Source organism: Streptomyces sp. NPDC005533 (assembly GCF_042871845.1).
GTDB lineage: Bacteria > Actinomycetota > Actinomycetes > Streptomycetales > Streptomycetaceae > Streptomyces.
In genome coordinates, this window is the sequence record NZ_JBIAJH010000029.1 from 1 (window position 1) to 87,799 (window position 87,799).

Here is an 87,799-nt window from a genome sequence, read left to right on the forward strand (position 1 = left end):
GGCCAGCCGTCGTCCACGACACAACGGGCCAGGCGCAGTCGTCCGGTCTCGGTCAGCGGGGCGTTACGGTGGACCACGAGGGCCTCCTCGGCTAGGTGGAGATGTCGCAATCCACACCGAACCCGGAGGCCCTCACCCATTTCAAGAACCCAGCACGCGTGTCACCAACGTCCCGGGACAACACACCTAGGCCGTCTCTTCCTCATCGGAGGGGGGCGGCCAGGCCTGGCCCCAGTCGACGTCCCGCGCCGCCTTGTAGAGGTCGCCGTGGCGTTTGGTCACGTTGACCCGGGTCAGGCCCGCCGCCTCGCCGTCCTGCGGGCCGCACAGCTCCAGCTGCACCAGCCCCTTGCGGATCTGCGGCCTGCGCGTGATCCGGAAGGCGGCCGGCTCCACCGGGAAGCGGGTCGCGGCGACGTAGCTGAACTTCTCGTCCTCGTACGGGAGCGAGCCGCCCTTGACCTTCCGGTGCAGGGAGGACCGGCTGACCCGCGCCGAGAAGTGGCACCAGTCCTGCCCGACCACGATCGGGCAGGTCCCGTCGTGCGGGCACGGGGCGGCGACCCGCAGCCCGGCCGCGATCAGCTGGTCGCGGGCCTCGCGGACGCGGAGGTAGCCCTCCGGCGTGCCCGGCTCGATCAGCACCACCGCCTGCCCGGCGCGCGCCGCCTCGGCGACCACCGCCGTACGGGCCTGCGGGGTCAGCTCGCCCAGCACGTACGAGACCGTCACCAGGTCGGCCTCGGGCAGGGACAGGCCGGAGCCGATGACGGCCCGCCGCCAGTCCGCGGCGCGGAGCACCGGCGAGGCCGAGGCCCGCGCCAGCTCCTGGCCGAGCTGCAGCGCCGGCTCCGCCCAGTCCAGCACCGTGGTATCCCGCGGACCGTCCCAGGTGGCGTCCACCGCCCAGGCCGCGGCGCCCGTGCCGCCGCCCACGTCCACGTGCGAGGCCGGAGCCCAGCCCGGCGCCGCCTCGGCCAGCCCGTCCAGGGCGGCTCGTACCGCCTCGAAGGTGGCGGGCATCCGGTACGCCGCGTACGCCGCCACGTCGGAGCGGTCCCGCAGGACCGGGGCGTCGGTCGGGGTCTGCCCCCGGTAGTTGGCGATGAGCCGCTCCACGGCGGCCGTGGCCTGCTTGGGCGGGAGGCCGTCGAGCAGGCCGCCGAGCGTGCGGCGGAGGGTCTCGGCGGTGGTGGGGGCGGAGGCGTTCACCTGCGAAGTTTATGTCGCGGACCGCAGTGGCCCGGCCGGCCGGGCTCCGCCCCCGGTCCGGGCCTCAGACGCCGGCGGGGCCGGAGCGTGCGGCGGGGCCGGTCTGCCACGGGCGGCACAGGCCCAGGAAGGCGGTCAGGGACAGCAGGGCGCACACCAGTTGGACCAGGGCCATCGGGACGGCCGTGTCCTCGCCCGCGATGCCCACCAGCGGTGAGGCGATCGCACCGACCAGGAACGAGGACGTGCCCAGCAGCGCGGAGGCCGAGCCGGCCGCGTGCGGGGTGCGCATCAGGGCCTGGGCGTTGGTGTTCGGCAGGACCACGCCCATGGCCGACATCAGGACGAACAGCGCGGCGGCGATCGGCGTCAGCCCGACCTCCCCGAACACCCCCGTCGACATCAGCAGCAGGGCCACCGCGGCGGCCGTGATGGTCGCGAGGCCGACGGCCAGGACCTTGTCCAGGCTGACGCGGCCGACCAGCAGCTTGCCGTTGACCTGGCCGACGAGGATCAGGCCGACGGAGTTCAGCCCGAAGAGCAGGGCGAACGCCTGGGGCGAGGCCCCGTAGATCTCCTGCACCACGAAGGGGGAGGCGGAGATGTACGAGAAGAGCACGGCGAAGGCGAAGCCGCCGGTCAAGGTGTAGCCGGCGAAGACGCGGTCGCCGAGCAGCCCGCGCATGGTCCGCAGGGCGGAGCCGACGCCGCCGGTGTGCCGCCGCTCGGGCGGCAGGGTCTCGCCGAGCCGGCGCCAGACCATCAGGGTGAGGACCGTGCCGACGCCGGTGAGGACGACGAAGACGCCCCGCCAGTCGGCGAAGCGCAGCACCTGGCCGCCGATGAGCGGGGCGATGATCGGGGCGGCCCCGGATATGAGCATCAGGGTGGAGAAGAAGCGGGCCATCTCGTCCCCGTCGTACAGGTCGCGTACGACGGCCCGTGCGATGACGATCGCGGCGGCGCCCGCCAGGCCCTGGAGCAGCCGGAAGGAGATCAGCAGCTTGGCGGTCGGCGCGAGGGCGCAGATCGCGGTGGCCAGGACGTAGACGACCATGCCGGCGAGCAGGGGCCGGCGCCGGCCCCACTTGTCGCTCATCGGGCCGATCACGAGCTGGCCCAGGGCCATGCCGGCGAGGCAGGCCGTGAGGGTGAGCTGGATGGTCGCGGCGGGGCTGTTCAGGGCGTTGGTGACCTGCGGCAGGGCCGGCAGGTACATGTCCATGGACAGCGGGGGGAGGGCGGTGAGCCCACCGAGGACGAAGGTGACGAGCAGGCCGGTGCGGCGTGCTGCCTTCAGGGGCTCGGCGGTGACGGGGGCGGAGGGCGATTCGGGCGACGGGTCGTGCGAGGGTGCCGTCGCGGGGCCTCTCTCCGACATGCGGAACTCCAGTCATCTCATCTGCTTTACGCACCCCTGACCGACCCATGCTCTCAGCAATCGGAACGTCCCGGGACCGGGCGGCCGTGTGACGTACCCTGCGGGCCCATGGACGAAAGTACGAAGAAGATCGCCGTCGTGACCGGCGCCGGCTCCGGAATCGGCCGCTCCGTGGCGCTGGCCCTGGCCGCGGCGGGCTGGTCCGTGGCCTTGGCGGGCCGCCGGACCGAGCCGCTCGAAGAGACCGCCGCCGCGGCCGGCCCCGACGCCGACGTGCTGTGCGTACGGGCGGACGTGAGCGACCCGGACGACGTGACTGCGCTGTTCGAGTCAGTGCGGGCCCGCTACGGGCGCCTCGACCTGCTGTTCAACAACGCCGGCACCTTCGGGCCCGGCGGGGTCCCGCTGGAGGACATCACCTACGAGGCCTGGCGCTCCGTCGTGGACGTCAACCTGACCGGCGCCTTCCTGTGCGCGCAGGCGGCCTTCCGGCAGATGAGGCGGCAGGACCCGCAGGGCGGCCGCATCATCAACAACGGCTCCATCTCGGCGCACGTGCCCCGCCCCCACTCCATCGCCTACACCGCGACCAAGCACGCGATGACGGGCCTGACGAAGTCCCTGTCGCTGGACGGACGTCCGTACCGGATCGCCTGCGGCCAGATCGACATCGGCAACGCCGCGACCGAGATGACCGAACGGATGCAGACCGGCATCCTCCAGGCCGACGGCCGGCTGGCCGTCGAACCGGTGATGGACGCCGCCGACGTGGCCCGCACGGTCCTGCACATGGCGCAGCTCCCGCTGGCGGCCAACGTGCAGTTCGCCACGGTGATGGCGACGTCGATGCCCTACATCGGGCGGGGTTAGGCCCTCTCTCCCCGGGTCAGGCCCCGGTCTGCGGCCCCACGCCCGGCTCCGGCGGGTCGATCCCGTGCCGGGCGCGAGCCGTGAGCCGGCCCTGGAGGAACGGATCGGCGTCCGGGGCGTACGGGCCCCGGTGCGCGGCCAGGTGTTCCTCGATGCGCTCCCACTCGGCGACCACGGCCGGGTCGGCGGCCTCCGCGCGCACCTTCTCCAGCGCCGCCTCCACCTGGTGGTGCCCCATCCCGACGGCCTCGGCGCGGACCCGGTCCACCGCGGCGCGTTCTCCCGGGGCCGGGTCGTGCGGCTCGTGGGCGGCCTCCACGGCGGCCTCGTCGGGATGCTCGGTCATCGTCGTACCCGTTCTCGCGGAGTGTGCCGGTCGTCCCGCTCGTACCCGGCCGGGAGCCGTCCACTCCCACCCGGCACCAAAGGCCTGGACCCCGCGGGGTGCTCCAGACGATCATGGTCGTATGACCGATACCGAGGTACTGCGCTACACGGCCTTCTCCCACGACCCCGACGGCGGCAACCCCGCCGGAGTCGTGCTCGACGCCGCCGGGCTGGACGACGACGCGATGCTCGCGATCGCCGCCCGCCTGGGATACAGCGAGACCGCCTTCCTGACCGCACCCCCCGAAGGGCTCGGCGGCCCGGCGGGCCGGTCCTTCACCGTGCGGTACTTCAGCCCGAAGACGGAGGTCCCCTTCTGCGGGCACGCCACCGTGGCCACGGCCGTGGCGCTGGGCGAGCGGATCGGGCCCGGGGAACTGCTCCTCGCGACCCGGGCGGGCACCGTGCCGGTGTCCGTCACCGCCGAGGACGGCGGGCGGCTGCGGGCCACGCTGACCAGCGTCGAGCCGCACACCGAGGAGATCGGCGCGGCCGACCTCGCCGAGGCGCTGGCCGCGCTGGACTGGCCGGTGGGGGACCTGGACCCGGCGTTCCCGCCCCGGATCGCCTACGCCGGAGCCCGCCACCTGGTGCTCGGCGCCGCCACCCGCGCCCGGCTCGCGGACCTCGCGTACGACTTCGCCCGCCTGGAGGCCCTGATGCGGCGCCTGGACCTCGTCACGGTCCAGCTGGTGCACCGGGCGGGCCCCGCGGAGTTCCACGTACGGGACCCCTTCCCGGTCGGCGGCGTCGTCGAGGACCCCGCCACGGGAGCCGCCGCGGCCGCCTTCGGGGCGTACGCGCGGGAGCTCGGCCTGGTCCCGGCGGACGCCGTGCTCACCCTCCACCAGGGCGAGGACATGGGCCGGCCGGGGGTCCTCACGGTCGAACTGCGCAGCGGTGACCCCCGGGTCAGGGTGGGCGGCGAAGGCGTCCGCCTCCCGTGAGCGCCTCCCTCGGCCCGGCTTCCCGGGACTCCGCCCCGGACCCCCGCGCCTCGGACGTCGGCAGGCCCGCGGTCATGAGGGTGGTCGGATGCGCCGAGGCGGAGCTGCCCGCAGGGCTGCGGCGGCAGGTCGCGGAGCTGGAGGACGCGGCCTGGCCGGGGGCCGAGCCGGGCCACGATCCGGCCCTGGCCCCGCGGGCCCTGCTCCTGCTGGCCGCCGACGGCACCGTGGCCGCCTCGCTGGCCCTGCTGTTCAAGGAGATCCGGTTCGCGGGGCGGACCTACCGGGCGGCCGGGCTGAGCGCGGTCGTGACCCGGCCCGCGCTGCGCGGCCGGGGCTGCGGGGCGCGGCTGGTGGCGGCGGCCCGCGCCGAGCTCGCGGCGGACCGGGCGGTGGACCTGGCCCTGTTCAGCTGCGACCGCCCGCTGGCCCCGTTCTACGAGGCGGCCGGCTTCGTACAGCTGCCCGGCACGGTGCTGGTGGGCGGCGCCCCCGACGACCCGGAGCCGCTCGCCACCGACGCCCCCGGCTTCGACAAGGTGGTGCTGGCGGACTTCTTCACCGACGACCCGGGCCGGGACCGCGCGGCCTTCACCGGCGTCCGCGTCCCGCTCCACCCCGGACACACCGACCGGCTGTGGTGAGCGGTCAGCTCGCGGGCGCGGCGTCCACCGGCTGCGGCTTCGGGCTGGCCGGGCGGGTGCGGTCGAGGAAGAACAGCGCCAGCACGGGGACCAGGTACAGCCCCCACACCGTGAGCTGCAGGACGGTGGGGTCCGGCCGGAAGTTGAAGACGCCCTTGAGCAGCGTCCCGTACCAGCTGTCCGGCGGGATCGTCGCGCTGATGTCGAAGGCCTTGTCGCCCAGGCCGCCCAGGAAGCGGGCCTCCTGGAGGTCGTGGACCCCGTACGCGAGCACGCCCGCGGCCACGACCACCAGCATGGCGCCGGTCCACTTGAAGAACTTCGCCAGGTTGATCTTCAGGGCGCCGCGGTAGAACAGCCAGCCCAGCACGATCGCCGTGGCGATGCCCAGCAGCACACCGATCAGCGGGGCCGAGGAGCCCTCGCCGCTGGCGCGGACCGACGCCCACACGAACAGCGCGGTCTCCAGGCCCTCCCGGCCGACGGCCAGGAAGGCGGTGGCGACCAGTGCGCCGGTGCCCATGGCGAGGGCCGCGTCGAGCTTGCCGTGCAGCTCGGCCTTCAGGTGCCGAGCGGTGCGCTTCATCCAGAAGACCATCCACGTCACCAGGCCCACCGAGATGATGGACAGGCTGCCGCCGAGGAGCTCCTGTGCCTCGAAGGTCAGCTCCTGCGTGCCGAATTCGAGCATCGCGCCGAAGGTGAGCGAGAGCGCGCAGGCGATCCCGATGCCGATCCACACGGGACGCAGGGCGTCCCGTCGCTCGGTCTTCACCAGGTACGCGACGAGGATGCAGACGACCAGGCTGGCTTCCAGCCCCTCGCGCAGGCCGATCAGATAATTGCCGAACACGGCGGTGGTTCCTCTCAGACAATCCGACGACGGGTACTACGCGAACAGCGTCCGGCCCCACCAGTCGTCCTTGTCGCGGACGCCCGGCGGGACGGCGAAGATCGCCGAACCCACGTGCTGGATGTATTCGTTGAGGCCGTCGGACTTCGCCAGATTGCGCTGGATGGGGATGAAGCCCTTGCGGACGTCGCGCTGGTAGGCGAGGAAGAACAGGCCCGCGTCGAGGCGGCCCAGCCCGTCCGTGCCGTCCGTGAAGGAGTAGCCGCGGCGCAGGATGGTCGCACCGTTGTTGGTGTCCGGGTGCGCGAGGCGGACGTGCGCCTCGGGCTTCATCGCCTTCAGGAACGGCTCGTCGCGCTCCTTGGACTTGCCGACGGGCGCGCCCTCGCCCTTGTCGCGGCCGAAGATGTCCTCCTGCTCCTGCAGGGGGGTGCGGTCCCAGGTCTCGATGTGCATGCGGATCCGGCGGGCCACCAGGTAGGAGCCGCCGGTCATCCAGTCGCTCCCGTCGCCGGCGCCGACCCACACGTGCTTGTCCAGGGCCGCGTCGTCGGTGCCCGCGATGTTCCGGGTGCCGTCCTTGAAGCCCATCATGTTGCGCGGGGTCTGCTCGTCCGGAGTGGTCGACGAGGTCTTGCCGAAGCCCAGCTGGGACCAGCGCACAGCGGTCTTGCCGAAGCCGATGCGGGCGAGCTGGCGGATGGCGTGCACGGCGACCTGCGGGTCGTCGGCGCACGCCTGGACGCACAGGTCGCCACCGGAGCGGGCCGGGTCCAGGTTGTCGCCGGGGAACAGCTCCAGGTCGATCAGCGCCTCGGGACGCTTGCCCTCCAGGCCGAACCGGTCCTTGGCGAACAGGCCCGGCCCGAAGCCGATGGTCAGGGTGAGGCGGGAGGCCTTCAGACCCAGTGCCTCGCCCGTGTCGTCCGGCGGCGCCTCCGGGAGACCGCCGAAGCCGCCCTCGCCGACCGGCTGGCCGGCCGTCATGCGGCGGGCCGCCTCGGTCCACTCCTTGAGGAGCCGGATCAGCTCCTCGCGGCTCTTCGTCTTCACGTCGAAGGCCGCGAAGTGCAGGCGGTCCTGCACGGCGGTCGCGATACCGGCCTGGTGCTCGCCATGGAACGGCACGGCACCCCCGGCCGCCGCGGCCGAGACCATGTCCGACCCGCCGCCGAAGGCCGCCACCGCCCCGCCGGCCGCGGCGGCGCCGAGCGCGAGCCCGGCACCGCCCCAGCCCAGGACGGCACGCCGCGAGGGCGCGGCCGCGGACTCGTCGACCGCCTGCTGCGGCTGCGCCGCCGACTCCGGCTGCGACTGCGACTCGGTCATGCTGCTCTCCCGCCTGCTCGTTCTCTGCCGTTACTTCGTGACCGCGGCGGCGAGCTTGGAGAGCGGCTCACCGAGGGCGCTGACCGCGTCCGAGAGCTCCTTCTTCTCCGCGTCGCCCAGCTTGTCGTACGAGGTGAAGTCGTAGGACGCCTTGTCCGTGCGGTACTTGTCCAGCAGCACCGTCATCGCCGCGAACTGCGTGTCCAGCTGCTTGGCGAGCTCCGGGTCGTTCTTGGTGGCGATCGGCTTCAGCAGCTCGTACGCCTTCTCCGCGCCCTCGATGTTGGCCTTGAAGTCGACCAGGTCGGTGCGGGAGTAACGCTCTTCCTCGCCGGTGACCTTGCCGGTGGCGACCTCGTCGAGGAGCTCCTTGGCGCCGTTGGCCATCGAGCTGGTGGTGATCTCCGCCGTGCCGACCTTCTTCTGCCAGTCGGTCAGGTCCGCCATCAGGGTGTCGGCGAGCTTCTTCTCGTCGTCGCCGATCTTGTTGTCGGCCCACAGGGCCTTCTCCAGGCGGTGCCAGCCGGTCCAGTCCTTCGCCGGGTCCTGGCCGGCCTCCAGGCCGTCCTCACGGACGTCGACCTTGGGGTCGATGTCGCCGAAGGACTCGGCGACCGGCTCGGTGCGCTCCCAGCCGATGCGGGAGGCGGCGTACAGCTTCTTGGCACCCTCGACGTCGCCGGCCTTGACCGCGTCGGCGAAGGCCTGGGCCTTGGGGAGGGTCTCCCCGGCCTGCGCGACCACGTAGGCGCGGTAGGCGGAGACCGCGGCGTCCGCCTCGGGGCTGCGCTTCTCCTCGGCGGCGCCCTTGCCGGTGGCCTTGACCTTCTTGGTGATGCCGTCGCCCTTCATGCCGGGCTTGCAGACGATCTCGTACTCGCCCGCCTTGATCTCGGCGGTGATGGAGGCCTTGGTACCGGGGCCGATGTTCTCGCGCTCGGTCACGATGCGGGCGTCCGGGAAGAGGACGTAGACCTCGGTGACCTTCGAGCCCTTGTTCTCGACGTCGATCTGCACCTTGCCGGCCGGGAACTCCGTCTTCGACACGTCGCAGGCGCTGTCGGAGGCCGCGACCTTGATCACGTCGTCGCCCGCGTCGCTCTTCTGGGAGCAGCCGGTGACGGCGGTCAGGGCCGCCGCGACGGAGGCGGCGGCGATGACGGTGAGGCGGGCGGGGCGCATAGGGGGCTCCTGGGCGTCGGACGAGTGGGCCGTCCCAAGGGGGAGAGGCCGGTGAGGCGGACCTAACTTAACCGAGGCTTACCTGAGCCATACCCACCCGTCCAGTGATTCAGCTCTCACCTGCTCGTGCGTGCGGCGGCCGGACACGGACCTGTCACAGACCCCTCACGACAGCCCCATGGCCGGGTCAAAGCATGGTCAAGGCGGGCCGACGGGCTGTCAGCTCCGACCGGCGGAAGGCTCCGCCGCGCGGACGGGGACCACCAGCGGGGCCCCGGTCCGCGGGTGCGGGAGCACCTCCACCGGCTGCCGGTAGACCCGGCTGAGCAAGGCGTCCTCGAACACCTCGGCGGGCGGTCCGGCCGCGGCGAGGCGGCCGTCGTGGAGGACGGCGGCCCGGTCCGCGTAGGCGGCGGCCAGGCCCAGGTCGTGCAGGACGACGACCACCGCGTCCCCGGCCGCCGCCCGCTCCCGGCAGATGCGCAGCACGAGCTCCTGGTGGCGCAGGTCGAGGGCGGCGGTGGGCTCGTCGAGCAGCAACAGCGGGGCCCGCTGGGCCAGTACGCGGGCCAGGGCGACGCGGGCCCGCTCGCCGCCGGAGAGGGCGGAGAAGGGGCGGGCGGCGAAGGCCGTCACCTCGGTGGCGGCCATGGCGCCGGCCACCGCCTCCTCGTCGGCGTCCGCGAGGTGGGTGCCGGCCCAGGGGGCGCGGCCCATCCGGACGACGTCCTCCACCGGAAAGGGGAAGGACAGGGCAGCCGACTGGGGGAGTACGGAGCGGCGCAGCGCGAGATCCGGCGCGCTCCACTCGCCCACGGGGCGGCCGTCGATCCGGACCTCCCCGGAGGCGGCGGGAAGGTCTGCGGCGAGTGCGGCCAGCAGGGTGGACTTCCCGGCGCCGTTGGGGCCGACCAGCGCCAGTACCTCGCCGGAGCGGGCCGTCAGGTCGATGGCCGAGAGGACCTCGCGCGCACCGAGGCGGACGTGCAGGTCCACGATCTCGGCGAGGGGCGTGCCGGGGGTGGGGCGGGACGGGAGGGTGCGCTTCTTCCGGGCGAGCAGCCCGGCCACTCTGCCGGCGAGGTTGCCGGTCGTGCTGACGGTCGTGCTGCCGGGCGTACTGCTGGTGCCGCGGGTCGTGTTGCCGGTCACGCCCAGCCTCCTTGCTTGCGGCGGGTGCGGCGCAGCAGCCAGAAGAAGAAGGGGCTGCCGATCAGGGCGGTCAACACACCGAGCGGCAGCTCGGCGGGCCGGGCCAGGGTCCGGGCGGCGAGGTCGCCCGCGACGAGGACCACGGCCCCGGCGAGCGCGCTGCCGGGGACCAGGAAACGGTGGCCCGGGCCGTTGGCCATGCGCAGCAGGTGCGGGACGAGCAGACCGACGAAGGTGATGACCCCGGCGACGGCCACGGCGGCGGCGGTCAACAGGGCGACGACCAGGATGAGGGACAGGCGCAGCCGCTCGACGTCGATGCCGAGGTGGCGGGCCGGGCGTTCGCCGAGGGAGAGCAGGTCGAGGCGGCGGGCGTAGAAGGGGGCGACCAGCAGACCGGCGAGCGCGCAGGGCAGGACGGCGAGCACCTTGGGCCAGGTGGCCTGGGCGAGGGAGCCGAGCTGCCAGAAGGTGATCTGGTTGCCCTGGCCGCTGTCCGCGAAGAACACGAACAGGCCGATGAGGGCGCCGGCGAAGGCGTTCACGGCGATGCCCGTGAGGATGAGCGTGACGACCTCGGTCTTCCCGCCGCCGCGGGAGAGGAGGTAGACGGAGCCGACGGTGATCAGGCCCGCGACGAACGCGCACACGGTGATCGTCCAGTTGCCGAGGAAACCGAGCCCGAGTCCGATGGCGGCGACCGCGCCGACGGCGGTGCCGGCCGAGATCCCGATCACGCCCGGCTCGGCGAGGGGGTTGCCGAAGACGCCCTGCATGAGCGCGCCCGCGCAGCCGAGGGCGGCGCCGACGAGCAGTGCGAGGACGATGCGGGGGAGGCGTACGTTCCACAGCACGCTCTCCCCGACCCGGTCGAGGGGGGTCCCGCCGAGGCCCAGCCGGTGCTGGACGGAGGCGAGTACGTCGGGGGTGGGGATGCGGTAGGCGCCGGTGCCGGCGGACAGCAGGGCGAGGAGGAGCAGGCTCGCGACGAGCGCGGCGGTGAGCAGAAAGGCGGGGTGGCTGCGCCGCTTGGCCGGGTTTGCCTGGGCGGGGTCCGCGTCCGGCGGGGTGGTTCCGCCGGGGCCGGGCGCGCGCCGGGACGTCTCCTCGGACGCCGAACGTGACGAGGGGTCGGAGAGCTCGGCGGCAGTGCGTTCGGCGCCCTGCGGGGAGCGCCCCGACACACACCCGACCCCGTCGGAACCGGGGCGCGGGTCGGTGGCGGGCGTTGCCGGGTACGGGCCGGTTGGGCTGCTGGCAACCTCGCCGACACCGGCGCCGAGATCCCGGCCGCGGCCCTGCTCACCACCTCCGGCGTGGTGATCGCGGCCGGCGCGGGCGCGGTCCTCCTCGCCCGCAGGCGGCGTACGGCCCAGGGCTGAGCCGTGCTTGAATTCCCGCGTGAACGATCTCGACGTCCTGAAGGTGTTCTGCGCGGGTGACGGCCGGTACGGCAACCTGCTCGGAGTCGTACGCGACGGCCGCACCTGCCCCGACGACGCGTCACGGCAGGCGCTCGCCACCGAACTCGGCTACAGCGAGACGGTGTTCGTCGACGACCCCGAGCGCGGGGTCGTCGACATCCGCACCCCCGGCACGCGGATGTCCTTCGCCGGGCATCCGCTGGTCGGCGTCGCGTGGCTGCTCGACATCGAGGAGCTCCAGCCGCCCGCCGGATCCGTATGGGCGCGCGACGACGGGGAGTTCACCTGGATCACGGCCCGCGCCGAGTGGGTCGAGGGCAAGCGCACCGCGCAGTACGGATCCGTCGCCGAGGTGGAGGCGCTCCCGGCCCCGCCACCGGGCGAGGGCTGGCTGTACGCCTGGGCCTGGGAGGACGAGACCGCGGGCCGCGTGCGGGCCCGCGGCTTCCCGCGCCGCCCCGACGGGATCATCGCCGAGGACGAGGCCACCGGCTCGGCGGCGATCCTGCTGACGGCCCAACTCAACCGCGCCCTGAACATCACCCAGGGCGCCGGCTCCCAGATCCTCACCGCCCCCGGCCCCGACGGCACCATCGAGATCGGCGGCCGCGTCCGCTTCGAACGCCACCCGGACCGTCCCGCGACCCGCGCATCGCGCCCGACCTAGGTGTATTGCCCGGTGAGGTTGGGGACGCGGCTGGCGGGTGGTTTGCCTGCGAGCGCGGTGTGTCCGCGGTGGTGATTGTAGGTGTGCAGCCAGTCGGGGAACGCTTCGCGTCGTTCCTGCTCTGACCGGTAGGGACAGGCGTAGGCCCACTCCTCGAGCAGGGTGCGGTTGAGGCGTTCGACCTTGCCGTTGGTCTGGGGCCGGTAGGGCCGGGTTCGCTTGTGGGTGATCCCGGCCGCGGCCAGCAGGTCCCGCCAGGCGTGGGATTTGTAGCAGGAGCCGTTGTCGGTCAGTACCCGTTCCACGGTGATCCCGACGCTGGTGAAGTAGGCCTGCGCGCGCTCCCAGAAGGCGGTGGCGGTCTCCTTCGTCTCGTCCGCGTGGATCTCGCTGTAGGCCAGGCGGGAGTGGTCGTCGACGGCGGTGTGGATGTACTGGTAGCCGACGCCGGTCTTGGTCTTGCGGCTCGCTGGCCGGCCGAGAGCCTTGTGGCCGCCGCCATCCGGGATGTTGCCGAGCTTCTTGATGTCGACGTGGACGAGCTCGCCCGGACGCTCGCGTTCGTAGCGGCGTATGACGCGGCCGCTCGCGCGGTCCAGATGGGCCAGCCGGGCCAGGCCGAACCGGGTCAGGACCCGGTGCACGGTCGAGGGCGCCAGGTCCAGCAGGTGAGCGATGCGGGCCGGTCCCCAGCGCCGCAGGACCCTGACCTTGATGATCCGGCGTTCGGTCCGTGTCGGTGTCCGGCGGGGGCTGTGGTGAGGTCGCGATGAGCGGTCCGTCATCCCGGCCTCACCCGAAAGCCGGTAGCGGGTGGCCCACCGCTGGGCGGTGGTGGGCGAGACCTGGAAACGTTCGGCGGCCCGGCGCAGCGGCCAGCCGTCCTCGACCACACAGCGGGCCAGGCGCAGGCGTCCGGTCTCGGTCAGGGGTGCATTACGGTGGGGCATGAGGGCCTTCTGCTGGTTGGTGTAGACGTCGCAATCCACACCGAACCCGGAAGGCCCTCACCCGTTCAAGACGCCTCAGCCGAGACCTGCGTCACCCGTCCACAACCTCCCTGGACAGAACACCTAGGCCGCCGAACGGCGAGGGGCCGGGCCCGGTGCGCTGTGCACCGGGCCCGGCCCCACGGCTCATCGGCCTCCCCGGAGGGGTTACGCGCTGAGGCGGAACTCCTCGCCCAGCTCGCGGAAGACCGCGCCGTTGAAGTCGAAGGCGCGCTTGCACTCGTCGATGATGCGCTGCTTCTCCAGGTCGTCCGCGGCGATGGCGTCCAGCAGCTCGCGGTAGGTCCGCTTGAAGGCCGCCGGGTTGGAGATGTCCGCGAAGACGTAGAAGCGGACGCCGTCGCCCTTGCGCTCGAAGCCCCAGGTGCGCTCGGCCTTGTCGCGGATGATCTGACCGCCGGAGAGGTCGCCCAGGTAGCGGGTGTAGTGGTGGGCGACGTATCCGCCCGGCCACTCGGCCGCGCACTCGGCGACGCGGGCGGCGTACGCCCGGGTCGCGGGCAGCGCCACCACGCTCTCCTGCCAGTCCGGGCCCAGCAGGTGCGCGAGGTCGCGCTCGATCTCGGCTACGCGCATCAGCTCGGGCTGGATGAACGGGCCGGCCACCGGGTCGCCCCTGAGGGTCTCGGCCGCGTCCTCCAGGGCCCGGTACACGAACCACAGCTGTTCGGTGTAGCGCGTGTACGCGTCCACGCCGAGCCGTCCGCCGAGCAGGTCGCTCATGAAAGTCGACGTCTCGGCCTCGGTGTGCTGCTCGTGCGACGCGACGCGGATGACCGTAGAGAAGGCGTCCAAGGCGGACCTCCAGGAAGAGGAAACAGGCGCGGCGGCACTGCCGCCACGCCCGATAGTCCTACTTAGGCTAGCCTAAGTCAATGTGTTCCCGACGTCCTGTCGGTAAAAAATCCCCGCCGGGGAACCGGCTCGGGTACGGCTACGGCAGGGTCAGGATCTCCGCCCCCGAGTCCGTCACCACCAGCGTGTGCTCGAACTGCGCGGTCCGCTTGCGGTCCTTCGTGACGACCGTCCAGCCGTCCGCCCACATGTCGTACTCGTGGGTGCCCAGGGTCAGCATCGGCTCGATGGTGAAGGTCATCCCGGGCTCGATGACGGTGGTGGCGTGCGGGCTGTCGTAGTGCGGGATGATCAGGCCGGAGTGGAAGGAGGAGTTGATGCCGTGGCCGGTGAAGTCCCGGACCACGCCGTAGCCGAAGCGCTTCGCGTACGACTCGATGACCCGGCCGATGATGTTGATCTGGCGGCCCGGCTTGACGGCCTTGATGGCGCGGTTCAGTGCCTCCCGCGTGCGCTCCACCAGCAGCTGCGACTCCTCGTCCACCTCCCCGCACAGGTAGGTGGCGTTGTTGTCGCCGTGCACCCCGCCGATGTACGCGGTCACGTCGAGGTTCACGATGTCGCCGTCGCGCAGGACGGTGGAGTCCGGGATGCCGTGACAGATGACCTCGTTCACCGAGGAGCACAGCGACTTCGGGAAGCCGCGGTAGCCGAGCGTCGAGGGGTAGGCGCCGTGGTCACACATGTAGTCGTGGGCGACCTTGTCGAGCTCGTCGGTGGTCACCCCCGGCGCGATCAGCTTGGCGGCCTCTTCCATCGCCTGGGCGGCGATCCGGCCGGCGATGCGCATGGCCTCGATGGTCTCGGCCGTCTGCACCTCCGGTCCGGTGTACGGAGTGGGCGCGGGCTTGCCCACGTACTCGGGCCGGCGGATGTTTCCGGGAACGGAACGGACGGGAGAAAGCTCGCCTGGTACGAGCAGCGACTGGCCAGACATGCAAGCGAGTGTATCCAGCGGGGATGGGGCAGCATGGCGGCAGAGAGCGGTAACGAGAGGAGCCTGACAACGATGGCCCTGTTCAAGAAGCGCCAGGTGGGCAAAGCGGGCGAGTGGTACTACTGCCTGGTCCACAACAAGGTCGAAGAAGGCCCCGAGTGCCCGGCGAAGGACCGTTTCGGCCCGTACGACACGCCCGAGGCGGCGAGCCACGCCATGGAAACGGCGCAGGAACGCAACCTCGAATGGCAGAACGACCCGAAGTGGAACGACAAGACCCGCGAGGACGAAGAGGGCACGGCGTCGTAGCGGCCGGGCGGCGGGGCAGCCGGGCGCCGGGCGGGGCGGCCGGGACCCCGGCCCCGGCTACCAGCGGCTGGGCGGCGGCGCGGTCAGCTGGTCGGCCAGCCGCGCCAGCCGGTCCCGGAAACGGCGCGGCCCGCGCTGCGCCGGCAGGCCGTTCTCCCCGGCCGCCGCGCTGACCAGGTGCTGCACGGTGTCCAGATCCAGTTCGGCCCCCTCCTGCGGCACGGACAGGACCTCGTGCGCGAGCGTGCCCAGTTCCGGATCCCCGCCGTCCAGGGACAGTACGGTCGCCCCCGCGCGCCGGACCTCGTGAACGCGCTCCAGCAGCGCCTCGCCGGGTTCCCCGGGCGCCACCACCAGCAGCGTGTGCCCGCGCCGGGCCGCCGCCAGCCTGCCCAGTCCCACCGACAGGTGCGCCGGCTCCCCGGGCCGCACCCGGTGGCGTACGAGCGTGGGCGCCAGCTCCGGCAGACCCGACCAGGCGGCCTCGTCCACCAGGTGCGCGGCCAGGTGCCAGGGCTCGTAGTCCAGCGTCCCCACCAGCAGCAGGTTCCCGCCGGCCGGTACGACGGACCGGCGCAGCGAGCCGGCGAAGCTCCGGGCGGCGCCCGGCCACTGCGTACCGGCGAGCACCTCGCGCAGCAGGGCGACCCTCACGGCATCCATAGCGGCATCCTGCCGCAAGGAAAGGACACAGGGGGGCAGTACGGGAGCGTTCCCTCCTCTTCGGCTGTGGGCTACCCGGCAGTACTCTCGCCCCCATGACTTCCTCAGACAGCACGCAGAAGCCGCCGGTCAAGGACCCGTGGGAGCTGCCGGACGTGTCCGGCCTCGTCGTCGGCGTCCTCGGCGGCACCGGCGACCAGGGCCGCGGCCTCGCCTACCGGCTCGCCCGCGCCGGCCAGAAAGTGATCATCGGCTCGCGCGCCGCCGACCGCGCCGAGGCCGCCGCCGAAGAACTCGGCCTCGGCGTCGAGGGCGCCGACAACGCCGCGTGCGCGCGCCGCAGCGACATCGTGATCATCGCGGTGCCGTGGGAGGGTCACGCCAAGACCCTCGAAGCCCTGCGCGAGGACCTCGCGGGCAAGCTCGTGGTGGACTGCGTCAACCCGCTGGGCTTCGACAAGCAGGGCGCCTACGCCCTCCAGGTCGAAGAGGGCAGCGCCGCCCAGCAGGCCGCCGCCCTGCTCCCCGACTCCCGCGTCACGGCGGCCTTCCACCACCTGTCGGCGGTCCTCCTCCAGGACGAGTCGATCGACGAGATCGACACCGACGTGATGGTCCTCGGCGAATCCCGCGCCGACACGGACCTCGTCCAGGCCCTCGCCGCCCGCATCCCCGGCATGCGCGGCGTCTTCGCCGGCCGCCTGCGCAACGCCCACCAGGTCGAATCCCTGGTCGCGAACCTCATCTCCACCAACCGCCGCTACAAGGCCCACGCGGGCCTGCGCATCACGGACGTCTGAGCGGCCGCCCGAGCGGACCTCGGAGCAGGACGCTCCGCGGGCACGAGCGCCCGCTGCCGGCGCCCGGCGGAGCGGCCCTCCCCGGGCCGCACCGCCGGGCACGCCCCGCGCTCAGCCCCGCCGGCCGGGGCGCGCCTCGACGGCCCCCAGCCGGGCCACCACACCGTGGTGGAAGCGTGCGACGGCATCGTCCACGCTGCGGATGAAGCCGGACTCGGTGTTGCCGCGGCTGTTGCCCATTCCCTTGATCAGTGACAGCCGGAACCCGCTGGGCAGGGCCCCGTCCTTGGGCAGGAGATCACCCGGTTCGGGGCGCAGCCGCTCCAGGGTGCCGCGCGGCCCGTTCTCGCCTTCCACGAGGCTCTGTACGTGCAGGTCCGCCGGCGCATCGGAAAGCAGCCGCATCAGCCGCTTCACCGTGGCCAGCGGATACGCCCCCTCGGGGGCCGGGATGTCGACGGACGTGCGGATCTTCCCCGTCCGCAGGTCGGCGATGACCGCGATGACGGACCCGGCCCCGTCGACCCGCAGTTCCGCGGAGAGCCTGCCCTCCGTGCACAGCCTCCCGGCCGCCGCGACCCGACGGGCCCGCGGATCGCTGCCGCGCCGGGCACGCTGCACCGGCAGCGCCTTCCGGCCCAGGTCACCGCCCAGGCGCAGGCAGACCTGCCGGATGAGGCGCTCCCAGCTCTCCACGACGTCGACGGCGCGGGCGTCGGCGGGGTCGATGGTCTCGTCGTCGATGCCGTTGCGCACCGGCACCCAGGCGGGTCCCATGTTCTGGAAGCCGTGGCATCCCGAGTTCTCGTGCTGGAGGTACTCCAGGAGCTCCTGGAGGAGCCAGGCGTGGGCGGCGTTCTCGACGCCCTCGTGGCGGATCAGCATCTGGGCCTGGTGCGCGACCTCGGCCCACGACAGGTGCCACAGGCTGACCTTGTGCTTGCGCCGTCCGTCGATCTTGACGTCGACCACGGCCGCGCCTTCGAGGGCCACGTCGTTGGAGAGCGTGATCACGGCCTCGTAGCCGCGGCGGGCGGCGATGTCCACGTACTGCTGGACCTGCTCGGCCTTGAGCGCGTTGCCGTTCGTCTTCGTCTCCACCAGCGCCGTCCACAGCCTCCCCGCGCGTTCCACCCGGATCACACCGTCGGGGCGCTTCGGGGAGTCGCCGTGCGGCAGGGGAACCTCGGTGAAGGTCTGCATGCGGCCGGCCGGGGCGCCGAACGCGGCGGTGAGGCGGCGCCCCAGCTCGGGGACCTGGGCCATGACGGACAACAGGACGGAGGTCGCCCGTACTTCGCGTTCCTTGTCGCTCTTGAGGGACGGGACGGGGAACAGCCGCGCGGTCTGCCAGGAGTCGTTCTCGGCAAGGGACTTCCTGGCCACCTTGGGCAGGGTGATCTTCTTCCTCGTCGTGCGCGGAGCGCGACCGCGCGTCTGGGCCGGCACGGCGGCGGCAGCGGGGAGCGGCTCCGCTGCGGCGACGGTGCCGGCGGGGCCGGAAGGGGTCCGACCGGCCGGCGTGACCGGCGGTACGGGCAGGACCGGCACGCTGCTTGCGGGCGCCTGCGCAGCCACGGGCTCGACGGGTTCACCGGGTCGGCCGGGTGCACCGGGTTCGCCGGGTTCGCCGGCCTCCTCGGGCAGGGGGGATTCGTCGCCCTCCTCGGTGACGACGATGCCGAAGTCCGTGGCCAGCCCGGCCAGGCCGGTCTCGTACCCCTGCCCGACGGCCCGGAACTTCCACTCCTCGCCCCGGCGGTAGAGCTCACCGAAGATGAAGGCCGTCTCCACGCCCGCGCCCTCGATCGAGAATCCGACGAGGGGTTCGCCGGTCCGGTCCGCGACCGTCATCCGCAGGTCGTCGAGGTCCCCGAAGCGGGCGCCGCCGTACTGGCTGGCCGCCACCACGATCCGCGTGACGTCCTCCGCGACGGCGGTCAGGTCCACGCTGATGCGGTCCTCGTCCCCGCTGTCGGTCGGCGTCTTCCCGAGGAGCTGCACGCTGCCGTCGGCGGCCGCCGGATGGTTGTAGAAGTAGAAGTCGTTCTCGCTGCGGACCTTGCCGTCCTCGCCCAGGAGCAGTACGGAGACGTCGGCGTCGCCCGCTCCGGAGGTGCTGGTCCAGCCCAGACTCACGACGACGGAACCGGCGTCCTCGCTGAGGGCGGTCAGGCTGACGTTCGCACCCTTTGAGATCTCCTGCATGTCTTCCCCCCACTCACCGGCGTCGTCCGTCGCGGGCGGAGCGGGCCGGGATGTTCGCTCTGTCGCGCCCCCGATACGGCGCGTCACCGGCGAACCGTAGCGTCGGGCGGCACGAGAGGTCAGGCAAAAGGGGAAACGGGCCGCTCGCGGTTCGCCGTCGGTCCTTACGGCAGCACTGCGGGGCATGGGGGACACTGGTGGGGCTCGACCGCCTTCAGTGTTCCCGAGGAGCTCCTTCCATGCCCCGCCTTGCCGTCTTCGCCGTTGTCGTCTGCGTCCTTGCGGTGGCCGCGGCCGTCGTCGCCTTCGTCGAGGGCAGCTTCCTCGGGATCGTCTGGGTGCTGCTCGCGGGCCTCACGTCCAACCTGGCCTGGTACTACCTGCGCAAGGCCAAGGCCGAGAAGGCCGCGCGGACCTCGTAGCCGCCCGGGCGGGAGCCGGCGCCCCCGGTCAGCGGGCCGCGCAGAAGCCGGCGTCCTGCCAGAAGCGGTAGAGGGCGCGGCCGCAGTCCGTCTCCACGTCCGAGACGCCGAGTGCGGACAGCAGGTCGCGGACCACGCCGAAGAAGAAGAAGTTCACCTCCGGGATCCACAGCAGCGCGAACACGGCGATCAGGCCGAACGGCGCCAGCGGCTCCACCTCGCGGCGCACGCGGTACGACAGCCAGGGCTCGACGACCCCGTAGCCGTCGAGGCCCGGCACCGGCAGGAAGTTCAGGATCGCCGCCGAGACCTGGAGCAGGGCCAGGAAGGCGAGGGCGTACCGGAAGGGCATCGGCACCCCGTCGAGGGCGTCCAGCCAGAACGGGGCCGTGCAGACGACGGCGAACGCCACGTTCGTCAGCGGGCCGGCCGCCGAGATGAGGCTGTGCTTCCAGCGCCCCTGGATCCGGCCGCGCTCGATGTAGACGGCGCCGCCCGGCAGGCCCAGCCCGCCCAGGATCACGAACAGCACCGGCAGCACGATGCTGAGCAGCGCGTGCGTGTACTTCAGCGGGTTCAGCGTCAGGTAGCCCTTGGCGCCAACCGACAGGTCGCCGCTGTGCAGGGCGGTGCGGGCGTGCGCGTACTCGTGCAGGCAGAGGGAGACGATCCACGCCGACGTCACGAAGAGGAACACCGCGAGCCCGGTGCTCGTCGAGTACCCGGTCCACACGGCCCAGCCGGTGACGGCCATGACGGCGAAGATCCCGAGGAATACCGAACTGATCCGCCGCTCGTCGCGGCCGCCCTGATGACCCATGCCGGGAAACCTATCCCGGGCGCGCGGAGGAAAACGGTTCGGGGCTGGGCCGGGGTCCGGGGACAATGGGCCGGTGCGTTACGCGATTCTCGGCACCACCCAGGCCCTTCATGCCGACGGAACTCCCGTCGGCGTCGGCGGAGCGCGCCTGCGGGCGCTCCTGACCGCGCTCGCGCTGCGGCCGGGGCGGGTGGTGCCGGCCGCGCTGCTGGTCGCCGAGGTGTGGGACGGCGACCCGCCGGCCGACGCGCCGGCCGCCCTGCAGGCACTCGTCGCCCGGCTGCGGCGGGCCCTGGGACACGAGGCCGTGCGCTCCGCGGAGGGCGGCTACCAGCTCGCCGCCGACCGCGAGGACGTCGACCTGTACCGCTTCGAGCGCCTCGCCAGGGCCGCGGCCGAGACGCGGGACCCGGCCGAGGCCGCCGCCCGGTACGAGGAGGCCCTCGCCCTGTGGCGCGGACCGGCCCTCGCCGACCTGCCCGACCCGGGCGCGGAGTCCACGCGCTGGGAGGCCGTACGGATGGACGCGCGCCGCGGCCGGCTCGCGGCGGCCCTGGACCTGGGCCGGGCGGAGCAGGCCCTGCCGGAACTGACCGCGCTGTGCGCCCGGCAGCCGCTGGACGAGCCGCTGCAGATCCTGCGGATCCGGGCGCTGCGCGACGCGGGCCGCCCGTCGGAGGCGCTGGCCGCGTACGACGCCGTACGCCGGGACCTGGCGGCCCGGCTGGGCACGGACCCGGGCCCCGCCCTGCGTGCCCTGCACACCGAACTCCTGAACCCGCCGGCCGCGGGGCCCCCGCACCCCGCCGCCTCCGCCTCCGCCTCCGACGGCGATGCCCGCCACCGCACGGCCCCGCACCCGGCGGACGCCGGAGCCGGCGCGCCCGCGCATCCGGACCGGCCGCTCGCGGGCCCGACCCCACCTCCCGGCACCGCCGGCCCGACCCCGGACGGACGATCGGCCCGGCCGGGCCACGGCGCCACCGCCCACGCCGCCGGCTCCGGCCCGGCCTCGTACGCGGTCCAGCCGGGCGCCGCAGGGCCCGGCCCGGGGCCGTATCCGCTGTCGGCGCCCGAGGCGGCCCCGCGGGGCGGGGGGAACCTGCGGGCGCGGCTCACCACCTTCGTCGGCCGTGAGGACGACATCCGCGTCATCGGGGACGATCTCGCGCGGTCACGGCTCGTCACGCTGCTCGGGCCCGGCGGGGCCGGCAAGACCCGGCTCTCGCAAGAGGCCGCCGAAGCGCACGCCGCCCGCGGCGGATGGCCCGACGGCGTGTGGTTCGTCGAGCTGGCGCCCGTGGACGACCCGGAGGACGTCGCCGAGGCCGCGCTCGCCGCGCTCGGAGCCCGCGAGACCAAGCTGCGCGGCGCCGCCGCCGAGGAACTGCGGGCCCTGACCGACCGGGCCGGGGACGACCCGCTGGACCGGCTCGCCGAACACTGCGCGCGGCAGCGGCTCCTGCTGCTGCTCGACAACTGCGAGCACGTCATCGGCGCCGCCGCCGAGCTGGCCGAGGAGCTCCTCGCGCGCTGCCCCGGCGTGCAGATCCTGGCCACCAGCCGCGAACCGCTCGGTGTGCCCGGGGAGTCGCTGCGGCCGGTGGAGCCGCTGCCCGATCCCGTCGCGCTGCGCCTGCTCGGTGACCGCGGGGCCGCCGCCCGCCCGGGATTCCGTACGGACGACGACCCGGCCGCCGCCGCCGAGATCTGCCGGCGCCTGGACGGGCTGCCGCTCGCGATCGAGCTGGCCGCCGCCCGGCTGCGGCTGCTCACCCCGCGCCAGATCGCGGACCGGCTCGACGACCGCTTCCGGCTCCTGACCAGCGGCGCCCGTACGGTCCTGCCCCGCCAGCAGACCCTGCGCGCCGTCGTCGACTGGTCCTGGGACCTCCTCGACGAGCCCGAACGCACCGTCCTGCGCCGGCTGTCGGTGTTCGCGGGCGGCTGCGACCTCGCCGCCGCCGAGGCCGTCTGCGCCGACCCGTCCTACGACACCGCCGACGTCCTCGGCTCCCTCGTCGACAAGTCCCTCGTCGTCGCCGCCCCCGGTCCCGACGGCTCCGGCATGCGCTACCGCCTCCTGGAGACCGTCGCCGAGTACGCCGACGAGCGCCTCGCCGCCGCCGAGGGCGACCGCGAGCACACCGAGCGCCGCCACCTCGTCCACTACCGCGAACTGGCCCGCACCAACGAGCCCCTGCTCCGCGGTCACGGGCAGCGGGCCGCCACGGAGCGGCTCGTCACCGAGTACGAGAACATCCGTACCGCCCTGCGCCGCGCGGTGGCCGCCCGCGACGCCGGTGAGGTGCTGTGCCTCGTCCACTCCCTGGGCTGGTACTGGCACATGCACGACCTGGCCACCGAGTCCCGGCACTGGTCCGCGGCGGCCGCCGCGCTCGGCCCCGACCCCTTCGCGGCGCCGTCCGCCCCCGCCGAGCCCGTCTACCAGCGGATCGTCGACGCGCCCCCGCCGTACACCGGCGAACTGCTCACCGAGGCCTGGCGCGGGATCCAGCTGATCCGGCTGGCCGCCCGCGACCAGAACAGCGACACCTGGGACACCCCCGAGGTCCGGGCCCAGATCGACGGCGTGCTCGCCACCTACCGGCCGGGGCTGCCGCAGACCTGCCGGTCCCCTTCCTTCCTCTGGATCTACGCCGTCATGATCGCGGGCGACGCCGGGCTGCTCCAGCGCGTCGTGCACGAGACCGTCGAGACCGCCCGTTCCTTCGGCTACCGCTGGGAGCTCGCCTCCGCCCTGCAGCTGCGGGCCAACATCCTCGCCAACCGGGCGGACTGGGCCGGTGACGCCTCCCGCGACGCCGAGGAGAGCCTGGCCCTCTTCCGCGAGCTCGGCGACGACTGGGGCTGCGCCGAGGCGCTGTCGGCGCGCGCCGAGTCCCGGGAGAAGCGCGGCATGTACGCGCTGGCCGCCGAGGACTTCCGCGCGGCCATCGAGCACGCCGAACGCCTGGGCGCCAAGGCCCAGGTGACGGTGTTGCGGGTCCGGATGGCCGGGACGCTGATCGAGAACGGGGAGGCCGAGGAGGCCGAGGCGATCCTCACCGAGATCACGGCGAGGTGGCAGGGGTACGGGAACGAGGCCATGCCCGCCGCCCGGATGTTCCTCGCGGGCCTGCTCGGCCGCACCGGCCGGATCGCCGAGGCCCGGGCCCAGCTCCAGGCGCTGCGCGAGGACTTCGCGCTCGGCGCGTACGCCGTCTTCGACGTGTTCCTGCTCGCCACGATGGCCTGGCTGGACAACCGGGAAGGCCACCACGCGGAGGCGCTGGTGCGGATCCGCGAGGCCACGAGCAGGGTCGGGGACCCGCTCGTGATGATGGTCGCCCCGCAGCTGCCCGCCGTGTACCTGCTGACCGGGGCCGTCTCCCTCGTCTCGCTCGGCGGTCCGCGCCGCGCGTACGACGCCGTCCGGCTGTTCGGTGCCTACCGCACCCACCTGCCGCCCGAGCACTTCCCGATCACCACGGAACGCGAGGACGGCGCCCTCGTCGAGGAGCGGGGGCGGGCGGCGCTCGGCGACGCGGCCTTCGAGAAGGCGTACGCCGAAGGCGGCGGCCTCACCATGGAGGAGGCCACCGCCCTCATCTGACCCGGCCCCCGGCCGGTGTCCGCCCGGGACGCGATCCGGAGTGGACCGGTCCGTGGGTCAGGTCTTCTGGCGGAACTTGCGCACCGCGAGCGGCATGGTGACCGCCGTGATGGCGAGCGACCAGGCCAGCGTCATCCACACCGAGTCGCCGACCGGAGTGCCGTTGATCAGGGCACGGGCGGCGTCCGCCAGGTTGGACAGCGGGTTGTAGTCCGTGAAGGCCTGCAGCCAGCCCGGCATCGTGGACGGCATGGCGAAGATCGAGCTGCCGAACTGCAGCGGCATCAGGACCAGCATCGCCATGCCCTGGACGGCCTGCGCGGTCTTCATGGTCAGACCCAGCAGGATGAAGATCCACATCAGCGAGGCGCCGAAGACGACCGACAGGCCGACGGCGGCGAACAGGTCCAGGACCGAGCCGTCGATCGACAGGCCGAGGATGAAACCGACGCAGAGCAGGATCGAGATCGCGATCAGCATCCGGCCGATCTCGACGACGATCTTGGCGAGGAGGACGGACGAGCGGGCGATCGGCATGGACCGGAAGCGGTCCATCACGCCCTTCTTGAAGTCGTCGTTGACCCCGGTGCCCACCGCCATGGCGATGTTCATGCCCATCATGGCCATCAGGCCCGGCACCAGGTAGCTGACGTACTCGCCCTGGTTGCCCTTGCCGGAGACGGCGCCGCCGAACACGAACACGAACAGCAGCGTGAAGATGATCGGCATGAACAGGACGTCGAACATCGACTCGGGGTCCTGCTTGATCTGGAGGGCGTTGCGGCGCACCAGGGCGCCGATGTGCCGCAGATTGGCCCGCAGGCCGATCCGGCCCTCGCCCGGGTGCGCGGCCAGCGAGGCCGGAGCGGGCGCGGTGGGCGCGGGCTTCGTCGTGGTTACGGTGCTCATGCCGCGACCTCCTCGGTCTTCTCGGTGGGGACGGAGTCCTCGACGAGGGTGGGCTTCTGACCGGTGATGGCCAGGAACACCTCGTCGAGGCTGGGCAGGTAGGTGCCGAGGTCGGCGATCGCGTACCCGCGGCCGGCCAGCAGGCCGACCACGGCGGTCAGCTGCTCGTCGCTCAGGATCGGCACCAGCAGCACGCCCTCGTCCGGCACGGCCTGGGAGCCGGCCACGCCGTCCAGTCCGGCCTCGGCCAGCGCGCGGGCCATGCCCGGCAGGTCGGCGGAGGCCACGGGGCGGATCTTCAGGGTGCGGCCGCCGACACGGGCCTTCAGCTCGTCGACCTTGCCGTTGGCGATGACCTTGCCGCGGTCGATGACCGTCAGCTCGCTCGCCAACTGCTCGGCCTCCTCCATGTACTGGGTGGTGAGCAGCACGGTGGCTCCCTCGGCGACCAGCCGCTGGACCTCGTCCCACACCTCGTTGCGGGTGCGGGGGTCGAGACCGGTGGTCGGCTCGTCCAGGTAGAGCACGGCCGGGTTGCCGATCAGGGAGGCGGCGAGGTCGAGGCGACGGCGCATGCCGCCGGAGTAGTTCATGACGGCCTTCCTGGCCGCCTCGGTCAGGGAGAACCGCTCCAGCATCTCGTCCGCGCGGCGGCGGGCGTCCTTGCGGGAGAGGTCGAGCAGCCGCCCGATCATGTAGAGGTTCTCCCAGCCGGAGAGCTTCTCGTCGACCGAGGCGTACTGCCCGGTGAGGCCGATGGTGCGGCGCAGCTGCCGCGGCTGGCGCACCACGTCGAACCCGGCGACGAGGGCGGTGCCGGCGTCGGGGACGACCAGGGTGGAGAGGCAGCGGACGAGGGTGGTCTTGCCGGCTCCGTTGGGGCCGAGGACTCCGAGGACGGTGCCTTCCCGGACGTCCAGGTCCACGCCGTCGAGCGCCTTGGTCTCGCCGTAGTGCTTGACCAGCCCCCGTACCTCCACGGCGTTGGGCTTCTTGTCGTTTCGCGTCATGCCCCCATGGGAGCAGCCGCCACTGACAAAGCACCGACAGCCGACCGACAAAAGTACGACAGACGTACGACAGCCCGCCGACACGAGGTCGGCGGGCCGCGGTGAGCGGTGGGGCGGCCGCCGGCGCGGCCGCCCGACACCGTCAGTGGAAGGCGTGCTCCGCCTGCGGGAACGTTCCGCCGACCACGTCCTCGGCGAAGGCCTTCGCCGCGTCGCCCATGGTCGCGCGGAGGTTCGCGTACTGCTTCACGAACCGCGGCAGCTTGCCGCCGGTCAGGCCCATCATGTCGGTCCACACCAGCACCTGCGCGTCACACTCCGAGCCCGCGCCGATGCCGACCGTCGGGATGTGGAGGGAGCGGGTGACCTCGGCGGCCAGCTCGGCCGGGACGAGCTCCAGCACCACCGCGAACGCGCCCGCGTCCTGCGCCGCCTTCGCGTCGCGCAGCAGCTGGTGCGCGGCCTCGTCGCCGCGCCCCTGCACCCGGTAGCCCATGGCGTTGACCGACTGCGGGGTCAGTCCCAGGTGGGACATGACCGGGATGCCGGACTGCACGATCAGCTCGGTCTGGGCCAGCGAGCGCTCGCCGCCCTCCAGCTTCACCGCTCCCACCCCGGCCTCCTTCACGAGCCGGGTGGCACTGCGCAGCGCCTGCACGGCGCCTTCCTGGTACGAGCCGAACGGCATGTCGCCGATGACCAGGGCGCGGCTCGTGCCCCGTACGACGGCCGCCGAGAGCATGGTCATCTGGTCCATCGTCACCGGGACGGTGGAGTCGTAGCCGAGGTGGCAATTGCCCATGGAGTCACCGACGAGGATGACCGGGATGCCGGACTCGTCGAAGACGGAGGCGGTCATCGCGTCGTAGGCGGTGAGCATCGGCCACTTCTCGCCGCGATCCTTGGCGAGCGTCAGGTCGCGGACGGTGATGCGCCGGGTGCCCGTGCCTCCGTACAGGGTGGGAGAGCCCGACGGAGATGCTGCCAGGGGTTCGCGGGCAGGCGAAACGGCATGCGTCATTGCAACTGCTCCTTGTGTCATCTCGAGGCACCCTCACGGCGTCCCCGGACTTACCCACCATGGTGGCATCCGCGGGGCCGAAGGCGGAAGTGGCGGGCGGCACACCCGGCCCGAGGGATCCAATGTGCGCGTTTCGTGACAAGCGGAACCCCGTGCGCACGGCCGTTCGTCCTCCCGGACGTACGACCGTCACGGACGGTCGTGACGTACGACACGGAAGGCTCCGTGCATCGCCTAGGGTCAAGGGGCGGCGACGGAGCGCGAGCACGGCAGTGAGGGCAGTGGCATGGCACAGGCGTACATGACGGAATCGGGGAACGGCGGCTCGGACCCCGAGCCCTCCGGGTCCCGCTTCCGGCGCCGGCTGGCCGAACTGGGCAAGGACCCCGGGATCTGGCGGCGCGGATGGGTGATCGCCGCGACCGCCCTGCTGATGGCACTGGTGATGATCTTCCATGCGGAGCTGCCCAACGACGTGGGCAACCTCGGCAGCCTCACCGAGACCTTCCTGCCCTGGCTGGGCCTGGCCGTCCCGCTCCTGCTGGCCGGCGCCGTCTTCCGCAGGTCCGCGACCGCGCTCATCGCCCTCGTGCTGACGGGCGCGGTCTGGGTGAACCTGTTCGGCGGCCTGCTGACCGACAAGTCCGGCTCCGGCGGCAACCTCGTGGTCGCCACCCACAACGTCGACGCCGACAACCCCGACCCGGCCGGCACCGCCCGGTCCGTCGCCGGGTCCGGGGCCGACGTCCTGGCCCTGACCGAGCTCAAGGGAAGCGCCGTCCCCGTCTACGAGCGGGCCCTGGCGGGCACGTACAAGTACCACTCCGTCGAGGGCACGGTCGGCCTCTGGAGCAAGTACCCGCTGAGCGCGAGCGCGCCCGTCGACATCAGGATGGGCTGGACCCGGGCCATGCGCGCCACCGTCGACACCCCGCACGGGAAGATCGCGGCCTTCGTCGCGCACCTGCCCTCCGTCCGGGTCAAGCTCAAGGCCGGCTTCACCGCGAACCAGCGCGACGACAGCGCCGACGCGCTGGGCGCCGCCCTCGCCGCCGAACCCCTGAAGAAGGTCATCCTGCTCGGCGACCTCAACGGCACCATGAACGACCGCGCCCTGTCCGAGGTCACCTCGCAGATGCGCTCCACCCAGGGTGCGGCCGGCGACGGCTTCGGCTTCAGCTGGCCGGCGCAGTTCCCCATGGCCCGGATCGACCAGATCATGGTCCGCGGGATCCGGCCGGAGGCCTCCTGGACCCTGCCGCGCACGGGCAGCGACCACCTTCCGGTCGCCGCCCGCGTCACGGTCAGGCCCTGACGCGGGCGGCCGCCGGGCACGGCCCGGTGCCCGGCGGCCGACGCGGGGGCTACGCCTGCTCGCGCCAGCCGTTCGTGATGGGCAGCCGGCGGTCCTTGCCGAAGCCCTTCGCCGAGATCTTCGTACCCGGCGGGTACTGGCGGCGCTTGTACTCCGCCGTGTCCACCATCCGCAGGGTCCTGGCGACCAGCTCGCGGTCGAACCCGGCCTCCACGATGGCCTCCACGCCCTGGTCACGGTCCACGTACAGGGCGAGGATCGCGTCGAGCACCGGGTAGTCCGGCAGCGAGTCCGTGTCCACCTGGCCCGGGCGCAGTTCGGCGCTCGGCGGCTTCACGAGGGTGTTCTCCGGGATCGGTGGGGTCTCGCCGCGCTCGGCGGCGGCCCGGTTGCGGTACTGCGCGAGCCGGAAGACGTCCGTCTTGTAGACGTCCTTGATCGGGCCGTACGCGCCCACCGAGTCGCCGTAGAGCGTGGAGTAGCCGACGGCCAGCTCCGACTTGTTGCCCGGGGCCAGCACGATGTGGCCCTCCTGGTTGGAGAGCGCCATCAGCATGGTGCCGCGCAGCCGGGACTGGAGGTTCTCCTCGGCCAGGCCGGTGAGGCCGAGCGAGCCCATGTACGCGTCGAACATCGGCTCGATCGACACGGTCCGGAAGTTCAGGCCGGTCCGCTCGGCCAGGTCGGCCGCGTCCCCCTTGGAGTGGTCCGAGGAGTACTTCGAGGGCATCGAGACGCCGTACACGTTCTGCGCGCCGATCGCGTCGCAGGCGATGGCGGCGACGAGCGCGGAGTCGATGCCGCCGGAGAGCCCGATCAGGACGGAGCGGAAGCCGTTCTTCCTGACGTACGCGCGCAGCCCCACGACCAGCGCGTCGTAGACCTCCTCGGCGTCGTCGAGCCGATCGGCGTACCCGCCGGTGACGACGGGCTCGTACGCCTCCACGGGCTCCTCGGAGAGGATCACGCGGTCGATGCGCAGTCCGTCGTCCACCACGCCCTCGGGGGCGTCGGCGCGCGCGGCCGGCAGGTCGAGGTCGACCAGGACACAGCCCTCGGAGAACTGCGGGGCGCGGGCGATGACCTCACCGGCGGCGTCGACGACGATCGAGTCGCCGTCGAAGACCAGCTCGTCCTGGCCGCCGATCATCGCCAGGTAGGCGAGGGTGCAGCCGGCCTCCTGCGCCCGCTTCCGGACCAGTTCCAGGCGCAGGTCGTCCTTGTCGCGCTCGTACGGGGAGGCGTTGACCGAGATCAGCAGTCCGGCCCCGGCGGAGCGGGTGGCCGGGACCCGGCCGCCCTCCTGCCAGAGGTCCTCACAGATGGCCAGGGCCACGTCGACGCCGCCGACCCGGATCACCGGCTGGGTGTCGCCCGGCACGAAGTACCGGAACTCGTCGAACACCCCGTAGTTCGGCAGGTGGTGCTTGGCGAAGCGCAGGACGACCCGCCCGCGGTGCAGCACCGCCGCCGCGTTCTCGGGGGAGCCGGCCGGCTTGCCGAGCCGGGGGACGGCCTTCTCGGTGCGGTCGAGGTAACCGACGACGACCGGCAGCTCGCCGAGGCCCTCGTCCGCCAGCCGCACCGCGAGCTCGCGCAGCGCGGTGCGGGAGGCCTCGACGAAGGAGCCGCGCAGGGCGAGGTCCTCGACGGGGTACCCGGTCAGCATCATCTCCGGGAACGCCACCAGGTGGGCACCCTGCTCGGCGGAGTGCCGGGTCCAGTGGACGACCGAGTCGGTGTTGGCGGCGATGTCGCCGACGTGCGAGTCGATCTGATTCAGAGCGAGGCGTAGTTGAGGCACGGCGCCCAGTCTAATCGTCTTTCTGACGCGATGTCCTGGGTCCGGGCCGTCCGGGCCGTCAAGTGTGCCCGGGTCAGCCGATCGGGCCGCTGAACTTCGCGTCGGGCAGCAGGATTCCGGGGGAGATGGCGGCGCTGACGCGCTCGGTGCCCTCCGGGACCTCGAAGGCCACGGTCCCGCTCGCGGACTCGCCCGGCAGGATGTCGCCCGTGACCATCTTCGGGACGTCGCCGTCGAAGACGAGCTTGGCGGTCGTCCCGTCCTCGTCGCGGACGGTGGGCATCGCGTAGATGACCTGGTGCGTGGCCGACGAGCCGTTGGTGATGGTGAGCGTCATCACCACCGCGTTGCCCACCTTGGAGTACGTGTTCTTCGTGACGTACTTCTTCGGCGCCGAGAGGCTCACCTTGACGCCGTTCGGATACGTGAAGGTCTCGCCGAACGGCAGCGCGCCGGTCAGGCCCGGGACCTGGGAAGGCGACGGGGACGCGGACGGCCAGGGCTCACCGCTGGGGTAGAGCCCCTCCAGGTCCAGCTCCTCCTCGTCGATGTCGAGCCCCTGCTCGTAGCGGCCGGAGGCGTTGTCGAGGAAGACGGCCGTGAGGAAGAAGCCGCCGACGGAGGCGGCGAGGCCGAGCACGCCGAGGACGGTGCCGACGACGGACATCGCCTTGTTCGGGGCGCCCTTGCCGGCGCGGACGAGCGCGCCGATGCCGAGGCCCGTGGCGACGATGGCCAGCAGGGCGCCCGCCCAGAAGAAGAGGGGCACGAGGCCGGTCATGATGGCGAAGCCGGCGACGATCACGGCGGCGAGGGCCAGGCCGTTGGTGGTCGGCGGGCCCTGCGGGTGACCGGCGTACGGGACCCCGCCGAAGCCGGGCTGTCCCCACGCGGGGGGCGCGCCCCAGACGGGGGCCGGGCCGCCGGGGCCGGTCGGCGGGCCCGGAGCGGGGGCGGGCGGGGCGAACGGCGAGGGGGCGGGGGCGGCCGGGGCGCCGTGCGCCGCGGGCGCGGCCGGTGCCGCGGGCGCCTGGGGAGCCGAGGGGGCGGGTGTGGCCCAGGGGTCGGCGGGGGCGGGCGTTGCCCAGGGGTCGGCGGGCGTGTCGGCGGGCGCCGGGGCCTCGGGAGCGACGGCGTCGGCCGGGGGCTCGGGGGCGGCCGGGGCCTCGGGGGCCGCTGCCGCCGGGGGCTTTTCGAGCGACAGGGGCGGCGCGTCGGCCTCCGGGGCTGCCGCGGCCGGGGACTTGGCGAGGGACAGGGGCTGCGTGGACGGCGCCGGTATGGAGGCGGCCTCGGCCGTCGGGGTGCCCGCGGGCTCCTCGGACGGGCCGGGAGGGGTGCTGGGCGGGTTCGGCGTGCTCATACCGGCGGGGCGTCCTTCGTCGCAGATGCTGTGATCACCGCAAGGGTGCCATGACCGCGGTCCGCGCCCACCCGAATTCCGGCCGGTCCCGGGCCGGCCGCCGAGGGGCCGACCCGGGACCGTACGGCCGCCGCCTACAGCCGGTAGCCCAGCACCGTCATCATTCCGGACTCCGAGTGGTAGACGTTGTGGCAATGGACCATCCACAGCCCGGGGTTGTCCGCGTCGAAGTCCGCGGTGAGCCTCCCGCCCGGCAGGACGATCGCGGTGTCCTTGCGCGCCCCGCCGCCCCCACCGGCCAGCGCGAAGGTGTGGCCGTGCAGGTGCACGGGGTGCCACATCGGCGTCGCGTTGCGGAACTCCAGCCGGACCCGTTCGCCCGCCTTGACCGGATGCCGCTGGTCCGGGGTGTACGGCTTGCCGTCGAAGGCCCAGTTGTACCGGGTCATGGAGCCGGTGAGGCGGATCTGCACCGTACGGTCCGGCTCGCGCGCCGCCAGTACGGCCGCACCGGCGGCCCTGAACGAGTCCGCGGACGGCGGCGGCACGTCCAGTTCGGCCGGCCGGGTCGCGGCCGTGGGCGCCGTACCCGTCCCGGTGCGCAGCACCGCCAGCGCCGACTGACCCTTGCCCTCGGCCAGCGCGGTGAGCGGGAACACCCCGTCCCCGGCGGTGACCAGGACGTCGTACCGCTCGCCCATGCCCAGCAGCAGTGAGCTCGCCTCCGCGTGCTCCACCGGGTAGCCGTCGGTGTGGGTGACCGTCATCTCGTGGCCGCCGAGGGCGAGCCGGAAGGCGGTGTCCCCGCCCGCGTTGATGATGCGCAGCCGGATGCGGTCCCCCGGACGGGCGGTGAAGACCGACGGGTCCTGCGGCACCCGGCCGTTGATCAGGTAGTGGGGGTAGGCGACGTCGCCCGCGTCCTTGCCGAGGATGTCGCTGTCGGCGCCCATGAGGAGGTGGGAGCGGCCGCCGGTGCCGCCGGCCCCGGGGGCGGGCGGGGCGGGCGCGGCGCCGTGCCCGGCGTGGCCTCCGCCGCCCGCGCCGCCGCCCCGGTTGCCGCCCCCGGTCGTGCCCTTGCGGAGCTCGGCCAGGACGGCGTCCGGGGTGACGCCGTCCACCCCGTCGATCCAGTCGTCCAGGACCACCACCCACTCCTTGTCGTAGGACAGGGGCTCCTTCGGGTCCTCGATGATGAGCGGGGCGTAGAGGCCGCGGTCCTGCTGGACCCCGGTGTGGGGGTGGAACCAGTACGTGCCCGGCTGGGCGACGGCGAACTTGTACGTGAAGGATCCGCCCGGGGCGATGTCCCGCTGGGTCAGCCCCGGGACCCCGTCCATGTCGTTGCGCAGCGCGAGGCCGTGCCAGTGCAGGGAGGTGGCCTCGGGGAGGTTGTTGGCCAGGGTGAGGGCCAGGGTGCCGCCGGCGGTGGCGCGGATCTCCGGGCCCGGCAGCTTGTCCCCGTACGCCCAGGAGCGGACGGTCCGCCCGGCGCCGAGGTCGAGCGGGGTGGCGGTGGCGGTGACCTTGACCTCGGTGAGCGGGCCGGTGGCCTTGCGGGCCGCCTCGGCGGCGCGGACCTCGGGCCCCGCCGGGTCCACGTACCCGGCGGGGCCGTCGACGGCGGATCCGCCGTGGTTCATGGAGCCGTGGCCCGGGCCCGAGGAGCGGGGGGAGGAGCCGGAGCAGGCGGCGAGCAGTCCGGAGCCGGCGAGGGCCGCGGATGCGCCGAACACGGCGCGACGGGTGGGAAGAGAGCGCATGGGAGCACCTCGTGGGTCTGGTGGTACGGATTCATGGGCGCGGTTCGGCGCCGCCTCGCGGGCGTACGGGCGTACGGGTACGACATGCGGGCACGGGCATGCGGGCACGCGGGGTGCCGGGCACCGCGGGCGTGCCGACGTCCCGACGTCCCGACGTCCCGGCGTGAGGGCGTACGGGCACGTGGGCAGCGCGGGCACACGGACGTACGGGCATGCGGAGGCGACGGCCGGGGCCGGGCCTATACCCGCAGGACCGCCAGCCGGGTGAGGAGCTCGCGGGGCGAGGGCGGATCCGGGCCACCGGACCGGCCCGGTATGCGGGCCGCGCCCCCGAGCGGCGCGGTGTCGCGGGAGCCGGCCGGTCCGGCGCCGAGGTACAGCAGGACGAGCCCCGCGAGCACGGCGGAGCAGACCGACACGGGGTCCATGCCGGTGCCGGGCCACTGCGTCCCGGCCGCCTGCGCCGGGCCGGGTCCCCCGGCCGATGCCAGGGCCGGTTCGGCCGGTTCGGCCGGTTCCAGGGCCGGCAGGGGGTCCTGCCCGGGGTCCGGCGCCGTCGGCGGGGGCGCCGGGTTGTGGTGCGCGCCACCGTCCGCGGCCGGGCCGGGTGACCCGGCCGAGGCAACGGAGCGGGCCGCGGACACGTCCTCCATGGCATGGGAGTCAGCCGGATGGCCGAGGGTGTGCATGGTGACGATGCCCAGCAACAGCGCGGCGAGCAGCAGCGACCGGAGTCCCGGGGCGGCTCGCTCAGCACTGCGCGTCATGGCGGGAACCCTACCCGGGGTGGGTATCCGATCATAGGAACGACCCCCGGGTCTGCTTAGGATTAGTCGCACTATGTCCCCACATGGCCTCTCTCCGCGGACTGCCTGGCCGGTCGCCGTGCTGATCGGTCTCGCCGGCGCCGCGTACACCGCGTGGGTCCTCGAAGTCGTGCTCTCCACGGGCCTCAACCCCATCGAGACGTACGTCAGCGAACTCGCCGCCCAGGACCAGCCGCTCGGCGGCCTGTTCCGGGCCACCGACTTCACCGCCGGGCTGCTCGCCTTCGCCGGCGGACTGCTGGCCCTGTCCCGGCTGCTGAAGTACGCCGAGTCGCGCCGCATCTGGGCGGTCGTCGGCTGGGCCGGGGTCACCCTCTTCGGCGCGGCGACCGCCGCCGACGCCTGGCTGCCGCTGAGCTGCACGCCCACCGTGGACCCCGAATGCGCCGCCCTGGAGACCGCCGGGCTGGTCCCCGCCACCCACCGGGCCCATGCCGTCAGCAGCAGCCTCGCCATGACCGGTGCGCTCGTCGGCCTGGTGGCCCTGACCGTCGCCGCCCGCCGCTACGGCTGGTTCGCCCCGCTCGCCCACTACGGGCCCGCGCTCGTCACCCTCGAACTGCTGGCCACCGCCTGGACGCTGACGGCCATCGCGCTGTTCACCGCCGGGCGCGGGACCTGGGCGCTCGGCGCGGGGCAGCGGCTCCAGGTGCTGCTCGTCGCGCTCTGGCTCGGCCTGCTCGCGTACTCGGTCCACAAGGAGGGCCGCACGTGACGCCGCCGCACGTGACGCCGCCGCACGTGTCGCCGTACGAGGACCCGTACGAGGGCAGGCGCGCGGCTCCGGCCGCGAGCGGCGCCGGCCGGTTCGTCCGCGTGGACGGGGTGCCGCTGCACGTCGTCGTCGAGGGCCGGGGTCCCGTGTGCGTGCTCAGCGCCGGGCTCGCCATGGCCTGGTTCGACTGGAGCCCCGTCGCCGCGCTGCTCGCCGCCTCGGGCCGCACCGTCGTCCGTTTCGACCGCCCCGGCCACGGCCTCAGCGGCCCGGCCGACGAGCCCCCGACCACCGCCGGTGAGGCCCACCGGATCGCCCGCCTGCTGGACGCACTCGCTCTCCCCGACCCGGTCACCGTCGTCGGGCACTCGATCGCCGCGTTCCACGCCGAGGCCTTCGCCCGCCTGTACCCGCGGCGCACCGCCGCCCTGGTCCTCCTCGACGGCAGCGTCGAGGAGGACCCCCGTCCGGTGCTGCCCGCCGCGCTGCGCACCGGCGCCGCCCGCGCCCTCGGCCGGGCGGTGACCGCCGTCGGGCTGCCGGCCGCCCTGGGGCCACTGGCCCGGCGCGCCGCCGTACGGGCCTCCCGCACCGGCGGCTCCGACCCGATCGCACGGGACCTCGTACGCCGCTGCTACCGCACCGGCCGCGTCTGGCGCGGCGCCCTGCTGGAGAACTCCCGCTACCCGGACATGGCCGCCGAGCTGCTCGCCCTGCGCGGGACGCACCCGCTGGCCGCCCCCACCACCGTCCTCGCCGGCCACGACGGCTCGGCCGGCGCCGGCGCCCTGCGCTGGCGGGCCCGCCAGGCGGACCTCGCGGCCGTGCTCGGCGCGCGCTTCGAGGTCGCCGAGCCCGCCGGGCACCTGGTCATGTTCGACCGCCCGGACCAGGTGGCCCGGGCGGTCCGCGACGCCGCCGGTCAGCCCCTCGCGTAGACCTTCTCGGCCCAGCCCGCGATCTGCTCGTCGGAGAGGTGCTTGGCCAGGTCGGCCTCGCTGATCATGCCGACCAGTTTCTTGTCGCTGATCACCGGCAGCCGGCGGATCTGGTGGCTCTGCATCTCCTCCAGCACCTCGGAGACGTCCGCGCCCGCGTCGATCCAGCGCGGGGTGCCCCGGGCCATGTCACCGGCCGTGGTCTTCGACGGGTCGTGTCCCTTGGCCACGCAGCCGACCACGATGTCGCGGTCGGTCAGGATCCCGCAGAGCCGTTCCTCGGAGTCGCTGATGGGCAGCGCGCCCACGTTGAGCTCGCTCATCAGCTGGGCGGCCCGGTCCAGGGTCTCGGTGGCGGGGATCCACTGGGCCCCCCTGTGCATGATCTCTCCGGCGGTGGTCATCGCATCAACCTCCTGAGCGCCGTACGAGCGGCGGGGCGCGGCCGCGCCCGCCTCGGCGTCCCCCGGCCCACGGACCGCGGTGCCACTCCACGCACGGACGGGGAGTGCACGCCCGTACGGGCGAGAGGGCGCCCTCCCACCACCGTACGGGCGTGTCCCGTCACCCGCGCGGCGCATGCCCGGTCACCCGCGCGGCGCATGCCCGGTCACCCGCGCGGCGCATGCCCGGTCACCCGCGCGGCGCATGCCCGGTCACCCGCGCGGGCGCGTGTCCGGTCAGCCGGCCGGCGCTGCGCCGGTCAGCCGCGCGGGGCTGCTCCGCGCTTCCCGAGCATGTCCGCCATCAGCGCGAGCTCCGAGCGCTGCGCGTCGACCATGCCCTGGGCCAGCGCCCGCTCGACCGGGGTCACGCACTGCTGCGCGCAGCCCTCGGCCATCGCGACGCCGCCCTTGTGGTGGTCGGTCATCAGCTGGAGGAAGAGCACCTCCGCGTCCCGCCCGGAGGCGGCCCCCAGCCGCTCCAGCTCCTCCTTCGTGGCCATGCCGGGCATCAGCGCGCCGGGCTGGGCCGCGCCGTGCTCCGCATGCCCGCCGTGGCCCGCCGAAGCCCCCATCCAGGACATGGGGGGCTCGTCGGCCACGACCTTCGGCAGCCCCCACAGGTCCAGCCAGCCGAGCAGCATGCCCCGCTGGTTGGCCTGGGTGTTGGCGATGTCGAAGGCGAGGGTGCGGACCGGCTCGTCCTGGGTGCGGTCCCGCACGATGAAGGACATCTCCACCGCCTGCTGGTGATGCACCGCCATGTCCCGGGCGAAGCCCGCGTCGGGGGAGTGCGGTCCCGGCGTGGCGGGGGCGGCGGCCCGGGGCGGCGCACCGGCCCCGCCGTTCGCGGCGGCGACCGTGGCCGCCGCCGCGAACAGCAGCGCCAGCAGGACGGCCGTGCCCGCGACCCAGTACGTGCGGGGCGTGCGCGGCGTGGGGCCGGTCACTTGTCGGCCAGCCCGTTCGTGCAGGCCGCGCCCGGTTCGGGGGTCTGCTCGCCCTGCACGTACTTGGTGAAGAACTGCTTCACCCGCGGGTCGTCCGCCGTCTCCACGGTCAGCTGCTTGCCCCACGCGCTGAGCATGATCGCGCCGGCCTGCTCCTTGATCGGGCTCATCAGCGTGTACGGGGTCTTGCCGACGGTCGCGGCGAGCTTGTCCACGTCGGCCTTGGCGGCCTTCTCGTTGTACGTCACCCACACGGCCCCGTGCTCCAGCGAGTGCACGGCGTTCACCTCGGGCAGCGGGTTCTTGTAGACGTCCCCGTTGCAGTTCATCCAGCGGGGGTGGTGGTCACCGCCGACCGGGGGGTTCATCTCGTACTTCACCGGGGTCTCGACGTGGTTGCGGCCGAGTTTCTTCGCGTCCCAGGCCTGCTCGCCCTCGACGGGCTTCTTGCGGACCTCCTCGGCCTCCTTGCGGATCTGCTCCGCGGCTTCCTTCTTGCGCTGCTCGGTCTGCTTCTGGTCGATCAGCACCCATGCGCCGAAACCGACCAGACCGGCGACGACGACCGTCGAGACCGTGATCGCGATGGCCTTGTTGCGCCGCTCCCGTATCTTCTCGGCGCGACGCATCTCGGCTATGCGCGCCTGGCGGGAGTGCGGGTCGGTGTGCTGCTGGGTCCTGCCGGACTTGCTGGCCATGTGCCCTTGTTCCTTCTGCTGAGGGGGGTGGACGGAACGCGAAACCGGACCTGTCAGGTCCGCAGCACCTGGAGGGCATGCAGGTCGGGGGCGCGCGCGAGCGGCCCGGGCGGCCGGATCCGGCCCGCCCCGGAGACCTCGGCGGCGGGCGGCGGCTCGCCGCCCGGCACGGTCACGGCGGGCGCCGGCACGGGCAGTACGCCCGGGGTCACGTGCGCGAGGGAGGAGCAGCCGGGCAGGTCGTACGGGGACGCGCAGACGGCGTGCGCCGTGCCGGGCGCCTCGCCGTGCGCCGCCGGCTCGGCGCGCGCGCCCGCCGGCGCGGCCACGGGGGACGCGTCGGACCGGGACGCACACAGGAACAGCGCGCCGGTCAACACCCCGACCAGCACCCCGACCAGCGCCCCGAAGACCGTCAGCAGCAGGGCGCGCCGAAGGTCGGGACGTCCCCGACGCCCCGGCCGCACGCACTGCAGGCCCCCCATGGGCGCAGATGGTAATGCTCATGACGGCTCCGAGGTCAGTGCGGGGGTGCCGCGAGCTTTCCCGGGTGCGTAATGTGGCGGAAACCACCACTGGCGATACTGGGCGGGCCCGACTGTGTCCCGAACCGTGAGGCGGTGGTGCACAGGCCGTCTGAACTGCGAGGATGAAGGCATGGACAAGCAGCAGGAATTCGTCCTCCGGACGCTTGAGGAGCGCGACATCCGGTTCGTGCGCCTGTGGTTCACCGACGTACTGGGCTTCCTGAAGTCCGTCGCGGTCGCCCCCGCGGAGCTGGAGCAGGCCTTCGACGAGGGCATCGGCTTCGACGGCTCCGCCATCGAGGGCTTCGCACGGGTCTACGAGTCCGACATGATCGCCAAGCCGGACCCGAGCACGTTCCAGATACTGCCGTGGCGTGCCGAGGCCCCCGGGACCGCCCGGATGTTCTGCGACATCCTCATGCCGGACGGCTCCCCGTCCTTCGCGGACCCGCGCTACGTCCTCAAGCGCATCCTGGCCAAGACCTCCGACCTGGGCTTCACCTTCTACACGCACCCGGAGATCGAGTTCTTCCTGCTGACGGACAAGCCGCTGGACGGCACCCGCCCGGTCCCGGCCGACAACTCCGGTTACTTCGACCACACCCCGCAGAACGTGGGCATGGACTTCCGCCGCCAGGCGATCACCATGCTCGAATCGATGGGCATCTCGGTCGAGTTCAGCCACCACGAGGGCGCCCCCGGCCAGCAGGAGATCGACCTCCGCTACGCCGACGCCCTCTCCACGGCCGACAACATCATGACCTTCCGCCTCGTCATGAAGCAGGTCGCCCTCGAACAGGGCGTCCAGGCCACCTTCATGCCGAAGCCGTTCTCGGAGTACCCGGGCTCGGGCATGCACACCCACCTCTCCCTCTTCGAGGGCGACCGCAACGCCTTCTACGAGTCGGGCGCCGAGTACCAGCTCTCCAAGGTCGGCCGCTCTTTCATCGCGGGCCTGCTCAAGCACGCCGCCGAGACCGCGGCGGTCACCAACCAGTGGGTCAACTCCTACAAGCGCATCTGGGGCGGCTCCTCCCGCAGCGCCGGCGCGGGAGGCGAGGCCCCCTCGTACATCTGCTGGGGCCACAACAACCGCTCCGCGCTGATCCGCGTCCCGATGTACAAGCCGGGCAAGACGGGCTCCTCCCGCGTCGAGGTCCGCTCGATCGACTCGGGCGCCAACCCCTACCTGACGTACGCCGTCCTCCTCGCGGCCGGCCTCAAGGGCATCGAGGAGGGCTACGAACTCCCCGCGGGCGCCGACGACGACGTCTGGGCCCTCTCCGACGCCGAACGCCGCGCGATGGGCATCGAGCCCCTCCCGCAGAACCTCGGCGAGGCCATCTCCCTGATGGAACGCAGCGAACTGGTCGCCGAAACCCTCGGCGAGCACGTCTTCGACTTCTTCCTGCGCAACAAGAAGCAGGAATGGGAGGAATACCGCTCGGAGGTCACCGCCTTCGAACTCCGCAAGAACCTCCCGGTGCTGTAACAGCAGGTCAGCGCCACTGTCAGAATTTTCTGACACTCCGGGCCGGTGGCACTCAGCCGCCGGCCCGGAGCCGTTTCATTCGGGCCGCGTGTTCGGCCGGGCCGGTGGTCGGGGGTCAGTGGACCGCGCGGTGCCAGGTGGGGTGGGTGGGGGTGGTGGGTGTGGTGGTCGTGTGGAGTTCGGCGTCCAGGCCCAGGACCGCTGTCGTGGTGGTGCCGGTGGGTTCGAGGACGGCCGAGGGGGCGCCGGCGAAGAGCATGCGGGATTCCGTCCAGGCAGGGGGGCCGCCGAGGCCCGTCGTGCCGATGGTGCCGCTCTCGGCGCGGCCCGCCACGAGGCGGCCCGCGGCGCCGACCGCGCCGTAGCCGGCCCGGCCGCCCGCCTCCGCGACGCTGGAGACCTGGGGCCTGGCGCTGGGGCCCGCCGTGACCAGGGCGGTGCGTACGACCCCGGAGTCGGGGCGGCGGAAGTACAGGCGCACGCCCGCGCCCTCCGGGGAGGCCGAGAGGGGGACCGTCGTGGCGGGCAGGCCCGTCGGTGACGGTCCGGCCAGCGTGGCGCCCGCGGCGGGCTGGGTCCAGGCCAGTACGGACTTGGTGGTGGTGGCGTACACGTGGCGCCGCCCGGCGGTGTCGACCGCCGTCACCGGGTCGCCCTGCAGGTCATCGCCGCCGAGGCGCTGCCAGGGGGAGAAGCCGCCGTCCGGCAGCTGGGCGCTGGCGCGCAGCGTGCGGCGCGAGTCGCGCAGGTAGACCGTGAGGAGGCCCTGCCCGTCCACGGCGGCCGCGGGGGCGCTGATCGCCGAGGTGCCCTCCTCGTCGGTCCGTTCGGGGGTGCCGAGCGACTGCCACGGGCCGAACGGCCCGTCGGGCGCGGACTGGACGGCGTACACGACGTCGCGCCGGTAGTCGGCGGGCGCGGAGCCGAGGGCGGTGCGGGTGGCGAGGACGGCGACGCGGCCGTCGGGGAGGCGGGCGGTGTTCGCCCCCGGGTCGATGCCCGTGCCCGGGAGGAGGACCGGGCCCGTCCAGTCGCCGCCGGACCCCCGCGTCCAGTACGCCATCTGGCCGTCGAGCACGGCGAACGCCCAGAGGCGGCCCGGCGTTCCCTGCGTCAGCCAGGAGGTGCTGTCGGCGCGGGTGTAGCGCAGCGACTGGGCCCAGTTACGCCCGGTCGGGTTGCCCGCCACCTTGCGGTCGCCGCACCCCGAGGGGCTGCCGCAGTGGTCCTGGTGGTCCTGCCAGGCGTAGGTCCGCAGGTAGTTGGTCTTCACCTCGGCCGTCTGCGGGTCCAGCGAGTGGGGCAGGGTGCTGTTGTGGTAGCCGAGGTAGCTCTGGACGGAGAAGCGGGGGCGGCGCCGGACCTGGGCGGCGTAGGCGGCGGTGGCGGCCTGCACGAAGCGCGCCCCGTACATGTGGTCCTGGTGGTCGGTGTACCGGCCGCTGTCCGCGTACCGGTTCGGCGTCGGGTCCTGCATCCGTATCGTCGTCGGCCGGTACAGCTCCAGGACTCCGGCTATCGACTGGACCAGCTGGTCCTTCGTGTACGAGAACGGCTGCTTGACCGGGGTGCCGGAGGTCAGCTGCGCGTCCAGCGAGGCTATCCGCCCGTTCCACAGGCCGCGCAGGCTCTCGGGGGCGTCCCCGCCCGTGCTGCGGGCCTCGCGCAGCATCAGCCACACCAGGTTGACCTGCGGCTTCGCTATGAGGACGTCGAGCTCGGCCCGGCCGCCGCCGGCGGTGGGTATGACCGTGCGCTTCCACGCGCTGGTGCGGTCGCCGGTGGCCATCTGGGCGTAGGCGGAGCGGATGCCGTTCTGCCGGGCCTCCGCGTAGTGGGTGCGGTCGGCGGGCTGCTCGGGGTCCTTGGCCGCGCCGCCGCCGGCCTCGTTGCGGCCGTCGGCCTCGCCGGAGGTGAGGTACGCGGTGGTGACCTGGGTGCCGCACAGCAGGGACCGGCTGAGGTCCGGGTTCATGAAGAAGAGGTCGTCGTCGGGGTGCGCGACGACCTGGACGACCGACCCGGCGGTGACGCTCGCGGGCAGGACGGCGGTCGGGCCCTTCTCCTGGGTGGCCTCGGCCGAGGTCTGCTGGCCGGAGGCCACGGAGAGCACGCCGGTGGCGCCGGCTGTCAGCACGGTGAGCAGAGCCGCGAAGCGGCGACGGGTCACGGGCATCGCGTCACGCCTTGGGTCGTTCCGGGCGGGGAATCCGCTGAGCAGTCAGAGAGAGGCCAAAACGGGGAACTTGGTTCACCGATGCGGCCGATGACTGCCACTTTCCGAAAGCGTCCGGGTGTGATGGTTCCTTGTGGGATTTTGATCCCGGTATGTGACTGCGCTGTGAGCGTGATGTGGAGGCGCTTCGTCCGCCTCTGGGCCCCTTTCTACGGCGCCGTGTTGCGCGGGCCCACCGGCTGCCACGGCGCCAGGTACGCGTCCGGCGCGTCGGCCGAAGAGGTCACGTACAGCCGCGCGTCGAGCCCCACCACCGCCAGACCGACCATGCTCTTCCCGAGCATCACGGAGGACGGCGCGCCGACGAACATCAGCGGGGACCTCTCCCACGGCCGGCCCGGACCGACCTCCGCGCCCAGCTGCCCGCCCGCCGAACGGCCCGCCAGCACGTGACCGCTCGCCGTCACCGAGCCGAAGCCCCGCAGCCCGCCCAGGTCGGTCATGTTGTTCAGCTTCAGCCCGCCGTCACCCGTCAGCAGGGCCGTACGGACGTTGCCCGAACCGGGCTTGCGGAACCACAGCCGCACCCCGCCCTCGCGGCCCTCCGCGGTCAGCGGGAGCGTGGTGTCCGGCAGCCCCGTCGGCGAGACCGGGCCCAGCGGGGCGCCCGGCTTCGGCTGCACCCAGCCGACGACCGTCTTGGAGGTCGCGGAGAACACCATGCGCCGCCCGGCGCCGTCGGTCGCCGTGGCCGGGCTGCCGTGCAGATCGGAGCCGCCGTACTTCTCCCAGGGCCCCCAACTGCCGTCCGCCTGCTGCACCCTGCCGCGCAGGGTGTACGAACCGTCGCGGACGTACGCCGCCGCCTGGCCGGTGCCGTCGACCGAGACGGCCGGGGAGCTGATGTCGGAGGTCCAGTTCTCGTCCGCGGTCTCGGGGGTGCCGAGCGACTGCCACTCCCCGAACCGGTCCGCCCCCGCCCGCTCCTGGACGGTGTAGACGACCTCGCGCTTGTAGTCGGTGGGCTTCGCGCCGAAGGAGGTACGGGTACCGAAGGCGGCTATCCGGCCGTCCTTGAGGGTGACGGTGCTGACGCCCGGGTCCATGCCGGTGCCGGGCAGCAGGTCCGGCCCCCGCCAGCGGCCGACCAGACCGGGCCGGTGCCAGACGGCGACCTGGCCGTCGAGCACCTTGAAGGCCCACAGCCCGCGTTCCTCGTCGGAGGCCAGCCAGGTGGTGCTGTTGCCGCGGGCGTAGTTGATGGAGTCCGACCACCGGTTGCCGCCCGGATGGTCGGAGATCTTGAGGTCGCCGCAGCCGGCGGCGCTGCCGCAGTGGTTCTGCCGGTCGAGCCAGGCGTACGTGTCCAGGATGTCCAGCTTCTCCTTGGCCTCCTCCGGGTCCAGCGCGCTGGGGAGGGAGCCGTTGAAGTAGCCGAGGTAGTTCTGCACCGCGAAGTGCGGGCGGTCCTTGACGTCCTTCGCGTAGGCGGCGGTGGCCAGTTGCACGAAGCGGGCGCCGTAGAAGTGGTCCTGGTGGTCGGTGTACCGCTTGGTGTCCGGGAACCGGCCGGGAGTCGGGTCCTGGGAGCGGACGGTCGTCGGCTTGTACTGCTCCAGCACGCCGACGAGGGTCTGGACGACCTGGTCCTTCGAGTACGAGAACCGCTGCTTGACCGGCGAGCCGGAGGCGACCATCGAATCCAGCCGGGCGACCTTGCCGTCCCACAGGCCGTGCAGGCTCTCGGGGACGTCGTCGTAGACGTTGCCGGCCTCGCGGAGCTGTAGCCAGACCAGGTTGACCTGGGGCTTGGCGACGAGGACGTCGACTTCGGCGTGCCCGCCGCCCTTGGTCGGGACGACGCTGCGCTTCCAGGCGCTGCCGCGGTCGCCGGTGGCCATCTTGGCGTAGGCGGCGCGGATGCCGTTCTGGCGGGCCTCGGCGTACGCGGGCTTGTCGGCGGCGGTCCCGGCCTCCTTGCCGGCGACCGCGTTGATGCCGTCCGCCTCGCCGGAGGTGAGGTAGACCGAGGTCACGGGGTGGCCGGCGGATATGGAGTAACGGAGGTCCGGATTCATGAAGTACAGGTCGTCGTCGGGGTGGGCGATGACCTGGAGCACCCGGCCGGGGTCCGGAGCGTCGGCGACGGCCAAGGGGGCGGCGGCCGCGCTGTCGGGGTGGGCGGGGGAGGCGAGGCCTTCGAAGGCCTCGTTGCCGCGGATCACGAGCATGCCGAAGGCGGCGGTGGCGGCGCAGAAGGCGACGGCCTTGACGAAACGGGCCCGGCGGTGACGGGGGTTCGGCCGCGCTTCGCGGTCGGCCGCCGCCTCGGGGCCGGGCCCGAACCCGAACCCGTCGCCGGAGCCGGAGCCGTCCCCGGAGCCGTCCGCGGAGCCGTTCCTGGCGCCGGCGCGGCGGCGACCGCGCGCGGTCTGCGGCGCGGCGGGGGCCTTCGCGCGGCCGCGCCGGCCGCCGCCACCGGTACCTTCGGCCTCACGGGCCAGCCGCGCGGCCTTCCGCCCGCCGGCCGGTCCGTCCGCCTCGGGTACCTCGCCCTGCGGAGCCCGCTGTTGCTGGTCGGCCGGGACGTGCCCGGTCCGGGGAGAGGGGTGGGCGTGCTGGGCCGGCTCGGCCTCGTGAGACGGGTGGGCCCGCCGGGTCCGCCCAGGACCGTACGCCCGGGCCTCACCGGCCTGCTGGGGCAGGCGGATGTGCTGGGCCTGCGGGGCTTCGCGGGTCGTCGGGTGGGCCGGGACTTCCCCGATCTGATGGGGCAGGTAGGCGTGTGGGACCGGTTCGGCGCCGTACGGCGAGTGGAACGGGTGGGCCCGGGCTTCCCCGGCCACGTGGGGCGGGTACGCCTGTTGGGCCTGCTCGGGCGCGTGCGGCGGGTGGCCCTGCTCGGCCTGCTGAGGCCAGTGGGCCTGGTAGGCGTGCTGGGGCGGCTCCGCCTGGTGGGACGGGTAGGCCTGTGGGGGCTGTTGGGCCTGCTGACCCCCGTAGGCTTCCCCGGCCTGGTGGGTCGGGTAGGCGTACCGGGCCTCACCGGCCTGCTGCGGCACGTAGGCCTCCCCGGCCGGGTGGGCATGCCGGATCTGCGGGGCCCCGTACGGCGGTTGGGGCTGCTCGGTCCCGTACGGCGGCTGGGCGTGCCCGGTCCCGTACGACGACTGCGCCTGCTGGGCCAGTTGGGTCTCGTGCGGCGCGTGGGTCCACTCGGTCCACTGGCCCTGCCGGTCCTGCTGCGGCGCGTAGCCCGCCCCGGCCTGCTGGGCCTCGTACGGGGCGTAGCCCGATCCGGCCGGGTGCAGCGGGTAGGGCTGTTGGTTTTGGTGAGACTGGTGAGTCGGGTGGGGCTGGAGGTGCTCGGCCTGGTAGGTCTGGTGGCGGGCAAAGTCGGCCGCGGCCGCGTCGGGGCCCTCGGGCGGTGGCCAGGCTGCCGGCGGGTGGACCCAGGCTCCGGTGTCGCCGGGGTGTCCGTCGGACATGGGGCTCCTCGTGGCCGGTCGGCGGGGAGCGGGCCCCATCACGCACTAAGTATTCGGATAATCCGATAATCCCCGTCATGGTACTGCCGGTGAGTCGAACGCCTGCTCCGGCTACGCTCACCACAGGCACGCCAGGGCAGTGGCAGCGACGACCGCGGGAGGCGGCGGGATGACAGTCCCGGGACGCAGGAGCAGCACCTTCATCCGGCTGCTCCGCAGCGGTTTCACCGACCCCTCCACCGCCGCCCGGCTGCTCGACGCCGACGCGCTGGCGGCCGTACGCGCCGATCCGGTGCTGCTCGACGCCCTCGGGGCGACCGCCGACCCCGACCTCGCCCTCCTCGGGCTCGTACGCCTCGCCGAGGCGCAGCCGCCGGACGAGCTGGCCGGGTTCCTCGACACCCTCGTCAGCGCCAAACCGCTGCGCGACCGCCTCCTCGGCGTGCTCGGCGCCTCCGAGGCCCTCGGCGACCACCTCGCCCGCCACCCCCGCGACTGGCTCACCCTCGTCACCTACGAGGCCGCCGACCTGCACCCCGGACTCGCCGAGTTCGAACACGGCCTGGCGGACGCCCACGACCCCGTCACCCTGCGCGTCGCCTACCGCCGCTGCCTGCTGTCCATCGCCGCCCGCGACGTCTGCGGCACCATCGACGTCGCCGAGACCGCCGCCGAGCTCGCCGACCTCGCCACCGCCACCCTCCGCGCGGCCCTGCGGATCGCCTCCGCCGCCGCCCCCGAAGACGCGGCCCAGTGCCGACTCGCCGTCATCGCGATGGGCAAGTGCGGCGGCAACGAGCTCAACTACGTCTCCGACGTCGACGTGATCTTCGTCGGGGAGGCGGCAGTGGGGTCTCCCCACGGCGGAGCCGCAGGGGACGGCACGGACGAGGGCAAGGGCATCCAGGCGGCCACCCGCCTGGCCTCCCACCTCATGCGGATCTGCTCCGAGACCACCGTCGAGGGCACCATCTGGCCCGTCGACGCCAACCTCCGCCCCGAGGGCCGCAACGGCCCGCTGGTCCGCACCCTCGCCTCCCACCTCGCCTACTACCAGCGCTGGGCCAAGACCTGGGAGTTCCAGGCCCTCCTCAAGGCCCGCGCCGTGGCCGGCGACCCCGACCTCGGCCGGCAGTACATCGACGCCATAACGCCCCTGGTCTGGCAGGCCGCCGAGCGCGAGAACTTCGTGCCCGACGTGCAGAAGATGCGCCGCCGCGTCGTCGACAACATCCCCGCCGCCCAGGTCGACCGCGAGCTCAAGCTCGGCCCCGGCGGCCTGCGCGACGTCGAGTTCGCCGTCCAGCTGCTCCAGCTCGTGCACGGCCGCAGCGACGCCACCCTGCACTCCGGCAGCACCCTCGACGCCCTCCACGCCCTCGCGGCCGGCGGCTACGTCGGCCGCGCCGACGCCGCACAGCTGCACGACGCGTACCGCTTCCTGCGCGCCATGGAGCACCGCATCCAGCTCTACCGGCTGCGCCGCACCCACCTCGTCCCCGAGGACGAGAGCGACCTGCGGCGCCTGGGCCGCTCCATGGGCCTGCGCACCGAGCCCGTCGCCGAACTCAACAAGGCCTGGCGCCGGCACGCCTCCGTCGTCCGCCGCCTGCACGAGAAGCTCTTCTACCGGCCGCTGCTCGACGCCGTCGCCCAGCTCACCCCCGGCGAGACCCGGCTCTCGCCGCGCGCCGCCGGCCAGCGTCTCGAAGCCCTCGGGTACGCCGACCCCGCCGCCGCCCTGCGCCACCTCGAAGCGCTCGCCTCCGGCGTCACCCGCAAGGCCGCCATCCAGCGCACCCTGCTGCCGGTGCTGCTCGGCTGGTTCGCCGACTCCGCCGATCCGGACGCCGGCCTGCTGGGCTTCCGCAAGGTCTCCGACGCCCTCGGCAAGACCCCCTGGTACCTGCGGCTGCTCCGCGACGAGGGCGCCGCCGCCGAGAACCTCGCCCGGGTCCTGTCCGCCGGCCGCCTCGCCCCCGACCTGCTGATGCGCGCCCCCGAGGCCGTCGCCCTGCTCGGCGACCCCGAAGGCCTGCAGCCCCGTACCCACGAGGCCCTCGAACAGGAGGTCATGGCCGCCGTCGGCCGCGCCGACACCGCCGAGGCCGCCGTCGCCGCCGCCCGCGGCGTCCGCCGCCGCGAGCTCTTCCGTACGACCGCGGCCGACATCATCGGCTCCTACGGCACGGAGGACAATCCGGCCGAGGAGGACCACGGCGCCCTCGTCGACCGGGTCGGCGGCGCCGTCTCCGACCTCACCGCCGCCACCATCGCCGGCGCCCTGCGCGCCGCCGTCCAGCACCACTACGGCGACACCCTGCCCACCCGGTTCGCGGTCATCGGCGTCGGCCGCTTCGGCGGGCACGAGCTCGGCTACGGCTCGGACGCCGACGTCCTCTTCGTCCACGAACCCCGCGAGGGAGTCGACGAACAGGAGGCCGCGAAGGCCGCCCAGACCGTCATCGCCGAGATGCGCCGGCTGCTCCAGCTGCCCACCGCCGACCCGCCGCTGCTCATCGACGCGGACCTGCGCCCCGAGGGCCGCTCCGGCCCGCTGGTGCGCACCCTCTCCTCCTACGCCGCCTACTACCGGCGCTGGTCCCTGACCTGGGAGAGCCAGGCCCTGCTGCGCGCCGAGCCCGTCGCCGGCGACGCCGACCTCGGCGGCCGCTTCATCGAGCTCGTCGACCCGCTGCGCTACCCGATGGAAGGCCTCGGCGAGGACGCCGTACGCGAGATCCGCCGGCTCAAGGCCCGCATGGAGTCGGAGCGGATGCCGCGCGGCGCCGACTCCACCCTGCACACGAAACTCGGCCGCGGCGGCCTCAGCGACGTCGAGTGGACCGTCCAGCTGATGCAGATGCGGCACGCCTGGGCCGAACCGGGCCTGCGCACCACCCGTACCCGCCAGGCCCTGGCCGCCGCCCACGCGGCCGGACTGATCCCGACGGACGAGGCGCAGATCCTCGACGAGGCCTGGGTGCTGGCCACCCGGGTCCGCAACGCCGTGATGCTGGTCCGCGGCCGCGCCGGGGACACCTTCCCGTCGGAGGCCCGCGAACTCGCCGCGGTCGGCCGCTACCTCGGATACGCCGAAGGCACGGTCGGGGAGATGCTGGACGACTACCGTCGCATCACCCGCCGTGCCCGGGCGGTGGTCGAGGAACTGTTCTACGGGGGCTGAGCCCCGGCGGTGGCGTCAGCGCGCCGTGCCGAAGTCCTGGGTCCAGTAGTGGTTCGGCTGAGCCAGGCCGATGCCGATCTCCTTGAAGGAGCAGTTCAGGATGTTCGCCCGGTGGCCGGGGCTGTTCATCCAGCCCTCCATGACCTTCTCGGGCGTGCTGTAGCCGTAGGCGACGTTCTCGCCGTACGCGCTCCACGTGTATCCGGCGCGGGTGATACGGGCACCCGGGTCGGAGCCGTCGGAACCGGTGTGGGACATGTTGGCGTGGGCGGCCATGTCCGCGCTGTGGTCCTGCGCGGCCTTGGTGAGCTTCGCGTTGAGGGTGAGGTTCGGGCAGCCGGCGGCGGCGCGCTCCTGGTTGACGAGCGCGAGGACCGCGGCGGCGGAGCCGGAGGCGGCCGGGGCGGCCGGGGTCGAGGCCTTCGGGGGCTCGGGCGCCTGCGGCTTCCTGGTGGCGGCCGGCGGCTTCGCGGGCTGCGGCTGCTGCGGCTGCTCCTGCGGGGGCGCGGGCGTCTCCACGACGGGCTGCGCGGGCGCCTCGACGGGGCTGCCCGGCTCGGTGGCCGGCGGGCTGCTCGGCGCGGTCGGGACGACGTCCACGGGGGCCGCGGTGCTCGGGGCGGCCGAGGGCGCGTACTGCCAGGGGCGTCGCTGCTGGTGGCTCGCGTTCTGCGGGCGGCCGCCGTCCTGGGTGTCGAAGCAGGCCATCGCGGCGGTGGGGACACCCACGATTCCCAGAACGCCGACGGCGATGACTATCTTCCGGTACGGCTTCTTCTTCCGATGCTTCTGCATGCATGACCTCATTCGGTGATCGCGAAGCTTCCGGCGCCGGAACTGCGGGACGCCGGAATAGTGACATTCTTAGAAGCCCGCCAATGGCCTGGCAAGTTTCCGTTTCGCGTGCACGCGGGGCATTCGATACCCGGCTTGAAACGGGCCGATGATCGTGCATGGTCACGATCAGGTCACTTGCACAACCATGTGATGCGTCTTCAGGAACGCCCGTGACCAGGGAAGTCGACGAAAGGTCCAGCGGTAGCGCGGATTCCGTTCCCGCCGGAGAGGGGAATGTCGAATCCAAAAGGGACAAATGACGAAATGTCGAGGGCGCGCGATGCCCGGGAAGGGTCCGGCGGCGAGGTTCATGCTGTGACGCATGTCACGCAACCGTGCGCCGGGTCACGGCGTCCGCGACACGGCGGGGCGCACGCGAAAAGCGTGCCCATTTCCCGCGGCCCCATTCGGAGGAATTGCCAGGGCTGGAAAAGATCAGCCAGACGCCTGCCGACGGCCCGGGCCTCGTGGACGGTGGACGCGGCGATCGGGTTCGCGTTCCGCAGCGGCTCCGGAAAGATCTCCGGCGGCACGGAAGTTCACGCGGTCGCAGAAGACTTCGCGGATATCGGCCCCGGTGGCGGGCGCGAGAGCAATCGCGGCAGTGGGTGTCTCAGTTCCCCGTCGTGCCGTCGAGCAGCTCGCGCAGGATGTCCAGGTGCCCGTTGTGGCGGGCCGTCTCCTCGGTCAGGTGGAGGAGGATCCAGCGCAGGTCGACGTGGAGGCCGTTGCGGACGGCCCGCTTCGCCCGGTCGTCCAGACCGCTCCCCGCGACGAGTGCGCGGTAGCGGGCGCTCTGCTCGGCGTATTCCTCCAGCAGCTGCGGCAGCGGGAAGTCGACGGCGATCCGCATCTCGCGATCGGGGTCCTCGTCGGTCCAGGGGCCCTGGTCCTCCTCGCCGAGGAAGACCACCTGGAACCAGTGGTACTCGACCCAGCGGAGGTGGTTGATCACCCCGCTCATGGTCATCAGCGGCGAGCCCGGCAGGAGCGCCGTGCGCGCGTTCTCCGCGGAGACGCCCCGGCACTTGGCGCGGGCGGTGTCACGTGCGTAGTCGAGGAACGTGGTGAGCTGCGTGCGCTCGTCCCACGCGGGAGGCGTGTCGTCGATTCTGGTCATCGCGCGAAGCATCGCCGATCACGTCGACCGATGTCGAAGTGTTTTGCGGTCGCGCGGGCGGAGCCGCGGGACGGGCGGAGCCGTGGGGACAGGGCTCAGGCGCGGGCTCGGAAGCGGTTCAGCAGGTCCGCAGCGGGGTGGGGGCCCGTGGGCTTCGGGTGGCGGGGGAGGCGATGGGGCATCGAGCCGTACCAGGATCGCGAGACGGTGTAGCCGAAGGCGAGGCAGAGCATGCCGCCCACGGCGTCGAGCCAGAAGTGGTTGGCGGTGGCCACGATGACGACGAGGGTCGCCGTCGGGTAGAGCAGCCCCAGGATGCGGGCCCAGGGGGCCGAGGCGACCGCGAAGATCGTCAGCCCGCACCACAGCGACCACCCTATGTGCATGGACGGCATCGCAGCGTACTGGTTCGACATCTGCTTGAGGTTCCCGGAGGCCATGGAGCCCCAGGTGTGGTGGACCAGCACGGTGTCGACGAAGTCCTGCCCGTTCATCAGCCGGGGCGGCGCGAGCGGATAGAAGTAGTAGCCGACCAGGGCCACACCGGTGGTGGCGAAGAGGACCAGGCGCGTGGCGGCGTACCGCCCCGGATGGAAACGGTAGATCCACACCAGCACACCGATGGTCACGATGAAGTGGAGCGTGGCGTAGTAGTAGTTCATGCCCACGATCAGCCACGTCACGGAGTTGATCGCGTGGTTGACCGACTGCTCGACGGCGATGCCGAGGTTCCGCTCGACGCCCCAGATCCAGTCGGCGTTCGCGAGGGCGACCGTCTTCTGTTCGGGCACCGCGTTGCGGATCAGCGAGTACGTCCAGTAGCTGACCGCGATGAGCAGGACCTCGAACCAGATCCGAGGCCGGCGGGGGGCACGCAGCCGGGAGAGCAGGGCGCGGTCGGAACCCGGGCGGGTCTCCGTCTCGACCGCGGTGGGTGAGGAGACGTCCGTCCTGGGGGTGCCCCCGGCGGTAGCTGGGGGAGTTTCCAGTGTCTTCACGCTCGATTCACCCATGGGGAGAGAGTCTGCCAGATGCGTTCCCGCCTCCGATCATCCCTCGGGACGGTCTTCGCCGCAGCCGGTCCGTCTCAGGTACGAGACGCCGCGCGACGCTGCCCCGGGCCGGAGGCCGTGGAGCCGCGCACCACCAGTTCGGGCAGGAACACGAACTCGCTGTGCGGGGCCGGCGTCCCGCCGATCTCCTCCAGCAGGGTCCGCACCGCCGCCTGCCCCATCGCCTGCACGGGCTGGCGGATGGTGGTCAGCGGCGGGTCCGTGAACGCTATGAGCGGGGAGTCGTCGAAGCCGACCACCGACACGTCCTGCGGCACCCGCAGCCCCTGCTGGCGGGCGGCCCGGATGGCGCCGAGCGCCATCATGTCGCTCGCGCACACCACCGCGGTGCAGCCCCGCGAGATCAGCGCGGCCGCGGCGGCCTGGCCGCCTTCCAGGGTGTAGAGGGAGTGCTGGACCAGCTCCTCGACCTCGGCCTCGTCGAGTCCGAGCCGGTCCTTCATCCCGAGCCGGAAGCCCTCGATCTTGCGCAGGACGGGCACGAAGCGCTTCGGTCCCACGGCGAGGCCGATCCGGGTGTGGCCGAGTGCGGTGAGGTGGGTGACGGCGAGCTGCATCGCGGCCCGGTCGTCGGGGGAGACGAAGGGGGCCTGCACCTTGTCGGAGAACCCGTTGATCAGCACGTAGGGGACGCCCTGCCCGCGGAGTTGGTCGTAGCGGCCCATGTCGGCGGTGGTGTCGGCGTGCAGACCGGAGACGAAGATGATCCCGGAGACCCCGCGGTCGACCAGCATCTCGGTCAGCTCGTCCTCGGTGGACCCGCCGGGCGTCTGCGTGGCCAGCACCGGCGTGTACCCCTGCCGGGTCAGGGCCTGGCCGATGACCTGGGCGAGCGCCGGGAAGATGGGGTTGTCCAGCTCGGGAGTTATCAGACCGACGAGCCCCGCGCTGCGCTGGCGCAGGCGTACGGGGCGTTCGTAGCCGAGCACGTCGAGGGCGGCCAGTACGGATTCACGGGTGCCGGCGGCCACACCGGGCTTGCCGTTGAGCACGCGGCTGACTGTGGCTTCGCTGACCCCCGCCTGGGCTGCGATGTCGGCTAGCCGTGCGGTCACGGGATTGGACTGTACCGGGCGGACACTCAAATTGCCCACCACGTGCACGAATCCGGCGGAAGGCGGACGGTGCGGCCGTCCGTCTCCACGGGGGCGCTGGACAGTACGGGGCGTCCGGGCGCGGGAAGCTCGACCGGCTCGGGGCGGGTGTTGAGGGTGCAGGCGAAACCGGGGCGGGTGAAGAGGAGCACCCCCTCGGGCGCGGGCAGCCAGCACATGCCGGAGCGGTACGGGGTTCCGGCGGCGGCCCCGGTGCCGGCCTCCGGGGCGCCGAGGCCGGGCATCGCGCGGCGCAGCTCCAGTGCGGCGCGGTAGAGCTCCAGGGTGGAGTGCGGGTCGCCGGTCTGGGCGGCGACGGTCAGCGGGCCCCAGCCGGCCGGCTGCGGGAGCCAGCTCCCGGTCGGCCCGAAGCCGTACGGCGGCTCCGTCCCGCACCAGGGGATCGGCACGCGGCACCCGTCACGCAGCCCCTCCTGCCCGTCGGCCTCCGGCCGGGTCCCCGGAGGGGCCCCCGCCCCGCCCCCCACTGCGGCCTGCGGCCCGGCCCCTGCCGCGGCCTGGCGGGGGGTGCGCGGTCCGGGGTGGGCGTCGGGCTGCGGGTGGGCCGGGGGCCGGCGGCGGAAGGCGGGGTCGCGGCGGGATTCCGGGGGGAGGTCCAGGACCTCGGGGAGGCCCAGTTCCTCGCCCTGGTAGAGGTACGCCGAGCCCGGGAGGGCCAGCATCAGGAGGGCGGCGGCCCGGGCGCGGGCGAGGCCGCGGGCGCCGCCCCCGTACCGGGTCACATGGCGTACGACGTCGTGGTTGGACAGCACCCACGTGGTCGGGGCGCCGACCGAGGTGGTGGCCGCCAGCGACTCGTCGATGACGGTGCGCATCGCGGCCGGGTCCCACGGACAGTTGAGGAACCGGAAGTTGAAGGCCTGGTGCAGCTCGTCCGGGCGGACGTACAGCGCGAGGCGGTCGGAGGTGGGGGCCCACGCCTCGGCGACGCCGATGCGCTCGCCCTCGTAGGAGTCCAGGAGCCGGCGCCACCCGCGGTGGATCTCGTGGACCCCGTCCTGGTCGAAGAAGGGGAGCGGCTCGGTCCCGATCAGGGTGGCCTGCGCGCCGCGGCCGATGTCCGGCAGGCCCGGGGCCTTGACCATGCCGTGGGCCACGTCGACGCGGAAGCCGTCGACGCCGAGGTCGAGCCAGAACCGCAGCACCGACGCGAATTCGGCGTCGACCTCCGGGTGGTCCCAGTTCAGGTCCGGCTGCTCGGGTGCGAAGAGGTGCAGGTACCACGAGCCGTCCGGGACCCGTGTCCACGCCGGCCCGCCGAAGATCGACTCCCAGTCGTTCGGGGGCTCCGAGCCGTCGGCCCCCCGCCCCGGGCGGAAGAGGTAGCGCGCCCGGGCCTCCGCGTCCCCGGCGAGGGCGGCACGGAACCACGGGTGCTCCACGGAGGTGTGGTTCGGCACCACGTCCACGATGACCCGCAGCCCCAGCGCGTGCGCCGCGCGGACGAGCTCGTCGGCGTCGGAGAGGTCCCCGAAGAGGGGGTCGACGGCCCGGTAGTCGGCGACGTCGTAGCCGCCGTCCGCCTGCGGGGAGACGTAGAAGGGGGTGAGCCACACGGCGTCGACCCCGAGGCGGGCGAGGTGGGGAAGGCGCGAGCGGACCCCGCGCAGGTCGCCGACCCCGTCGCCGTCACTGTCGGCGAAGGAGCGGACGTACACCTGATAGATGACTGCATCGCGCCACCAGCCACCGCTCGCGGTCGCGTTGCTGGAAGAGCTTGCAAGCTGGACGGCCGTCGACTCGTGGGTCATATCGGGGTCAACGCGGGTACATGCCCCCTGGTTGCGGGCCCGGGCGGTCGAAGGTGCCTCGAACTAACAGCAAGCTGCGGCAACCGTACGGACACACGGATGTAACGATCGCCTCCGCTTGCAGAAAGTTTGCGCAAGGTCTTTCGGTCCTCTTTCAGTCTTGTTACGTTCCTGGCAACTCGGGACCGCGAGGGCGCGGCCGGGATCATCGAAGGAGTTCATATGCGGCGTGGCATAGCGGCCACCGCGCTGGTCGCGACCCTGGCGCTCGCGGCGACGGCTTGCGGCGGTGACACCAAGGACGACGGCGAGGTCAAGGCCGGCGGCGAGCTTTCCGGCACGGTCACCTGGTGGGACACCTCGAACGACGCCGAGAAGGCCAGCTTCCAGAAGATCGCCGAGGCGTTCACCGCGAAGCACCCGAAGGTGACCGTCAAGTACGTCAACGTCCCGTACGGCGACGCGCAGAACAAGGTCAAGAACGCCTTCAGCAGCGGCTCCGACGCGCCTGACGTGATCCGCGCCGACGTCGGCTGGGTCGCCGACTTCGCCTCGCTCGGCTACCTCGACGAGGTCCCGGCCGAGACGGCGAAGAAGGTCGACGCCGAGTTCCTGCCGCAGGCCGCGGCCAGCGGCAAGTTCGAGGGCAAGACCTACGCCGTACCGCAGGTCATCGACACCCTCGGCCTCTTCTACAACAAGAAGATGCTCGCCGACGCCGGCGTCCAGCCCCCCAAGACGCTCGAAGAGGTGAAGTCGGCCGCCGCCGCCATCAAGGCGAAGAGCGGCAAGGCCGGTCTCTACCTGCGCGGCGACGACTCCTACTGGTTCCTCCCGCTGATCTACGGCGAGGGCGGCGACCTCGTCGACGCGAAGAACAAGACGGTCACCGTCGACGGCCCGGCGGGCGTCAAGGCCTTCAAGACCGCTCGTGACCTGGTCACCTCCGGCGCGGCCGTCACGAACGCCACGGACGGCTACACCAACATGCAGACGGCCTTCAAGTCCGGCGAGGCCGCCATGATGATCAACGGTCCGTGGGCGGTCGCCGACACCTACGCCGGTGACCAGTTCAAGGACAAGGCCAACCTCGGCATCGCCGCCGTCCCGGCCGGCTCGGTCAAGGCCGGCGCCCCGCAGGGCGGCCACGACCTCGGCGTCTACGCCGGTTCCAAGAACCGCGCCGCCGCGCACGCCTTCGTCGAGTACATGACCTCGCAGGAGGTCCAGGTGCAGTCCGCCAAGGACCTGAGCCTGCTGCCGACCCGTACCGCCGCCTACGAGCAGCCGGACGTCAAGAGCAGCGAGATGGTCCAGTTCTTCAAGCCGGCCGTGGACAAGGCCGTCGAGCGCGCCTGGATCCCGGAGAACGGCTCCCTCTTCGAGCCGCTCAAGGTCGAGTACACCAAGGCGATCACCGGGGCGTCGAGCCCGGAGGACGCGGCCAAGACGGCCGGCGTCGAGTTCCGCAAGATCCTCAAGGGCTGGAAGTAACGAAACCATGGCTGCTCACACCAGCCAGTCGGTGGCGAAGGCCGCGGGCGACGGAGTCGGAGACGACACCGCCGCCCGCGGCCGGAGCCGCTGGACTGACAGCAAGGCCCCCGGTGGGACCAAGGGTGGGCTGAGGCGCGCCCTCGCCACCCACTGGTACGCCTGGACGATGATCGCCCCCGTGGTGCTCGTCCTCGGCGTGATCATCGGCTGGCCGCTGGTCCGCGGCATCTACCTGTCGCTGACCGATGCCAACGAGCGCAACGTCTCGCGCACCATCGGCGCCCGCCACATCGAGGCCACGTACGAGTTCGTCGGCCTCGACAACTACGCGGACGTGCTCAGCGACCCGGTGTTCCTGCAGCGGCTGGTGTGGACGGTGGTGTGGACCGTCGCGTGCGTGTCGATCACCTTCACGCTCGGCCTGGTCCTGGCCAACATGCTCAACCGGGAGTTCCGGGGCCGCGCCGCCTACCGGATGGCGCTGATCCTGCCCTGGGCCGTCCCCGGCTTCGTCTCGGTCTTCGCGTGGCGGTTCCTCTTCAACCGCGACAACGGCATCCTCAACAAGATCCTCGACGGTGGCGGCATCGCCGCGGTCCCGTGGCTCGACGATCCGACCTGGGCCAAGTTCTCGGTCGTCGCCGTCAACGTCTGGCTCGGCGTCCCCTTCATGATGGTCGCCCTGCTCGGCGGACTGCAGTCGATCCCCGGCGAGCTGTACGAGGCCGCCGAGATGGACGGCGCGAGCGCCTGGCAGCGGTTCCGGCACATCACCCTGCCCGGCCTGCGCGCGGTGAGCATGACGGTGATCCTGCTCTCCACCATCTGGACCTTCAACATGTTCCCGGTGATCTTCCTGCTCACCCGGGGCGGACCGGGCGACTCCACCGAGATCCTCGTGACCCAGGCCTTCCGCGAGGCGTTCGTGTCGAGCCCGCGCGACTTCGCCGGCTCCGCCACGTGGGGCGTCCTGATCCTCGCCCTGCTCATGATCTTCGCGCTGGTCTACCGGCGCTCGCTGCGCAAGCAGGGAGAGGTGTGGTGACCGTGACCACCGCTCGTACCCGGGGCCGCCGCTCCCCGCTCGCCTCCGCAGGCCTGCACCTCACCCTGCTCGGCGCGTCCGTCATCGCCGTGTTCCCGGTGCTGTGGATCCTGCTGACCTCGCTCAAGCCCGCCGAGCACGCGGTCAGCACGGACTTCGTCAAGGATCCGTCCTTCGGCAACTACACGTACCTGCTGGAGTCGAGCCACTTCCTCAGCTGGTTCGGGAACTCCGTCCTGGTCGCCGGCGTCACCACCGTCCTCGGTGTGTTCATCGCCGCCACCACCGGATACGCGGTCAGCCGCTTCAGGTTCCCCGGCATGAAGCCGCTCATGTGGACCCTGCTCATCACGCAGATGTTCCCCATGGCCATCCTCATCGTGCCGCTCTACAACCTGATGGGCGACCTCGGCCTGCTCAACCAGCCGATCGGCCTGATCATCACCTACCTCACCATCGCCGTGCCGTTCTGCGCCTGGATGATGAAGGGCTTCTTCGACACCATCCCGGTGGAGATCGACGAATCCGGCCGGGTCGACGGGCTCAACCCCTTCGGCACGTTCTGGCGGCTGATCCTGCCGCTGGCCAAGCCCGGCCTCGCCGTCACCGGCTTCTACGCCTTCATCACCGCGTGGGGCGAAGTCGCGTACGCCTCCGCCTTCATGGTCGGCGAGGAGAACCTCACCCTGGCCGGCGGCCTGCAGACCTTCGTCACCCAGTACACCTCCAACTGGGGTGCGATGAGCGCCGCCTCGGTCCTCATCGCCATCCCCGCGGCGATCTTCTTCGTCTTCGCCCAGCGCCACCTCGTCGCCGGGATGACCGCAGGCGCCACCAAGGGCTGACCACCCGCCTGCTCCCGCATCACCGGCCCGACCTCTCCAAGGACGACATGACCCAGCACCTCGCCGACGCACTTCCCACCTCCACCGGCACCCTGCCCGGCTGGTGGAGAGACGCGGTGATCTACCAGGTCTATCCGCGCAGCTTCGCCGACTCCAACGGGGACGGTATGGGGGACCTCGAAGGCGTCCGCAGCCGCCTGCCCTACCTCAAGGAACTGGGCGTCGACGCCGTCTGGCTCAGCCCCTTCTACGCCTCCCCGCAGGCCGACGCCGGCTACGACGTGGCCGACTACCGGGCCATCGACCCGATGTTCGGCACGCTGCACGACGCCGACGCCGTGATCCGCGAGGCCCACGAACTGGGTCTGCGCATCATCGTGGACCTCGTCCCGAACCACTGCTCCGACCAGCACGAATGGTTCAAGCAGGCGCTGCGCGAAGGTTCCGGATCCCGGCTGCGGGAGCGCTTCCACTTCCGTCCCGGCAAGGGGGAGAACGGCGAACTGCCGCCCAACGACTGGGAGTCGATCTTCGGCGGTCCGGCGTGGACCCGGGTCGCGGACGGCGCGTGGTACCTGCACCTCTTCGCACCCGAGCAGCCCGACTTCAACTGGGAGCACCCGGCCGTCCAGGACGAGTTCCGCTCGATCCTGCGCTTCTGGCTCGACCTCGGCGCCGACGGTTTCCGCGTCGACGTGGCCCACGGCCTGGTCAAGGCACCCGGCCTGCCCGACCTCGGCGCCAGGGACCAGCTCAAGCTGCTCGGCAACGACGTCATGCCCTTCTTCGACCAGGACGGCGTCCACGAGATATACCGCTCCTGGCGCCGGATCCTCGACGAGTACGAGGGCGACCGCGTCCTGGTCGCCGAGGCGTGGACCCCGACCGTCGAACGCACCGCCCGCTACGTCCGCCCCGACGAGATGCAGCAGGCGTTCAACTTCCAGTACCTGACGACCGACTGGGAGGCGACGGCGCTCCGCGAGGTCATCGACGGCTCACTGGCCGCGATGCGTCCCGTCGGCGCTCCCACCACCTGGGTGCTGTCCAACCACGACGTCACCCGGCACGCCACCCGCTTCGCCAACCCCGCCGGCCTCGGCACCCAGCTGCGCGAGCCCGGCGACCGCGAGCTCGGTCTGCGGCGGGCCCGCGCGGCGACCCTGCTGATGCTGGCGCTGCCCGGTTCGGCCTACGTCTACCAGGGCGAGGAGCTCGGCCTGCCCGACGTCACCGACCTGCCGGACGAGGTCCGCCAGGACCCGTCGTTCTTCCGCGCGGCGGGACAGGACGGCTTCCGCGACGGCTGCCGGGTCCCCATCCCGTGGTCGGGTACGCAGGCCCCGTACGGCTTCGGCACCGGCGGCAGCTGGCTCCCGCAGCCGGACTCCTGGGCGGAGCTGAGCGTGGAGGCGCAGACCGGCGACCCGTCCTCCACCCTGGAGCTGTACCGGTCCGCCCTGCGGCTGCGCCGGGAGCACCCGGACCTGGGCGCGGGCGAGTCGGTGGACTGGCAGGAGGCTCCCGCCGGCGTCCTGGTCTTCCGCCGCGGGGACTTCCTCTGCACCGCCAACACCACCGGCACGGCGGTGCGCCTCCCCGTCGCCGGCGAGGCCCTGCTGTCCAGCGGCGCGAGCGTCGAGGACGGCGTGCTGCCGGCCGACACCACGGTGTGGTGGCGGGTGACGTCGGGGTGACCTCCCCCCTCCGGCTGACGGACATCGCCGCGCAGGCCCAGGTCAGCGAGGCGACCGTCAGCCGCGTGCTCAACGGCAAGACGGGCGTCGCGGCCGGCACCCGGCACAAGGTGCTGGCCGCGCTCGACCTGCTCGGCTACGAGCGGCCCGTACGGCTCAAGCGGCGCAGCAACGGCCTGGTCGGGCTGCTGATCCCGGAGCTCACCAACCCGATCTTCCCGGCCTTCGCGCAGGTCATAGAGCAGGCGCTGGCCGGGCACGGGTACACGCCGGTGCTGTGCACCCAGACGCCGGGCGGGGCCACCGAGGACGAGCTCGTGGAACAGCTGGAGGAACGCGGGGTCACGGGGATGGTCTTCCTGTCGGGCCTGCACGCCGACTCCCACGCGGACCCCTCCCGCTACCAGCGGCTCGCCGCGCGCGGGGTCCCCTTCGTGCTGATCAACGGCTTCAACGAGCAGATCAGCGCGCCCTTCGTCTCGCCCGACGACCGGGCGGCCGCCGACATCGCGGTGCGGCACCTGGAGGACCTGGGCCACCGGAGGATCGGCCTGGCGATCGGCCCGACCCGGTACGTGCCGTCGGCGCGCAAGGAGCAGGGGTTCCTCGCCGCCGTGCCGGACGCGGAGGCGGAAGGCCTGATCCAGCGCACCCTGTTCACGGTTGAGGGCGGCCACGCGGCGGGCATGGCCCTGCTGGACCGCGGCTGCACCGGCATCGTGTGCGGCAGCGACCCGATGGCGCTGGGCGTCATCCGGGCGGCGCGCGAGCGCGGGCTGCGGGTGCCGCAGGACGTGTCGGTGGTCGGCTTCGACGACTCCCCGCTGATCGCGTTCACGGACCCGCCGCTGACGACGGTCCGCCAGCCGGTGCGCGCGATGGCGACGGCCGCGGTGGGCGCCCTCCTGGAGGCGGTCTCGGGCACCCCGGTCCAGCGCACGGAGTACGTCTTCCAGCCGGAACTGGTGGTCCGGGGCTCGACGGCCCAGGCCCCGTAACCCTCCCGGGCGGGCGGTGCGGGCCTGTTCCGCCCCGCCCGGGACCCTGCCCGGCGCCGGGACCCCGTCATGGGTCCCGGCGCCGCCGTGCGCCACCCGTCAGTGGCCGCGGCCGCCGCCGTGACCGCGGCCGCCGCCCGGTTCCCCTTCGCGTCCCGGTTGTCGCCGGTCCGACGTGCCCTTCGGCGGACACGCGGAAGAAACAATTCTGCAATCTCTTGCGCAAACTCTTGCAGGGCTCCTACCTGGCCCCTACGGTCGCTCCAATCCCCACCTCTTCCGCCAGGAGGCCCCCCGCATGCCTGCCAGAGCCGTCAGAGCTGCAACCTTTTGCGCCACCACCGCACTTGCCGCGGCCACCCTCACGGGCCTCGCGCCGCAGGCCGTCGCCGCGCCGCCCGGCGAGAAGGACGTGACCGCCGTTCTGTTCGAGTGGCGCTTCGACTCCGTCGCCAAGGCCTGCACCGGTTCCCTCGGGCCCGCCGGGTACGGGTACGTGCAGGTGTCGCCGCCGCAGGAGCACGTGCAGGGCGGGCAGTGGTGGACCTCGTACCAGCCCGTCAGTTACAAGATCGCCGGGCGGCTCGGGGACCGGGCCGCCTTCAAGGCCATGGTCGACACCTGTCACGCCGCCGGCGTCAAGGTCGTCGCCGACTCCGTCATCAACCACATGGCCGGACCGGCCGACGCAGGCGCCACCTTCACGGGCACCGGCGGTACTTCGTACACGAAGTACGACTACCCGGGCCTCTTCTCCGGCGCGGACATGGACGACTGCCGGGCCTCGATCTCGAACTACCAGGACCGCGCCAACATCCAGAACTGCGAGCTCGTGCAGCTCGCCGACCTGGACACCGGCGAGAACTACGTGCGCGGGCGCATCGCCGGGTACCTCAACGACCTGCTCTCCCTCGGCGTGGACGGATTCCGGATCGACGCCGCCAAGCACATGCCCGCGGCCGACCTCGCCAACATCAAGTCCCGCCTCACCAACCCCGGCGTGTACTGGAAGCAGGAGGCGATCCACGGGGCCGGGGAGGCCGTCTCGCCGAGCGAGTACCTCGGCAACGGCGACGTGCAGGAGTTCCGGTACGCCCGGGACCTCAAGCGGGTCTTCCAGAACGAGAACCTCGCCTACCTGAAGAACTTCGGCGAGGCCTGGGGGTACATGCCCAGCGGGCAGGCCGGTGTCTTCGTCGACAACCACGACACCGAGCGGGGCGGCGACACCCTCACCTACAAGGACGGGTCCACCTACACGCTGGCCAGTGTCTTCGCGCTGGCCTGGCCCTACGGCTCGCCCGACGTGCACTCCGGCTACGAGTGGACCGACAAGGACGCCGGCCCGCCCAACGGCGGCACGGTGAACGCCTGTTACGCCGACGGCTGGAAGTGCCAGCACGCCTGGCGGGAGATCTCCTCCATGGTCGGCTTCCGCAACGCCGCCCGCGGCCAGTCCGTCGGCAACTGGTGGGACAACGGCGGCGACCAGATCGCCTTCGGCCGCGGATCGAAGGCGTACGTGGTGATCAACCACGAGGGTTCCGCCCTGACCCGGACCTTCCAGACCTCCCTGCCGGGCGGCGACTACTGCGACGTGCAGAGCGGCCGCACGGTCACCGTCGGCGCGGGCGGGCAGTTCACCGCCACCGTCGCCGCCGGCACCGCCCTCGCCCTGCACGTGGGCGCCCGGACCTGCGCGGGCACCCCGGCCGCAGCCGCCGGGGCCTCCTTCACCGTCAACGCCACCACCGTCCCCGGCCAGAACGTCTACGTCACCGGCGACCGGGCCGAACTCGGCTCCTGGAACACCGCAGCCGCCCTCAAGCTCGACCCGGCGGCCTACCCCGTCTGGAAGCTCGACGTCACCCTTCCGGCCGGCACGTCCTTCGCGTACAAGTACGTCCGCAAGGACGCCGCCGGCAACGTCACCTGGGAGAGCGGCGCGAACCGCACCGCCACCGTCCCCGCGAGCGGCACGGTCACGCTGGCCGACACCTGGCGCAACTGAGCCGCCGCCCCACCGACCAGGGCCGCCCGGCACCCTTCCCCGCCACCGCCGGGCGGCCCTCATCCGTGCGACACGTACACAAGGAGACCCGCCTTGATACGCCCTGCCGCAGGAGTGCTCGCCGCCGCCCTGGCCGTGACGCTCCTGCCCGCCCTCCCCGCCGCGGCCGACGCCGCCGCGAAGCCGCCCGCCCCGCCCTCGGACGCGAAGCTGGCCGCCGAGCCGGACCGCCACGACCTGACCCGGGAGCAGTTCTACTTCGTGCTCCCGGACCGGTTCGCGAACGGCGACCCGGCCAACGACCGGGGCGGCCTGACCGGCTCCCGCCTGGAAACCGGCCTGGACCCCACCGACAAGGGCTTCTACCAGGGCGGCGACCTCAAGGGGCTCACCGACCGGCTGGACTACGTCAAGGGGCTCGGCACCACCGCCATCTGGATGGCGCCGATCTTCAAGAACCAGCCGGTGCAGGGCAAGGGCGACGACGTCTCGGCCGGCTACCACGGTTACTGGATCACCGACTTCACCCAGGTCGACCCGCACTTCGGCACCAACGCCGACCTGGAGCGGCTGATCGACACGGCGCACGGGAAGGGGATGAAGGTCTTCTTCGACGTCATCACCAACCACACCGCCGACGTCGTCGACTACCGCGAGGCCTCCTCCTCCTACCTGTCGAAGGGGGCGTTCCCGTACCTCACGAAGGACGGCGTGCCCTTCGACGACAAGGACTACGCCGACGGGCAGGGGAAGTTCCCCAAGGTCGACGGCGAGTCCTTCCCGAGGACCCCCTTCGTGCCGGACGCGAAGAAGAACCTCAAGGTCCCGGCCTGGCTCAACGACCCGACGATGTACCACAACCGGGGCGACTCCACCTTCGCCGGCGAATCCTCCGACCAGGGCGACTTCTTCGGCCTCGACGACCTGTGGACCGAGCGCCCCGAGGTCGTCGAGGGCATGGAGAAGATCTACGAGAAGTGGGTCAAGGACTTCCGTATCGACGGCTTCCGGATCGACACCGTCAAGCACGTCAACACCGGGTTCTGGACCCAGTGGGCGACCGCCCTCGACGCGTACGCGGCCAAGCGCGGCCGCGACGACTTCTTCATGTTCGGCGAGGTCTACTCCGCCGACACCGCCGTCACCTCCCCGTACGTCACCCGCGGACGCCTCGACGCCACCCTCGACTTCCCGCTCCAGGACGCGATCCGCGCGTACGCCTCCCAGGGCGCGGAAGCCGGCCGGCTCGCCTCCGTCCTGGCCGACGACTACCGGTACACCAGCGACAAGGCCAACGCCTACGAGCAGGTCACGTTCCTCGGCAACCACGACATGGGCCGCTTCGGCACCTTCCTGAAGCAGGACCGGCCGGGCGCGGGGGAGCAGGAGCTGCTGGACCGCTACCGGCTGGCCACCGAGCTGATGTTCCTCTCCCGCGGCAATCCGGTGATCTACTCCGGTGACGAGCAGGGCTTCACGGGCGCGGGCGGCGACAAGGACGCCCGCCAGCCGCTCTTCGCCTCGCAGGTCGCCGACTACCTGGACGACGACCAGCTCGGCACGGCGCGCACGCACGCGAGCGACGCCTACGATCCGGAGCACCCGCTCTACCGGCAGATCAGTGCTCTCTCGAAGCTGACCAAGGCCCACCCGGCCCTGCGTGACGGCGTCCAGAGCGAACGCCTCGCCGACGGCTCCGTCTACGCCTTCGCACGCACCGATGCCCGCAGCCGCACCGAGTACCTGGTCGCCGCCAACAACGGAACCGAGGCCCGCACCGTCGAGATCGACGCCCCGGCCGGCGCCCAGTACCGCACCCTCTACGGCGGCACCGCCCTGCTCCGCGCCTCCGCGGCGGGCAAGCTCACCGTCCCCGTCCCGGCCCTCGGCTCCGTGGTCCTCCAAGCCCTCGCGCCCGCCGCCCAGCCCACCGCCAAGCCCGCCCTCGCCCTCAAGGCCCCCGCCCCCGGCGCCACCGGCACCGTCGAGCTCTCCGCCGACGTCACCGGCGGCGGCCTGAACCGGGTCGTCTTCGCCGCGCAGAGCGGCAACGACAAGTGGCAGGTGCTCGGTTCCGCCGACCACGCCCCCTACAAGGTCACCCAGCACGTCGACGCCAAGACCCCGGCCGGCACCCCCCTGCGCTACAAGGCCGTCGTGGTCGACGCCGCCGGCCGCACCGCGAGCGCCCTCGCCGAATCCGTCGCCGGCCAGGCCCCGCCCACCGAAGTCCCCACCGCCACCCAGCGCGACTACGCCGTCGTCCACTACAACCGCCCCGACGGCGACTACACCGACTGGCGGCTCTACGCCTGGGGCGACCTCGCCGAGGGCGAGGCCACTCCCTGGCCGCAGGGCCACGGCTTCACCGGCCGCGACGCCTACGGCGCCTTCGCGTACGTCAGGCTGAAGCCCGGCGCCTCCTCCGTCGGCTACCTCGTCATCGACAAGGACGGCAACAAGGACGTCGCCGCCGACCGCACCATCGACGTGACGAAGACCGGCGAGATCTGGCTGGAGCAGGGCAAGGAGCCCGCCCGCACCGACCGCCCCGCCTACCCGCCGCAGGACACGGCGAAGGCCGTCCTGCACTACCAGCGCCCCGACGGCGCCTACGACGGCTGGGGCCTGCACGTCTGGACCGGCGCCGCGAACCCCACCGACTGGACCAAGCCGCTGCTGCCCGCCCGCACCGACTCCTACGGCGCCGTGTACGAGGTCCCGCTCGCGGCAGGCGCCACCAGCCTCAGCTACATCCTCCACAAGGGCGACGACAAGGACCTGCCCACCGACCAGTCCCTGGACCTGAAGGCCACCGGCCACGAGGTCTGGATGCTCGGCGGAAAGGAGAAGTACCTCCTGCCGCAGCCCGCCGGCGCCGGCGCCGCCCTCGACCTGACCAAGGCCCAGGCCGTCTGGATCGACCGCGACACCCTCGCCTGGAACGCCCCCGCGGCCGCCGCCTCCGCCCAGCTCCTCGCCTCCCGCGACGGCTCCGTCAAGGCCGAGAACGGCACCGTGACCGGCCACGCCCAGTGGCTGCGCCTCGGGTCCCGGACCGAGCTGACCGCAGCCCAGAAGCAGAAGTTCCCGCACCTGGCCGGCTACGGCGCGTACCCCGTCGACCCGCGCGACCGCGACCGGGTCCGCGAGGCCCTGCGCGGGCAGCTCGTCGCGAGTGCCCGCGCCGCCAACGGCGCCGTCCTCGCCGCCACCGGCGTCCAGCTCGCCGGGGTCCTCGACGACCTGTACGCGACGACCGCGGCCCTCGGCCCCGTCTTCAAGGACGGCCGTCCCACCCTCTCCGTCTGGGCGCCGACCGCCCAGCAGGTCTCCCTCGAACTCGACGGCCGCACCCTCGCCATGCACCGCGACGACGCCACCGGCGTCTGGTCGGTGCGCGGCGAGCGCTCCTGGACCGGGAAGCGGTACCGCTACGCCGTCACCGTCTGGGCCCCGACCACCGGGCAGATCGTCCGGAACCTGGTCACCGACCCGTACTCCACCGCCCTGACCGCGGACTCCACCCACAGCCTGGCCGTGGACCTGGCCGACCCGAAGCTCGCCCCGCCCGGCTGGAAGGACCTGCGCAAGCCCGCGGCCGTCCCCTTCACCTCCGCGCAGATCCAGGAGCTCCACATCCGCGACTTCTCCGTCGCGGACCGCACCAGCACCCACCCCGGCCAGTACCTGGCCTTCACCGACACCTCCTCGGCGGGCATGCGGCACCTGCGCGACCTGGCCGCCGCCGGAACCTCGTACGTCCACCTGCTGCCCGTCTTCGACATCGGCACCATCCCGGAGAAGGCCGCCGACCGCACCACTCCCGCCTGCGACCTCACGGTGTACGCGCCGGACTCGCAGGAGCAGCAGGCGTGCGTGGCCGCCGCGGCCGCGAAGGACGCGTACAACTGGGGCTACGACCCGCTGCACTACACCGTCCCCGAGGGCAGCTACGCGAGCGACCCGAACGGCACCGCCCGCACCGTCGAGTTCCGCAGGATGGTCCAGTCCCTCAACGGGTCCGGGCTGCGCACGGTGATGGACGTGGTCTACAACCACACCGTCGCCGCGGGCCAGTCGGACAAGTCGGTCCTCGACCGCATCGTCCCCGGCTACTACCAGCGGCTGCTGGCCGACGGCTCCGTCGCCACCTCCACCTGCTGCGCGAACACCGCACCCGAGAACGCCATGATGGGCCGGCTCGTCGTGGACTCGATCGTCACCTGGGCGAAGGAGTACAAGGTCGACGGCTTCCGCTTCGACCTGATGGGCCACCACCCGAAGGCCAACATCCTGGCCGTCCGCAAGGCCCTCGACGGCCTGACCCCCGCCAAGGACGGGGTCGACGGCAAGAAGATCGTGCTCTACGGGGAGGGCTGGAACTTCGGCGAGATCGCCGACGACGCCCGCTTCGTGCAGGCCACGCAGAAGAACATGGCCGGAACCGGCATCGCCACCTTCTCCGACCGGGCGCGCGACGCGGTCCGCGGCGGCGGCCCCTTCGACGAGGACCCGCGCGTCCAGGGCTTCGCCTCGGGCCTGTTCACCAGCCCCAACTCCTCGCCCGCCAACGGCACCCCGGCCGAGCAGAAGGCCCGCCTGCTGCACGCCCAGGACCTGATCAAGGTGGGCCTGTCGGGCAACCTCGCCTCGTACGCCTTCACCGACACCACCGGCCGCCGCACCAAGGGCGCCGAAGTCGACTACAACGGAGCCCCGGCCGGCTACGCGGCTGCCCCCGGCGACGCCCTCGCCTACGCGGACGCCCACGACAACGAGACCCTCGCCGACGCCCTGACCTACAAGCTCCCGCCGGCCACGAGCAACGCCGACAAGGCCCGCATGCAGGTCCTGGCCATGGCGACGGCCACCCTCTCGCAGGGCCCGTCCCTCTCCCAGGCGGGCACGGACCTGCTGCGCTCCAAGTCCCTGGACCGCAACTCCTACGACAGCGGCGACTGGTTCAACGCCATCCAGTGGGACTGCCGCAGCGGCAACGGCTTCGGCCGCGGCCTGCCCCCCGCCGCCGACAACGCCCCGAAGTGGCCCTTCGCGAAGCCGCTCCTGACGGGACCGGCCCCCACCTGCGCGGACATCACGGCCACCGCGGCGGCCCACCGCGACCTGCTGAGGATCCGCACCACCGCGCCGGAGTTCGCCCTCACCACGGCGGAGGAGGTCCAGTCACGGCTGGCCTTCCCCCTCTCGGGCAAGGACGAGACCCCGGGCGTGATCACCATGACCCTGGGCGACCTGGTCGTGGTCTTCAACGCCACCCCCACCGCCCAGCCCCAGCGCGTCCCCGCCCTCGCCGGCACCGCCTACCGCCTGAACCCGGTCCAGGCCGCCGGCTCCGACCCCACGGTCAAGCGGTCCGCGTACGACACCACGACAGGAGAGTTCACCGTCCCCGCCCGCACCGTCTCGGTCTTCACACGGCGCTGAGCCGGTCCAGTCGCTTCTCCAGCAGGATCACCCCGTAGGTCCTGCCGTCCTTCCCGACCTTGTTGGGGAGCTCCCCGACCACCCGGTAGCCCGCGGCCCGGTAGTACGCGAGCAACCGGGGGTTGGTGGAGACGCAGTCCAGGCGGGCCCGCTCCCGTCCGGTCCCGGCGATCCGCCGCTCGGCGTGTTCGAGCAGGCGGCGCCCGGCGCCGGCGGGGGCGGCCTCGCGTTCCACCATCAGCCGGTGGACGTATCCGGCCACCGGGGGCTGGACGCCCCAGGCGTCCTCGTCGGACCACCACAGCTCGTACGCCCCGACGACCCGGCCGTCGCCGTCGCCGCCGAGCCACACCTCGCCGTCGGCCATCCGCGCGCGGAAGTGGGCGGCGTCCTTGTCGCCGGGCTTCCACTGGTCGATCGCGTGCTTCTGCATCCAGCGGGCGGCCTGGTCGTGCAGCCGCACCAGTGTGCCGGCGTCCTTCTCCGCGGCCTGCCGGAACAAGATCCCGTCGTCAATGATCACGCGGGCATTATCGGTGATCGGAACCGTTGGTGATCAAGAGCCCGGCACGAGGCCGCCGAGACGCCCGACCAGTTCTCCGAACGGCCCGTCGGCCGGCTCGTCGGCCAGGATCCGTACGAGGATCCCCGCCATCTCCGCGTCGTAGGCCGCGCTCACTGCGGCCAGCGCGGCGAAGTCGTGCACCAGCTGCAGCTCCAGCTCGGCACGTGGGATGCGGCGCCCGTCCAGCCAGATCAGCGCGGTGGACTCGGCGAGCGACACCCAGGACCGCACCACGAGTTCCAGCCGCGCCGGGGGATCCTCCAGCGAGATGCCCAGGTGCGTGAGGATCTGCTCGTACGCCGCCTGCCGGACCTCGTCGATCATCGCGTTGGCCCGGCTGCTGCCGGCCGCCGGACCGCCCCGCATCAGCGCCGAGAAGCCCGGCCCGTGGTCGTCGACGAAGGCGAAGAACCGCCCCATCACCCGCAACAGCCGCGCCCCGAGCGGCCCCTCCCGGGGCTCCACGAACCGCAGCGCCAGCTCGTCGGCGGCCCGGCGCAGCGCGGCCTCGTACAGGCTCAGCTTGCCGGGAAAGTAGTGGTAGACGAGCGGCCGGGATATCCCGGCCGCCGCCGCGATCTCGTCGATCGACACATCGTCGGGCGACCGGTGGCTGAACAGCTCCAGGGCCACCCCGATCAGCTGCTGCCGCCGCTCCTCGACACCCATCCTGCGTCGCACCCCGGTTGTCATGCGGACACCCTACTGGGGAGCGTTCACAGGTCCAGGACGAGGCGGTCTCCCTTCGCGCGCGAGACGCACAACAGCATGGACTCCGCCCGCTCCCCGTCCGTGAGGAGGTCGTCGCGGTGATCCACCGCGCCCGCGAGCACCCGGTGTTGGCAGGTTCCGCAGAAACCCTGCTCGCAGGAGTACGGGGTGGCGGGCAGCTCCCGGCGCACCGCGGCCAGGGTGCTCTCGTCCCCGGCGACCTCGACGACCCGTCCCGAGCGGCGGAGTTCGGCCGTGAAGGGGTGCGCCGGGCCGGGCGCCGCGGCCGGGGCGAAGCGTTCCAGGCGGACCGCCGCCGGGTCCGGGGCCGCCGCCGTGACGGCCAGCATGAGGGGCTCCGGGCCGCAGCAGTAGACGAGCGTGCCCGGCCCCGCGTTGGCCGGCGCCGTCAGGTCGGGCCGGCCCGCCTCGTCCTGGGCGACCACCGTGACCCGGTCCCCGTAGGCGGCCAGTTCGGTCAGGAAGGGCATCGAGGCGCGCGAGCGGCCCCCGTACAGGAGGGTCCAGTCGGCGCCGGCGGCCGTGGCGGCCCGGAGCATCGGCAGGATCGGGGTGATGCCGATGCCGCCCGCGACGAAGACGTACGAGGGCGCCGGGACCAGCGCGAAGCGGTTGCGCGGCGGGCGCAGCTCCAGTTCGGCGCCCTCGACCAGCTGCTCGTGCGCCTCGCGGGAGCCGCCGCGGCCGTCCTCGACCAGCCGGATCGCGATCGTGTACCTGCCGCCGTCCGCGGGGTCGCCGCACAGGGAGTACTGGCGGACCAAGCCCGAGGGCAGGGTCACGTCCACGTGCGCGCCGGGGGTCCAGGCGGGGAGGTCCGGTGACTCCAGGGTCAGTTGCAGCACGCCCTCGGCCGGCTGGGTACGGGAGACGATCAGGGCGCGCAGCGCACGGCGCGGGGAGTGGCCCGAGACCGGTGTCTCCAGGGCCGGCAGGGGCCAGAGCGGGGACCTGTCGATGCGGCGCTTCAGGGCGCGCCTGGTCACCCAGGCGGCGCCCGCGACCGCCGTGACCGCGAGGGCGCGCCTCATGCCCGCACCCCGCCGTTCGCGCCGGGGGAGGCGGCCAGGTAGGCCACCGCCTGGGCCGTCGAGCCCTCCTGGGAGGGGTGGTAGGTGCGGGAGAGGTACTTCGGTATGGACTTCAGCATGGCGCCGCTGGTCGGCAGGACCCCCTGCCGCCCCGCCCGGAAGAACTGTCCGAAGGAGGCCTTGGCGGCGTCCAGGTGCGGGTCGTTCTCCATGAAGAAGCGGACCCCGCGCTGCCACAGGAAGACCAGCGCCGTGAAGGCGGTGGCCCAGGTGCGGGCCCGGCGGCGGTAGTTGCCGTCGACGTGCATGAAGAGGTCGAAGGCGACCGAGCGGTGCTCGACCTCCTCGGCCCCGTGCCAGCGCAGCAGGTCCAGCATGGTGGGGTCGGCGCCCCGCCGGTCCAGGGCCTCGGCGTTCAGCACCCAGTCCCCCAGGAACGCCGTGTAGTGCTCGATCGCCGCGATCATGGCGACCCGCTCCATCAGCCACCAGTGCCGGGCCCGGCCCGGCGGGAGGGTGCGGTCGCCGAGCAGCTTCTCGAACAGCCAGTCCACCTGCGCGGTGTACGGGGTGGGGTCCAGCCCGAGCCGCTTGAGGTGGGGGAGTACGTCGTCGTGCGCGGCGGCGTGCATGGCCTCCTGGCCGATGAAGCCGACCACGTCCGCCCGCAGCCGCTCGTCCTTGATGTGGGGGAGCACCTGCTTGTAGACGTGCACGAACCAGCGCTCACCGGCGGGGAGCAACAGGTGCAGCACGTTGATCATGTGCCCGGCGAAAGGCTCGCCGGGCAGCCAGTGGAGCGGGGTGTCCTCCCAGCCGAAGGACACGTTCCGGGGCCTCAGGTCCACGTGTTCCGACGCCACGGGGGCGGGCGCGAGCGGCGTATTAGACATGGCGTCAATGTACTGATGGGTACAGGGGGTGAGAAGCCCCCTGCGCCGACTTCTCGCCGCCCGCCCCGCCACCCGCCCCGCGCGGGGCGGCTAGCGCCCGGTGCTGCCGCTCACGAGCGCCCACTCGCGGTTCAGGGTGCCCAGCGGGATCTTGCGCTCGAAGACGGGCGTGCCGAACAGGGACAGCTGGAGGTGGAGGTTGCCGCTCAGGTCGAACCCGCCGTACAGCGCCCAGGCACCGGTGACCGACGTCTTGCCGTCGCTGGAAGCGGTCGCCTTGGCGTCGGCCTCGCCGCGCAGGTACGGCGCGAAGTCGGCGGTGACGCCGACGGCGCCGTAGAGGCCGACGGACGCCTCGGCGCCGAGCGCGCCCTTGACCCGGCCGGCGGCGGTGACGGTCGCCTGGACCGGGGTGCTCTGGACGGTGGAGGTGCTGACCGGAGTCCAGCCCTTGCCGAAGGCGTAGCTGCCGCCGACCTTGAAGTCCCCCTTGACGTCCTGCTGGACGTCAAGGGTCACGCGCCCGTCGGCCTCCACCTGGATGTAGCAGGTCAGGTCGAGGTTGACGACGACCGGGACCGGCCCGACCTGGATGACCGGCGAGCTGTGCAGCTTGGCGAACGGGATCCGCTTGGGGGCCCCGGTGCTCGCGGCGGCGCGGCCCTGGAGCTTCCACTGCGAGGACCAGTCGCCGCTCATGCCGAGGTAGGCGCCGCGCGGGCCGGCGCCGCCGCCCGGGGTGCCGTCGTACGAGAACTCGACCTGCGGGGCGAGCTGGACGAAGCCGGTCACCGAGGCGCCGGCCGAGGCGGGGGCGTCCGGGGCGGTGTCCACGGAGGCGTCGACGTCGAGCCGCAGGTTCCCGAGCGGCAGCTTCGCACCCTGGGGGCCGAACTTCAGGCCCTGGCCCTTGGCCCAGGAGAAGGTGACGCCCTTCATCAGGGGCTCGACGGTGACCGACGCCGGGTCGACGGGCACCTTGCCGTCGGCCCTGTCGTCGCCGAGGACGGAGTTCAGCGTGGTGGCGGCGGTCTTGACCTCGGTGCCGCGGTCGGTCTTGCCGACGACCTCGGTGACCTTGGCGAGCAGGCCGTTCGGGGCGCCCGGCGCCGGGGCGCTGGCGATGACGTCGCCGGCCGCGACGGGCTTGGCGGCCTCGGGGGACTTGCCCGGGGACGGCGTCCGGGTGGGCCCCTCGGGGGCCGTGGATATGACGGCCCGTCCGCTCTCCTTGTCGTAGGAGGCGACCTTCAGCGAGGACTTCTCGGTCTTGCCCTTCCCGTCGCCGCGGGACACGGCCGCCGGTGTGGGCGACCCCTGCGGCGCCGCGGCCACGTCGAGCTGCTGCGACGTGCCGTCGACCGACGGGGCGAGGGTGGCGGGAGCGGCCGGTTCGGCGGCGCGGGTGTGGGGGGTGGAGGAGCAGCCGGTGGCGGCGAGCGCGAGGGCGGTCAGGCCGGGCAGGAGGAGGCGGCGGGCGAGCAGGCGCACGTGGTTGACCTTCAGGCGGGTGAGGGGGGTGGGGGATTACCGAGCGGTAACCGGAACCCGATCATGCCATGTGCACGCTACGACCGTCATGTCCGGATCCCGCCAACTCCTCAGCCGTGCTTGGTCGTTGAATCTTCACCCGCCTCCGCGTCCCGGCCCGCCCGCCCCCTCGCGCGGCCTAGCGCAGCGTCCCCGCCTTCGTCCCGTCCGTGAGCTTGCCCGACAGGTCCACCTGCGCACCGGCCGGCGCCTTGACTGCGAGCCGGTTGCCGTTCGCCGCCCCGCTCACCCCGCCGCCCGACACCGACAGCGAGGCGAACTGCGCACTGCCCGCCGCCAGCACGTACCACTGGCCCGCCCGCGACTTCCACAGCACGCCGGCCAGCACCCGCGGCTCCCGCGGCCCGCACGCCGCGGACCCCTCGGCCTTGGCCGCCTGCGCCGCCAACGCCCCGCCCGGGGCCAGGAACTGCGCCTGCACCCGGTCCGCCGCGCCCTGCCAGGTCTCGGCCCGCGTGCAGAGCCACGTCGCCGTACCGTCGCCCTCCGGCAGCGGCTGCTTCGCGTACGTCCAGGCGTTGACCGTACGGACCCCGTGCGAACGGACCGAGGGCAGCAGGCAGGCGATCTTCGACCAGTCGCCCAGTTCCGCGGCCTCCGTCACGTCGCGCTCGGCGCCCGGAGCCCCCGACGTCAGCCGGGCCGGGGTCAGTTCACCGAGGTCGGTGATGAGCCGGGTGGCGCCGTCGCCGGTCAGGGCCAGGGCGTTCCAGCTCGTACAGCTGCCCGCCGGCGCCGGGCTCGCGACCGGCGGGGTCACCCCGTCCCGGCCCGGCTTCAGCGCCGCCGCCGGGGCACCCGGCTTGAGGAGGTCCCGCAGGGAGACGCCGGTGACCCAGGGCGCCGCGAGGTAGCGGACGTTGCCGTCGACCCGGCTGAGCACCAGCGCGGTCGCCGTGTCGGCCGAGGCGCCGTCGGTCCGGGCGAAGTCGAGGGCGGCGCCGGCGGTCCCGGTGCGCGGTTCGGCGTAGCGGACCACCCGCAGGCCGTCGTGGAACAGGACCACGACGGCCTGGTCGACGACGCCCGCGAACAGCAGCTGCGCCGGTCCCATCGGCGGCCCGGCGGGGGTCCCCGGAGTGGCCGAGACGACCACGGAGGAGCCGGGCCGGGCCCAGACGGCCAACGCCCGGCGCAGCAGCGCGACGTCGTCGGCGCGGTCCCCGCGGGCGGGCCAGGTGGAGAAGTCCGTACGGGAGGACGTGTGCCAGAGCGTCGGCGCGACCCGGACCAGCTTCCCGGGATCCAGGGCCTGCTCGGCCGCGGCGTTGCGCGCATAGAGCGGAGCCGCGGCCCCGTCCGAGCCCCAGCCCCCGCCGGGCAGCGCCAGCAGCGCCCCGCACACGGCGAGGGCGGCCGCCGCGGCCAGCGCGGCCCGGCCGAGCCGGCGCCGCCGCAGCAGGTCGGTGGGCCGGGCCTGGAGCACGCACGGGTCGAACTCGGGGGAGGCGAACAGGGCGTCGTTCGCCGGATCCCCGGACTCCGCGACGGCGGCGGCCGGATCCGGGACCCCGGCGTCGTCGAGCACCCGGAGCACCTCCGGCTCGGGCAGCCGCTCCAGGGCCCGCAGCACGCAGGCGGCCCGGCCGGGCCCGTCGAGGGTGGCCAGCCACTGGTCGAGGGCGAGCTCCTCGGCCCCGCCCGAACGGGGGAACAGCCGCAGCCCCCACACCTGGGGGAGCAGCGGCGGCAGCTGCGCGCGCCGGGGGAGCGCCCGGAAGGTCAGCGGGATCCCCGCCTCCAGGGCGGCGCGCAGCACGCGCAGCCGGACGTAGGAGTAACCGGAGTCGTCCGCGCCGGCCCGCTGGCCGGGGACCCCTCCCTGCACGGCCGCCGCGGCCGCCGCCGCGTCCCGCCGGCCGCGCGGCAGCGCCCGCTGGACCAGCGAGTGGGCGGTGAGCACCCGCCGGTTGCGGCCGAGGGCGGGCGGCAGCACCAGATAGGCGAGCCGCACCAGCCGCGGGTAGTGCTCGACGATCGCGGCTTCGGCCTGCTCGACGTCCGGCGGCACGGCAGACACGGGAGGCAGGGGGCGGGTGGCGGTATCCGGCGCAGTCACGTTCAGCAGAACGAGCGAATCGTCGGATGGTCACCCGTCCGCAGGGGTCCCCTTCGAGTGCAATGTCCCGGGGTGCGGGGTCAGGCCACCAGGCGGGCGCGCAGCGCGTCGACCGTCTCGTCGGGGACGCCGAGCCCCTCGCGCACGTACTTCTCCATGGAGCCGTAGCGCGTCTCCACCTCGTCCAGCGCCGCCTCCAGGTAGGAGGGGAAGACGCCGATCAGCGCGAGCGCGATGTCCGGGTCCCCGCCGGCGGCGGTGAAACCCTCGATCATCGGGGCGAAGGCCTGCTTCACCGCCGGGTTGACGGAGAGGTATTCGGCCATCAGGGTCTCCTGGTCCGCGCCGAGCAGCGCCAGGATCACCGTCGCGCCCCAGCCGGTCCGGTCCTTGCCGGCCGTGCAGTGGAAGAGCAGCGGGCCCGCCGTGGGGTCGGCGGCCTCGGTGAGCAGCATCCGGTACGCGGCCTGCGCGGAGACGGAGTTCACGAAGGACCGGTACGTGTCGGCGAACAGCGCCTGGGCCTTGCCCCCGCCCAGGTGCTCCTCCGCCACCGCGGGATCGGACAGCAGGTCCTTGAGCTGCGACGCGGCGGGCTTCTTGCCGGCCTCCCGCAGCTTGTCCGCGAGGACGTCGCCGACCAGCAGCCGGGCGCCGTCGGGTATGCGGTCGGGGTGGTCGGCGCGCTCGGCGTCGGTGCGGAAGTCGATCACGGTCCGCACGCCCAGGGCCGCCACGACCGGATCGGCGTCGAGGTCGAGCCGGTCGAGCTGGCCGGAGCGCAGCACCAGCCCGGGGCGGACGGTCCGGCCGCCGGCGAGCGGGGTACCGCCGAGGTCGCGGAGGTTGGCGACGGTGGTGGAGGGGGTGGCGGTCATCGTGGCGGCTCCAGCGGTACGGTCATGCGACGATTCAGGCAAGTTTCTGATGTTTCGCCCCGGAAAGACAATCGAGGGCCAGCGAGACCCCGATGCCGATCCCGAGCGCGGCCAGGTGGCCGGCGTCGGTGAAGGTGCGCCCGCGCTTCAGCACGGGCGCCGCGGCGAGCACGAGCAGGCCGGCCCGGGCGGCCGTACGGACCCTCCCGCGCGGCAGGGCCGAGGTCAGCGCACCAAGCACGGCGTTGAAGCCGTAACTCGTCCCCACGTCCAGGGAGCGCCGGGTCTGCGGATCGGTCGTCCTGCGCAGGGCGCCGTACACCAGGAGGGTCGCCGTGGCGTGCCCGAACAGGAACACCGCGGCCGTCCACCAGGCGCCGTACGCGTACTCGGCGTACCCGAGGACGGCGACGAGCAGCAGGGCGTAGGGCAGGGGCATGGGCTCCTCGACGACGACGGCGCTGCTCAGCAGCGTCTCCCAGCGCCCGGCGGCGAGGTTGTCGACGTTCGTCGAGCACGTGCGCAGCAGCCGATCCCGCTGCGCCGGCTCCGTCCGCTCCAGGGCGTACGCCCCGAGCTGGACCGCGCCGGCGTACACCGCTCCCAGTGGAATTGCGTTCACGTACTCATGATCGGATACGGCCCTCCGGTGGTCTCCGGCGGGCCCCGTGGGATCATGTCCCGGTCATGTCTGAGGAATCCGCGCCCCTGCGCGCCACGCGGGCCGCGATCTTCGCGGCGATGTGTGTCGCTCTGGGCGCTGCGGGGCATTCGTACATGTCCGGGACGGATGTCCCGCTGACGGGTCTTCTGAGCGCCTTCGCCGTGACCGGCGGGCTCGCCTGGCTCGCCGCCGGGCGGCGGCGCGGTCCCGTGGGGATCGCCGCGGCCGTGATCTGCGTCCAGGGGGTGCTGCACCTCCTCTTCTCGGGCAGCCGGGCCGCGGGGCACGTGGCGGGGCACGTCGCCGCCGCGCCCGCCGCGACCCAGGGGCACCACCACGTGCCGGCCGCCGGAGGCCCCGGTACGGCGCACGCGGCGCACATGGCGAGCACGGCGGACGCGGCGGGGACCGCCGACGTCTCCGGGATGGACGACCTGGCGAGCGCGGCCGACATGGCGAGCACGGCCGACCTGGCGAGCGTGGCCGACCTGGCCGGGACGGCCGCCCACGGCGGCGCCGGGATGATCGCCGCGCACCTGCTCGCCGGACTGCTCTGCGCCGCCTGGCTGGCGCGCGGCGAGGCCGCCGTCTTCCGGCTCGCCCGGGTCCTGGGGGCCGCCGCGCTGCACGCGGCCCGGCCGCTCTCCCGCGCACTCGCCCTGGTGCGGGCGCGGGTGGCCGCCGTACCGGCCCCGCCCGTCTTTCCCGCCCCCTACGAGCGGCCGCGCGGCCTGCGCGGGGCCGTACACGCCCATGCCGTGGTGCGCCGCGGGCCGCCCGGACCGGGTCCGTTCCCCCGCCTCACGGCCCCCGGCCGTCCTGCTCGCGCCTGACCCGGCGCTCCCTCGCTGCGAGGGACGGCGAGACCTGGGGCCGATGTCCCCATGCCTTCGCCCACACCGAGGAACCACCATGTCCCTTGACGAGGTCCAGGACGTCCGCACCCCGGACGCCGACCCATCCGACCCGCCCAAGAGCCGCGCCGGCGGCTGGGCCGCACTGCGGCCGCTGCTCCTGCGCATGCACTTCTACGCGGGCCTGCTGATCGCCCCGCTGCTCTTCCTCGCCGCCGCAACCGGCCTGCTCTACGCCGCCTCCTGGCAGGCCGAGAAGATCGTCTACGCCGACGAGCTGACCGTCGCCCGCGTCGGCGAGAGCGTCCTGCCGCTCAGCGCCCAGGTCGCGGCCGCCCGGGGCGCCGCCCCCGAGGGCTCGGTCGTGTCCGTGTGGCCGGCCCCCGACGCCGAGGCCACCACCCGGGTGATCATGGAGAGCGAGGGGCTCGCGGAGGGGCGAACCCTCACCGTGTTCGTCGATCCGTATACGGCCGAGGTGCGCGGGCAGGTCGAGACCGCCGGTGACGCACTGCCCCTGCGCGCCTGGCTGAGCGAGTTCCACTCCAGCCTCCGGCTCGGGGAGTTCGGCCGGAACTACAGCGAACTCGCCGCGAGCTGGATGTGGGTGGTCGCGCTGGGCGGTCTCGCCCTGTGGATCGGCCGTCGCCGCAAGCGCAGGGCGCGGCTCGTCCTCCCGGACCGGGCGGCCACCGGCCGCCGCCGCACCCTGTCCTGGCACGGGGCCGTCGGCCTGTGGACCGTCGCCGGACTCGTCGTCCTCTCCGCCACCGGCCTGACCTGGTCCCAGTACGCCGGCGAGAACATCGGGCGGCTCCAGGACGGCCTCGGCGGGGCCACGCCCGCCGTGTCCGCGAAGCTGACCGCCGGCGCGGACTCCGGCTCCGACGAGCACGCCGGGCACACCATGCCCGACGGCACGCCGATGGCCCCGCCGCCCGCGCCCACCGCCGACGTCGGCCTCGACCAGGCCGTCGCCGCCGCCCGGGAGGCCGGAGTCACCGAGGCGATCCGCGTGACCCTGCCCGCCAAGGGCAAGGGGTACGTCGTCAAGGAGCAGGACAAGCAGGTGCCGGTGCACTTGGACGCGGTCGCCGTCGACCCCGCCGACGGCCGGATCATCGACGAACTGCGCTTCGCCGACTACCCCCTGCTCGCCAAGATGACCCGGTTCGGCATCGACCTGCACATGGGTCAGACCTTCGGCCTCGCCAACCAGATCGCGCTGGCCGCGCTCGCCGTCGCCCTGATGTTCCTCGTCTTCTGGGGCTACCGCATGTGGTGGCTGCGCCGGCCGACGAAGGACCGCGCGTGGTCCGTGGGCCGGGCGCAGCCGCGCGGCGCCTGGCGGAAGCTGCCGGTGACCACGCTCCTGCCGCTGGTCGCGGTGACGGCCGTGGTCGGCTGGTTCATCCCGCTGCTCGGGATCAGCCTGGTCGCCTTCCTCGTGGTCGACGTCCTGCTGGGCTTCGTCGCGGGCCGCCGCGCCGAGGCGGCCGCCCCGGCCGCGTGAGCGCGTGAGCGCCTGACCGTGCGACGCGTGCGGGCCCGTACTCCACCCGGGAGTGCGGGCCCGCCGCGTACGGTCGCCCAGGCCGGTCAGGGTGCGTACTTGTAGCCCACCCGGCGCACCGTCTGGATCGCACCGCGGTGGGACGCGCCCAGCTTGCGGCGCAGGCGGGCGATGTGGACGTCCACGGTGCGGCCGTCGCCGACGTGGCCGTAGCCCCAGACCGTGGTGACCAGCTGGTCCCGGCTGTGCACCCGGTGCGGGTGCTGCACCAGGTGCGCCAGCAGCTCGAACTCCAGGTAGGTGAGGTCGAGTACCCGCCCGTCGACCTCCGCGGTGCGCTGCGCCGAGTCGATCCGGACCAGGGCGTCGCCCGCCCGCGCGGCCGCGGTCGGGGCCGGGGCGGGCGCGGGCGCGGCCGGCGCGGCCACGGTGTGCGGGGTGAAGCCGATGGTCGGCTGCTGGTCGGCCGGTACGAGCACCAGGTAGCCGATCATCGGCGGCTGGCCCGGCAGCGTCGGGAGGGTGTGCTGGGGCGCGGGCAGCCAGGTCGCCCCCGGCGGCAGCAGGTCCACGACCCGGGCCACCTCGTCCCGGTCCACGGAACGCAGCCGGTGGCGCGGAGGGGGCGGATAGGGCAGGGAAGCGGTCGCAGCGGAGGTGAGGGTGCGGGTGTTCGCCATGAGTGGTCAGCTCTTTCACGCGGAGTGGTCGGCAGGGAGACGTACGCACGTCATCGATGTCGCACCGCGCAGACCGAAGGCCTGAGGGAAGGTCAGAGGGAGATCCCCGAGGCTTTAGAGGGCCGGCGCGTTCTTCGCGCGGCAACACTCCCGGTCGTAATCGTGGTCCTGACGGGAGGGCCAGAACGGCTCGAGGTCGCTGCGACCTGACGAGGTGTGTGAGTGGCTGGCCATGGCCTCATTCAAGCAGATGTGAGGTCCCGCGGGCAGGCAGCGTCTCATATCATGGATCGGAATCTCATATTCCGCCGCAAACGCTCGTCAAAACAGGGCATTCGCCTCAACCTCTCGGTCGCCCACGCCGGTCCGGCCCGCGCCCCGTATCGCATCGTGGTCCCCCCCGCGGCCGGCCACGGCTTCGCGGTCGCCGCGGCCCGCGGGAACGGGCAACGCCCGCCGGCCCTGTGGGGGCGCGGCGGGCGTCGGGGCGGGTCCGGGCGGGTCCGGGGGACCCGGGGTCAGACCAGGCCGTCCTTCTCCAGGCCGGTGCAGCAGGTGTCCGTGATGAGGCGGGTCACCACGTACGGGTCCACGTTCGCGTTCGGGCGGCGGTCCTCGATGTAGCCCTTGCCGTCCTTCTCCACCTGCCACGGGATGCGGACCGAGGCGCCGCGGTCCGAGACGCCGTAGCTGAACTCGTTCCAGGGGGCGGTCTCGTGCAGGCCGGTCAGGCGCTCGTCGATGCCCGCGCCGTAGTTCTTCACGTGGTCGAGCGGCTTGCTGCCCTCGCCCAGGGCCTCGCACGCGGTGATGATCGCGCGGTAGTCCTCGCGCATCGCCTTCGTGGAGAAGTTGGTGTGCGCGCCCGCGCCGTTCCAGTCGCCCTTGACCGGCTTCGGGTTCAGCGTCGCGGAGACGTTGAAGTCCTCGGCGGTGCGGTAGAGCAGCCAGCGCGCGATCCACAGCTGGTCGGAGACCTCCAGCGGACCGACGGGGCCCACCTGGAACTCCCACTGGCCGGGCATGACCTCGGCGTTGATGCCGGAGATGCTCAGGCCCGCCGCGAGGCAGTGGTCCAGGTGCTTCTCGACGATCTCGCGGCCGAAGATCTCGTCCGAGCCCACGCCGCAGTAGTAGCCGCCCTGCGCCGCCGGGAAGCCGTTGACCGGGAAGCCGAGCGGGCGCGCGCCGTCGAAGAAGGTGTACTCCTGCTCGATGCCGAAGATCGGCTCCTGGGCGGCGAACTTCTCGGCGATCGGACGCAGCAGCGCGCGGGTGTTCGACTCGTGCGGGGTCATGTCGATGTTCAGGACCTCGCACAGCACGAGGACGTCGTCCCCGCCGCGGATCGGGTCCGGGCAGGAGAACACCGGGTTGAGCACGCGGTCGGAGGCGTGGCCCTCGGCCTGGTTGGTGCTCGATCCGTCGAAGCCCCAGATCGGCAGCGCGTCGCCGTCCGAGAGGATCTTCGTCTTGGAGCGAAGCTTCGCCGTCGGCTCGGTGCCGTCGATCCAGATGTACTCAGCCTTGTAGCTCACGGGCCCCATCCTCAGACTCTGCGGGTGCTGCTGGTCGCTGCTTCATCGCTGCGGTGATGACCGCAGCGTGCCCGCCCGCGATTTCCCTTCCGTTGCCCATGTGTGAACCCCGTGTTACCGAGGTTTACGCCGCAGGTCGGGTGGGCTGTGCGGGCCACGAGCGGGTCGGGGGTGGAACGCCCGTCCGAGTGGGGCAGACTGAGCGGGTGAGCATTTCGTCTGATTTGAACCTCATCGGAGAGCCCCGACCGCGGGTCGGACTGCTCGGCACCGGCCCCTGGGCGCACCGCACCCACGCGCCCGCCCTCGCCGCGCACGCCGGCTCCGACTTCGTCGGCGTGTGGGGCCGCCGGCCCGAGGCGGCGGCCGAGCTGGCGCGCGTCCACGACGTGAAGGTGTACGAAGACCCCGACCAGTTGTTCGCCGAGTGTGACGCCGTGGCCTTCGCCCTGCCGCCCGACGTCCAGGCCCCCCTCGCCGTGCGCGCGGCCGCCGCCGGCTGCCACCTGCTGCTCGACAAACCCGTCGCGACGACCGTCGAGGAGGCCGGGGCCGTCGCCGACGCGGCCGCCCGCCACGGCGTCGCCTCCGTCGTCTTCCTCACCCTGCGCTTCGCCGAGCCCACCGCCGGCTGGGTGGCGGAACAGGCCGCACGCTCCGGCTGGTTCACCGCGGCCGCCCACTGGCTCGGCGCCGTCTTCCCGCCCGACGGCACGCCCAGCGCGTACGCCGACTCGCCCTGGCGCAAGGCCAAGGGCGGGCTGTGGGACGTCGGCCCGCACGCGCTCTCCGTACTCATCCCGGTCCTCGGCGAGGTCACCGAGGTCAGCGCCACCCGGGGCCCCTCCGACGTGGTCCAGCTGGCGCTGCGGCACACCTCCGGCGCAGCCAGCACCGCCGTCCTCAGCCTGGGCGCGCCGCACGCGGCCGCCGGCGTGGGCCTGCAACTGCGCGGCGCCGAGGGCGTGTACGAGCTGCCCGGCTGGAGCGACGTACCGGGTGCCTACGGCCGCGCCCTGGACGCGCTCCTCACCGCCGCCCGCACGGGCGTGCCGGATCCGCGCGGCGCGGAGTTCGGGGCCCGGCTGACGGAGATCCTCGCGCAGGCGCAGGCGCAGCTCCCGGGGTGACGCGGGGGCCGCGTGCTGGACGACCGCCCTACTTGATGACGGCGTTCGCCACGATGATGGCCAGGCCGATGGTGGCGTCGGCCAGGCCGATCAGCAGGGCCGAGGTCATCCGGTAGCCCACGCGGAGCGCCACGACCGAACCCCACCCGAACAGCAGCGCGGTGTTCAGGCCGAGCCCGACGGCGGTCACCGCGTAGGCGTCCCAGTCGAAGACCCCGGCGGCGACCAGCAGGAGGACGGTGGGCAGGGCGGCCACGATCAGCGGCCATTCGTTCCACAGTGCCAGGCTCAGCATCCGCCATCGATAACGGGCGGAGTCCCGCAGGTGGGAGGCCATGTGGTGCGCATAGCCGTGTGCCAGCCCGGCGGTCGCGGCCGTCACGAGCACCCAGCTGGCGTCGTAGTACGGGGTGAACTCCTCGCCTTTCTGGTGCAGCGCGGCCAACAGCGCACTGGCCAGAACGGTCCCGTACACGCCTCCGAACATCCAGTCGGCCCCCCGCCGCCCGGGCCGTGAGCCCGACCCGGCGGGGAGGGTCGGCTGGGCCGCTCGTCCGTGTGGCTGCTGCTCCTCGTTCACAACGGGTCCTTTGATCCGATACGTCCTCTTTCCTGCTCTGGCCACCCTAGGGGGTAGGAGGTGGGGGTGAGATGAAGAGGGGCGGCGGGGGCGGGGGCCGCTTCGGCCGTGGCCCGCCGCTCGCAGGGCTTCAGCGGGTCGACGTCGACCTGCGGTCCAGTCGGGTCGCATGCCGGGTGGTGCCGCGCAGGCCGACGAGGAACGCGGCGATGGAATCCGGTGCGGCCGGGGCCTCGGTCCGAAGGATCCGGTAGCCGTCGACTTCGACACCGTGGACGGGGCGCTGCTGCGGCCCGTCCTGGGACTGTTCCACCCTGCTGGCTTTCCGCCGATGCGCCAGGGAGTCGGCACCTGCGGCAATGACTTCGGCGAGCCGGTTGGCGAAGGCCGCGTTGCACCCTCCGAGACGGACGAAGCCGTGACCGGCCACCGGCCCGTCGTTGCTCAGGGAGGGAAGTGTCAGGTCCGCGAGCGCGAGCGCCGCCCGGAGGTTGGTGACGGCGTCTTCACCGGCCTGGTAGGCGGTGTCCTGGCGCCGCTTGTACTGGACTCGCTCGGGGTAGCTCATTTCGTACATGTCGCTGATCTCTCGTGATAGGCGTGGAGATGTGGGGACGCGGCGCCGGAGCGCGCCGTGCAGGTGCTTCGGCGGGATGTGGGTCCTTGCCGGGCGCGACCCTCGCCATGGGACGTGGCTCAGCTGCGCGGCAGCCGCCGGCGCGCGAGGGGACAAGGGTGGGTAGACCGTCGGACTGAGTCTGCGTACGGCCCGTGACCATTGGTTTCGATCTTCGTTGCAAAGGCGCAGGTGAAAACTCCGACGTGTGGAAAGGACCGGGTTGACCAGGGAGTTAGCGGCTACTACCGCCCTCGCCCTCCGCGGTCCCCGCTCGGGGGACGCTCGGTTCGCCACCGTCGACAACCGGAACCCCTCGCCCACGTCACGGGCCGTCGCTCCGGCCTGCGCGCAGGCACGACCGTCAGGCGCCGTACCCGAATCCGCGGGTGGGGGACGCGGGGCGGACCGCCCTGCTGTCCGCCGCGGGGTAGCCGGGAGGGACGCTGCCCGCCCCGCGCCCGGCCGCGGCCGTCTGCCTGAGCGGAACGGACAGCGAGGCCGTCGGATTGCGGTGCCGCGCAGCGGCTTGACGAGGCGGTCGGGTGAGTGTGATCTGGCGGACCAGCTGTTGGAAGCAGGCCAGCGCCGCGACTGCGGGCAGCGCGGATGCCGCCCCGGCGGCGATCGTTCTGGGCGCCTGGGCCACGCACAGGAGCGTGGCCAGGGTGGAGAACAACAAGACGATGGACCAGGAGTGGAGCGCGCGGCGCTGGTGCAAGGCCGATCTGAGGATGGACAGGGAGGCGACCATCCAGGGGCCGTAGATGAGCAGGGGCCACCAGCTGACGACTTCGCGGGCCGTCTGGGGTCCGGCGCTGTGGCGCAGGGTGTCCCAGATGGCCAACCCGCTGAGGATGCTCACGACAGCGGCGATGGCCCCCACCAGCACGGCGGTGAACAGGCTGCCCGTTTGCAGCAGGGTCACCACGGGCGTTTTCGGCAGGTGCCGGCGGTGCCCCCTGGAGGGTCGTGCGGGTGGCCGCCCGGCAGGGGGGTGTTGCAGTCCTGCGACGAAGCCGATGGCGTTGGCCGTGTCCCCGGTGAGCGGCTCCCGCTGCCCGGATGTGGCGCTCTCCTGCAGGAGGTCGGCTAGTTCCTCCACCGGATCCCACGAGCGAAGCGCCTCATCGGGCCCGCCGAACGGTTGAGCGGTGGGGTCCGGCAGACCCCAGGACGTCGAGGTCTCCGGCTGGGGGTGGAGACCGTGGAGGTTCGGGTACCCGTACGGCTCATACACGGGAACTGCCGCCCGCGCACTCGCCCACGGCCGTAGGAGACGCCGCCGTGTGCCCCCACCGCCTGCCGAAGTCGACCTGGATCGTGCTCATCGTATGGAGGAAGTCCTCGAAGATCGTGGACGAGTAGCTCAGATCGATCTCCAGACTCTCGTGTTCCAGCGTCGCGTTCCGGGTCACACCGCAGTCGCCTGAGCCCGGAATGAAAGTCCACTTCCCGATCCGGATCGCCCCGGAGTGAGTGCCGGCTCCCTGTCCGTCCCCCTCTGCAGTACTGCGGAAGAAGAGGGGGAGCTTTGCTGTTGTCATATTCCATAAACGCTGTCGATGTTGGTCAGGGTATGCGCCATCCGGGTGATGGTGGCCGATGAGTAAGTGTTGGGCCTGTCTTATCGGTTCGACAAACAGACCAGGCGCCCATCGAGCGCGCCCTTTTCGACGCCCGGCTCCGGCGCGACGGACCCGTCATCACTGACGCGTCGTCCGCCCGTCCGTCGGAGCGGCTGATCTCCCGTGCCGCGCCGGTATGCGTCCGCGCATGCCGCCGGCTCTCGCCGCCGCAGGGCGGCCGCACAGGTCTGCCCCCTCGACGTCGAGCCCCGTCATCGGCTCCGTCGACTTCGTCCGGCGGCAGCCGGCTGATCATCGGTAAATGAATCGATATGCCGAGGCCGGCGGATCGCCGCGGATGACTGCAATCGGAGGACAGGGCGCAACCTGGCATATGCCGCCACGTTATGCCGGGGGATCGCCGAGGCTCCGGCCTGGACGTCTTTGAACTTCAGCCTTCGAAAGGACCAGTCGTGGGACGCATCCTCCTGTGGATCGTGCTGATCTCCACCCCCCTGGGCACAGTTTTCACTGCCTGGTGGTCCTCAGGGGTGGGCGGTCTCTGGGGCGTCGACGCCCTTGAGTTGAGGCGCCGACAGCGCTTCATGTGGGTCCTGTCCCTCCATGTGGACGCCATGCGGCTGTCTCGCGGGGAAGCCGTGGTGCCGGCGGGGCGGGAGGAGGAGCCGCTCGGCGTCTTCGCCGCCGACTCCTTCCTGAGCCATGTCGGCCACCCGTCACACGATATGTTCCGGCCGGATGATCCCTTTCCGGCGGCCGGCTCCACCCGCTGAACGGCAGCTGCGACGGCGGTATGAACGATCAAGAGCGCGCGACGGAAAGGTGGCTGATATCGCCGAAACGCCCTGGCAATTCGCGCATCGATAGGCGGGTGAAAAAACCCCGGCAATTCGTACATCGACAGGCGGGTGAAAACCCCGGCAATCCGTACATCGCTGCTTTCTCGCTACCGCATCGGTTTTGTTGAAAAAGCGACGGCTGGTCGTATTCCTGCTCGATGCGCTCCGCGCCGACGTCAAGGGAAAGTTGGGACGTGCTCACACTGAGAGAATTATTATCGGCTTATCGCTGGGGTGCTCGCACCCGCTCCACGAGAAGGGTCGCGTGAGGATGCGCCCCTGCGGTGACCCAGGGGTTCCGGGCCCGTGGGCGGCGGCGAGACGGCTGGCGTCCACGGTCCGGGCGATGTCGATGCGGACGATCCGCCGCCTGGCTGAAGCAGGTACGGCCGGCGAAACCACCCGGCCCCGCACGGGGGTGGACGCGATGCCTGCGCTTCGGGACGAATACAGGGCGGGCTTCTCCCTGTCCCCACCTCCCCCGGCGGGCGCGGCAGTCGACCTCCACGCATGCCCATGGTGCCGATCCCTCGGAAGTCCCGAGGCTCCCGGCGGGTCCGGGACCGCTGAGGACCGCCGGCCGTGACGGACCCGTCCCCCATCATGCCCCGCCTCTCGGCCGTGTACGCCGGTTCGGGCCGGCGCCTGAGCCGACGCACGAGGTGCAGGTCGAAGCCGGACGCGGGGTCCGCGCCCGGGTTCGTCACGCGCCGGGCTCCGGGGTGAACACGGCGTGCGCGGCCGTCAGGAAGCGTCGTACGGCCTCCCGTTCGGCGGGGTCGAAGCCGTCGAGCACCTGGAGCACCCCGTCGATCAGCGGGCCGAAGAACTCCCGGCCCAGACGGATCGCCGCCGGCTCCACGCGCAGCAGGATCCGCCGCCGGTCGCGCTCGTCGCGGATCCGCGCCACGTGGCCGAGCCGCTCCAGCCGGTCGATCACGGCGGTGGTGCCTGCCGAGTTGAGGCCGAGCCGGGCACCGAGCAGACCGGCCGTGGCCGGCTCGTCCGCGCGCGCCGCGTCGAGCAGGCAGATCAGGGCCCGGACGTCGGTGGCGTGCATGCCGTTGCGGGCGGCGAACTCCGCCTGGCGCAGGCCGAACTCGACCGTCACCGCCCGCAGGAGGTGCACCAGCCGCAGGTTGTCGGGTTCCCGGTTGTCGTCCACATCGCCTCCGCCTAGGATCTCTCGCTGAGCGAGATTATCGCCCAGCGAGACATTGGAGCCCCGCCATGTCACCCGCCACGTTCCGGACGTCCTCCTTCCGCGCCGCCTACGACGAGGCGCTCGGCCAGTGGCCCGGGCCCGTCGAGGCCGCCGACCTGCCCACCCCGTACGGGATCACCCGCGTCAACAGCTGCGGGCCGGCCGACGCCCCGCCGCTGGTGCTGCTGCCCGGCGGCGGGGCCACCTCCACCGTGTGGGGCGCCGTCGCCGCCGCCGGGGCCGCCCGTACGCACCGGATGCACGCCGTGGACCTGGTGGGGGACCCCGGGCTCAGCGTCCCGGCGCCCGGGCGGGCGATCCGATCCGTGGCGGACCTGGTCGGCTGGCTCGACGCGGTCCTCGACGGGCTCGGCGCGCACGGGCCGGTGACGCTCGGCGGCCATTCGTACGGGGCCTGGATCGCCGCCCACTACGCCGCCGGGCGCGCGGCCCGGCTCGGCCGCCTCGTACTGATCGACCCGACCCGGGTCTTCGCCGGGCTCCGCCCCGGGTACGTGCTGCGCGCGCTGCCCGTGCTGGTGCGGCCCACCCCCGAGCGCATCCGCTCCTTCCTCGCCTGGGAGACCCGCGGGGCCGCCCTCGACCCGGCCTGGCTGCGGGTGCAGGACGAGAGCGCCCGCTTCCCCGCGGTCCGCCCCGTCACCGGGCCGCGCCCGGACCTGGCCGCGCTCGCGGCGGCGCCGGGCGGGCGGGTCGACGTGCTGTTCGCGGAGCGCGCCCGCTGCCACGACGCCGGCGGCGCGGCACGGGCCGCACGGGAGGCGCTGCCGGGGGCGTGCGTCGAGGTGCTGCCGGGGGTTGCGCACCACGCGCTGCCGCTGACGGCGGCCGGGGAGCTAGCCCGCCGCCTGTGACGGTCCGCCTCCGCCCGCGCCTCAAACGCCGGCGGGGCTGGATTGGTGCGGCGCAGCTGGAGGGTGCGGCTTACAGATCGGGGCTCCGCCCCGGGCCCCGCTCCTCAAACGCCGGAGGGGCTGATTTGGCGCGGCGAAGCTGAATATGGGGGTCCGGCTGGGTGGTGTGTCGGCGCTGGGGAGCAGGCGGGTCGGTTGGGGTGGGGGTGGGTGTGTGTCGGGGTGATCCCCGCAGGGTGCCGAACGCACTGCCGCCG

The 87,799-nt window shown here is 72.9% G+C and carries 72 protein-coding genes; 25 read left to right on the forward strand and 47 right to left on the reverse strand.

What is annotated here, in order from left to right; genetic code table 11:
- Positions 1 to 186: 186 nt before the first annotated feature.
- Both ACFYP3_RS25960 and ACFYP3_RS25965 read right to left on the reverse strand, forming a co-directional pair.
- Positions 187 to 1,212, reverse strand: coding sequence for a small ribosomal subunit Rsm22 family protein (locus ACFYP3_RS25960; RefSeq protein ID WP_388837013.1), 1,026 nt, complete (start codon positions 1,210 to 1,212; stop codon positions 187 to 189).
- Positions 1,213 to 1,276: 64 nt separating this feature from the next.
- Positions 1,277 to 2,593, reverse strand: coding sequence for a Bcr/CflA family multidrug efflux MFS transporter (locus tag ACFYP3_RS25965; protein WP_388837016.1), 1,317 nt, complete (start codon positions 2,591 to 2,593; stop codon positions 1,277 to 1,279).
- A gap of 108 nt (positions 2,594 to 2,701) precedes the next feature.
- Between ACFYP3_RS25965 and ACFYP3_RS25970 the strand changes: the two genes are divergently transcribed.
- A complete protein-coding gene (locus ACFYP3_RS25970; protein WP_388837019.1) occupies positions 2,702 to 3,463 on the forward strand; it encodes an SDR family oxidoreductase in 762 nt (253 codons plus the stop codon).
- Between the two features lie 16 nt (positions 3,464 to 3,479).
- On the opposite strand, the gene ACFYP3_RS25975 is transcribed toward ACFYP3_RS25970, so the two are convergent.
- The gene (locus ACFYP3_RS25975) at positions 3,480 to 3,809 is read right to left on the reverse strand and encodes a hypothetical protein (protein ID WP_388837022.1); all 330 of its coding nucleotides are present in this window, start codon (positions 3,807 to 3,809) and stop codon (positions 3,480 to 3,482) included.
- Between the two features lie 121 nt (positions 3,810 to 3,930).
- Here ACFYP3_RS25975 and ACFYP3_RS25980 point away from each other — a divergent pair, with 121 nt between their 5' ends.
- Both ACFYP3_RS25980 and ACFYP3_RS25985 read left to right on the forward strand, forming a co-directional pair.
- Entirely contained in the window at positions 3,931 to 4,797 is an 867-nt protein-coding gene (locus tag ACFYP3_RS25980; protein WP_388837025.1) for a PhzF family phenazine biosynthesis protein, read from the forward strand.
- Complete coding sequence (locus tag ACFYP3_RS25985; RefSeq protein ID WP_388837028.1) at positions 4,794 to 5,441, forward strand: GNAT family N-acetyltransferase; 648 nt, start codon at positions 4,794 to 4,796, stop codon at positions 5,439 to 5,441. The genes ACFYP3_RS25980 and ACFYP3_RS25985 overlap by 4 nt, the downstream gene beginning before the upstream one ends.
- Positions 5,442 to 5,445: 4 nt before the next feature.
- On the opposite strand, the gene efeU is transcribed toward ACFYP3_RS25985, so the two are convergent.
- From efeU to ACFYP3_RS26010, 5 genes are all read right to left on the reverse strand, one after another.
- On the reverse strand, positions 5,446 to 6,294 hold the full coding sequence (gene efeU / locus ACFYP3_RS25990) for an iron uptake transporter permease EfeU (protein ID WP_388837031.1): 849 nt from the start codon (positions 6,292 to 6,294) through the stop codon (positions 5,446 to 5,448).
- A 36-nt stretch (positions 6,295 to 6,330) separates the two neighbouring features.
- Positions 6,331 to 7,623, reverse strand: coding sequence for an iron uptake transporter deferrochelatase/peroxidase subunit (gene efeB / locus ACFYP3_RS25995; RefSeq protein ID WP_388837034.1), 1,293 nt, complete (start codon positions 7,621 to 7,623; stop codon positions 6,331 to 6,333).
- A 30-nt stretch (positions 7,624 to 7,653) separates the two neighbouring features.
- Positions 7,654 to 8,805 (reverse strand): iron uptake system protein EfeO, encoded by a 1,152-nt coding sequence (gene efeO / locus ACFYP3_RS26000; RefSeq protein ID WP_388837037.1) that lies wholly within the window; start codon positions 8,803 to 8,805, stop codon positions 7,654 to 7,656.
- A gap of 219 nt (positions 8,806 to 9,024) precedes the next feature.
- Positions 9,025 to 9,876 (reverse strand): heme ABC transporter ATP-binding protein, encoded by an 852-nt coding sequence (locus ACFYP3_RS26005; protein WP_388837206.1) that lies wholly within the window; start codon positions 9,874 to 9,876, stop codon positions 9,025 to 9,027.
- A gap of 77 nt (positions 9,877 to 9,953) precedes the next feature.
- On the reverse strand, positions 9,954 to 11,141 hold the full coding sequence (locus tag ACFYP3_RS26010) for a FecCD family ABC transporter permease (RefSeq protein ID WP_388837040.1): 1,188 nt from the start codon (positions 11,139 to 11,141) through the stop codon (positions 9,954 to 9,956).
- A gap of 217 nt (positions 11,142 to 11,358) precedes the next feature.
- Here ACFYP3_RS26010 and ACFYP3_RS26015 point away from each other — a divergent pair, with 217 nt between their 5' ends.
- Positions 11,359 to 12,048, forward strand: coding sequence for a PhzF family phenazine biosynthesis protein (locus ACFYP3_RS26015; RefSeq protein ID WP_388837043.1), 690 nt, complete (start codon positions 11,359 to 11,361; stop codon positions 12,046 to 12,048).
- Here the strand turns inward: ACFYP3_RS26015 and ACFYP3_RS26020 are convergent.
- The 3 genes from ACFYP3_RS26020 to map form a co-directional block, all read right to left on the reverse strand.
- Positions 12,045 to 12,998 carry an IS481 family transposase gene (locus ACFYP3_RS26020; protein WP_388837046.1) on the reverse strand — a complete coding sequence of 318 codons (954 nt, stop codon included), beginning with the start codon at positions 12,996 to 12,998 and terminating at the stop codon, positions 12,045 to 12,047. The two genes, ACFYP3_RS26015 and ACFYP3_RS26020, sit on opposite strands and share 4 nt — an antisense overlap.
- Positions 12,999 to 13,205: 207 nt before the next feature.
- Positions 13,206 to 13,853, reverse strand: coding sequence for a heme oxygenase (biliverdin-producing) (locus tag ACFYP3_RS26025; RefSeq protein WP_388837049.1), 648 nt, complete (start codon positions 13,851 to 13,853; stop codon positions 13,206 to 13,208).
- Between the two features lie 139 nt (positions 13,854 to 13,992).
- Positions 13,993 to 14,850 (reverse strand): type I methionyl aminopeptidase, encoded by an 858-nt coding sequence (gene map / locus ACFYP3_RS26030; RefSeq protein WP_388837051.1) that lies wholly within the window; start codon positions 14,848 to 14,850, stop codon positions 13,993 to 13,995.
- Between the two features lie 72 nt (positions 14,851 to 14,922).
- Between map and ACFYP3_RS26035 the strand changes: the two genes are divergently transcribed.
- On the forward strand, positions 14,923 to 15,159 hold the full coding sequence (locus ACFYP3_RS26035) for a hypothetical protein (protein ID WP_388837054.1): 237 nt from the start codon (positions 14,923 to 14,925) through the stop codon (positions 15,157 to 15,159).
- 57 nt (positions 15,160 to 15,216) lie between these two features.
- Here the strand turns inward: ACFYP3_RS26035 and ACFYP3_RS26040 are convergent, their stop codons facing one another.
- Positions 15,217 to 15,822, reverse strand: coding sequence for a hypothetical protein (locus ACFYP3_RS26040; RefSeq protein WP_388837057.1), 606 nt, complete (start codon positions 15,820 to 15,822; stop codon positions 15,217 to 15,219).
- A 95-nt stretch (positions 15,823 to 15,917) separates the two neighbouring features.
- On the opposite strand from ACFYP3_RS26040, the gene npdG reads away from it, so the two are divergent.
- The gene (gene npdG, locus ACFYP3_RS26045; RefSeq protein ID WP_388837060.1) at positions 15,918 to 16,622 is read left to right on the forward strand and encodes an NADPH-dependent F420 reductase; all 705 of its coding nucleotides are present in this window, start codon (positions 15,918 to 15,920) and stop codon (positions 16,620 to 16,622) included.
- A gap of 111 nt (positions 16,623 to 16,733) precedes the next feature.
- Here npdG and ACFYP3_RS26050 read toward each other — a convergent pair whose 3' ends face one another.
- Positions 16,734 to 18,830, reverse strand: a complete 2,097-nt coding sequence (locus tag ACFYP3_RS26050; protein ID WP_388837062.1) for a TerD family protein — start codon at positions 18,828 to 18,830, stop codon at positions 16,734 to 16,736.
- Positions 18,831 to 19,069: 239 nt separating this feature from the next.
- Here ACFYP3_RS26050 and ACFYP3_RS26055 point away from each other — a divergent pair, with 239 nt between their 5' ends.
- Positions 19,070 to 19,252, forward strand: coding sequence for a hypothetical protein (locus tag ACFYP3_RS26055; protein WP_030723453.1), 183 nt, complete (start codon positions 19,070 to 19,072; stop codon positions 19,250 to 19,252).
- 28 nt (positions 19,253 to 19,280) lie between these two features.
- Here ACFYP3_RS26055 and ACFYP3_RS26060 read toward each other — a convergent pair whose 3' ends face one another.
- Complete coding sequence (locus tag ACFYP3_RS26060) at positions 19,281 to 20,072, reverse strand: site-2 protease family protein (RefSeq protein WP_388837064.1); 792 nt, start codon at positions 20,070 to 20,072, stop codon at positions 19,281 to 19,283.
- Between the two features lie 73 nt (positions 20,073 to 20,145).
- On the opposite strand from ACFYP3_RS26060, the gene ACFYP3_RS26065 reads away from it, so the two are divergent.
- A complete protein-coding gene (locus tag ACFYP3_RS26065; RefSeq protein WP_388837067.1) occupies positions 20,146 to 23,688 on the forward strand; it encodes a BTAD domain-containing putative transcriptional regulator in 3,543 nt (1,180 codons plus the stop codon).
- A 57-nt stretch (positions 23,689 to 23,745) separates the two neighbouring features.
- Here ACFYP3_RS26065 and ACFYP3_RS26070 read toward each other — a convergent pair whose 3' ends face one another.
- The 3 genes from ACFYP3_RS26070 to panB form a co-directional block, all read right to left on the reverse strand.
- Entirely contained in the window at positions 23,746 to 24,597 is an 852-nt protein-coding gene (locus tag ACFYP3_RS26070; protein ID WP_388837070.1) for an ABC transporter permease, read from the reverse strand.
- Positions 24,594 to 25,607, reverse strand: coding sequence for an ATP-binding cassette domain-containing protein (locus ACFYP3_RS26075; RefSeq protein WP_388837073.1), 1,014 nt, complete (start codon positions 25,605 to 25,607; stop codon positions 24,594 to 24,596). Before ACFYP3_RS26075 ends, ACFYP3_RS26070 begins: the two co-directional genes overlap by 4 nt.
- Before the next feature lie 142 nt (positions 25,608 to 25,749).
- Complete coding sequence (panB, locus tag ACFYP3_RS26080) at positions 25,750 to 26,628, reverse strand: 3-methyl-2-oxobutanoate hydroxymethyltransferase (RefSeq protein WP_388837075.1); 879 nt, start codon at positions 26,626 to 26,628, stop codon at positions 25,750 to 25,752.
- Positions 26,629 to 26,914: 286 nt separating this feature from the next.
- Between panB and ACFYP3_RS26085 the strand changes: the two genes are divergently transcribed.
- Positions 26,915 to 27,943 (forward strand): endonuclease/exonuclease/phosphatase family protein, encoded by a 1,029-nt coding sequence (locus ACFYP3_RS26085; RefSeq protein WP_388837078.1) that lies wholly within the window; start codon positions 26,915 to 26,917, stop codon positions 27,941 to 27,943.
- Positions 27,944 to 27,992: 49 nt separating this feature from the next.
- On the opposite strand, the gene ACFYP3_RS26090 is transcribed toward ACFYP3_RS26085, so the two are convergent.
- From ACFYP3_RS26090 to ACFYP3_RS26105, 4 genes are all read right to left on the reverse strand, one after another.
- A complete protein-coding gene (locus ACFYP3_RS26090) occupies positions 27,993 to 29,747 on the reverse strand; it encodes an NAD+ synthase (protein ID WP_388837080.1) in 1,755 nt (584 codons plus the stop codon).
- A gap of 73 nt (positions 29,748 to 29,820) precedes the next feature.
- Complete coding sequence (locus ACFYP3_RS26095; RefSeq protein ID WP_388837083.1) at positions 29,821 to 31,110, reverse strand: DUF4352 domain-containing protein; 1,290 nt, start codon at positions 31,108 to 31,110, stop codon at positions 29,821 to 29,823.
- Between the two features lie 134 nt (positions 31,111 to 31,244).
- Positions 31,245 to 32,873, reverse strand: coding sequence for a multicopper oxidase family protein (locus tag ACFYP3_RS26100; RefSeq protein WP_388837086.1), 1,629 nt, complete (start codon positions 32,871 to 32,873; stop codon positions 31,245 to 31,247).
- 239 nt (positions 32,874 to 33,112) lie between these two features.
- Positions 33,113 to 33,640 carry a hypothetical protein gene (locus tag ACFYP3_RS26105; protein ID WP_388837089.1) on the reverse strand — a complete coding sequence of 176 codons (528 nt, stop codon included), beginning with the start codon at positions 33,638 to 33,640 and terminating at the stop codon, positions 33,113 to 33,115.
- Between the two features lie 73 nt (positions 33,641 to 33,713).
- Here ACFYP3_RS26105 and ACFYP3_RS26110 point away from each other — a divergent pair, with 73 nt between their 5' ends.
- Both ACFYP3_RS26110 and ACFYP3_RS26115 read left to right on the forward strand, forming a co-directional pair.
- A complete protein-coding gene (locus ACFYP3_RS26110; RefSeq protein WP_388837092.1) occupies positions 33,714 to 34,415 on the forward strand; it encodes a DUF998 domain-containing protein in 702 nt (233 codons plus the stop codon).
- Between the two features lie 101 nt (positions 34,416 to 34,516).
- On the forward strand, positions 34,517 to 35,353 hold the full coding sequence (locus ACFYP3_RS26115; protein ID WP_388837208.1) for an alpha/beta fold hydrolase: 837 nt from the start codon (positions 34,517 to 34,519) through the stop codon (positions 35,351 to 35,353).
- Here the strand turns inward: ACFYP3_RS26115 and ACFYP3_RS26120 are convergent.
- The 4 genes from ACFYP3_RS26120 to ACFYP3_RS26135 all read right to left on the reverse strand — a co-directional run bounded on the left by ACFYP3_RS26120 (position 35,338) and on the right by ACFYP3_RS26135 (position 37,929).
- On the reverse strand, positions 35,338 to 35,757 hold the full coding sequence (locus ACFYP3_RS26120; protein WP_388837095.1) for a CBS domain-containing protein: 420 nt from the start codon (positions 35,755 to 35,757) through the stop codon (positions 35,338 to 35,340). The two genes, ACFYP3_RS26115 and ACFYP3_RS26120, sit on opposite strands and share 16 nt — an antisense overlap.
- Positions 35,758 to 36,056: 299 nt before the next feature.
- A complete protein-coding gene (locus ACFYP3_RS26125; protein ID WP_388837098.1) occupies positions 36,057 to 36,746 on the reverse strand; it encodes a DUF305 domain-containing protein in 690 nt (229 codons plus the stop codon).
- On the reverse strand, positions 36,743 to 37,444 hold the full coding sequence (locus tag ACFYP3_RS26130) for a DUF3105 domain-containing protein (RefSeq protein WP_388837100.1): 702 nt from the start codon (positions 37,442 to 37,444) through the stop codon (positions 36,743 to 36,745). Before ACFYP3_RS26130 ends, ACFYP3_RS26125 begins: the two co-directional genes overlap by 4 nt.
- A gap of 53 nt (positions 37,445 to 37,497) precedes the next feature.
- Complete coding sequence (locus ACFYP3_RS26135; protein WP_388837103.1) at positions 37,498 to 37,929, reverse strand: hypothetical protein; 432 nt, start codon at positions 37,927 to 37,929, stop codon at positions 37,498 to 37,500.
- A gap of 172 nt (positions 37,930 to 38,101) precedes the next feature.
- On the opposite strand from ACFYP3_RS26135, the gene ACFYP3_RS26140 reads away from it, so the two are divergent.
- On the forward strand, positions 38,102 to 39,463 hold the full coding sequence (locus ACFYP3_RS26140) for a glutamine synthetase family protein (protein WP_388837105.1): 1,362 nt from the start codon (positions 38,102 to 38,104) through the stop codon (positions 39,461 to 39,463).
- Between the two features lie 115 nt (positions 39,464 to 39,578).
- Here the strand turns inward: ACFYP3_RS26140 and ACFYP3_RS26145 are convergent, their stop codons facing one another.
- Positions 39,579 to 41,639 carry a PIG-L family deacetylase gene (locus ACFYP3_RS26145; protein WP_388837108.1) on the reverse strand — a complete coding sequence of 687 codons (2,061 nt, stop codon included), beginning with the start codon at positions 41,637 to 41,639 and terminating at the stop codon, positions 39,579 to 39,581.
- Between the two features lie 209 nt (positions 41,640 to 41,848).
- Positions 41,849 to 45,127 (reverse strand): PIG-L family deacetylase, encoded by a 3,279-nt coding sequence (locus tag ACFYP3_RS26150; protein ID WP_388837111.1) that lies wholly within the window; start codon positions 45,125 to 45,127, stop codon positions 41,849 to 41,851.
- A 169-nt stretch (positions 45,128 to 45,296) separates the two neighbouring features.
- Here ACFYP3_RS26150 and ACFYP3_RS26155 point away from each other — a divergent pair, with 169 nt between their 5' ends.
- The gene (locus ACFYP3_RS26155; protein ID WP_388837114.1) at positions 45,297 to 48,314 is read left to right on the forward strand and encodes a bifunctional [glutamine synthetase] adenylyltransferase/[glutamine synthetase]-adenylyl-L-tyrosine phosphorylase; all 3,018 of its coding nucleotides are present in this window, start codon (positions 45,297 to 45,299) and stop codon (positions 48,312 to 48,314) included.
- A 15-nt stretch (positions 48,315 to 48,329) separates the two neighbouring features.
- Here the strand turns inward: ACFYP3_RS26155 and ACFYP3_RS26160 are convergent, their stop codons facing one another.
- The 5 genes from ACFYP3_RS26160 to ACFYP3_RS26180 form a co-directional block, all read right to left on the reverse strand.
- Entirely contained in the window at positions 48,330 to 49,109 is a 780-nt protein-coding gene (locus ACFYP3_RS26160) for a CAP domain-containing protein (RefSeq protein WP_388837117.1), read from the reverse strand.
- A gap of 655 nt (positions 49,110 to 49,764) precedes the next feature.
- Positions 49,765 to 50,271 (reverse strand): DinB family protein, encoded by a 507-nt coding sequence (locus ACFYP3_RS26165; RefSeq protein WP_388837120.1) that lies wholly within the window; start codon positions 50,269 to 50,271, stop codon positions 49,765 to 49,767.
- A 95-nt stretch (positions 50,272 to 50,366) separates the two neighbouring features.
- Positions 50,367 to 51,284, reverse strand: a complete 918-nt coding sequence (locus ACFYP3_RS26170; RefSeq protein WP_388837123.1) for a phosphatase PAP2 family protein — start codon at positions 51,282 to 51,284, stop codon at positions 50,367 to 50,369.
- A gap of 74 nt (positions 51,285 to 51,358) precedes the next feature.
- Positions 51,359 to 52,399, reverse strand: coding sequence for a LacI family DNA-binding transcriptional regulator (locus ACFYP3_RS26175; RefSeq protein ID WP_388837126.1), 1,041 nt, complete (start codon positions 52,397 to 52,399; stop codon positions 51,359 to 51,361).
- 26 nt (positions 52,400 to 52,425) lie between these two features.
- On the reverse strand, positions 52,426 to 54,210 hold the full coding sequence (locus tag ACFYP3_RS26180) for a glycoside hydrolase family 13 protein (RefSeq protein ID WP_388837129.1): 1,785 nt from the start codon (positions 54,208 to 54,210) through the stop codon (positions 52,426 to 52,428).
- A gap of 222 nt (positions 54,211 to 54,432) precedes the next feature.
- On the opposite strand from ACFYP3_RS26180, the gene ACFYP3_RS26185 reads away from it, so the two are divergent.
- The 7 genes from ACFYP3_RS26185 (at position 54,433) to pulA (ending at position 67,751) form a co-directional block, all read left to right on the forward strand.
- Positions 54,433 to 55,704 carry an extracellular solute-binding protein gene (locus ACFYP3_RS26185; protein WP_388837132.1) on the forward strand — a complete coding sequence of 424 codons (1,272 nt, stop codon included), beginning with the start codon at positions 54,433 to 54,435 and terminating at the stop codon, positions 55,702 to 55,704.
- Between the two features lie 7 nt (positions 55,705 to 55,711).
- The gene (locus ACFYP3_RS26190; RefSeq protein WP_388837135.1) at positions 55,712 to 56,752 is read left to right on the forward strand and encodes a carbohydrate ABC transporter permease; all 1,041 of its coding nucleotides are present in this window, start codon (positions 55,712 to 55,714) and stop codon (positions 56,750 to 56,752) included.
- Between the two features lie 2 nt (positions 56,753 to 56,754).
- Positions 56,755 to 57,597 carry a sugar ABC transporter permease gene (locus ACFYP3_RS26195; protein ID WP_388837138.1) on the forward strand — a complete coding sequence of 281 codons (843 nt, stop codon included), beginning with the start codon at positions 56,755 to 56,757 and terminating at the stop codon, positions 57,595 to 57,597.
- Between the two features lie 47 nt (positions 57,598 to 57,644).
- Positions 57,645 to 59,294, forward strand: coding sequence for a glycoside hydrolase family 13 protein (locus ACFYP3_RS26200; protein WP_388837141.1), 1,650 nt, complete (start codon positions 57,645 to 57,647; stop codon positions 59,292 to 59,294).
- Complete coding sequence (locus ACFYP3_RS26205; protein ID WP_388837144.1) at positions 59,291 to 60,292, forward strand: LacI family DNA-binding transcriptional regulator; 1,002 nt, start codon at positions 59,291 to 59,293, stop codon at positions 60,290 to 60,292. Before ACFYP3_RS26200 ends, ACFYP3_RS26205 begins: the two co-directional genes overlap by 4 nt.
- A gap of 298 nt (positions 60,293 to 60,590) precedes the next feature.
- Positions 60,591 to 62,303 (forward strand): carbohydrate-binding module family 20 domain-containing protein, encoded by a 1,713-nt coding sequence (locus tag ACFYP3_RS26210; RefSeq protein WP_388837147.1) that lies wholly within the window; start codon positions 60,591 to 60,593, stop codon positions 62,301 to 62,303.
- Between the two features lie 93 nt (positions 62,304 to 62,396).
- Entirely contained in the window at positions 62,397 to 67,751 is a 5,355-nt protein-coding gene (gene pulA / locus ACFYP3_RS26215) for a pullulanase-type alpha-1,6-glucosidase (RefSeq protein WP_388837150.1), read from the forward strand.
- Here the strand turns inward: pulA and ACFYP3_RS26220 are convergent.
- The 8 genes from ACFYP3_RS26220 to ACFYP3_RS26255 form a co-directional block, all read right to left on the reverse strand.
- Positions 67,738 to 68,274, reverse strand: a complete 537-nt coding sequence (locus tag ACFYP3_RS26220; protein ID WP_388837152.1) for a GNAT family N-acetyltransferase — start codon at positions 68,272 to 68,274, stop codon at positions 67,738 to 67,740. The two genes, pulA and ACFYP3_RS26220, sit on opposite strands and share 14 nt — an antisense overlap.
- 33 nt (positions 68,275 to 68,307) lie before the next feature.
- Positions 68,308 to 69,009 (reverse strand): TetR/AcrR family transcriptional regulator, encoded by a 702-nt coding sequence (locus tag ACFYP3_RS26225; RefSeq protein ID WP_388837154.1) that lies wholly within the window; start codon positions 69,007 to 69,009, stop codon positions 68,308 to 68,310.
- 23 nt (positions 69,010 to 69,032) lie between these two features.
- Positions 69,033 to 70,079 carry a PDR/VanB family oxidoreductase gene (locus tag ACFYP3_RS26230; RefSeq protein ID WP_388837156.1) on the reverse strand — a complete coding sequence of 349 codons (1,047 nt, stop codon included), beginning with the start codon at positions 70,077 to 70,079 and terminating at the stop codon, positions 69,033 to 69,035.
- A complete protein-coding gene (locus ACFYP3_RS26235; RefSeq protein WP_388837159.1) occupies positions 70,076 to 70,972 on the reverse strand; it encodes a metal-dependent hydrolase in 897 nt (298 codons plus the stop codon). The genes ACFYP3_RS26230 and ACFYP3_RS26235 overlap by 4 nt, the downstream gene beginning before the upstream one ends.
- Before the next feature lie 90 nt (positions 70,973 to 71,062).
- Positions 71,063 to 72,463 carry a hypothetical protein gene (locus ACFYP3_RS26240; protein WP_388837162.1) on the reverse strand — a complete coding sequence of 467 codons (1,401 nt, stop codon included), beginning with the start codon at positions 72,461 to 72,463 and terminating at the stop codon, positions 71,063 to 71,065.
- A 178-nt stretch (positions 72,464 to 72,641) separates the two neighbouring features.
- A complete protein-coding gene (locus tag ACFYP3_RS26245) occupies positions 72,642 to 74,582 on the reverse strand; it encodes a hypothetical protein (protein WP_388837164.1) in 1,941 nt (646 codons plus the stop codon).
- An 80-nt stretch (positions 74,583 to 74,662) separates the two neighbouring features.
- Positions 74,663 to 75,460: a tyrosine-protein phosphatase gene (locus ACFYP3_RS26250; RefSeq protein ID WP_388837167.1), complete on the reverse strand. Its 798-nt coding sequence runs from the start codon at positions 75,458 to 75,460 to the stop codon at positions 74,663 to 74,665.
- A 34-nt stretch (positions 75,461 to 75,494) separates the two neighbouring features.
- The gene (locus ACFYP3_RS26255) at positions 75,495 to 76,082 is read right to left on the reverse strand and encodes a rhomboid-like protein (protein ID WP_388837170.1); all 588 of its coding nucleotides are present in this window, start codon (positions 76,080 to 76,082) and stop codon (positions 75,495 to 75,497) included.
- A gap of 65 nt (positions 76,083 to 76,147) precedes the next feature.
- Between ACFYP3_RS26255 and ACFYP3_RS26260 the strand changes: the two genes are divergently transcribed.
- Both ACFYP3_RS26260 and ACFYP3_RS26265 read left to right on the forward strand, forming a co-directional pair.
- Positions 76,148 to 76,957: a hypothetical protein gene (locus tag ACFYP3_RS26260; protein WP_388837173.1), complete on the forward strand. Its 810-nt coding sequence runs from the start codon at positions 76,148 to 76,150 to the stop codon at positions 76,955 to 76,957.
- 79 nt (positions 76,958 to 77,036) lie between these two features.
- On the forward strand, positions 77,037 to 78,491 hold the full coding sequence (locus ACFYP3_RS26265; protein ID WP_388837176.1) for a PepSY-associated TM helix domain-containing protein: 1,455 nt from the start codon (positions 77,037 to 77,039) through the stop codon (positions 78,489 to 78,491).
- A gap of 86 nt (positions 78,492 to 78,577) precedes the next feature.
- Here the strand turns inward: ACFYP3_RS26265 and ACFYP3_RS26270 are convergent, their stop codons facing one another.
- Both ACFYP3_RS26270 and glnII read right to left on the reverse strand, forming a co-directional pair.
- Positions 78,578 to 79,171 (reverse strand): winged helix-turn-helix domain-containing protein, encoded by a 594-nt coding sequence (locus ACFYP3_RS26270; protein WP_388837179.1) that lies wholly within the window; start codon positions 79,169 to 79,171, stop codon positions 78,578 to 78,580.
- Between the two features lie 518 nt (positions 79,172 to 79,689).
- The gene (glnII, locus tag ACFYP3_RS26275) at positions 79,690 to 80,709 is read right to left on the reverse strand and encodes a glutamine synthetase (protein WP_388837182.1); all 1,020 of its coding nucleotides are present in this window, start codon (positions 80,707 to 80,709) and stop codon (positions 79,690 to 79,692) included.
- Between the two features lie 212 nt (positions 80,710 to 80,921).
- Between glnII and ACFYP3_RS26280 the strand changes: the two genes are divergently transcribed.
- The gene (locus ACFYP3_RS26280; protein WP_388837211.1) at positions 80,922 to 81,839 is read left to right on the forward strand and encodes a Gfo/Idh/MocA family protein; all 918 of its coding nucleotides are present in this window, start codon (positions 80,922 to 80,924) and stop codon (positions 81,837 to 81,839) included.
- A gap of 28 nt (positions 81,840 to 81,867) precedes the next feature.
- Here the strand turns inward: ACFYP3_RS26280 and ACFYP3_RS26285 are convergent, their stop codons facing one another.
- The 4 genes from ACFYP3_RS26285 to ACFYP3_RS26300 all read right to left on the reverse strand — a co-directional run bounded on the left by ACFYP3_RS26285 (position 81,868) and on the right by ACFYP3_RS26300 (position 84,582).
- On the reverse strand, positions 81,868 to 82,314 hold the full coding sequence (locus ACFYP3_RS26285) for a hypothetical protein (protein WP_388837185.1): 447 nt from the start codon (positions 82,312 to 82,314) through the stop codon (positions 81,868 to 81,870).
- Positions 82,315 to 82,549: 235 nt separating this feature from the next.
- The gene (locus tag ACFYP3_RS26290) at positions 82,550 to 82,996 is read right to left on the reverse strand and encodes a hypothetical protein (protein WP_388837188.1); all 447 of its coding nucleotides are present in this window, start codon (positions 82,994 to 82,996) and stop codon (positions 82,550 to 82,552) included.
- Between the two features lie 403 nt (positions 82,997 to 83,399).
- The gene (locus ACFYP3_RS26295) at positions 83,400 to 83,963 is read right to left on the reverse strand and encodes a hypothetical protein (RefSeq protein WP_388837191.1); all 564 of its coding nucleotides are present in this window, start codon (positions 83,961 to 83,963) and stop codon (positions 83,400 to 83,402) included.
- 304 nt (positions 83,964 to 84,267) lie between these two features.
- Complete coding sequence (locus ACFYP3_RS26300) at positions 84,268 to 84,582, reverse strand: hypothetical protein (RefSeq protein ID WP_388837194.1); 315 nt, start codon at positions 84,580 to 84,582, stop codon at positions 84,268 to 84,270.
- Positions 84,583 to 85,076: 494 nt separating this feature from the next.
- Between ACFYP3_RS26300 and ACFYP3_RS26305 the strand changes: the two genes are divergently transcribed.
- Positions 85,077 to 85,397, forward strand: a complete 321-nt coding sequence (locus ACFYP3_RS26305; protein ID WP_388837197.1) for a hypothetical protein — start codon at positions 85,077 to 85,079, stop codon at positions 85,395 to 85,397.
- A gap of 769 nt (positions 85,398 to 86,166) precedes the next feature.
- Here the strand turns inward: ACFYP3_RS26305 and ACFYP3_RS26310 are convergent.
- Positions 86,167 to 86,628: a MarR family winged helix-turn-helix transcriptional regulator gene (locus ACFYP3_RS26310; RefSeq protein ID WP_388837200.1), complete on the reverse strand. Its 462-nt coding sequence runs from the start codon at positions 86,626 to 86,628 to the stop codon at positions 86,167 to 86,169.
- Between the two features lie 65 nt (positions 86,629 to 86,693).
- Between ACFYP3_RS26310 and ACFYP3_RS26315 the strand changes: the two genes are divergently transcribed.
- The gene (locus tag ACFYP3_RS26315) at positions 86,694 to 87,542 is read left to right on the forward strand and encodes an alpha/beta fold hydrolase (protein ID WP_388837203.1); all 849 of its coding nucleotides are present in this window, start codon (positions 86,694 to 86,696) and stop codon (positions 87,540 to 87,542) included.
- Positions 87,543 to 87,799: the final 257 nt, after the last annotated feature.

Excerpts from the sequence above, each read along its gene's own strand:
- ACFYP3_RS25965 (WP_388837016.1), bottom strand. The coding sequence starts at position 2,593 with ATGTCGGAGAGAGGCCCCGCGACGGCACCCTCGCACGACCCGTCGCCC.
- ACFYP3_RS25970 (WP_388837019.1), top strand. The coding sequence starts at position 2,702 with ATGGACGAAAGTACGAAGAAGATCGCCGTCGTGACCGGCGCCGGCTCC.
- ACFYP3_RS25975 (WP_388837022.1), bottom strand. The coding sequence starts at position 3,809 with ATGACCGAGCATCCCGACGAGGCCGCCGTGGAGGCCGCCCACGAGCCG.
- ACFYP3_RS25980 (WP_388837025.1), top strand. The coding sequence starts at position 3,931 with ATGACCGATACCGAGGTACTGCGCTACACGGCCTTCTCCCACGACCCC.
- efeB (WP_388837034.1), bottom strand. The coding sequence starts at position 7,623 with ATGACCGAGTCGCAGTCGCAGCCGGAGTCGGCGGCGCAGCCGCAGCAG.
- efeO (WP_388837037.1), bottom strand. The coding sequence starts at position 8,805 with ATGCGCCCCGCCCGCCTCACCGTCATCGCCGCCGCCTCCGTCGCGGCG.
- ACFYP3_RS26020 (WP_388837046.1), bottom strand. The coding sequence starts at position 12,998 with ATGCCCCACCGTAATGCACCCCTGACCGAGACCGGACGCCTGCGCCTG.
- map (WP_388837051.1), bottom strand. The coding sequence starts at position 14,850 with ATGTCTGGCCAGTCGCTGCTCGTACCAGGCGAGCTTTCTCCCGTCCGT.
- ACFYP3_RS26035 (WP_388837054.1), top strand. The coding sequence starts at position 14,923 with ATGGCCCTGTTCAAGAAGCGCCAGGTGGGCAAAGCGGGCGAGTGGTAC.
- ACFYP3_RS26040 (WP_388837057.1), bottom strand. The coding sequence starts at position 15,822 with ATGGATGCCGTGAGGGTCGCCCTGCTGCGCGAGGTGCTCGCCGGTACG.
- npdG (WP_388837060.1), top strand. The coding sequence starts at position 15,918 with ATGACTTCCTCAGACAGCACGCAGAAGCCGCCGGTCAAGGACCCGTGG.
- ACFYP3_RS26050 (WP_388837062.1), bottom strand. The coding sequence starts at position 18,830 with ATGCAGGAGATCTCAAAGGGTGCGAACGTCAGCCTGACCGCCCTCAGC.
- ACFYP3_RS26055 (WP_030723453.1), top strand. The coding sequence starts at position 19,070 with ATGCCCCGCCTTGCCGTCTTCGCCGTTGTCGTCTGCGTCCTTGCGGTG.
- ACFYP3_RS26060 (WP_388837064.1), bottom strand. The coding sequence starts at position 20,072 with ATGGGTCATCAGGGCGGCCGCGACGAGCGGCGGATCAGTTCGGTATTC.
- ACFYP3_RS26070 (WP_388837070.1), bottom strand. The coding sequence starts at position 24,597 with ATGAGCACCGTAACCACGACGAAGCCCGCGCCCACCGCGCCCGCTCCG.
- ACFYP3_RS26075 (WP_388837073.1), bottom strand. The coding sequence starts at position 25,607 with ATGACGCGAAACGACAAGAAGCCCAACGCCGTGGAGGTACGGGGGCTG.
- panB (WP_388837075.1), bottom strand. The coding sequence starts at position 26,628 with ATGACGCATGCCGTTTCGCCTGCCCGCGAACCCCTGGCAGCATCTCCG.
- ACFYP3_RS26085 (WP_388837078.1), top strand. The coding sequence starts at position 26,915 with ATGGCACAGGCGTACATGACGGAATCGGGGAACGGCGGCTCGGACCCC.
- ACFYP3_RS26095 (WP_388837083.1), bottom strand. The coding sequence starts at position 31,110 with ATGAGCACGCCGAACCCGCCCAGCACCCCTCCCGGCCCGTCCGAGGAG.
- ACFYP3_RS26100 (WP_388837086.1), bottom strand. The coding sequence starts at position 32,873 with ATGCGCTCTCTTCCCACCCGTCGCGCCGTGTTCGGCGCATCCGCGGCC.
- ACFYP3_RS26105 (WP_388837089.1), bottom strand. The coding sequence starts at position 33,640 with ATGACGCGCAGTGCTGAGCGAGCCGCCCCGGGACTCCGGTCGCTGCTG.
- ACFYP3_RS26110 (WP_388837092.1), top strand. The coding sequence starts at position 33,714 with ATGTCCCCACATGGCCTCTCTCCGCGGACTGCCTGGCCGGTCGCCGTG.
- ACFYP3_RS26120 (WP_388837095.1), bottom strand. The coding sequence starts at position 35,757 with ATGACCACCGCCGGAGAGATCATGCACAGGGGGGCCCAGTGGATCCCC.
- ACFYP3_RS26130 (WP_388837100.1), bottom strand. The coding sequence starts at position 37,444 with ATGGCCAGCAAGTCCGGCAGGACCCAGCAGCACACCGACCCGCACTCC.
- ACFYP3_RS26135 (WP_388837103.1), bottom strand. The coding sequence starts at position 37,929 with ATGGGGGGCCTGCAGTGCGTGCGGCCGGGGCGTCGGGGACGTCCCGAC.
- ACFYP3_RS26140 (WP_388837105.1), top strand. The coding sequence starts at position 38,102 with ATGGACAAGCAGCAGGAATTCGTCCTCCGGACGCTTGAGGAGCGCGAC.
- ACFYP3_RS26145 (WP_388837108.1), bottom strand. The coding sequence starts at position 41,639 with ATGCCCGTGACCCGTCGCCGCTTCGCGGCTCTGCTCACCGTGCTGACA.
- ACFYP3_RS26150 (WP_388837111.1), bottom strand. The coding sequence starts at position 45,127 with ATGTCCGACGGACACCCCGGCGACACCGGAGCCTGGGTCCACCCGCCG.
- ACFYP3_RS26155 (WP_388837114.1), top strand. The coding sequence starts at position 45,297 with ATGACAGTCCCGGGACGCAGGAGCAGCACCTTCATCCGGCTGCTCCGC.
- ACFYP3_RS26160 (WP_388837117.1), bottom strand. The coding sequence starts at position 49,109 with ATGCAGAAGCATCGGAAGAAGAAGCCGTACCGGAAGATAGTCATCGCC.
- ACFYP3_RS26165 (WP_388837120.1), bottom strand. The coding sequence starts at position 50,271 with ATGACCAGAATCGACGACACGCCTCCCGCGTGGGACGAGCGCACGCAG.
- ACFYP3_RS26170 (WP_388837123.1), bottom strand. The coding sequence starts at position 51,284 with ATGGGTGAATCGAGCGTGAAGACACTGGAAACTCCCCCAGCTACCGCC.
- ACFYP3_RS26180 (WP_388837129.1), bottom strand. The coding sequence starts at position 54,210 with ATGACCCACGAGTCGACGGCCGTCCAGCTTGCAAGCTCTTCCAGCAAC.
- ACFYP3_RS26185 (WP_388837132.1), top strand. The coding sequence starts at position 54,433 with ATGCGGCGTGGCATAGCGGCCACCGCGCTGGTCGCGACCCTGGCGCTC.
- ACFYP3_RS26190 (WP_388837135.1), top strand. The coding sequence starts at position 55,712 with ATGGCTGCTCACACCAGCCAGTCGGTGGCGAAGGCCGCGGGCGACGGA.
- ACFYP3_RS26200 (WP_388837141.1), top strand. The coding sequence starts at position 57,645 with ATGACCCAGCACCTCGCCGACGCACTTCCCACCTCCACCGGCACCCTG.
- ACFYP3_RS26210 (WP_388837147.1), top strand. The coding sequence starts at position 60,591 with ATGCCTGCCAGAGCCGTCAGAGCTGCAACCTTTTGCGCCACCACCGCA.
- ACFYP3_RS26225 (WP_388837154.1), bottom strand. The coding sequence starts at position 69,009 with ATGACAACCGGGGTGCGACGCAGGATGGGTGTCGAGGAGCGGCGGCAG.
- ACFYP3_RS26230 (WP_388837156.1), bottom strand. The coding sequence starts at position 70,079 with ATGAGGCGCGCCCTCGCGGTCACGGCGGTCGCGGGCGCCGCCTGGGTG.
- ACFYP3_RS26235 (WP_388837159.1), bottom strand. The coding sequence starts at position 70,972 with ATGTCTAATACGCCGCTCGCGCCCGCCCCCGTGGCGTCGGAACACGTG.
- ACFYP3_RS26250 (WP_388837167.1), bottom strand. The coding sequence starts at position 75,460 with ATGACCGCCACCCCCTCCACCACCGTCGCCAACCTCCGCGACCTCGGC.
- ACFYP3_RS26260 (WP_388837173.1), top strand. The coding sequence starts at position 76,148 with ATGTCTGAGGAATCCGCGCCCCTGCGCGCCACGCGGGCCGCGATCTTC.
- ACFYP3_RS26265 (WP_388837176.1), top strand. The coding sequence starts at position 77,037 with ATGTCCCTTGACGAGGTCCAGGACGTCCGCACCCCGGACGCCGACCCA.
- ACFYP3_RS26270 (WP_388837179.1), bottom strand. The coding sequence starts at position 79,171 with ATGGCGAACACCCGCACCCTCACCTCCGCTGCGACCGCTTCCCTGCCC.
- ACFYP3_RS26290 (WP_388837188.1), bottom strand. The coding sequence starts at position 82,996 with ATGTACGAAATGAGCTACCCCGAGCGAGTCCAGTACAAGCGGCGCCAG.
- ACFYP3_RS26300 (WP_388837194.1), bottom strand. The coding sequence starts at position 84,582 with ATGACAACAGCAAAGCTCCCCCTCTTCTTCCGCAGTACTGCAGAGGGG.
- ACFYP3_RS26315 (WP_388837203.1), top strand. The coding sequence starts at position 86,694 with ATGTCACCCGCCACGTTCCGGACGTCCTCCTTCCGCGCCGCCTACGAC.